The organism is Microbacterium sp. KU4F (assembly GCF_056868075.1).
Genome location: NZ_CP200324.1, coordinates 904,779 through 1,013,441, shown reverse-complemented (window position 1 = coordinate 1,013,441; position 108,663 = coordinate 904,779). Strand labels below are relative to the sequence as shown.

General features: G+C 70.1%; 119 protein-coding genes, 1 tRNA gene and 1 pseudogene (2 of these 121 running past the window's edge). 71 read left to right on the top strand and 50 right to left on the bottom strand.

The genetic code is table 11. From position 1 onward, the window contains the following. A protein-coding gene (locus AC1VNH_RS05145; protein WP_483110198.1) for a sensor histidine kinase crosses the window boundary here: on the bottom strand, window positions 1–102 show its 5' portion. The gene continues 1,272 nt to the left of window position 1, outside the view; only the first 102 of its 1,374 coding nucleotides appear in the window; its start codon is at window positions 100–102; its stop codon lies off the left edge, out of view. Further along, window positions 99–833, bottom strand: coding sequence for a response regulator transcription factor (locus AC1VNH_RS05140; RefSeq protein ID WP_274285789.1), 735 nt, complete (start codon window positions 831–833; stop codon window positions 99–101). Before AC1VNH_RS05140 ends, AC1VNH_RS05145 begins: the two co-directional genes overlap by 4 nt. 195 nt (window positions 834–1,028) lie before the next feature. Between AC1VNH_RS05140 and AC1VNH_RS05135 the strand changes: the two genes are divergently transcribed. Further along, window positions 1,029–2,486: an ABC transporter permease gene (locus AC1VNH_RS05135; protein ID WP_483110197.1), complete on the top strand. Its 1,458-nt coding sequence runs from the start codon at window positions 1,029–1,031 to the stop codon at window positions 2,484–2,486. Window positions 2,487–2,517: 31 nt separating this feature from the next. Beyond that, window positions 2,518–3,234, top strand: a complete 717-nt coding sequence (locus tag AC1VNH_RS05130) for an ABC transporter ATP-binding protein (RefSeq protein ID WP_483110196.1) — start codon at window positions 2,518–2,520, stop codon at window positions 3,232–3,234. Window positions 3,235–3,257: 23 nt separating this feature from the next. Here AC1VNH_RS05130 and AC1VNH_RS05125 read toward each other — a convergent pair whose 3' ends face one another. The 3 genes from AC1VNH_RS05125 to AC1VNH_RS05115 all read right to left on the bottom strand — a co-directional run bounded on the left by AC1VNH_RS05125 (window position 3,258) and on the right by AC1VNH_RS05115 (window position 5,363). Next, window positions 3,258–3,689, bottom strand: a complete 432-nt coding sequence (locus AC1VNH_RS05125) for a VanZ family protein (RefSeq protein ID WP_483110195.1) — start codon at window positions 3,687–3,689, stop codon at window positions 3,258–3,260. A 7-nt stretch (window positions 3,690–3,696) separates the two neighbouring features. Further along, entirely contained in the window at window positions 3,697–5,145 is a 1,449-nt protein-coding gene (gndA, locus tag AC1VNH_RS05120; protein WP_483110194.1) for an NADP-dependent phosphogluconate dehydrogenase, read from the bottom strand. Between the two features lie 95 nt (window positions 5,146–5,240). Continuing rightward, complete coding sequence (locus AC1VNH_RS05115; protein ID WP_483110193.1) at window positions 5,241–5,363, bottom strand: hypothetical protein; 123 nt, start codon at window positions 5,361–5,363, stop codon at window positions 5,241–5,243. 216 nt (window positions 5,364–5,579) lie between these two features. Here AC1VNH_RS05115 and AC1VNH_RS05110 point away from each other — a divergent pair, with 216 nt between their 5' ends. The 4 genes from AC1VNH_RS05110 (at window position 5,580) to AC1VNH_RS05095 (ending at window position 11,241) form a co-directional block, all read left to right on the top strand. After that, entirely contained in the window at window positions 5,580–6,197 is a 618-nt protein-coding gene (locus AC1VNH_RS05110; RefSeq protein WP_483110192.1) for a 50S ribosomal protein L25/general stress protein Ctc, read from the top strand. Between the two features lie 130 nt (window positions 6,198–6,327). Beyond that, window positions 6,328–6,912: an aminoacyl-tRNA hydrolase gene (pth, locus tag AC1VNH_RS05105; protein ID WP_344229813.1), complete on the top strand. Its 585-nt coding sequence runs from the start codon at window positions 6,328–6,330 to the stop codon at window positions 6,910–6,912. Window positions 6,913–7,282: 370 nt separating this feature from the next. Then, window positions 7,283–10,867, top strand: coding sequence for a transcription-repair coupling factor (gene mfd / locus AC1VNH_RS05100; protein WP_483110191.1), 3,585 nt, complete (start codon window positions 7,283–7,285; stop codon window positions 10,865–10,867). Between the two features lie 8 nt (window positions 10,868–10,875). Continuing rightward, a complete protein-coding gene (locus AC1VNH_RS05095) occupies window positions 10,876–11,241 on the top strand; it encodes an SdpI family protein (protein WP_483110190.1) in 366 nt (121 codons plus the stop codon). Between the two features lie 13 nt (window positions 11,242–11,254). Here the strand turns inward: AC1VNH_RS05095 and gdhA are convergent, their stop codons facing one another. Then, entirely contained in the window at window positions 11,255–12,613 is a 1,359-nt protein-coding gene (gdhA, locus tag AC1VNH_RS05090; RefSeq protein WP_483110189.1) for an NADP-specific glutamate dehydrogenase, read from the bottom strand. Window positions 12,614–12,730: 117 nt separating this feature from the next. On the opposite strand from gdhA, the gene AC1VNH_RS05085 reads away from it, so the two are divergent. Beyond that, on the top strand, window positions 12,731–13,306 hold the full coding sequence (locus tag AC1VNH_RS05085) for a gamma carbonic anhydrase family protein (protein ID WP_483110188.1): 576 nt from the start codon (window positions 12,731–12,733) through the stop codon (window positions 13,304–13,306). A 128-nt stretch (window positions 13,307–13,434) separates the two neighbouring features. Here the strand turns inward: AC1VNH_RS05085 and AC1VNH_RS05080 are convergent, their stop codons facing one another. Beyond that, entirely contained in the window at window positions 13,435–16,104 is a 2,670-nt protein-coding gene (locus tag AC1VNH_RS05080) for a phosphoenolpyruvate carboxylase (RefSeq protein WP_483110187.1), read from the bottom strand. Between the two features lie 135 nt (window positions 16,105–16,239). Between AC1VNH_RS05080 and AC1VNH_RS05075 the strand changes: the two genes are divergently transcribed. From AC1VNH_RS05075 to hisS, 3 genes are read left to right on the top strand one after another with little or no spacing between them, the layout of a single operon-like run. Continuing rightward, window positions 16,240–17,382: a Na+/H+ antiporter NhaA gene (locus AC1VNH_RS05075; RefSeq protein ID WP_483110186.1), complete on the top strand. Its 1,143-nt coding sequence runs from the start codon at window positions 16,240–16,242 to the stop codon at window positions 17,380–17,382. After that, the gene (locus AC1VNH_RS05070) at window positions 17,379–18,026 is read left to right on the top strand and encodes a nucleoside triphosphate pyrophosphohydrolase (RefSeq protein ID WP_483110185.1); all 648 of its coding nucleotides are present in this window, start codon (window positions 17,379–17,381) and stop codon (window positions 18,024–18,026) included. The genes AC1VNH_RS05075 and AC1VNH_RS05070 overlap by 4 nt, the downstream gene beginning before the upstream one ends. Window positions 18,027–18,060: 34 nt before the next feature. Then, window positions 18,061–19,314, top strand: coding sequence for a histidine--tRNA ligase (gene hisS, locus AC1VNH_RS05065; RefSeq protein ID WP_483112693.1), 1,254 nt, complete (start codon window positions 18,061–18,063; stop codon window positions 19,312–19,314). On the opposite strand, the gene AC1VNH_RS05060 is transcribed toward hisS, so the two are convergent. Further along, a complete protein-coding gene (locus AC1VNH_RS05060; protein WP_483110184.1) occupies window positions 19,298–20,548 on the bottom strand; it encodes an APC family permease in 1,251 nt (416 codons plus the stop codon). The two genes, hisS and AC1VNH_RS05060, sit on opposite strands and share 17 nt — an antisense overlap. A 95-nt stretch (window positions 20,549–20,643) precedes the next feature. Here AC1VNH_RS05060 and AC1VNH_RS05055 point away from each other — a divergent pair, with 95 nt between their 5' ends. The 13 genes from AC1VNH_RS05055 to AC1VNH_RS04995 all read left to right on the top strand — a co-directional run bounded on the left by AC1VNH_RS05055 (window position 20,644) and on the right by AC1VNH_RS04995 (window position 31,932). After that, on the top strand, window positions 20,644–21,492 hold the full coding sequence (locus tag AC1VNH_RS05055; RefSeq protein WP_483110183.1) for an SGNH/GDSL hydrolase family protein: 849 nt from the start codon (window positions 20,644–20,646) through the stop codon (window positions 21,490–21,492). A gap of 32 nt (window positions 21,493–21,524) precedes the next feature. Continuing rightward, window positions 21,525–22,241, top strand: coding sequence for an O-methyltransferase (locus AC1VNH_RS05050; RefSeq protein ID WP_483110182.1), 717 nt, complete (start codon window positions 21,525–21,527; stop codon window positions 22,239–22,241). A 58-nt stretch (window positions 22,242–22,299) separates the two neighbouring features. Further along, window positions 22,300–23,580 carry a phosphopyruvate hydratase gene (eno, locus tag AC1VNH_RS05045; RefSeq protein ID WP_483110181.1) on the top strand — a complete coding sequence of 427 codons (1,281 nt, stop codon included), beginning with the start codon at window positions 22,300–22,302 and terminating at the stop codon, window positions 23,578–23,580. Between the two features lie 36 nt (window positions 23,581–23,616). Beyond that, complete coding sequence (locus tag AC1VNH_RS05040; protein WP_307324308.1) at window positions 23,617–24,150, top strand: FtsB family cell division protein; 534 nt, start codon at window positions 23,617–23,619, stop codon at window positions 24,148–24,150. 81 nt (window positions 24,151–24,231) lie between these two features. Then, the gene (locus AC1VNH_RS05035; protein ID WP_483110180.1) at window positions 24,232–24,720 is read left to right on the top strand and encodes a DUF501 domain-containing protein; all 489 of its coding nucleotides are present in this window, start codon (window positions 24,232–24,234) and stop codon (window positions 24,718–24,720) included. Further along, a complete protein-coding gene (locus tag AC1VNH_RS05030; protein ID WP_483110179.1) occupies window positions 24,717–26,021 on the top strand; it encodes a S8 family peptidase in 1,305 nt (434 codons plus the stop codon). The genes AC1VNH_RS05035 and AC1VNH_RS05030 overlap by 4 nt, the downstream gene beginning before the upstream one ends. A gap of 35 nt (window positions 26,022–26,056) precedes the next feature. Next, the gene (locus AC1VNH_RS05025; protein ID WP_483112692.1) at window positions 26,057–27,505 is read left to right on the top strand and encodes an NAD(P)/FAD-dependent oxidoreductase; all 1,449 of its coding nucleotides are present in this window, start codon (window positions 26,057–26,059) and stop codon (window positions 27,503–27,505) included. A 93-nt stretch (window positions 27,506–27,598) separates the two neighbouring features. After that, window positions 27,599–27,671, top strand: a tRNA-Leu gene (locus AC1VNH_RS05020). Window positions 27,672–27,896: 225 nt separating this feature from the next. After that, complete coding sequence (locus tag AC1VNH_RS05015; protein WP_483110178.1) at window positions 27,897–28,622, top strand: GAF domain-containing protein; 726 nt, start codon at window positions 27,897–27,899, stop codon at window positions 28,620–28,622. A 29-nt stretch (window positions 28,623–28,651) separates the two neighbouring features. Further along, window positions 28,652–28,810: a hypothetical protein gene (locus tag AC1VNH_RS05010; RefSeq protein WP_483110177.1), complete on the top strand. Its 159-nt coding sequence runs from the start codon at window positions 28,652–28,654 to the stop codon at window positions 28,808–28,810. Between the two features lie 221 nt (window positions 28,811–29,031). Next, window positions 29,032–30,003, top strand: a complete 972-nt coding sequence (locus AC1VNH_RS05005; protein WP_483110176.1) for an IS481 family transposase — start codon at window positions 29,032–29,034, stop codon at window positions 30,001–30,003. 87 nt (window positions 30,004–30,090) lie between these two features. Then, the gene (locus tag AC1VNH_RS05000) at window positions 30,091–31,266 is read left to right on the top strand and encodes a low temperature requirement protein A (RefSeq protein WP_483110175.1); all 1,176 of its coding nucleotides are present in this window, start codon (window positions 30,091–30,093) and stop codon (window positions 31,264–31,266) included. Between the two features lie 96 nt (window positions 31,267–31,362). Continuing rightward, window positions 31,363–31,932, top strand: a complete 570-nt coding sequence (locus tag AC1VNH_RS04995; protein WP_137417500.1) for a LemA family protein — start codon at window positions 31,363–31,365, stop codon at window positions 31,930–31,932. A gap of 3 nt (window positions 31,933–31,935) precedes the next feature. Here the strand turns inward: AC1VNH_RS04995 and AC1VNH_RS04990 are convergent, their stop codons facing one another. Beyond that, window positions 31,936–33,198, bottom strand: coding sequence for a winged helix-turn-helix domain-containing protein (locus AC1VNH_RS04990; RefSeq protein ID WP_483110174.1), 1,263 nt, complete (start codon window positions 33,196–33,198; stop codon window positions 31,936–31,938). Window positions 33,199–33,240: 42 nt separating this feature from the next. Between AC1VNH_RS04990 and AC1VNH_RS04985 the strand changes: the two genes are divergently transcribed. After that, window positions 33,241–34,431: an AI-2E family transporter gene (locus tag AC1VNH_RS04985; protein WP_483110173.1), complete on the top strand. Its 1,191-nt coding sequence runs from the start codon at window positions 33,241–33,243 to the stop codon at window positions 34,429–34,431. Then, the gene (gene ilvA / locus AC1VNH_RS04980; RefSeq protein ID WP_483110172.1) at window positions 34,428–35,654 is read left to right on the top strand and encodes a threonine ammonia-lyase; all 1,227 of its coding nucleotides are present in this window, start codon (window positions 34,428–34,430) and stop codon (window positions 35,652–35,654) included. The genes AC1VNH_RS04985 and ilvA overlap by 4 nt, the downstream gene beginning before the upstream one ends. A 15-nt stretch (window positions 35,655–35,669) precedes the next feature. Here ilvA and greA read toward each other — a convergent pair whose 3' ends face one another. Then, the gene (gene greA, locus AC1VNH_RS04975) at window positions 35,670–36,161 is read right to left on the bottom strand and encodes a transcription elongation factor GreA (RefSeq protein ID WP_137417496.1); all 492 of its coding nucleotides are present in this window, start codon (window positions 36,159–36,161) and stop codon (window positions 35,670–35,672) included. Window positions 36,162–36,257: 96 nt separating this feature from the next. Then, the gene (locus tag AC1VNH_RS04970; protein ID WP_483110171.1) at window positions 36,258–36,653 is read right to left on the bottom strand and encodes a DUF4307 domain-containing protein; all 396 of its coding nucleotides are present in this window, start codon (window positions 36,651–36,653) and stop codon (window positions 36,258–36,260) included. 66 nt (window positions 36,654–36,719) lie between these two features. Between AC1VNH_RS04970 and AC1VNH_RS04965 the strand changes: the two genes are divergently transcribed. Then, the gene (locus tag AC1VNH_RS04965) at window positions 36,720–37,004 is read left to right on the top strand and encodes a hypothetical protein (protein ID WP_483110170.1); all 285 of its coding nucleotides are present in this window, start codon (window positions 36,720–36,722) and stop codon (window positions 37,002–37,004) included. 3 nt (window positions 37,005–37,007) lie between these two features. On the opposite strand, the gene trhA is transcribed toward AC1VNH_RS04965, so the two are convergent. Then, entirely contained in the window at window positions 37,008–37,718 is a 711-nt protein-coding gene (gene trhA, locus AC1VNH_RS04960; RefSeq protein WP_483110169.1) for a PAQR family membrane homeostasis protein TrhA, read from the bottom strand. Between the two features lie 100 nt (window positions 37,719–37,818). Here trhA and AC1VNH_RS04955 point away from each other — a divergent pair, with 100 nt between their 5' ends. Next, window positions 37,819–38,604: an isoprenyl transferase gene (locus tag AC1VNH_RS04955; protein ID WP_483110168.1), complete on the top strand. Its 786-nt coding sequence runs from the start codon at window positions 37,819–37,821 to the stop codon at window positions 38,602–38,604. A gap of 186 nt (window positions 38,605–38,790) precedes the next feature. Continuing rightward, a complete protein-coding gene (gene phoH2, locus AC1VNH_RS04950) occupies window positions 38,791–40,146 on the top strand; it encodes an RNA 5'-3' helicase PhoH2 (protein ID WP_243227409.1) in 1,356 nt (451 codons plus the stop codon). A gap of 300 nt (window positions 40,147–40,446) precedes the next feature. On the opposite strand, the gene AC1VNH_RS04945 is transcribed toward phoH2, so the two are convergent. Genes AC1VNH_RS04945 through xseA form a run of 7 tightly spaced genes read right to left on the bottom strand, consistent with a single transcriptional unit; the run spans window position 40,447 to window position 46,830 of the window. Next, window positions 40,447–41,103 (bottom strand): response regulator transcription factor, encoded by a 657-nt coding sequence (locus AC1VNH_RS04945; RefSeq protein ID WP_243227410.1) that lies wholly within the window; start codon window positions 41,101–41,103, stop codon window positions 40,447–40,449. Next, window positions 41,100–42,545, bottom strand: a complete 1,446-nt coding sequence (locus tag AC1VNH_RS04940; protein WP_483110167.1) for a sensor histidine kinase — start codon at window positions 42,543–42,545, stop codon at window positions 41,100–41,102. The genes AC1VNH_RS04945 and AC1VNH_RS04940 overlap by 4 nt, the downstream gene beginning before the upstream one ends. Before the next feature lie 38 nt (window positions 42,546–42,583). Beyond that, window positions 42,584–43,978 (bottom strand): class II fumarate hydratase, encoded by a 1,395-nt coding sequence (locus AC1VNH_RS04935; RefSeq protein ID WP_483110166.1) that lies wholly within the window; start codon window positions 43,976–43,978, stop codon window positions 42,584–42,586. A 36-nt stretch (window positions 43,979–44,014) separates the two neighbouring features. Beyond that, window positions 44,015–44,623, bottom strand: a complete 609-nt coding sequence (locus tag AC1VNH_RS04930; protein ID WP_137419149.1) for a carbonic anhydrase — start codon at window positions 44,621–44,623, stop codon at window positions 44,015–44,017. Between the two features lie 38 nt (window positions 44,624–44,661). Then, entirely contained in the window at window positions 44,662–45,300 is a 639-nt protein-coding gene (locus tag AC1VNH_RS04925; protein ID WP_483110165.1) for a DUF4245 domain-containing protein, read from the bottom strand. Continuing rightward, window positions 45,300–45,530, bottom strand: a complete 231-nt coding sequence (locus AC1VNH_RS04920; RefSeq protein WP_373459535.1) for an exodeoxyribonuclease VII small subunit — start codon at window positions 45,528–45,530, stop codon at window positions 45,300–45,302. Before AC1VNH_RS04920 ends, AC1VNH_RS04925 begins: the two co-directional genes overlap by 1 nt. A gap of 10 nt (window positions 45,531–45,540) precedes the next feature. Further along, window positions 45,541–46,830, bottom strand: a complete 1,290-nt coding sequence (xseA, locus tag AC1VNH_RS04915; protein ID WP_483110164.1) for an exodeoxyribonuclease VII large subunit — start codon at window positions 46,828–46,830, stop codon at window positions 45,541–45,543. A gap of 88 nt (window positions 46,831–46,918) precedes the next feature. On the opposite strand from xseA, the gene AC1VNH_RS04910 reads away from it, so the two are divergent. From AC1VNH_RS04910 to AC1VNH_RS04900, 3 genes are read left to right on the top strand one after another with little or no spacing between them, the layout of a single operon-like run. Continuing rightward, window positions 46,919–47,944, top strand: coding sequence for a 4-hydroxy-3-methylbut-2-enyl diphosphate reductase (locus AC1VNH_RS04910; RefSeq protein WP_483112691.1), 1,026 nt, complete (start codon window positions 46,919–46,921; stop codon window positions 47,942–47,944). Next, window positions 47,941–48,504, top strand: a complete 564-nt coding sequence (locus AC1VNH_RS04905) for a DUF6264 family protein (protein ID WP_483110163.1) — start codon at window positions 47,941–47,943, stop codon at window positions 48,502–48,504. The genes AC1VNH_RS04910 and AC1VNH_RS04905 overlap by 4 nt, the downstream gene beginning before the upstream one ends. Next, a complete protein-coding gene (locus AC1VNH_RS04900; RefSeq protein ID WP_483110162.1) occupies window positions 48,501–49,043 on the top strand; it encodes an MOSC domain-containing protein in 543 nt (180 codons plus the stop codon). Before AC1VNH_RS04905 ends, AC1VNH_RS04900 begins: the two co-directional genes overlap by 4 nt. Here the strand turns inward: AC1VNH_RS04900 and AC1VNH_RS04895 are convergent. Continuing rightward, window positions 48,944–49,297: a putative antibiotic biosynthesis monooxygenase gene (locus AC1VNH_RS04895; RefSeq protein ID WP_483110161.1), complete on the bottom strand. Its 354-nt coding sequence runs from the start codon at window positions 49,295–49,297 to the stop codon at window positions 48,944–48,946. The genes AC1VNH_RS04900 and AC1VNH_RS04895 overlap by 100 nt on opposite strands. Before the next feature lie 92 nt (window positions 49,298–49,389). Here AC1VNH_RS04895 and AC1VNH_RS04890 point away from each other — a divergent pair, with 92 nt between their 5' ends. Beyond that, window positions 49,390–49,974, top strand: a complete 585-nt coding sequence (locus tag AC1VNH_RS04890) for a TetR/AcrR family transcriptional regulator (protein WP_483110160.1) — start codon at window positions 49,390–49,392, stop codon at window positions 49,972–49,974. 51 nt (window positions 49,975–50,025) lie between these two features. Here the strand turns inward: AC1VNH_RS04890 and fbaA are convergent, their stop codons facing one another. After that, window positions 50,026–51,057, bottom strand: coding sequence for a class II fructose-bisphosphate aldolase (fbaA, locus tag AC1VNH_RS04885; protein ID WP_243227418.1), 1,032 nt, complete (start codon window positions 51,055–51,057; stop codon window positions 50,026–50,028). 193 nt (window positions 51,058–51,250) lie between these two features. On the opposite strand from fbaA, the gene glpX reads away from it, so the two are divergent. From glpX to AC1VNH_RS04870, 3 genes are all read left to right on the top strand, one after another. After that, the gene (gene glpX / locus AC1VNH_RS04880; protein ID WP_460740687.1) at window positions 51,251–52,240 is read left to right on the top strand and encodes a class II fructose-bisphosphatase; all 990 of its coding nucleotides are present in this window, start codon (window positions 51,251–51,253) and stop codon (window positions 52,238–52,240) included. 258 nt (window positions 52,241–52,498) lie between these two features. Then, window positions 52,499–53,263, top strand: a complete 765-nt coding sequence (locus AC1VNH_RS04875; protein WP_483110159.1) for a hypothetical protein — start codon at window positions 52,499–52,501, stop codon at window positions 53,261–53,263. A gap of 433 nt (window positions 53,264–53,696) precedes the next feature. Then, entirely contained in the window at window positions 53,697–53,921 is a 225-nt protein-coding gene (locus AC1VNH_RS04870; protein ID WP_137417479.1) for a UDP-N-acetylmuramyl pentapeptide phosphotransferase, read from the top strand. A 1-nt stretch (window position 53,922) separates the two neighbouring features. Here the strand turns inward: AC1VNH_RS04870 and AC1VNH_RS04865 are convergent, their stop codons facing one another. The 3 genes from AC1VNH_RS04865 to AC1VNH_RS04855 all read right to left on the bottom strand — a co-directional run bounded on the left by AC1VNH_RS04865 (window position 53,923) and on the right by AC1VNH_RS04855 (window position 56,898). Beyond that, window positions 53,923–54,894 carry an NAD-dependent epimerase/dehydratase family protein gene (locus AC1VNH_RS04865; RefSeq protein ID WP_483110158.1) on the bottom strand — a complete coding sequence of 324 codons (972 nt, stop codon included), beginning with the start codon at window positions 54,892–54,894 and terminating at the stop codon, window positions 53,923–53,925. A gap of 63 nt (window positions 54,895–54,957) precedes the next feature. Continuing rightward, on the bottom strand, window positions 54,958–56,274 hold the full coding sequence (locus tag AC1VNH_RS04860; RefSeq protein WP_483110157.1) for a DNA recombination protein RmuC: 1,317 nt from the start codon (window positions 56,272–56,274) through the stop codon (window positions 54,958–54,960). A gap of 36 nt (window positions 56,275–56,310) precedes the next feature. Then, window positions 56,311–56,898, bottom strand: coding sequence for an exonuclease domain-containing protein (locus AC1VNH_RS04855; protein WP_483110156.1), 588 nt, complete (start codon window positions 56,896–56,898; stop codon window positions 56,311–56,313). Window positions 56,899–57,231: 333 nt separating this feature from the next. On the opposite strand from AC1VNH_RS04855, the gene ychF reads away from it, so the two are divergent. The 4 genes from ychF (at window position 57,232) to AC1VNH_RS04835 (ending at window position 60,459) form a co-directional block, all read left to right on the top strand. Then, window positions 57,232–58,305: a redox-regulated ATPase YchF gene (ychF, locus tag AC1VNH_RS04850; protein ID WP_234075039.1), complete on the top strand. Its 1,074-nt coding sequence runs from the start codon at window positions 57,232–57,234 to the stop codon at window positions 58,303–58,305. A 35-nt stretch (window positions 58,306–58,340) separates the two neighbouring features. Then, a complete protein-coding gene (locus AC1VNH_RS04845) occupies window positions 58,341–58,910 on the top strand; it encodes a GNAT family N-acetyltransferase (protein WP_483110155.1) in 570 nt (189 codons plus the stop codon). Next, complete coding sequence (locus tag AC1VNH_RS04840) at window positions 58,907–59,449, top strand: hypothetical protein (RefSeq protein WP_483110154.1); 543 nt, start codon at window positions 58,907–58,909, stop codon at window positions 59,447–59,449. The genes AC1VNH_RS04845 and AC1VNH_RS04840 overlap by 4 nt, the downstream gene beginning before the upstream one ends. A gap of 131 nt (window positions 59,450–59,580) precedes the next feature. Then, complete coding sequence (locus AC1VNH_RS04835) at window positions 59,581–60,459, top strand: AraC family transcriptional regulator (RefSeq protein ID WP_483110153.1); 879 nt, start codon at window positions 59,581–59,583, stop codon at window positions 60,457–60,459. Window position 60,460: 1 nt separating this feature from the next. Here the strand turns inward: AC1VNH_RS04835 and AC1VNH_RS04830 are convergent, their stop codons facing one another. After that, the gene (locus AC1VNH_RS04830) at window positions 60,461–60,817 is read right to left on the bottom strand and encodes a hypothetical protein (RefSeq protein WP_483110152.1); all 357 of its coding nucleotides are present in this window, start codon (window positions 60,815–60,817) and stop codon (window positions 60,461–60,463) included. A gap of 49 nt (window positions 60,818–60,866) precedes the next feature. Between AC1VNH_RS04830 and AC1VNH_RS04825 the strand changes: the two genes are divergently transcribed. Further along, the gene (locus AC1VNH_RS04825) at window positions 60,867–61,439 is read left to right on the top strand and encodes a hypothetical protein (protein WP_483110151.1); all 573 of its coding nucleotides are present in this window, start codon (window positions 60,867–60,869) and stop codon (window positions 61,437–61,439) included. A 97-nt stretch (window positions 61,440–61,536) separates the two neighbouring features. Beyond that, window positions 61,537–61,953 (top strand): hypothetical protein, encoded by a 417-nt coding sequence (locus AC1VNH_RS04820; protein ID WP_483110150.1) that lies wholly within the window; start codon window positions 61,537–61,539, stop codon window positions 61,951–61,953. A 51-nt stretch (window positions 61,954–62,004) separates the two neighbouring features. On the opposite strand, the gene AC1VNH_RS04815 is transcribed toward AC1VNH_RS04820, so the two are convergent. The 5 genes from AC1VNH_RS04815 to AC1VNH_RS04795 all read right to left on the bottom strand — a co-directional run bounded on the left by AC1VNH_RS04815 (window position 62,005) and on the right by AC1VNH_RS04795 (window position 67,295). Continuing rightward, window positions 62,005–62,337, bottom strand: coding sequence for a hypothetical protein (locus AC1VNH_RS04815; RefSeq protein ID WP_483110149.1), 333 nt, complete (start codon window positions 62,335–62,337; stop codon window positions 62,005–62,007). A gap of 301 nt (window positions 62,338–62,638) precedes the next feature. After that, a complete protein-coding gene (locus tag AC1VNH_RS04810; RefSeq protein ID WP_483110148.1) occupies window positions 62,639–64,210 on the bottom strand; it encodes a carboxylesterase/lipase family protein in 1,572 nt (523 codons plus the stop codon). 17 nt (window positions 64,211–64,227) lie between these two features. After that, a complete protein-coding gene (locus AC1VNH_RS04805) occupies window positions 64,228–64,911 on the bottom strand; it encodes a GAP family protein (protein ID WP_483110147.1) in 684 nt (227 codons plus the stop codon). Window positions 64,912–64,953: 42 nt separating this feature from the next. Continuing rightward, on the bottom strand, window positions 64,954–66,657 hold the full coding sequence (locus tag AC1VNH_RS04800; protein ID WP_483110146.1) for a hypothetical protein: 1,704 nt from the start codon (window positions 66,655–66,657) through the stop codon (window positions 64,954–64,956). Continuing rightward, a complete protein-coding gene (locus AC1VNH_RS04795; protein WP_483110145.1) occupies window positions 66,654–67,295 on the bottom strand; it encodes a response regulator in 642 nt (213 codons plus the stop codon). Before AC1VNH_RS04795 ends, AC1VNH_RS04800 begins: the two co-directional genes overlap by 4 nt. Before the next feature lie 90 nt (window positions 67,296–67,385). Between AC1VNH_RS04795 and AC1VNH_RS04790 the strand changes: the two genes are divergently transcribed. Both AC1VNH_RS04790 and AC1VNH_RS04785 read left to right on the top strand, forming a co-directional pair. Next, a complete protein-coding gene (locus AC1VNH_RS04790) occupies window positions 67,386–67,907 on the top strand; it encodes a hypothetical protein (RefSeq protein WP_483110144.1) in 522 nt (173 codons plus the stop codon). 21 nt (window positions 67,908–67,928) lie between these two features. Then, window positions 67,929–69,020: a fatty acid desaturase family protein gene (locus tag AC1VNH_RS04785; protein ID WP_483110143.1), complete on the top strand. Its 1,092-nt coding sequence runs from the start codon at window positions 67,929–67,931 to the stop codon at window positions 69,018–69,020. A 9-nt stretch (window positions 69,021–69,029) separates the two neighbouring features. Here AC1VNH_RS04785 and AC1VNH_RS04780 read toward each other — a convergent pair whose 3' ends face one another. After that, window positions 69,030–69,194, bottom strand: coding sequence for a hypothetical protein (locus tag AC1VNH_RS04780; protein WP_309736244.1), 165 nt, complete (start codon window positions 69,192–69,194; stop codon window positions 69,030–69,032). A 190-nt stretch (window positions 69,195–69,384) separates the two neighbouring features. On the opposite strand from AC1VNH_RS04780, the gene AC1VNH_RS04775 reads away from it, so the two are divergent. Beyond that, window positions 69,385–69,816 carry a hypothetical protein gene (locus tag AC1VNH_RS04775; protein ID WP_309736246.1) on the top strand — a complete coding sequence of 144 codons (432 nt, stop codon included), beginning with the start codon at window positions 69,385–69,387 and terminating at the stop codon, window positions 69,814–69,816. Between the two features lie 22 nt (window positions 69,817–69,838). Here the strand turns inward: AC1VNH_RS04775 and AC1VNH_RS04770 are convergent, their stop codons facing one another. Together AC1VNH_RS04770 and AC1VNH_RS04765 are read right to left on the bottom strand one after the other, a co-directional pair. Next, window positions 69,839–70,399, bottom strand: coding sequence for a GrpB family protein (locus AC1VNH_RS04770; protein ID WP_483110142.1), 561 nt, complete (start codon window positions 70,397–70,399; stop codon window positions 69,839–69,841). A 39-nt stretch (window positions 70,400–70,438) separates the two neighbouring features. Continuing rightward, window positions 70,439–70,933: an SRPBCC family protein gene (locus AC1VNH_RS04765; RefSeq protein WP_483110141.1), complete on the bottom strand. Its 495-nt coding sequence runs from the start codon at window positions 70,931–70,933 to the stop codon at window positions 70,439–70,441. Between the two features lie 66 nt (window positions 70,934–70,999). Between AC1VNH_RS04765 and AC1VNH_RS04760 the strand changes: the two genes are divergently transcribed. The 11 genes from AC1VNH_RS04760 (at window position 71,000) to abc-f (ending at window position 80,471) form a co-directional block, all read left to right on the top strand. Beyond that, the gene (locus AC1VNH_RS04760) at window positions 71,000–72,235 is read left to right on the top strand and encodes an FAD-dependent oxidoreductase (protein WP_483110140.1); all 1,236 of its coding nucleotides are present in this window, start codon (window positions 71,000–71,002) and stop codon (window positions 72,233–72,235) included. Next, window positions 72,232–72,675, top strand: coding sequence for a DUF6389 family protein (locus tag AC1VNH_RS04755; protein ID WP_137417462.1), 444 nt, complete (start codon window positions 72,232–72,234; stop codon window positions 72,673–72,675). Before AC1VNH_RS04760 ends, AC1VNH_RS04755 begins: the two co-directional genes overlap by 4 nt. Window positions 72,676–72,678: 3 nt before the next feature. Further along, window positions 72,679–73,134 carry a GNAT family N-acetyltransferase gene (locus tag AC1VNH_RS04750; RefSeq protein ID WP_137417461.1) on the top strand — a complete coding sequence of 152 codons (456 nt, stop codon included), beginning with the start codon at window positions 72,679–72,681 and terminating at the stop codon, window positions 73,132–73,134. After that, window positions 73,131–73,496 (top strand): cupin domain-containing protein, encoded by a 366-nt coding sequence (locus tag AC1VNH_RS04745; protein WP_483110139.1) that lies wholly within the window; start codon window positions 73,131–73,133, stop codon window positions 73,494–73,496. Before AC1VNH_RS04750 ends, AC1VNH_RS04745 begins: the two co-directional genes overlap by 4 nt. Window positions 73,497–73,520: 24 nt before the next feature. Beyond that, window positions 73,521–74,597 (top strand): hypothetical protein, encoded by a 1,077-nt coding sequence (locus tag AC1VNH_RS04740; RefSeq protein WP_483110138.1) that lies wholly within the window; start codon window positions 73,521–73,523, stop codon window positions 74,595–74,597. 98 nt (window positions 74,598–74,695) lie between these two features. Beyond that, complete coding sequence (locus AC1VNH_RS04735; RefSeq protein ID WP_137417458.1) at window positions 74,696–75,157, top strand: aromatic ring-opening dioxygenase LigA; 462 nt, start codon at window positions 74,696–74,698, stop codon at window positions 75,155–75,157. 111 nt (window positions 75,158–75,268) lie between these two features. Next, on the top strand, window positions 75,269–75,934 hold the full coding sequence (locus AC1VNH_RS04730) for an alpha/beta fold hydrolase (RefSeq protein WP_483110137.1): 666 nt from the start codon (window positions 75,269–75,271) through the stop codon (window positions 75,932–75,934). A gap of 472 nt (window positions 75,935–76,406) precedes the next feature. Next, a complete protein-coding gene (locus AC1VNH_RS04725) occupies window positions 76,407–77,147 on the top strand; it encodes an SDR family oxidoreductase (protein ID WP_483110136.1) in 741 nt (246 codons plus the stop codon). Next, the gene (locus tag AC1VNH_RS04720; RefSeq protein WP_483110135.1) at window positions 77,144–77,728 is read left to right on the top strand and encodes a TetR/AcrR family transcriptional regulator; all 585 of its coding nucleotides are present in this window, start codon (window positions 77,144–77,146) and stop codon (window positions 77,726–77,728) included. Before AC1VNH_RS04725 ends, AC1VNH_RS04720 begins: the two co-directional genes overlap by 4 nt. A gap of 228 nt (window positions 77,729–77,956) precedes the next feature. Continuing rightward, window positions 77,957–78,805 (top strand): transposase, encoded by an 849-nt coding sequence (locus AC1VNH_RS04715; protein ID WP_483110134.1) that lies wholly within the window; start codon window positions 77,957–77,959, stop codon window positions 78,803–78,805. Window positions 78,806–78,830: 25 nt separating this feature from the next. Then, entirely contained in the window at window positions 78,831–80,471 is a 1,641-nt protein-coding gene (gene abc-f, locus AC1VNH_RS04710) for a ribosomal protection-like ABC-F family protein (RefSeq protein ID WP_483110133.1), read from the top strand. Here abc-f and AC1VNH_RS04705 read toward each other — a convergent pair. Then, the gene (locus AC1VNH_RS04705) at window positions 80,458–81,006 is read right to left on the bottom strand and encodes a dihydrofolate reductase family protein (RefSeq protein ID WP_483110132.1); all 549 of its coding nucleotides are present in this window, start codon (window positions 81,004–81,006) and stop codon (window positions 80,458–80,460) included. The genes abc-f and AC1VNH_RS04705 overlap by 14 nt on opposite strands. Before the next feature lie 32 nt (window positions 81,007–81,038). Then, the gene (locus AC1VNH_RS04700; RefSeq protein ID WP_483110131.1) at window positions 81,039–81,380 is read right to left on the bottom strand and encodes a LysR family transcriptional regulator; all 342 of its coding nucleotides are present in this window, start codon (window positions 81,378–81,380) and stop codon (window positions 81,039–81,041) included. Between the two features lie 80 nt (window positions 81,381–81,460). Between AC1VNH_RS04700 and AC1VNH_RS04695 the strand changes: the two genes are divergently transcribed. Continuing rightward, window positions 81,461–81,865, top strand: coding sequence for a VOC family protein (locus tag AC1VNH_RS04695; RefSeq protein ID WP_483110130.1), 405 nt, complete (start codon window positions 81,461–81,463; stop codon window positions 81,863–81,865). Here AC1VNH_RS04695 and AC1VNH_RS04690 read toward each other — a convergent pair. Then, a complete protein-coding gene (locus AC1VNH_RS04690; protein ID WP_483110129.1) occupies window positions 81,862–82,806 on the bottom strand; it encodes an SDR family oxidoreductase in 945 nt (314 codons plus the stop codon). The two genes, AC1VNH_RS04695 and AC1VNH_RS04690, sit on opposite strands and share 4 nt — an antisense overlap. 140 nt (window positions 82,807–82,946) lie before the next feature. Between AC1VNH_RS04690 and AC1VNH_RS04685 the strand changes: the two genes are divergently transcribed. Beyond that, a complete protein-coding gene (locus AC1VNH_RS04685; RefSeq protein WP_483110128.1) occupies window positions 82,947–83,783 on the top strand; it encodes a helix-turn-helix transcriptional regulator in 837 nt (278 codons plus the stop codon). A 40-nt stretch (window positions 83,784–83,823) separates the two neighbouring features. Continuing rightward, window positions 83,824–85,203 (top strand): HNH endonuclease signature motif containing protein, encoded by a 1,380-nt coding sequence (locus AC1VNH_RS04680; RefSeq protein WP_483110127.1) that lies wholly within the window; start codon window positions 83,824–83,826, stop codon window positions 85,201–85,203. 18 nt (window positions 85,204–85,221) lie between these two features. Here AC1VNH_RS04680 and AC1VNH_RS04675 read toward each other — a convergent pair whose 3' ends face one another. After that, complete coding sequence (locus tag AC1VNH_RS04675; protein WP_483110126.1) at window positions 85,222–85,899, bottom strand: hypothetical protein; 678 nt, start codon at window positions 85,897–85,899, stop codon at window positions 85,222–85,224. A gap of 163 nt (window positions 85,900–86,062) precedes the next feature. Here AC1VNH_RS04675 and AC1VNH_RS04670 point away from each other — a divergent pair, with 163 nt between their 5' ends. From AC1VNH_RS04670 to AC1VNH_RS04660, 3 genes are read left to right on the top strand one after another with little or no spacing between them, the layout of a single operon-like run. Beyond that, complete coding sequence (locus AC1VNH_RS04670) at window positions 86,063–86,608, top strand: PadR family transcriptional regulator (protein ID WP_137417445.1); 546 nt, start codon at window positions 86,063–86,065, stop codon at window positions 86,606–86,608. Between the two features lie 41 nt (window positions 86,609–86,649). Continuing rightward, window positions 86,650–88,317, top strand: a complete 1,668-nt coding sequence (locus tag AC1VNH_RS04665) for an ABC1 kinase family protein (protein ID WP_483110125.1) — start codon at window positions 86,650–86,652, stop codon at window positions 88,315–88,317. 35 nt (window positions 88,318–88,352) lie between these two features. Next, window positions 88,353–88,940 carry a TetR/AcrR family transcriptional regulator gene (locus AC1VNH_RS04660; RefSeq protein WP_483110124.1) on the top strand — a complete coding sequence of 196 codons (588 nt, stop codon included), beginning with the start codon at window positions 88,353–88,355 and terminating at the stop codon, window positions 88,938–88,940. 5 nt (window positions 88,941–88,945) lie between these two features. Here AC1VNH_RS04660 and AC1VNH_RS04655 read toward each other — a convergent pair whose 3' ends face one another. Continuing rightward, window positions 88,946–89,746 (bottom strand): family 1 encapsulin nanocompartment shell protein, encoded by an 801-nt coding sequence (locus AC1VNH_RS04655; RefSeq protein ID WP_483110123.1) that lies wholly within the window; start codon window positions 89,744–89,746, stop codon window positions 88,946–88,948. Window positions 89,747–89,763: 17 nt separating this feature from the next. After that, window positions 89,764–90,813, bottom strand: coding sequence for a Dyp-type peroxidase (locus AC1VNH_RS04650; RefSeq protein WP_483110122.1), 1,050 nt, complete (start codon window positions 90,811–90,813; stop codon window positions 89,764–89,766). A 199-nt stretch (window positions 90,814–91,012) separates the two neighbouring features. On the opposite strand from AC1VNH_RS04650, the gene AC1VNH_RS04645 reads away from it, so the two are divergent. The 4 genes from AC1VNH_RS04645 to AC1VNH_RS04630 are packed head-to-tail and all read left to right on the top strand — an operon-like array spanning window position 91,013 to window position 94,782. After that, window positions 91,013–91,870 carry a helix-turn-helix domain-containing protein gene (locus AC1VNH_RS04645; RefSeq protein ID WP_483110121.1) on the top strand — a complete coding sequence of 286 codons (858 nt, stop codon included), beginning with the start codon at window positions 91,013–91,015 and terminating at the stop codon, window positions 91,868–91,870. Window positions 91,871–91,906: 36 nt separating this feature from the next. Then, window positions 91,907–93,115 (top strand): helix-turn-helix domain-containing protein, encoded by a 1,209-nt coding sequence (locus tag AC1VNH_RS04640; protein WP_483110120.1) that lies wholly within the window; start codon window positions 91,907–91,909, stop codon window positions 93,113–93,115. 11 nt (window positions 93,116–93,126) lie between these two features. Next, entirely contained in the window at window positions 93,127–94,029 is a 903-nt protein-coding gene (locus AC1VNH_RS04635; RefSeq protein WP_483110119.1) for an alpha/beta fold hydrolase, read from the top strand. Between the two features lie 15 nt (window positions 94,030–94,044). Next, entirely contained in the window at window positions 94,045–94,782 is a 738-nt protein-coding gene (locus AC1VNH_RS04630; protein ID WP_483110118.1) for an alpha/beta hydrolase, read from the top strand. A 16-nt stretch (window positions 94,783–94,798) separates the two neighbouring features. Here AC1VNH_RS04630 and AC1VNH_RS04625 read toward each other — a convergent pair whose 3' ends face one another. Together AC1VNH_RS04625 and AC1VNH_RS04620 are read right to left on the bottom strand one after the other, a co-directional pair. Continuing rightward, on the bottom strand, window positions 94,799–95,149 hold the full coding sequence (locus AC1VNH_RS04625; protein WP_483110117.1) for a UBP-type zinc finger domain-containing protein: 351 nt from the start codon (window positions 95,147–95,149) through the stop codon (window positions 94,799–94,801). Continuing rightward, entirely contained in the window at window positions 95,146–96,360 is a 1,215-nt protein-coding gene (locus tag AC1VNH_RS04620; RefSeq protein WP_483110116.1) for an MFS transporter, read from the bottom strand. The genes AC1VNH_RS04625 and AC1VNH_RS04620 overlap by 4 nt, the downstream gene beginning before the upstream one ends. Window positions 96,361–96,568: 208 nt before the next feature. Here AC1VNH_RS04620 and AC1VNH_RS04615 point away from each other — a divergent pair, with 208 nt between their 5' ends. From AC1VNH_RS04615 to AC1VNH_RS04600, 4 genes are all read left to right on the top strand, one after another. Continuing rightward, the gene (locus tag AC1VNH_RS04615; protein ID WP_483110115.1) at window positions 96,569–97,162 is read left to right on the top strand and encodes a sulfite oxidase-like oxidoreductase; all 594 of its coding nucleotides are present in this window, start codon (window positions 96,569–96,571) and stop codon (window positions 97,160–97,162) included. A gap of 229 nt (window positions 97,163–97,391) precedes the next feature. Beyond that, on the top strand, window positions 97,392–97,880 hold the full coding sequence (locus tag AC1VNH_RS04610) for a ferredoxin reductase domain-containing protein (protein WP_483110114.1): 489 nt from the start codon (window positions 97,392–97,394) through the stop codon (window positions 97,878–97,880). Continuing rightward, window positions 97,880–98,179: a DUF6510 family protein gene (locus AC1VNH_RS04605; protein ID WP_483110113.1), complete on the top strand. Its 300-nt coding sequence runs from the start codon at window positions 97,880–97,882 to the stop codon at window positions 98,177–98,179. The genes AC1VNH_RS04610 and AC1VNH_RS04605 overlap by 1 nt, the downstream gene beginning before the upstream one ends. Before the next feature lie 120 nt (window positions 98,180–98,299). After that, window positions 98,300–99,091: an SDR family NAD(P)-dependent oxidoreductase gene (locus tag AC1VNH_RS04600; protein ID WP_460740830.1), complete on the top strand. Its 792-nt coding sequence runs from the start codon at window positions 98,300–98,302 to the stop codon at window positions 99,089–99,091. On the opposite strand, the gene AC1VNH_RS04595 is transcribed toward AC1VNH_RS04600, so the two are convergent. Both AC1VNH_RS04595 and AC1VNH_RS04590 read right to left on the bottom strand, forming a co-directional pair. Next, a complete protein-coding gene (locus AC1VNH_RS04595; RefSeq protein ID WP_483110112.1) occupies window positions 99,067–99,600 on the bottom strand; it encodes a gluconokinase in 534 nt (177 codons plus the stop codon). The genes AC1VNH_RS04600 and AC1VNH_RS04595 overlap by 25 nt on opposite strands. A gap of 35 nt (window positions 99,601–99,635) precedes the next feature. Then, the gene (locus AC1VNH_RS04590) at window positions 99,636–99,977 is read right to left on the bottom strand and encodes a hypothetical protein (RefSeq protein ID WP_483110111.1); all 342 of its coding nucleotides are present in this window, start codon (window positions 99,975–99,977) and stop codon (window positions 99,636–99,638) included. Window positions 99,978–100,025: 48 nt separating this feature from the next. Here AC1VNH_RS04590 and AC1VNH_RS04585 point away from each other — a divergent pair, with 48 nt between their 5' ends. Further along, window positions 100,026–100,148: a hypothetical protein gene (locus tag AC1VNH_RS04585; RefSeq protein ID WP_483110110.1), complete on the top strand. Its 123-nt coding sequence runs from the start codon at window positions 100,026–100,028 to the stop codon at window positions 100,146–100,148. 21 nt (window positions 100,149–100,169) lie between these two features. Here the strand turns inward: AC1VNH_RS04585 and AC1VNH_RS04580 are convergent, their stop codons facing one another. Both AC1VNH_RS04580 and AC1VNH_RS04575 read right to left on the bottom strand, forming a co-directional pair. After that, complete coding sequence (locus AC1VNH_RS04580) at window positions 100,170–100,361, bottom strand: hypothetical protein (RefSeq protein ID WP_483110109.1); 192 nt, start codon at window positions 100,359–100,361, stop codon at window positions 100,170–100,172. After that, window positions 100,349–101,668: a DHA2 family efflux MFS transporter permease subunit gene (locus tag AC1VNH_RS04575; protein ID WP_483110108.1), complete on the bottom strand. Its 1,320-nt coding sequence runs from the start codon at window positions 101,666–101,668 to the stop codon at window positions 100,349–100,351. Before AC1VNH_RS04575 ends, AC1VNH_RS04580 begins: the two co-directional genes overlap by 13 nt. A gap of 202 nt (window positions 101,669–101,870) precedes the next feature. On the opposite strand from AC1VNH_RS04575, the gene AC1VNH_RS04570 reads away from it, so the two are divergent. Further along, window positions 101,871–103,733 carry an ABC transporter ATP-binding protein gene (locus AC1VNH_RS04570; RefSeq protein ID WP_483110107.1) on the top strand — a complete coding sequence of 621 codons (1,863 nt, stop codon included), beginning with the start codon at window positions 101,871–101,873 and terminating at the stop codon, window positions 103,731–103,733. A gap of 7 nt (window positions 103,734–103,740) precedes the next feature. Here the strand turns inward: AC1VNH_RS04570 and AC1VNH_RS04565 are convergent, their stop codons facing one another. The 5 genes and pseudogenes from AC1VNH_RS04565 to nadA form a co-directional block, all read right to left on the bottom strand. Beyond that, window positions 103,741–104,706 (bottom strand): glycosyltransferase family 2 protein, encoded by a 966-nt coding sequence (locus AC1VNH_RS04565; protein WP_483110106.1) that lies wholly within the window; start codon window positions 104,704–104,706, stop codon window positions 103,741–103,743. After that, window positions 104,703–105,840, bottom strand: a pseudogene (locus AC1VNH_RS04560) (cysteine desulfurase family protein). The gene AC1VNH_RS04565 and the pseudogene AC1VNH_RS04560 overlap by 4 nt, the downstream one beginning before the upstream one ends. 8 nt (window positions 105,841–105,848) lie before the next feature. Then, window positions 105,849–106,715: a carboxylating nicotinate-nucleotide diphosphorylase gene (gene nadC / locus AC1VNH_RS04555; RefSeq protein ID WP_483110105.1), complete on the bottom strand. Its 867-nt coding sequence runs from the start codon at window positions 106,713–106,715 to the stop codon at window positions 105,849–105,851. Then, window positions 106,709–108,238: an L-aspartate oxidase gene (gene nadB / locus AC1VNH_RS04550; RefSeq protein ID WP_483110104.1), complete on the bottom strand. Its 1,530-nt coding sequence runs from the start codon at window positions 108,236–108,238 to the stop codon at window positions 106,709–106,711. The genes nadC and nadB overlap by 7 nt, the downstream gene beginning before the upstream one ends. Next, a protein-coding gene (gene nadA, locus AC1VNH_RS04545; RefSeq protein ID WP_483110103.1) for a quinolinate synthase NadA crosses the window boundary here: on the bottom strand, window positions 108,235–108,663 show its 3' end. The gene runs 897 nt beyond the window's last position; 429 of the gene's 1,326 nt are visible here — the last part of the coding sequence; its start codon lies beyond the right edge, outside the window; its stop codon occupies window positions 108,235–108,237. Before nadA ends, nadB begins: the two co-directional genes overlap by 4 nt.

The window sequence follows — 108,663 nt, the reverse complement described above, 5'->3', positions numbered from 1 at the left end:
TCCGACCGCGCCGAGGATGACGGCGACCATGCCGATGACGGCGACCATGAGCCGGGCCTGGAGCGTGAGTCGGCGCGCCACCCTTCGGTGGACGCCTGTCACTGCGGAGCTTTGATCATGTAGCCCACACCGCGCACGGTGTGGATCAGCGGCTCGCGTCCGGCATCGATCTTCTTGCGCAAGTACGAGATGTACAGCTCGACGACGCTCGAGCGACCGCCGAAGTCGTAGTTCCAGACGCGATCGAGGATCTGCGCCTTCGAGACCACGCGGCGCTGGTTGCGCATGAGGTAGCGCAGCAGTTCGAACTCGGTTGCGGTCAGTTCGATCTCCACGCCCTGACGCTCGACTTCGTGGCTGTCTTCATTGAGGCTGAGATCGCCGACGCGCAGGATGGGCTCGGAGTCGCCCGCCTGCGCTGTACCCGCCCGGCGCATGAGACCGCGGAGCCGGGCGACGACTTCTTCGAGGCTGAAGGGCTTCGTGACGTAGTCGTCTCCGCCGGCCGTGAGTCCCGCGACTCGGTCGGCGACGCCGTCCTTCGCGGTGAGGAAGAGCACCGGTACGTCGTTGCCCGACTGGCGCAGACGCTGCAGCACCGCCATGCCGTCGAGGTCCGGCATCATGATGTCGAGCACCATGGCGTCGGGTTCGAAGTCGCGGGCGGCCTGCAGCGCCTGGAATCCGCTGGCCGCGGCGCGCACGTCCCAGCCCTCCATGCGCAAAGCCATCGACAGCAGATCGGTGAGCATCTGCTCGTCGTCGACGACGAGGATGCGGGGAGCGGAGCCGTCCGCGCGCTGCAGAGCGGGAGAGGGTGCCATCGAAGTCATGCCCCGATTCTGAGGTCGTTTCTATGCCGTTCCTATGGAGCGGGTTATGAACCCGCTGTGAGTCGCGCAGCCGGCCGGGTACCGGATGAGAGACATGGTCGCATAGTCGCCTCATCAACGCGCCATGTGTCTTGCATCGCGAGCGTCTTTAGCGTCTCGGCACGGCCCCATAACCCGATGGGCCAGGAGGAGAACATGTACGCGACATATCTGCGGCGGGAACTGTCCGGCCGCAAGAAGCAGACGATCATCGTGGCGGCGGGGCTCGCCATCGCCATCGCTCTCGTCATCGTGGTGACGGCGCTGTCGGCCGGTGTGCGTGATGCGCAGACCCGCGCCCTGGAAGCCGTCTACGGCGTGGGCACCGACCTGACGGTTGCGGGTGCCGAGACCGAGCCTGGCCAAGGAGACAGGCCCCGCTTCGAGTTCGGTCAGGACGGCGGCTCGACCGACGACGACGGCACCACCTCGCTCAGCCAGTCGCGGCTGACGACCGACTTCATGCGCGGCACCCTGGCGGCATCCACCGTCGACACCATCGCGAACCTGGAGAACGTCTCGGCCGCATCCGGTGCGCTCGCGCTCACCAACTCGACGTTCACGGGGGAGCTCCCCGAGCGGCCGTCCACCGACGACGGCACGAGCGGGGAGGGACAGACCGGCCCGCCGGGCGGGGGCGGGGGCTTCGGCGGCGGATCCTTCGACCTCGACTCGTTCTCCGTGCTCGGCGTCGGCGCCGACGCATCCGTTGGACCGCTCTCGGCGGTGACGCTCTCCGAAGGGCGGATGCTGGAGGGCGCGGATGCGGGTCAGAACGTCGCCGTGCTCGACGCCACCTACGCCGCGTCGAAGTCGCTGGCGGTGGGGGGCACGATCGACGTGGGCGGCACCCAGATGCAGATCGTGGGCATCGTCGCCTCCGCGACCAATGACGCCGACACGGCGGCGAACGTCTACATCCCGCTCGATGTCGCTCAGACGCTCGCCGGAGTGGGCGACGTCGTCTCGACCGTCTACGTGCAGGCGAGTTCCGCCGACGCCATCGGCTCGGTGCAGACCGCGATCTCGGCCGCCTTCCCCGATGCGACCGTGAGCTCCCAATCGGATCTGGCCTCGACCGTCTCCGGCTCGCTCTCGAGCGCCTCGGCGCTGATCACCAGCCTCGGCACCTGGCTGTCGGTGCTTCTGCTGGTCGTGGCGGTCGCGCTGGCCGTGCTGTTCACGATCTCCGGCGTCTCCCGCCGCACTCGCGAGTTCGGAACGCTCAAGGCGATCGGCTGGTCCAACCGCCGGGTCGTCGGTCAGGTCGCCGGCGAGTCGGTCGTGCAGGGGCTCATCGGCGGTGTCGCGGGTGTGGTCCTGGGGCTCGGCGCGATCGGCATCATCAACCTGATCTCGCCCACGATCTCGGCGACTACGGAGCAGGCGACCGGCCCGGGCGGGATGACGGGACCGGGCGGGATGGGCGGGATGGGTGGAGCGCCGCAGCTGGCGACCGCCGCATCCGATGTGGTTCTGAACGCACCGGTCTCGATCGGCATCATCCTGCTGGCCGTCGCACTCTCGATCGCCGCGGGGCTGGTCGCGGGGGCCTTCGGCGGATGGCGCGCAGCCCGACTCAGCCCGGCCGAGGCTCTGCGGGCCGTGGCCTGAGCCGCACCGCAACGAAACGAGGAGAACACACATGATCAGCAACGACAGCGTCGACGCCGGCGCAGCAGCGGGGTTCGCCTACCGCGTGCGGGGCGTGAGCAAGACCTACCGGCAGAAGGGGAGGGTCGTGACGGCGCTCACCGGCGTCGACATCGACATCGCCCCCGGGGAGTTCGTGACGATTCAGGGGCCCACCGGAGGCGGCAAGTCCACGTTCCTGCAGCTGCTCGGGGCACTGGATCAGCCCACGAGCGGTCAGGTGATGCTGGGCGAGACCGACATCGCCCGCGCGACCAACCGAAAGCTCAGTGAGGTGCGCGCGCACGAGATCGGCTTCGTGTTCCAGGGGTTCAATCTCATTCCCACCCTGACAGCTGCAGAGAACGTCGACATGGGCTTGGAGCCCCTGGGCCTGCCGCATCCCGAGCGGGCCGACCGGGTCCGCGAGGCACTGCAGCGCGTCGGTCTCGACGAACGGGCCGACCACCGTCCCGGCGAGCTGTCGGGCGGGCAGCAGCAGCGCGTGGCGATCGCCAGAGCCATCGCGAAGAGACCCCGCGTGCTGCTCGCGGACGAGCCTACGGGCAACCTCGACGAGCACATGCGCGACGAGATCCTGGAGGTCCTGGAGGCGCTCAACCGCGAGGGGCTGACCCTCATCGTGGTGACGCACGACTCCGCCGTCGCCCGACGTGCGTCGCGGCGTCTGCGGCTCGAGAAGGGAACGGTGCGCGACATCACCCGGTGAGCCCGGCGCGCCGAATCCGTTCGTCAGCGGCGACGGATGCGGCGCATCGCCGCGATCGCCAGCGCGCCGAGCGCCGCGCCGGCGGTGTTCGAGACGAGGTCGCGCACGTCGGCGACGCGGCCCGCGATGGCCAGATGCTGCGTCGTCTCGATCGCGGCGCTGATCGCGAGGCCGAGGGGCACGGCCAGCCACCAGCGTCTGCCGAGCCACAGGGTTCCCAGAACACCCGCGGGCACGAACAGCGCGACGTTCGCGGTGAACTCCAGCAGATCGAACGTGATCCACCGGGTCGGCGGCGCCGCGGCGAAGGCCTCGGCCCACGCTCTCAGGATGCCGCCGGTGCCGGCCGCGTCATCGGGCACGAGCGTGAGGCGCGCCAGCACCACGAGATACGCCGCCGTGGCGACCGCCAGGAGGAGCGTCCTCCGGCGGCCGCGCACGGCGGCGTCCGTCATGACGGGGTCAGTGCGTGTCGACGGCCGCGACCTCGGAACGGTCGCCCGACCACAGCGTGTGGAAGGTGCCCTCCTTGTCGATGCGCTTGTAGGTGTGCGCTCCGAAGAAGTCGCGCTGGCCCTGGATGAGGGCGGCCGGCAGGCGGTCGGCGCGCAGGCCGTCGTAGTAGGCCAGCGACGACGAGAAGGCGGGGGTGGGAACACCGGTCTCGACGGCGCCGATGACGACGCGACGCCACGCATCCTGAGCCGTGGCGACGGCGTCGCGGAAGTAGGGCGCGAGCACGAGCGCCTGCAGCGACGGGTTCTCGGCGTAGGCCTCGGTGATGCGGTTGAGGAACTGTGCGCGGATGATGCAGCCGCCGCGCCAGATCTTGGCGATGTCGCCCTTCTTGATGTCCCAGCCGTACTGCTCGGCACCCGCGACGATGGCGTCGAAGCCCTGCGAGTAGGCGATGATCTTCGACGCGTACAGCGCCTGGCGCACGTCCTCGATGAACGCCTCGGGGTCGGCGACAGTTCCCGTCGACGAGGGGCCCGGAAGCGACGTCGCCTCGGCGCGCTGCGCCGGCTTCGAGGAGAGCGAGCGGGCGAAGACGGCCTCGGCGATGCCCGAGACGGGGATGCCGAGATCCAGCGCGGTCTGCACGGTCCACGCGCCCGTTCCCTTGGCGCCGGCCTGGTCGACGATGACGTCGACGAGCGGCTTGCCGGTGGCGGCGTCGACCTGCTTGAGCACCTCGGCGGTGATCTCGATGAGGTACGACTCGAGCTCGCCCCGGTTCCACTCGGCGAAGATCTCGGAGATCTCGGCGGGCGTCTTGCCGGTGCCGCGACGGATGAGGTCGTACGCCTCGCCGATGAGCTGCATGTCGACGTACTCGATGCCGTTGTGGATCATCTTGACGAAGTGGCCCGCGCCGTCGTGACCGACGTGCGTGACGCAGGGCTCGCCCTCGGCGACGGCCGCAATGCTCTTGAGGATGGGGCCGAGCGTCACCCAGGACTCGTCCGAGCCGCCGGGCATGATCGACGGGCCGTTGAGCGCACCCTCTTCGCCGCCCGAGATGCCGGCGCCGACGAAGTTGATGCCGGTCTCCCGCACCGCCTTCTCGCGGCGGATCGTGTCGGTGAAGAGGGCGTTGCCGCCGTCGACGATGATGTCGCCCGGCTCGAACACCTGCACGAGGTCGTTGATGACCGCATCCGTGGGGCCGCCGGCCTTGACCATGATGATCGCCGTGCGCGGCTTCTGCAGCGACGCGGCGAACTCGGCGTACGTCGAGGCGGGGACGAAGCCCGCCTCGGGGTGCTCCGTGACGAGGTGTTCGGTCTTGTCATAGCTGCGGTTGAACACGGCCACCGTGTTGCCCTCGCGCGAGGCGAGGTTGCGGGCCAGGTTGGACCCCATGACGGCGAGTCCGACGACTCCGATGTTGGCTGATGCCTCGGTCACGAAAAATACTCCTCGAACGAAGGGTGGGAACACGCCAATCGTAGTGTTCCCACGCGCTGCGAGGATTCCGTGCGACGCCTTTGGTCGCCGCGGAGTCAGGACTTGCGGTAGTTCTGACGTCCCATCGACCAGAAGGCGCCGATCACGCCGACGAGGGATCCGAGCGCGAGCAGACCGATCACACCGAGCAGGAGGTCGGAGGCGAGCTGAGCGTCCACGGGGGAGTCCTTTCGTCGGGGCTCGCGCCGGCGGGGGCGCATCTTTTCCATGCTACCGGGCGGCACTGGTAGACTCGACGCGAACTTCGGCGAGGGATGCGGCATCCGCATCCGTAATCGACGAGGGTGTGCAGGCCTACGGCTTCCTCACGCGCTCGCGTTCGAGTCGAACCCATCCCCAAACCCGGGGCCCGTGGGCCCGCAAGGAGAATCATCATGTCGGAAGACAACAAGGTCACCGCTGAGGTGCGCACGCAGTTCGGCAAGGGCTTCGCCCGTCGTCTGCGCGCCGCCGGTCAGATCCCCGCCGTTCTGTACGGCCACGGCACCGACCCCGTGCACCTCGCCCTGCCGGGCCACCAGGTCGCCCTGCTCATCCGCCGCGCCAACGCGCTGCTGGAGCTCACGGCCGACGGCAAGGACCACCTGGCCCTCGTCAAGGACGTCCAGAAGGACCCGGTGCGCCAGATCATCGAGCACATCGACCTGCTGGTCGTGAAGAAGGGCGAGAAGGTCGCCGTCGACGTCCCCGTCGTCGTCGTGGGCGAGCCCTTCGCCGGCACCATCGCGAACCTCGACGCGGCGACCGTGTCGCTCGAGGTGCTGGCCACCAACATCCCGCAGAACATCGAGGTCGACGTCGAGGGCCTCGAGGACGGCACGCACATCACGGCCGCCGACCTGAAGCTCCCCCAGGGTGCGACGCTGGTGACCGAGCCGGAGACGCTCGTCGTCGCCGTCTCGGTGCCCGCCGCGACCCTCGCCGCGGAGGACGAGATCGCCGAGGCCGACGCCGAGGTCGCTGCTGAGCAGTCCGAGGAGTCCGCGGAGTAATTCCGCCCCACTCGCACAGGAGAAATCCCGACGACAGGATCGATTCGCAAGAATCGTCCTGCGTTCGGGATTTCTCCTGTTTTACGTCCGTCTCAACACCGCATTCGCGCCGCCTCCGGAAAGGGATGACATGGCCGACACTTGGCTGATCGTGGGACTCGGGAACCCGGGGCCCCGCTACGAGGCGACGCGCCACAACGTGGGCCAGATGGTGATCGACGAGCTCGCCGACCGTCGCAACGAGGGTTTCAAGGTGCACAAGGCGGGTGCGCGCATCGCCGAGGGCTGGTTGCGCCCCGGCGGACCGAAGCTCGTGCTCGCCAAGCCCAACACGTTCATGAACGTGTCCGGCGGACCGGTCGCGAACCTCGCGAAGTTCTTCGACATCCCCGCTGAGCGTGTCGTGGTCGTGCACGACGAGCTCGACATCCCCTTCGACACCCTCAAGCTCAAGACCGGCGGCGGCCACGGCGGGCACAACGGCGTCCGCGACGTCGCCAAGGCGCTCGGCACCCCGGAGTTCCCCCGGGTGCGGGTCGGCATCGGGCGCCCTCCCGGCCGGCAGGACCCGGCAGACTGGGTGCTCGACGCCTTCGGTCAGACCGAGCGCAAGACCCTCCCCATCCTCGTCTCGGATGCGGCGGATGCGGTCGAGCTCCTCGTCGACGAGGGCCTCGTCGCCGCCCAGCAGCGCTGGCACGCCCCCCGCGCCTGACCCCCGCGCGGCCCTCACCTCCCCGGGTAACGCTCGCTTGACCCGCGAGACTGCATCTTTCGCACGACATCACGGGTAAACCCCGTGATCTCGTCACGGAAATGCAGTCTCGCCGCACCGGATGCGGCCCCTCATGGTCGAGGGACGCGTGTTGCGGTCCCGGGGCCTGATCGGGCGCGTTCGGGGTCCCTCGAACGGGTCGGTGGCGCGAGGCTCCGTGTTCGAGGGACGCGTGTTGCGGCCGCGGCGCCTGATCGGGCGCGTTTCGGGTCCCTCGAACATGACGGCGGCGCCCACCGGAGCGAGCAGCACCCCACCACCGGGGAGCACCCGCGGGGCGGGTGTCGGCGGGGCGCCGTAGACTCTTGTGGTGACAGTTCCCGGGATCGTCCGCGCCCTCGCGCGCTCAGAAACGTTCCGAGACGCAGCCGAGGCGGCCTCCGTCGACGGGGACTTCTCCCTCGTCGACGGCCTCGACGCCCCGCTGCTGGCGGCCCTGCTCGAGCGGCGCCGCGAGGCGGGCAAGCCCGCCGTGCTGCTGGCGGTCGCCCCCACCGGCCGCCGCGCCGAGGCGCTGGGCCCGGCGCTCGAGGCACTGCTCCCCGGTGCCGAGGTGCGCCACTTCCCGGCGTGGGAGACCCTGCCGCACGAGCGCCTCAGCCCGAGCGCCGAGACCGTCGGCCGCCGTCTCGCCGTGCTGCAGCGCATCGCCGAGTGGGAGGGCACCGCGCCGCTGGTGGTCACCGCGTCCGTGCGCGGCGCGATCCAGCCGATCGTTCCCGGACTCGGGGATGCGGGCACGATCCGCTTGAGCGTCGGCGGCCGCGGCCACGACCTCGCAGCCATCGTCGTGCGCCTCGTCGAGTTCGCGTACCACCGCGTCGACATGGTCTCGCGCCGCGGCGAGTTCGCGGTGCGCGGCGGCATCCTCGATGTCTTCCCGCCCGCCGCCGATCACCCCTATCGTGTGGAGTTCTTCGGCGACGAGGTCGATCAGATCCGCGCGTTCTCCGTCGCCGACCAGCGCTCGTTGCCCGGCGACATCGACCGGATCGACCTGCTGCCCAGCCGTGAACTGCTCCTCACCGACGAGGTGCGCGATCGCGCGCTCGGCCTCGCCGACGCGTTCCCGTCGCTCGCCGGCATGCTCACGAAGATGGCCGAGGGCATCCCCGTCGAGGGCATGGAGTCCCTCATCCCCGCGCTCGTCGACGGTCTCGTGACGATCGTCGATTACCTGCCGCGCGCGAGCGCCGTCGCCGTCGTCGACCCGGTGCGCGCCGCGACCCGAGCGACGACGCTCGCCGAGACCAACCAGGAGTTCCTGGATGCGGCGTGGAGCGCCGCAGTGGCCGGCGCCGACACCCCGGTCGACCTCGGCTCCGGGGACTTCCTGTCGCTGCCCGAACTGCACGAGGCCGCCCGTGCGCGCACCGACGTGTGGTGGGAGCTCTCCTCGTTCGACTCGGGCGCAGCGGATGCGGCCGCCGAGGGCCTCTCGGACGACGCCGGCGTCACGCGGATCGCCGCCGCATCCGTGCCGTCCTTCGCAGGCAGCGTCGAGGGCGCGATCGATCACGTCGCCCAGCTGCTCACCGAGCAGTGGGCGGTCGTGGTCACCGCATCCGGCGCAGGGCTCGCCGACCGTGCCCGCGACGTGCTCGCCGAGCGGGGGATCGCGGCCCGCCGTGTGGATTCGCTGAGCGAGCCGCCCGAGCCGGGCCTCGCCACGATCGTCGTGAGCACGCTCGAACGCGGCTTCCAGGTCGCGGACGCGCGGCTCGCGGTGCTGACCGAGTCGGAGTTCTACGGCCGCACGATCGGCAGCGACACCCGCGCCGTCAAGAAGCTCGCGTCGCGCCGACGCAACGTCGTCGACCCGCTGCAGCTCAAGCCCGGCGACTTCGTGGTGCACTCCACGCACGGCATCGGCAAGTTCGTCGAGCTCGTGCAGCGCGAGGTCTCCAGCGGTGGCCGCAACGCCGTCAAGAGCAAACGCGAGTACCTCGTGCTCGAGTACGCCGCCTCCAAGCGCGGTCATCCGGGCGACAAGCTGTACGTGCCCACCGACCAGCTCGACCTGCTCTCGCGCTACGTCGGCGGCGAGGCGCCCGCTCTGTCGAAGATGGGCGGCAGCGACTGGGCCGCCGCCAAGAGCAAGGCGCGCCGCGCCGTGCGCGACATCGCGGTCGAGCTCGTGAAGCTCTACTCCGCGCGGATGGCGGCCAAGGGCCACGCCTTCGGCCCGGACACTCCCTGGCAGCGCGAGCTGGAGGAGGCGTTCCCGTTCGCCGAGACCCCCGACCAGCTCCAGACGATCGATGAGATCAAGGCCGACATGGAGCGGCCGATCCCGATGGACCGGTTGCTGTCGGGTGATGTGGGCTTCGGCAAGACCGAGGTCGCGGTCCGTGCCGCCTTCAAGGCGATCCAAGATGGCAAGCAGGTCGCCATGCTCGTGCCGACCACCCTGCTCGTCAAACAGCACCTCGAGACGTTCTCCGAGCGCTTCGCCGGTTTCCCCGTGAAGGTGCGCGCGCTCTCGCGGTTCCAGACCGACAAGGAGGCGAAGGATGTGGTCGCCGGCCTCGCCGACGGCACCGTCGACATGGTCATCGGCACGCACCGCATCCTCACCGAGAAGGTCGTCTTCAAAGACCTCGGGCTGATGATCATCGACGAGGAGCAGCGTTTCGGCGTCGAGCACAAGGACGCCCTGAAGAAGCTCAAGACGAACGTCGACATCCTCGCGATGAGCGCCACACCCATCCCTCGGACGCTCGAGATGGCGGTCACCGGCATCCGGGAGATGTCGACGCTCGCCACCCCGCCCGAGGACCGGCACCCGATCCTCTCCTACGTCGGGCCGCGCAACGACAAGCAGATCGCGGCGGCGATCCGGCGCGAGCTGCTGCGCGAAGGGCAGGTCTTCTTCGTGCACAACCGGGTCTCGTCGATCCAGCGGGTGGCCGCGGATCTCGCCGAGCTCGTGCCGGAGGCACGCATCGCCGTCGCCCACGGGCAGATGGGGGAGCACCAGCTCGAGCAGGTCGTCGACGACTTCTGGGAGCGCCGGGCCGACGTGCTCGTCTCGACCACGATCGTCGAGACCGGCCTCGACATCTCCAACGCGAACACGATCATCATCGACCGTGCCGACAAGTACGGCCTCAGCCAGCTGCACCAGCTGCGCGGCCGCGTCGGGCGTGGGCGCGAGCGCGCGTACGCGTACTTCCTGTACGACGAGACCAAGCCGCTGAGCGAGACCGCCGCCGACCGTCTCGAGACCATCTCGGTCAACAACGACCTCGGTTCGGGCATGCAGGTGGCGCTGAAAGACCTGGAGCTGCGCGGGGCGGGCAACCTGCTCGGCGCCGAGCAGGCCGGGCACATCGCGGGCGTCGGCTTCGACCTGTACCTGCGCATGATCGGCGAGGCTGTGGCCACCTTCCGCGGCGAGGAGACCGAGGGGCAGACCGAGCTGCGCCTTCAGCTGCCCGTGCAGGCCCGCATCCCCGAGGACTACATCGACAGCGAGCGCCTGCGCCTGGAGGCATACCAGAAGCTGTCGGCGGCGGCGTCGGCGACCGCGAAGGACGACGCGATCGACCTCGTGATCGAAGAGCTCACCGACCGGTACGGGCAACCGCCCGCCGAGGTGGAGGGGCTCGTGGCCGTCGCGCGGCTCCGTCGTCGCGCGGCGCGTTCGTCGCTCGCCGACGTGGTCGCGATGGGGCCGAACCTCCGTGTCGCGCCCGCCCACCTGCCCGATTCGCTGCGCGTGCGGATGCAGCGGCTGTACCCGAAGGCGAAGCTCGTGGCCTCGGGTGAGGCCCTCGTCGTGCCGCTGCCCACCGCCGGCGGCGAGCCGCTGGGTGACGCGGAGCTCATCGCCTGGACGAGCCAGCTGCTCGACGCGCTGTTCCCCGTCCCCGAGCCGGCCCCCGCGGCCTGAGGTACCTCATGGAGAACGACCTGTTCATCCGCATCCTGCTCGCCGTCGTGATGGCGGCCTCGGGCTGTCTCATGATCTGGATGGCGCGCGCCGCCGCATCCGGTCGTCTGAAGCGCAACGCGATCGCCGGTATCCGCACGTCCGTCACCATGGCGAGCGACGAGGCATGGCTGGCCGCCCACATCCGCGCGAAGCAGGCGACGATCTGGGGTGGCGTCGCCGGCATCGTCAGCGGCCTGGGCGCGCTGCTGCCGGTGCCGTCCGCAGGGCTCGCGGCGATCGTGCTGGCCGGATGCGCCGCGATGCTGGGCTTCGTGCTCTACGGCGCGGCCGTCGGCACCCGCGCGGCGGCCGCCCGCACGCCCGACGCCTGAGGAACGGCCCGCGTCAGATGACGCCCTGCGCCGCCATGGCGTGGGCGACGCGCTCGAAGCCCGCGCTGTTGGCGCCGACGACGTAGTCGCCGGGGCGCCCGTAGCGCTCCGCCGCGTCGAACGCGGCGTCGTGCACGTCGCGCATGATCTGGCGCAGCTTCGCCTCGCTGTCGGCGAACGTCCAGCGCTGGCGCGAGGCGTTCTGGCTCATCTCCAGCGCCGAGGTGGCGACGCCGCCCGCGTTGGCCGCCTTGCCGGGCGCGAACAGCACGCCGGCGCTGCGGAACGCGGCGATCGCGCCGGGGGTGGAGGGCATGTTGGCGCCCTCGACGACCGCGCGCACGCCGTGGGCGATGAGGGTCCGGGCATCCGTCTCGTCGAGCTCGTTCTGCGTCGCGCAGGGGAGTGCGACGTCCACGGGCACCTCCCACGGCCGGGCGTCCGGTACGAAGCGGGCGCTGGGCCGGCGGGCCGCGTACTCCGCGATCCGCGCGCGCTCGGTCTCCTTCACCTGCCGCAGCAGACCCAGGTCGATGCCGGCGTCGTCGACGACGTAGCCGCTGGAATCGGATGCGGTCACCGGCACCGCACCGAGCTGTTGCGCCTTCGCGATGGCGTACACGGCGACGTTGCCCGAACCCGACACGCTCACGCGGCGTCCCTCGAGGCTCTCGCCCGCGACGCCGAGCATCGCCTCGGCGAAGAACACGGCGCCGTAGCCGGTGGCCTCGGTGCGCACCTCGGCGCCGCCCCACTGCACGCCCTTGCCGGTGAACATGCCCGACTCATGCCGGTTGGTGATGCGGCGGTACTGGCCGAAGAGGTAGCCGATCTCGCGGGCGCCCACGCCGATGTCGCCGGCGGGCACGTCGGTGTGCTCGCCGAGGTGCCGGTAGAGCTCGTTCATGAACGACTGGCAGAAGCGCATGATCTCGGCATCCGAGCGCCCATGCGGGTCGAAGTCGCTGCCGCCCTTCGCTCCGCCGATGCCCTGCCCCGTGAGGGCGTTCTTGAAGATCTGCTCGAACCCGAGGAACTTCACGATCGACGCATTCACGGTCGGGTGGAAGCGCAGTCCGCCCTTGTACGGGCCGAGCACGGAGGAGAATTGGATGCGGAAGCCACGGTTCACCCGAACGGTGCCGGCGTCGTCGACCCACGGCACGCGGAACATGATCTGCCGCTCGGGTTCGACGATGCGCTCGAGGATGCCGAGCTCGGCGAACGCGGGGTGGCGCTCGATGACGGGGGCCACCGAGTCGAGCACCTCGTGCACGGCCTGCTGGAACTCGGGCTCGTGGGGGTTGCGGGCGAGGACGGTGGCGAAGGTGGAGCGCACGGCTTCGGGCAGCGCGGCGAAGGTCTCGGTCAACGTGGTTCTCTCTGGCCGGGTATCGCGCGCGGCGCGATGTCCCAAATGGATGCGGACGCTCCCACCCTAGCGGCGCCGCACCTGTCGCCCTGACACGCGCTGCCCTAGGGTGACGGCATGCGCTACGAGCACCTCGGCGCCTCGCCGTCGGTCCATCCGTCGGCGAGCGTCGCACCCACGGCCGTGCTGAGCGGCGATGTCACCGTCGGGGCGGGATGCCGCATCCTGCACGGCGCGATCCTCACCTCGGAGGGTGGCCCGCTGACGCTCGGCGAGCACGTCATCGTCATGGAGAACGCGCTCGTGCGCGCGACGGCCGCGAACCCGGTGCACATCGGCGATCACACGCTGATCGGTCCTACCGCGAGCATCGCCGGGGCGACGATCGCGGAGGAGGTCTTCATCGCGACGGGCGCGCGGGTGTTCAACGGCGCGCGCATCGACCGTCGCAGCGAGGTGCGCATCGGCGCCACGGTGCACCTCCGTACCCATCTCAGTGAGGGCTCGGTCGTGCCGATCGGCTGGGTCGCCGTGGGGGATCCCGCGATCGTCGTCTCGCCCGACAAGCACGACGAGATCTGGGCGCGCCAGCAGGAGCTGGACTTCCCGGGCTACGTGTTCGGCCTCGTCCAGCTCACGGAGCGCTACGGCCGCAGCCTCGCGCGCCACGACGATGACCGCCTCCTCGACTGAGGCGCGGCTGCATCCGCGCGCGTTGTCTCAACAGGAAGAATCCCGCCGACAGGATGAATCCGGGTGGATCGTCCTGACGGCGGGATATCTCCTGCACAGGGATGGCGCCGAAAGGCGCCGGATGCGGCTCAGCCGGTGTTCTGCAGGCCGGCCGCGACGCCCGAGACCGACAGCAGCAGCAGACGCTGGTTGGCGGTGTCGGCGGGCGCGTCGGCCGGGGCGTCCCGGAGGGCCCGGAGCGCCCGCAGCTGCAGGAGCGACAGGGCGTCGACGTAGGGGCTGCGCAGCTTCACGGCGCGCTGCAACACGGCCTTGTTGGCGAGCGGGGCGTCGCCGCCCACGATGCGCACGACCCAGTCGCGGGTCAGCGACATCTCCTCCATGACGAGCTGTGCGAGGTCGTCGCGGTCGCCGAGGCTGAGGTACTCGCGGGCGATGCGGTCGTCGGCCTTCGCGAGGCTCATGGCGACGTTGTCGATCATCGCGCGGAACAGCGGCCACTCCGCGTAGGCGGTGCGCAGCAGCTGCTCGTCGCCGACGGTGTCGAGCGCCGTGCCGAGCCCGAACCAGCCGGCGAGGTTGATACGCGCCTGCGACCACGCGAACACCCACGGGATGGCGCGGAGGTCTTCGAGCGACTCGACCGACAGGCCGCGGCGGGCGGGACGCGAGCCGAGGGCGAGGAGTCCCACCTCCTCCATGGGGGTGACGGTGGCGAACCACGGCGCGAAGCCGGGAGCCTTCACGAGCGAGTAGAACCGCTCGCGCGAGGAGTCCTCGAGCACCTTGGCGATCTCGGCGAACATCTCGGCCCCGCGGCGGTTGCGCGCCTCGTTCGACGGAGCCGACGCCATGAGGATGGCGGCGGCCACCTGGTCGATGTGGCGCATCGCGATCTGCGGGTCGCCGTAGCGGGCGAAGATGACCTCGCCCTGCTCGGTGAGCTTGAAGCGGCCGTCGACCGAGTGCGGCGGCTGCGCGAGGATCGCGCTGTTGGCGGGCCCGCCGCCGCGGCCGAGAGCGCCGCCGCGGCCGTGGAAGAGGGTCAGCTCGATGTTGTTGGCCTGCGCCCATGCGGCGATCTCCGCCTGCGCCTCGTAGAGGGCGAGGTTCGCGGCGACCGGTCCGACGTCCTTCGAGGAGTCGGAGTAGCCGAGCATGACCTCCAGGCGCCGTCCCGTCGCCTCCAGACGCGCGGCGAACTCCGGGTGCTCGGCGATCTCGGCCAGGATGCCGGGGGCCGCCTGCAGGTCGGCGAACGTCTCGAACAGGGGGATCACGTCGAGCACGGGCGCCGTGCCGTCCGCGCCCACGGCGTACCGTGCGAGACGGTGCACGTTGGCGAGGTCTTCGGCGGACTGGGTGAACGACACGATGTAGCGGCCCGCGGCGCGCGGCCCGAAGCGCTCCTGGATGTAGGCGATCGCGCGGAAGACCTCGAGCACTTCCTCGGTCAGCTCGCTGCGCTCGCCGCCGGCCTCCAGCTCCGCGAGCACCTTCTTGTGCACGGCGGAGTGCTGGCGCACCTCGAGCTCGGCGAGGTGGAAGCCGTAGGTCTCGACCTGCCACACCAGCTGCTGCAGCGCGCCGTAGGCCTGGCGGGCGGCGCCCGCATCCGCGAGCGACTGCTGTACGGTGCGGAGGTCTGCGAGCAGGTGCTCGGGGTCGCGGTAGGCGAGGTCGGCGTTGCGGGTGCGGGTCGCGGCGATCCGGCGCGCGACCATCAGCAGGATGCGGCGGTGCGGCTCGTTGGGTGAGCGCTTGGCGATCTCGGCCGCGGCCTCCTCGTCGGCGCTGCGGAGGCGGTTCCAGAGGGCGATCAGTGCATCGCTCGGGGGAGTGGATGCGGCGTCGAGGGTGAGCGTGCGGCCGATCCGCAGCGCGGTGCGCTCGAGCCCGAGCAGCACATGCTCGCTCGCGATGCCGGCGGCCTTGCGCGTGACCTTCGCGGTGACGAACGGGTTGCCGTCGCGGTCGCCGCCGACCCAGGTGCCCACGCGCACGAAGGGGCGCACGAGCGGGGCACGGCTGCCGGCGCCCTCGCCGAGTGCGTCGTCGACGCGGCGGTAGACGCGGGGAACGGTCGTGAAGAGCGTGTCGTCGAAGACGGCCATGATGGCGCGCACCTCGTCGGTGGGCGACGGCTTCTCGGCGCGCAGCGGGGCCGTGCGCCAGAGGGTGTCGATCTCCTCCAGCATCCGCCGGCGTGCGCGACGCTGGTCGACGCCGCCCTCGGTGAGGGAGTCGTACTCGTCGAGCAGCTCGGACAGACGCCGGATGCCGGTCGAGATCGCACGGCGGCGCGCCTCGGTCGGATGCGCGGTGAACACCGGGTGGAACCGCAGCGACTGCAGGCGCTCGAGCGCCACGTCGTCGCCGACCTCGGACGCGAGCTGGCGCAGGGCCGAGCGGATCGAGTCGGTGCGACCCTCGGGTTCGGGCTGGCCGTCGCGCTCGCGCAGCACCCGCACGCGCTGGTGCTCCTCGGCGAGGTTCACGAGGTGGAAGTAGACGGTGAAGGCGCGGGCGACCTCGTCGGCACGCTCGATCGTGAACGAGTCGGCGATCTCGGCGGCGCGCTCGAAAGCCTCGTCGCTCGGGTCGGTATAGGCCTGGATGGTCGCGACGCGGAGGCGTTCGACGTCTTCGTACAGACCCGTCGAGCCGCTCTCCTGCAGCACCTGTCCGAGCAGTGAGCCCAGCACGCGCACGTCCGCGCGCATCTGATCCGGGATCTCCTGCCCCGCCTCGTGGCGTCCGACGACGCGAATGGCCTCGGTGGGGGTGGGTTCGAGCATGGGAATAACGGTACTGGGAGCCGGAGACCACAAATGACACGCGCAGCCTCCCGTTACGATGGATACCGGAGTGGCGGGAAGTCTGGTCGCCTCGTCGCCTGGCGACGGACACTGTTTCCCCACCCTGGAGGGCGTATGCGCCTGCTTCGTTCCGAACGTTTCCCCGCTGTCGTGCTGCTGATCGCGGCCGCTCTCGGCCTCGTGCTGGCCAACTCGCCGCTGGCTGCGGGCGTCGCCGCGGTCAAAGAGGCGTACGTCGGCATCCCCGGGGTGTTCTCGCTCTCGGTCGGTCACTGGATCCAGGACGGCCTGCTCGCGATCTTCTTCTTCGTCGCGGCCATCGAGCTGTGGCACGAACTGACCGCCGGGCAGCTGAGCTCGCCCCGCCGAGCCGTGCAGCCGGCGATCGCCGCCGCGGGCGGCGTGCTGGTGCCGATCGCGATCTTCCTCGCTTTCTCGCTGGGCACCTCGTCCGCTGCGGGCTGGCCGATCCCCACCGCCACCGACATCGCCTTCGCTCTCGGCGTGCTCGCCGTCTTCGGCCGCGGCCTGCCGACCGGCGTGCGGGCGTTCCTGCTGGCGCTGGCGATCCTCGACGACATCGTCGGCATCGTGTTCATCGCCGTGCTCTTCACCGACGGCGTCGACGTGTTCCTCCTGCTCGCCGCCCTCGTGGGCGTCGTGCTGTTCGCGCTGCTGAGCCGCCGGCTCACCGAGCGCAACCGGGTGCCGCTCGGCATCGTGCTGGTGCTGCTCGGCATCCTCGTCTGGGTGCTCGTCTACCTCTCCGGCGTGCACGCCACGATCGCGGGCGTCGCCCTGGGGCTCGCGATGGCCCCGCGCCCCGCGGCACGCGTGCGTCACGCGCTCGACCCGTGGGTGAACGGGCTGGTGCTGCCGCTGTTCGCGCTGTCGGCCGCATCCGTCGCCATCCCGTCAGTGGGAGTTGACGAGCTGCAGCCGGTGTTCTGGGGCGTGCTGATCGCGCTTCCGGTCGGCAAGATCGTCGGCATCACCGTGTTCGGCTGGCTCGCGCAGCGGCTCGAGGAGCCCGACGGTCGGTTGCGGTTCGCCGACCTGCTCGCGGCGGGCGCGCTCGGCGGCATCGGGTTCACCGTCTCGCTGCTGCTCTCGGAGCTCGCCTTCGCGGGCGACGGCCTGCTGCGCGACGAGGCGACGCTCGGCGTGCTCGGTGGGTCGTTGGTCTCGCTCGTGGTCGCCGCGGTGCTCGTAGCATGGCGGGCACGGCACTACCGACGCGAGGAGCGCAGGGTATGAACGACGCGGATGCGGCCTCCGACGGACTCCGGCGCGCGGCCGAGGTGATGCACGAGGTGCGCGAGAGATGCGTCTGGTCGCAGCAGATCGACCACGCCGCCCTCGTGCCCTACCTCGTCGAGGAGAGCGCCGAGGTCATCGACGCGGTCGAGAACGGCGACCGCGCGGAGCTGCGCGAGGAGTTGGGCGACCTCCTGTGGCAGGTGCTCTTCCACGCCGAGATCGCGTCGCGGGACCCGGACGACCCCTTCGACATCGACGACGTCGCCGGCGACCTCGCCGACAAGATGGTGCGCCGGCATCCGCACGTGTTCGCGGGCGAGACGGCGACGACGCCCGAAGAGGTGCTCGTGCACTGGAACGCGGCGAAGGCCGCCGAGAAGCGCGAGCGACGCAGCGTGCTCGACGGGATCCCCGCCGCGATGCCCGCGCTCGCCCGCGCGCAGAAGGTCGTCGGCCGGGCCCCGGGCGCCGCCATCCCAGCGCGTCCGCTCGAGATCACCTCGGAGGAGCAGCTGGGCGACGCCCTGCTCGCGCTCGTCGTGCGGGCGAAGGCCGAGGGCTGGGATGCGGAGCGTGCCCTGCGCACGCGTACGCGCGCGTTGGAGGAGGGTGTGCGCCGGGCCGAGGCCGGTTTGGGATGATGGTCTGGTGCCAGCAGTGAACCCCCCGCGCGGCATGCGCGACTTCCTCCCCGTCGACAAGGCCCGCCGCGAGCGCGTGCTCGCCGTCATCCGCGACCGCTACCGCGCGCACGGCTTCGACGAGATCGAGACGCCGGTCATGGAGGACTACGACCGTCTGCACGCCGGCATGGGCGGCGACAACGAGAAGCTCGCGTTCAACGTACTCAAGCGCGCGCTCTCTCCCGAGGCGATCGCCGCGGCAGCCGATGACCCGGCGGCCCTCAGCGACCTCGGGCTCCGGTTCGATCTCACCGTGCCGCTCGCGCGGTTCTACGCCTCGCATCGGGCCGAGCTGCCGGGCGTCTTCCGTTCCGTGCAGATCGCCCCCGTGTGGCGCGCGGAGCGCCCGCAGAAGGGGCGCTACCGCCAGTTCGTGCAGTGCGACATCGACATCATCGGCGACGCCGGGGCGCGTGCCGAGGCGGAGCTCATCGTTGCGACCCTCGACACGCTCGACGCGCTCGGCCTCGTCGGCGCGAGCGTGCGCATCAACGACCGCCGCGCCCTCGACGGGATGCTGGAGGTCTTCGGCTTCGAGGCGTCCGAGCGTGCGGGCGTGCTGATCACGATCGACAAGCTCGACAAGATCGGACCCGCGGGCGTCGAAGCCGAGCTGCGCGAGCGCGGAGCGACCGCATCCGCCGTCGACGCGTTCGCTGCCTTCCTCGCCCGCCCCGCGGCGGACGACACGGCGTTCGGCGAGGCGCACATCCGCGCGCAGCTGCCCGACGGCATCGCCGACGAGGTCGTCGCGCACCTCGCGGGCATCGGAGAGGCGGTCAGCGCCGCGGTGGGGCTCGACGAGGTGCCGCTCGTGTTCGATCCGTTCCTCGTGCGCGGCATGGGCTACTACACGGGCACGATCTTCGAGCTCGCGCACCCCTCCGTGCCCTACTCGCTGGGCGGCGGTGGACGCTACGACGGCATGATCGGCCGGTTCCTCGGGCAAGACGTGCCGGCGGTCGGCTTCTCGATCGGCTTCGAACGCATCGTCGACCTCGTCTCGGCGGGGGAGGATGCGGGACTCGACGCCGTCGTGCTCGTGCACGACCGCGACGTGCCGGTCGCCGAGCTCGTGCGCGTGAAGTCGGCGCTCGTCACCGCGGGCTCGCGCGTGCGGCTCGAGCAGCGCACGAAGAACCTGAAGGCGCTGCTGGAGCGCGCGGCCGCCGACGGTTACACGGCGTTCGCGACGGTCGCCGCCGGCGACGACCCGTCGGAGCTCGAGCTCAAGCCGCTCGCGTAGCCCCGCGGCGGCCGAACACGAGCCGTAGCACCACGCCGACGGCGAGCACACCCGCCCCGGCGATCGCGGCCTGCCACGGCAGCGTCACGGCGAGCACCGCGCAGCCGGCGGCGCCGAGGGCAGCGAGCGCGCGCGGGAAGCGGCGGTGCGCCGCATCCTGTCGCAGCGCCGCGAGGTTCGCGACGAGGTAGTACACGAGCACGCCGAGCGATGAGAAGCCGATCGCGCCGCGCAGATCGACGAGGGCGACGGCGATCATGACGATCGCCCCGACGGCGATCTCGGCGCGGTAGGGCGTGTGCCGCGACGGGTGCACGGCGGCGAAGAAACCCGGCAGGTCTCCGCCGCGCGACATCGCGAACGAGGTGCGCCCGATGCCGGCGATGAGGGCGAGGAGCGCCCCGAGCGATGCGGCGGCGGCCCCCACGCGCACGACCGGCTGCGCCCACTCCCAGCCCGCGGCCGAGACGAGTTCGGCCAGCGGAGCGGATGCGGCCGCCAGCCGTTCGGAGCCGAGGACCAGCAGGCACAGCAGGGCGAGGATCGCGTACACGGTGAGCGCGCCCGCGAAGGCGCCGAGGATCGCGCGGGGGATCGTGCGGGCGGGGTCGCGCACCTCCTCGCCCATCGTGGCGATGCGGGCGTACCCGGCGAAGGCGAAGAAGAGGAGCCCCGCCGACTGCAGCACCCCGTACGGGCTGACCTCGCCGCCGGTCCAGCCGGCGTCGGCAGGCAGCGACACAGCGCCCGCGGCCACGACGACGGCGAGACACAAGAGCACGATCGCGACCAGGATGCGGGTGAGCCGGGCCGTGCGGGTGACACCGAGCAGGTTCACGATCGTCAGTGCTGCGACCGCCGCGACGGCGACGGGGCGCTCGAAGCCGGCCGGAGCGGCGTAGGCCGCGAAGGTCATGGCCATGGCGGCGCAGCTCGCGAGTTTGCCAATCACGAACCCCCAGCCCGCCACGAACCCCGCCCACGGGCCGAGCTCGGCGCGACCGTAGGCCCACGCACCGCCGGCGACAGGATGCGCGGCGGCGAGCTGCGCGGTGGAGGTCGCGTTCGCGAAGGCGACGACCGCCGCGATCGCGAGCCCGACGAGCAGTCCCGCGCCGGCGGCCTGCGCGGCGGGGGCGAAGACGGCGAACACTCCGGCGCCGATCATCGAGCCCAGGCCGATCGCGATGGCATCGCCGAGTCCGAGGCGTCGCTGCAGGGTGGGGCCGGTCACGTCGGGCACCCTACTGCAGCGGTGTGAACCGCCGGGGCGCCGATCGGTCACCCAGCCGTCACGACCCGTTCACCGCGAGGGGTTCGGATGGGGGCGTGGCCCGCATCCGATTCCCCGCGCGCACGGTCGCAGCGTTCGCCGGAGTGATCGCATTCGCGCTCGCCGCCGCCCGGGAGGTGCTGCGGCGCCAGGCCGCGCACGCCCGCCGGCAGATCGGCAAGCCGCTCGGCGAACAGGCGCCCTCGGCCGACCGCGTGTGGCGTCCCGGCTACGACGGCACGCCCATCGAGCTCCTCGTGCTGGGGGACTCGATCGCCGCGGGGCTCGGCGCCGAGCGGCGCAAGGACACGCTGGGCGCGCGGCTCGCCCGCGCGCTCGCCCGCCGCACGCAGCGCCCCGTGCGCCTGCGCACCGCGGCCGTGGTGGGCTCCGAGTCCGCCGCGCTCGCCGGCCAGCTCGACGCCCTGCCCGACGACTACCGCGCGGACATCGCGGTGATCGTGGTCGGCGGCAACGATGTGACGCACCGCATCCCGGTCTCCCGCTCGGTGGCTTCGCTGGAGGCGGCGATCGAGCGGCTGAGACAGGACGGCACCGAGGTCGTCGTCGGCACCTGCCCGGATCTCGGCGCGCTGCGTCCGGTGCCGCAGCCGCTGCGCTCACTCGGCTCGCGCCTGTCGCGCCAGCTCGCTCAGGCGCAGGTGCGCGCCGCAACCTCCGCGGGAGCGTGGGCCGTGTCGTTGCGGCACGTCGTGGGGCCGTTCTTCATCTCGAACCCCGACGAGATGTTCAGCCTCGACCGGTTCCATCCGAGCGCGGTCGGCTACCGCCGGACCGCCGACGCGCTGCTGCCGTCGGTGCTCGCCGCGCTCGGTGAAGACGTGCGGCTGCCCTCCGGACACCAGCCTCCTGACACGCGGGACGCGCTCGCCGGCAGGGGTTGACCTGGTCGCACGCGCCCCGATTGGCTGGCGGCATGAGCGACACGAACCCGGCACCGACGCCGGACGGCTGGCGCGCCGTCGACGCGTACCTGACAAAGACGCTGGTCGAGAGCGACCCCGCGCTGGAGGATGCCCGCGCGGCTCAGGATGCGGCGGGCCTTCCCGCCATCGAAGTCGTGCCGCTGACCGGCAAGCTGCTGCACCTGCTGGCGCGGATGATCGGCGCACGCCGGGTGCTCGAGATCGGCACCCTCGGTGGATACTCCACGATCTGGCTCGCACGCGCCGTGGGGGAGCAGGGGAGGGTGACGACGATCGAGGCGGAGTCGCGCAACGCCGCGGTGGCGCGGCAGAGCATCGACGACGCGGGCGTGGGCGAGCGCGTCGAGATCCGGCAGGGGAGGGCGGCGGAGGTCCTCCCGCAGCTGGAGGGACCCTTCGACCTCGTGTTCATCGACGCCGACAAGGAGTCGAACACGATCTACCTCGACTGGGCCGCCCGCCTCGGGCGAACCGGAACCGTCGTGGTCGTCGACAACGTCGTGCGCGCCGGTCGCATCGTGGATGCGACGAACCACGAGAGTCAGGTCGAGGGCGTGCGGCGCTCGCTGGCGATGCTCGCGGACGACGACCGGTTCGACGCGACGGCCGTGCAGACCCTCGATGCGAAGGGCTGGGACGGCTTCGCGGTGGCTCTCATCACGCATCCGGGGGATTCTTCCGGTGGGGCCGACGCCCGGCGTCACTAGACTCGGAAGTGGACCGATGTCGCTCCGAGATCACACCCCCAAACTCAAGGAGTCCCCTGTGGCACTTATCGAGGCTGTAGGCGCGCGCGAAATCCTCGACTCGCGCGGTAACCCGACCGTCGAAGTGGAGGTGCTCCTCGATGACGGTGTCGTGCAGCGTGCGGCAGTGCCCTCCGGCGCATCCACCGGCGCGTTCGAGGCGTACGAGCTGCGCGACGGCGACAAGAGCCGTTATGGCGGCAAGGGCGTGCTGAAGGCCGTCAACGCCGTCATCGACGAGCTCGGCCCGGCGATCGAGGGTGTCGAGGCGAGCGAGCAGCGCGTCATCGACCAGATCCTCATCGAGACCGACGGCACCGAGAACAAGTCGCGCACCGGCGCGAACGCGATCCTCGGCGTCAGCCTGGCTGTCGCCAAGGCCGCCGCCGACTCGGCCGACCTTCCGCTGTTCCGCTACCTGGGCGGCCCGAACGCGCACCTGCTGCCCGTTCCGCTGTTCAACGTCATCAACGGTGGCGAGCACGCCGACAACGGCATCGACTTCCAGGAGTTCTTCCTCGCGCCCATCGGCGCCGAGACGTACGCCGAGTCGCTGCGCTGGGGCACCGAGGTGTACCACGTCCTCAAGGGCGAGCTGAAGGCCGCCGGCTACAACACGGGCCTGGGCGACGAGGGCGGCTTCGCCCCCGACCTCCCCAGCAACCGCGAGGGACTCGACTTCCTGCTCAAGGCCATCGAGAAGGCGGGCTTCACGCCCGGCTCCGACATCGCCGTGGGCCTCGACGTCGCCGCGACCGAGTTCTACAACGACGGCGTGTACACCGTCGAGGGCAAGCCGTGGAGCCCCGCGCAGCTCGTCGACTACTTCGCCGACCTGGTCGCCAACTACCCGATCGTCACGATCGAAGACGCCCTCGCCGAGGACGACTGGGACAACTGGAAGGCCCTCACCGACGCCATCGGCACCAAGGTGCAGCTCGTCGGCGACGACCTGTTCGTCACCAACCCGAAGCGCCTGCAGCAGGGCATCGACCTCGGTGTCGCCAACGCGCTGCTGGTGAAGTTCAACCAGATCGGCTCGCTCACCGAGACGCTGGATGCGGTGGCTCTGGCCACCAGCAACGGCTACCGCTCGATGTGGTCGCACCGCTCGGGTGAGACCGAGGACACCACGATCGCCGACCTCGCCGTCGCGACCAACGCGGGTCAGATCAAGACCGGTGCGCCCGCTCGGAGCGAGCGCGTCGCGAAGTACAATCAGCTTCTGCGCATCGAAGAGGAACTGGGCGAGGCGGCTGTGTTCGCCGGCCGTGCCGCGTTCCCGCGCTTCAAGGGCTGAGTGACGACCGAACGTCGTTGAACGAGAGGAGGAGCCGTGGCAGCACGAACGGCTCCTCCTTCTCGTTCCCGGCGTTCTTCGGATGCGCCCCGCCGCCGCGTCGACGTGCGCGACTGGCTCGGCGGCATCCGGCTCTCCGGCTTCATGATCATCATGCTGGGCCTCGTCGTGCTGGGCGTGCTCGTGCTCGTGCCGACCGTGGGCACCTACCTCGACCAGCAGCAGCGGATCGCGGCACTCCAGAACTCGGTGCAGCTGACCGAGTCGCAGATCGCCGACCTGCAGGCGCAGAGCGAGCGCTGGGACGACCCGGCCTACATCACGACGCAGGCGCGTGAGCGGCTGTACTACATGAACCCCGGCGAGATCGCCTACATCGTCGACAACGACCTGACGGCGGCGCAGCAGCCGCGCGAGCAGGATGCGGTCAGCGACGAGGTGCAGCAGACACGCACCGACTGGATGGCCCAGCTGGTCGGCTCCGTCATCACCGCCGGTGCCGCCAAGACCGCGGTCGCCGACCCCACGGCTCCCGCGGACGGCGGGACACCCGCCACTCCTGCGCCCTGAGCCCGGCCTCCCAGGCGGCTCGCGGTAGCCTGGGAGGGTGAGTTCCGCGCCTTTCCCCCGGTCACCGACGCCGAGCTCGCGGTGCTCCGCTCCCAGCTGGGGCGCCCGGCGCGCGATGTCGTCGGGATCGCCGCGCGCTGCGTGTGCGGCAACCCGACCGTGGTCGCCACCGCACCGCGACTGGCTGACGGCACCCCGTTCCCCACCTTCTACTACCTCACGCATCCGGCTGCGACCGCGGCGATGTCGACGCTCGAGGCCGAGCACGTGATGCCCGAGTTCGCGGCCATGCTCGAGGACGAGGACACCGCCGCCGCGTATCAGGCGGCGCACGAGGCGTACCTGGCCGACCGCGAGAGCTTCGGCGAGGTGCCCGAGATCGCCGGTATCTCCGCGGGTGGCATGCCCACCCGCGTGAAGTGCCTGCACGCCCTCGCCGGTCACTCCCTGGCGGCCGGCCCCGGAGTCAACCCGATCGGCGACGCGGCGCTCGAGCGCAGCACCTGGTCGCCGACTCGCTGCGTGTGCGCCGACCCCGGCGCGGCGCTGGCCGAGGGCACCCCGGGGTGAGAAAGCTCGCCCTGCGGGTCGCCGCCGTCGCGGTTCTCGTCGCGCTGACGGCGGGTGTCGCGCCCGCTGCGTACGCGCAGACGACGCCCGCGCCGGTGCCGCAGGAGAGCCCGGGTGTCGACCCGATGCGGGCGCAGGAGTACTGGCTCGACGCGTACGGCATCCGCAAGGCGTGGGAGACCACGCGCGGCAAGGGCGTGAAGATCGCGATCATCGACACGGGCATCGGCAAGGCGCCCGAGTTCGACGGCGCGGTCGTGGGAGGTACGGATGTGTCGGGTCTCGGCACGGCGGACGGTCGCACGCCGGTGGGGGCGGTCGACGCGAATCACGGCAGCTGGGTGGCGTCGCTCGCCGCATCCCGTGGGCTGCCGAACGAGACGGGCATGATCGGGGTGGCGCCGGAGGCGTCGCTGCTGTCGGTGTCGGTCGGGTTCGGCACGAGCTCGCCGGTGCCGTTCTCCGAGCAGATCGCCAACGCGATGCGGTGGTCGGTCGACAACGGCGCGAAGGTCATCAACCTGTCGTTCACGACGAACACGCTCGACTGGGATCCGAGCTGGGACGACGCGTTCCAGTACGCGTTCGAGCACGACGTGGTCGTGATCGTGGCGGCGGGAAACCGCGGTTCGGGCACCGCCCGTGTGGGTGCGCCGGCGACGATCCCCGGTGTGCTGCCGGTCGCGGGTGTGGACCCGCAGGGCAAGGCGAGTGTGGAGGCGTCGACGCAGGGCATCACGCTGGGCGTCTCGGCGCCCAGCGAGCAGCTGCTCGGGGTCTCGGCTGACGGCCAGGTGGTCGTGTGGAAGGGCACGAGCGGTGCGGCGCCGATCGTGGCGGGCATCGCCGCGCTCGTGCGGGCGGCGCATCCGGAGCTGGATGCGGCGAACGTGATCGAGCGGCTGATCGCGACGGCGAAGGCGCCCGCCGGGGTGGGCTCGCTGCCGGACGACCAGTACGGGTATGGCCTGGTGGATGCGGCTGCGGCGGTGTCCGCATCCGTTCCCGAGGTTTCGGCGAATCCGATGGGGGATCTGTCGGAGTGGATCCGCGTTCACCGTCGGGCCGAGGAGTCTCCGGCGCCGTTGCCGACGGTGGGGGAGGCGTCGGTGCCGCCGCTGCCGCCCGCCGAAGCGGGTTCCCGGCCAGCGTCTCCGCTGCTGCCGAGCATGGATACGCTTTTGTACGGATCGATACCGTTATTGGTGTTCTCGGTGGCCGCTATACTGATAGCGCTCGGCGTCAGTGCTGCTGTCCGTCGCATCCGATTGGCGCGTGTCGAACGCGCGCGCAGCCGTTGAATCGTCTAGGAGTTCGTTCCACCGTGACCAGCACCGTGCCCAGGATCCTCATTGTCGGCGGCGGCTACGCCGGCTTCTACACCGCCTGGAAGCTTGAGAAGCATCTGCGCAAGGGCGAAGCCGAGGTCACCATGGTCGACCCGCTTCCCTACATGACCTACCAGCCGTTCCTGCCCGAGGTCGCCGCGGGCGAGATCGAGCCGCGGCACGCCGTGGTGGGTCACCGTCGTCACCTCAAGCGCACGCGTGTCGTGGCCGCGAAGGTGACCGGCATCGACCACGCGAACAAGGTCGCCACGATCACGCCCGAGATGGGTGAGCCGTGGCAGGAGGAGTATGACCAGATCGTCGTGACCGCCGGTGCCGTCTCGCGCACGTTCCCGATTCCGGGTATCGCCGAGAACGCGATCGGCCTGAAGACGATCGAGGAGGCCGTCGCGATCCGCGACCGCCTGATCAAGAACTTCGAGCTGGCGTCGAACCTGCCCGCCGGCCCCGAGCGCGACCGCCTGCTGAGCGTCGTCGTCGTCGGTGGTGGCTTCGCGGGTATCGAGGTGTTCGCCGAGCTGCGCGCCCTGGCGTCGTCGCTCGTGAAGGACTACCCGACGCTGACGTTCGACGACACGCACTTCCACCTCATCGAGGCGATGGGGCGCATCATGCCCGAGGTGTCGCAGAAGACGAGCGAGTGGGTGCTGAAGAGCCTCGCCGAGCGCGCTGCGTTCGTGCACCTCGACACGCAGGTCAAGGGTGCCGTCGACGGCAACGTCGAGCTCTCGACCGGTGAGGTCATCCCCACCGACCTGATCGTGTGGACCGCCGGTGTCATGGCCAACCCGACCGTCGTGCGCGGGGGAGACCTGCCCGTCGAGGAGCGCGGCCGCATCCGTGCGCGCGCCGACCTCCGCGTGGGTACGCCCGAAGATGTCGTCGAGGGCGCCTGGGCTGCCGGTGACGTCGCGGCCGTTCCCGACCTGTCGGGTGGCGGCGTGGGCGGCTACTGCGTGCCGAACGCGCAGCACGCCGTGCGTCAGGCCAAGCTCATGGCAAAGAACATCACCGCCGTGATCCGTGGTGAGCTGCCGCGCGAGTACGTGCACAAGAACCTCGGCGCCGTCGCGGGCCTGGGTCTGTACAACGGTGTGTTCCAGTCGGGCAAGTTCGCGATGAAGGGCTTCTTCGCCTGGCTCGCGCACCGTGGCTACCACGGCCTGGCGATGCCGTCGTGGGAGCGCAAGTGGCGCGTGATCGGCGACTGGCTGCACAACTTCTTCCTGGGCCGCGACAACGTCACGCTCATCGCGGTGCAGAAGCCGCGCGAGACGTTCGAGGCCTTCGCCGCGCGTCCGCGTCCCGCGGCTGCCGAGGCTCCGGCCGAGAAGCCTGCCACCCCCGCGATCGACCCGAAGAGCGTCGCGAAGGATGAGGGCGAGGCCGCCGTGGCCCCCGCCGAGAAGGACAAGAAGGTCGCAGCCAAGGGCTGACCCTCTCCTGTTTGGATGATGCCCTCGTCGCTTCGGTGACGGGGGCATCGTCATGCGCGCTGCGCGCCCGACGGCGCGCTAGCGTGGAGGCGGGCCCCCATAGCCCAATGGCAGAGGCAGGCGACTTAAAATCGCTTCAGTCTGGGTTCGAGTCCCAGTGGGGGCACTGCCCGTAGCCCGCAGGTCTGTTGGCGCAGTTCGAGGGGCTGCGCTGTCTCCACTACACGTGATGAGACGACGGGCGACGGTGAGGACTCGCTGGGATCACCGAATGCGGTGTTGTGCGTCGCCGCTGCACTACGCTCGGCGAGTGGCACGAAGAGGCATCGGGTGGATTTGGCCCACCGTCAACTCCGCGCTGCCCATACTCGGGAGTTTTGGAGCTGCCCAGTTGCTGTCCTGGGCGGTTCGCGACACCACGGGGATCAGCGGATGGCTCTACCTGGCTAGTGGCGTTTGTCTGTTCGTCGCGGTAGGCGTCACCGTTGCCGGGAAGCTTGTAGAGCACCGCCGTGGTATCACGGCGGACAGGGCTAAGCGCGGTCTTCTCCTGAAGCTGCGTGACGAATACATGAAATGGGCCTCGACGACCGCGGACATGGCGAGGCAAGCCCACGATCAGCGACATGCCTACTTATCTCAAGTGGCAGATAGCGCTGCTACGTCGCTGCGGTCGGTCGTATCGGAGCACGTTCATCGCCCGAGGGCGGTCGTCTACCTCTTGAACACCGACGATGACCCCTACCGCATGCAGCCACTGGGGCGAAGTGGCCGCGGCGAGAAGCCGAAACCGTTCGTCGCTGGAACAGCCCGCGGTGACGCAGCCCTCGCGTTCATTGAGAAGCGTTCGACAGCACACTACCCAGACCTCGACAACCGCAAGAAGCCTAAGCCAGACGGCTATGACGGCAGTATGTCGGGCTACAAGACGTTTGTTGCGGCACCGATCTGGACTGACACTGGAGTGTACGGAATGGTGACTCTGGATGCACCGCGCCCAAAGTCCTTTGACGACGGCGACGTTGCCCTTGTCGAGCTGACAGCGGAGATGATGGCAATCGCATTCGAGATCGGCCAGGACGATAATGCGCCAGATCCAAGGGAACAATCCGGCTGAATGTCACACAGTCGATCTACACTGAGCGCATGGCGAAGAACAACAAGTGGAACATCGTCAAGACATCCGGTGGGTACGGCGTGCTGAAGAGTAGCGCGGGGGCGAAGGTTGCGAAATCCACCGTGATTCGCCCGAGCGTGTCTGATGCCCAGCATTCTGGCAAGCTCCGTGCCAGCAACACACGCTGAAGCCCTCCGCTGCGCCCAGCTAGATGCAGTTAGTGGCTGCGCCGCAGGCCACGAACATCGAGTACCCAGATCGAACCTATGACCCCGTGGTGACGCGGCACTGACGGACTCTCCGCGAGGAATGGTCTAGTTGTACTCGGTCTGATCGTTGGTGACGCGGAGATAGGGAGAAGGCCTTCATCCTGAGTGGTGTCTAACGTCACTCGAAGGAAGGCCTTCTCTTGGTTCACCGTAACGCGCGATTGGCGGAAGCTGGTCGCCTGATCCTGGTTCAGCGGGTGTTGGCGGGGCGCCCGGTCTCGCATGTCGCCAAGGAACTCGGGGTGTCACGGCAGTGCGCGCATCGCTGGGTTACCCGGTTCCGTCTTCTCGGACGGGCGGGCTTGCGAGATCGCTCGTCCCGACACCGCACGCACCCCGCCACCACATCGCCGGCGGTGATCGCGCGGTTGCTCGAGCTGCGTCAGGCCGAACGGCTGGGCCGTGATGAATTGGCGCGCCTGGTTGGTGTCAGCCCCTCGACCGCATCTCGACTCATCGTCAGAGCGGGGCTACCCGCCCTGCACGAACTCGATCCGGTCACCGGGATCCGGATCCGCGCCTCGCGTCGCACACAGCTGCGTTACGAACGTGAGCAGCCAGGCGACCTGGTGCATATCGACGTGAAGAAGCTGGGCCGCATCCCCGCTGGCGGTGGCTGGCGACTCGATGGCCCGGACGTCATCGATCACCACAGCTCCCGACCACGACGGGTCGGGTTCGACTATGTCCATGTCGCCGTCGATGACCACTCGCGGCTCGCGTTCGCTCGGATCCTGCCCGACGAGAAGGGGCCCACCTGCGCCGCCTTCCTCGCTGAGGCAGCCGCGTTCTTCCTCGATTACGGCATCACCGTCCGCAGCGTGATGACCGACAACGCACTGAACTACCGACGCTCCCACGCCTTCCAGACCACACTGAACACCCTTGGCGCCACGCACATCCTCACCCGTCCGCACTCGCCTTGGCAGAACGGTAAGGCCGAACGCTTCAATCGGACCCTGCAGGAGAACTGGGCCTACCGGCATCCGTTCACCTCCAACGAAGATCGAGCCAGCGCGCTCGCGCCCTGGCTCGAGCACTACAACTACGCTCGACCCCACACCGCTTGCGCAGGCCAGGCACCCATCAGCCGAACGTCACCAACGAAGTGACCGAGTACATCTAGTCCAGCCTCGGCGCATGACGCAGATCTAGGACGACGCGGCCAGCGAAGCCCACGCATCGGCCACAATCGACTCATGATCGCAACCACCCGGGCGGGACTGCGCCGGATGCGGGCGCTCGATCCGCGTTCGCCTCACCGGGTGGCGAGTCCGCTCGAGCTGCTGTTCGACCTCGTGTTCGTGGTGGCGGTATCGCAGGCATCCAGCACGCTGCATCATCTGATCAGCGAAGGTGAGGCCGCCCACGGGCTCCTCTCCTACGCGATGGTGTTCTTCGCCGTGTGGTGGGCGTGGATGAACTTCACCTGGTTCGCCTCCGCGTTCGACACCGACGACTGGCTCTACCGCGTCATGACCATCGCCCAGATGGGCGGCGTACTCGTGCTCGCCGCGGGCGTGCAGCAGGCGATGGTGCACGAGGACTTCCTCATCGTCACCATCGGCTACGTCATCATGCGCCTGTCAATGGTCGCGCAGTGGCTGCGCGCCGCGATCTCGGATGCGGCATCCCGCCCCACCGCGCTCCGCTTCGCCATCGGGGTCGCCGGCGTCCAGGTGCTCTGGGTGCTGCGCCTCGCCCTGCCCGAAGGTGCGCCCCAGCTCGTCGGGTTCTTCGCGCTCATGGCCGTCGAGCTCGCCGTGCCGGTATGGGCGGAGCGGCACGGCCGCACCCAATGGCACCCGCACCACATCGCCGAACGCTACGGCCTGTTCACCCTCATCCTGCTCGGCGAGAGCCTGCTCGCGAGCGCCAACGCGATGATCGACGCCCTCAGCACGGGCGAGCACACTGGTCAGCTGATCGGGCTCGCCGCGGCCGGCGTCGTCATCACCGCATCCATCTGGTGGATCTACTTCGCCCGCGAACAGGCCGCTCGCCTGCGCACCACCTCCGACGGCTTCGTCTTCGGCTACCTGCACTACTTCCTGTTCGCCGCCGTCGGCGCCGTGTCCTCCGGCGTCGAGGTCGAGATCGACCACGTCACCGGCGCCACCGAGATCTCCGGATCCGCCGCGGGCCTCGCCCTCACCCTGCCCCTCGCGCTCTTCCTGCTCGCCACCTGGGCCGTGCTGCTGCGCGGCACCGTGCGGCGCACGATCTGGTGGGTCATCCTCGTCGGCATCGCCCTCGTCGCCGCATCGGGACTCCTACCGCTCGGCGAGTTCATCGCCGCCGCGGCGGTCATGATCGGCGTCGTGGTGCTCCTCGAGATCGATGCCTCCCGGCAAGGCGCGACCCAGCCCCACTGATGCCGCGGGTGGGCATGGGCTGAGAGTCCGCAACCTCCCGTCATCGCCGCGGATCGCGGCAGTAGGATGAGCCGGAGAGAACGGAGCGCTCGTCATATGTGGGAATGGCTGATCCCTGTCGCGGTCGTCGTACTGATCGTCCTGGTCGTCGGAATCTATCTGTGGGCGACGTACAACTCGCTCGTCCAGCTCAACGTCCGCGTCGACGAAGCCTGGAGCGACATCACGGTGCAACTCAAGCGCCGCGCCGACCTGCTCCCGAGCCTCATCGAGACCGTCAAGGGATACGCCGCCCACGAGAAGGCGGTCTTCGAGAACGTCACCCAGGCGCGCGCCGAAACCATCAACGCGCAGGGCCCCGCCGAAGCCGGCATCGCCGAAGGCCACCTGCAGCAGGCGCTCAAGTCGCTCTTCGCCGTCGCCGAGGCCTACCCGCAGCTCCAGGCCAGCCAGAACTTCCTGCACCTGCAGCAGTCCATCGTCGACACCGAAGACAAGATCCAGGCCTCGCGCCGGTTCTACAACGGGGGAGTGCGAGAGCTCAACACCAAGATCAAGGTGTTCCCCAACAACCTCTTCGCCCGCAACCTCGGCTTCCACGAGCGCGAGTTCTTCGAAGTCGTCGACGGCGCCGCCATCGCCGAGCCTCCCCGCATCCAGTTCTGAGACTCAGCCCGGTTCGTCGCCCTCCAGGGCGACGGGCTCGGGTCGCGAGTCATGGCGCTCGGCGCCCAGCACCCACGCGACCTCGTCCGTGGCATCGCCCCACCGCGACACACTGATGGTTTCCAGCTGCTGCCACGCCGCCGCATCCCGCAGCAGCTCGGCGACCCGCTCCACGTCGCCAGGCAGCCGGGAGGGCTCCCACCACGCCGACTGCACCCGCAGCACGGATGCGGCGCGATCCGCCTTCAGGTCGATCCGCGCCGCCACGCGGTCGCCGATCACCACCGGCAGCGAGTAGTAGCCGAACCGCCGCTGCGGCGCGGGCGTGTAGATCTCGATTCGGTACGAAAAGTCGAACAGCCGCTCCGCGCGATCGCGGAACCACACCACCGGATCGAACGGCGTGAGCAGCGCCGCCGCATCCATCGTGCGGGGGAGCGTCGCCTCGCGATGCACCCACGCCGGCGCCGGGCGCCCCGCCCGCGTCCACCCCTCCACCTGCACCGGCTGCAGCTCACCCGCATCCACCAGCTCGCCGATCGCCTGCAGCGTCGCGCGCTGATCTCCCAGCCGCCAGTAGTCGTCGAGGTCGCGCGCCGTCGCGACGCCGTACGCCCGCGCCGCACGACGTACCAGCTCATGCACCGCCTCGTCTTTCGGCGTCGCGACGCCGGCGACGGATGCGGGCAGCACCTGCTCCGCCAGCCCGTACACGCGCTCGAAGCCTCTCCGCCCGGCGATCGCCACCTCCCCGGTGAACCACAGCAGCTCGAGCGCGCTCTTCACGACGCTCCAGTCCCACCACGGACCCCGCGGCGCGCGCGACGCGTCGTCTTCGATCTGCGCCGGCCGCAGCGGCCCCCGCGCCGCCAGCTCGCCGCGCACCCAGTCGAGCGTCGCGGCGTCGATGCCGCGCCAGCCCTTGGCCTCGTGCCGCGCGCGATAGTGCTGCATCCGGAACCCGAACAGCGGCCAGTCCGCCGCGTCGATGAAGGACGCCTGGTGCGCCCAGTACTCCACGAACGGCGCGCGACGCTGGAATAGCAGCTTGTCGAGCCGCGCCGGGTCGTAGGGGCCGAGCCGCGAGAACAGCGGCATGTAGTGCGAGCGCGCGAACACGTTGACCGAATCGATCTGCAACACCGACATCCGCCGGATCTCGCGCCGCAGATGCACGCCCGTCACCTCGGCGGGCCGCGGAGCCCCCAGACCCTGCGCGCGCAGGGCGATACGTCGGGCTTCGGACCGGCTCAATCTGGCACGCACCGCGTCAGCGTAGCGTCAGCCTCCGACAACTAGACTGGCGAGATGACCGAGCCCGACGAGAAGCCTCGCGGATCGTTCTTCGACGCCCTCCGTCAGCGCACCGTCAGCTCCGACACCACGCACAGCGTGCCGCGCGGCGTCCGCATCGCCGCCGCATACTCGTGGCGCTTCCTGCTGATCGCCGCGGCCGTCGGTGTGGCGATCTGGATCATCATCCAGCTGAAGCTGCTGGTCATCCCGCTCCTCATCGCCATCCTCATCGCCGCCCTCGTGTGGCCGGCCTTCACGTGGATGCTGCGTCACCGCTGGCCGCGGTGGCTTGCGATCGTCGCCTCGGTGCTCGGTACCGTCGCCATCGTCTCGGGCCTGTTCTGGCTCGCGATCTGGCAGATCACCCGCGAATGGGGATCGGTGCGCGACCGCACCGTCGGCGCGATCGAAGACCTCCGCACCTACCTCATCGACGGCCCGCTGCACCTCACCGCCGACCAGATCGACGGGATGCTGCGCCAGGGCCTCGGCATGCTCGAACAGCAGGCCTCGCTCCTCTGGTCGGGCGCGCTCGCCATCGGTTCCACCGTCGGCCACGTCGCCACGGGCCTCCTGCTCACGATCTTCATCCTGCTCTGCGTGCTCGCCGACGGCGGCGGCATCTGGAAGTGGGTCATCCGCCTGTTCCCGAAGGCCGCCCGCCCCGCGGTCGACGGCGCCGGCAAGTCCGGCTGGCTGACCGTCGTCACCTACGCCCGCACCCAGCTGCTCGTCGCCACGATCGACGCGATCGGCATCGGCCTCGGCGCGTTCCTCCTGGGCGTGCCCCTCGCGATCCCCGTCGGCGTGCTCGTGTTCCTCGGCGCCTTCATCCCGTTCGTCGGAGCCGTCGTCACCGGCGCCCTCGCCGTGTTCCTCGCCCTCGTCTACAACGGTCCCTGGATCGCGCTGTGGATGCTGGTGGTCGTGCTCGGCGTGCAGCAGATCGAAGGCCACATCCTGCAGCCCATCCTCATGGGCACCGCCGTCAAGGTGCACCCGCTCGCCGTCGTGCTCGTGGTCGCCGGCGGCGCCATGATCGCCGGCATCCCGGGCGCCCTGTTCGCCGTGCCGCTGGCCGCCTTCGTCAACGTCTTCGTCCTCTACCTCTCCCGCCGCGCGTGGGAGACCGGTAGACCACCCGAACCGGACGAACTCATCTGGAGCACTGTGCCCCGCGAACGAAGGAGAACGACGCGGTGAGTCTTCCCACACTGGCCGACTTCGAGGATGCCGCCCGCACCCTCACCGGCCTGATCACCCGCACGCCCATGGACGAGTCGCAGGTGCTCAGCGAGATCGTGGGCGCCCCGGTGATCCTCAAGATGGAGAACCTCCAGCGCACCGGCTCGTTCAAGATCCGCGGCGCGATCTACCGGCTCTCCCGCCTCACCGAGGAGGAGCGCGCCCGCGGCGTGGTCGCCGCATCCGCCGGCAACCACGCACAGGGCGTCGCCCTCGCGGCACAGCGCCTCGGCATCCCGGCGACCATCTTCATGCCCCTCGGCGTCCCCGTGCCGAAGCTTCTCGCCACCCGCGGCTACGGCGCCGAGGTGATCCTCGAGGGCGACACCGTCGAGACGCCGCTGCGGCTCGCGGCGGAGTTCGCCGAGCGCACCGGCTCCGTGCTCATCCACCCCTTCGACCACCGCGACATCATCATCGGGCAGGGCACGCTCGGCCTCGAGGTCTACGACGACCTGCCCGCCGTCGACACCGTCGTGCTCGGCATCGGCGGCGGCGGCCTCACCGCCGGCGTGGCGGCCGCCATCAAGGCCCGCGCCGCCGCCGAGGGCCGCACCGTGCGCATCATCGGCGTGCAGGCCGCCAACTCGGCCGCCTACCCCGCATCCCTCGCCGCGGGCGTGCCGCTGGAGGTCGCCACGACGCCCACGATCGCCGACGGCATCGCCGTCGCCCGGCCCGGCGACGTGCCGTTCGAGATCATCCGACAGCTGGTCGACGAGGTCGTCACGGTCGACGAGAACGACATCGCCCGCGCGATCCTCATGCTGCTGGAGCGCGCGAAGCTCGTCGTGGAGCCCGCGGGCGCCGTCGGCGTCGCCGCCCTCATGACCGGCAAGATCTCGGCGTCGGGTCCCGTCGTCTCGGTGCTCTCGGGCGGAAACATCGACCCGCTGCTGCTGCAGCGCGTGATCTCGAACGGACTGAGCGCGGCGGGGCGCTACATGACGATGCGCATCCCGCTGCCCGATCGTCCCGGTCAGCTCGTGCAGGTGTCCGAAGTTATCGCGCGCGTCGGTGCGAACGTCACCGAGGTGCTGCACACCCGCCACGGCCAGGGCCTGCAGATCAGCCAGGTCATCCTGCAAGTGAGCGTGGAGACGCGGGGCGTCGAGCACCGCGCCGAAGTGATCGCAGCGCTGGAGGCTGCGGGGTTCGCGCCGGTCGTCGTCGCCGACTGACCGGCGCGTCCGCGCTCACTGACCCGTGTAGGTCTCGACCTTCACGACCTCGACCGCGATCTCGCGGCCGTTGGGGGCGGTGTACGAGGTCTTCTCACCCTCGCGCAGGCCCAGGATGGCGGCGCCCAGCGGCGACGCCTCGCTGTACACATCGAGCTCGCTGCCCGCCGCGATCTCGCGGTTGCCGAGCAGGAACACCTCTTCGCCGCCGGCGACGATCGCGGTCACCACAGTGCCGGACTCGACCACACCGGTCGACTCGGGAGCCTCGCCCACCTTGGCGTTCTTCAGCATCGCCTGCAGCGTGCGGATGCGCGCCTCCTGCTTGCCCTGCTCGTCCTTCGCGGCGTGGTAGCCGCCGTTCTCCTTGAGATCGCCCTCTTCACGAGCCGCCTCGATCCGCTTCGCGATCTCCTCGCGGCCGGTCGTGGACAGGTGCTCGAGCTCGGCGACCAGCCGGTCGTAGGCGTCCTGAGTGAGGAAGCTCACCGTTGCGTCAGAAGACACGGTCTCTCCTTCGTCGTGAGTCGCAGCGCAAGGCGCCGCAACTAAGCCAAGACGCCCCGGCGGTTGCCAGGGCGTCGTCGATCAGTTGCCGTTAGCCTACGGCACCCAGCATCCGTTGACCAATCCCGTGGTGGCCGCAGCGGTGATCGGAATCTGCTCGACGAAAGCCCGCGTGTGCTCGGAGGAGGGCGGGTACTCGACCACCCGCCAGCCCACGACGCCGTGCTCCTCGTCTTGCGCCTCGAGCACGCAGGCGACCGCCGTGTTCGGCGGCACGGTGACCTGGAACGAGACGCTCGTGGTGTGCTCACCGACCAGCTGATAGCCCGTCGTGACCGCATCCACCGACGACGAGCTGGCCGAGAACGCGTACCAGCCGGCGACGATCACGGCGGCCGCGATGCCGACGGATGCGAACACGGCCCAGAAACGGCCGGAACGGGCACCGCGGGTGCGGCCGTAACGCTCGTCGAGCAGTTGTTGCGTCGTCATGGACCCTCGGATCGGGAATTAGGCTTGAGTCCAGGCTAAGCGCTCGCGCGCGGAACGGAGACATCCATGCACCTGGCCGTGTGGCTCGCCGAGGTGACCCCGACCCCGACGCCGACCGATGTCGACCCGCTGCTCGTGACGCCCGGCCCCTGGGGCTTCGCCGTCATCGCGCTCGTGGGTATCGCGGTGATCGTTCTGGTCTGGGACATGCTGCGCCGCATCCGCCGTGGTCGCTACCGTTCCGAGATCCGTGAGCAGCTGGATGCGGAAGAGCTCGCCGCCCAGCAGGGCGATGCCGCTGAGCGCGACTCGGAGACCGACGACGAGGACATCGACCCCGCGCAGCGCTGAGTCTCAGCCGTTGTAGGCGGGGGCGAGGCAGATGAGCAGGCACGCCGCCCAGTGGCAGAGGAATGCCAGCACGGTGCAGACGTGGAAGATCTCGTGGAAACCGAATTTGCCGGGCCACGGGTTGGGCCGCTTGAGCGCGTAGACGACGGCGCCGCCGGTGTAGAGCAGACCGCCCACGATCACGAGCACCATCATGGCGACGTTCGCGTTGAGCAGGTCGACGATGTACATGACGGCGGCCCAGCCGAGCAGGATGTACAGCGCGACGTACAGCCAGCGCGGTGCGTGGATCCAGAACACCCGGAAGAGGATGCCGAGGATCGCGCCGCCCCACACGAGGCTGAGCAGCAGCACGGACTTCTCGGGAGGGAGTGCCAGCACTGCGAGCGGCGTGTAGGTGCCGGCGATCAGCAGCAGGATGTTGGCGTGGTCGATCCGCTTCAGCACGACCTTGGTGCGCGGCTTCCAGTCGAAGCGGTGGTACAGCGCGGAGTTGCCGAACAGCAGCAATGAGGTGGTCATGAACACGGCCGCCGACCACTTGGCCGCGGTGCCGTGCGCGAGAACGATGAGGACGATGCCGGCGGCGATCGCGACCGGGAAGGTGCCCGCGTGGATCCAGCCGCGCCAGGTGGGGCGGATCTCCGTGTTCGCGTCCTTCTCGGCGGCGTCGATCAGCGGCAGCGAGGGCACGTCGGGAACGCCGGAGCTCATGGCAACCAGAGTAATCGGGCGGATATGCCCGTGACCGCACGTAGCCATAGCGTTGGCTGAATGCGCGTGCCCGTCGCTCTGCGGGCGGTAGCGTAGGGGAGTGACCAGCGGTCGGGAGAGTGAGGGGCGGGGGCCCCTCTACCGTCTCTACAGCAATCGTCTGCGCCGGCAGATCCCGCCCGCATCCGTTCCTCGCCACGTCGCGATGATGATCGACGGCAACCGGCGGTGGGCGCGTCAGCTGGGCTACGACTCCGCCGCGCACGGGCACCGTGCGGGAGCCGCGAAGATGCGCGAGTTCCTGCGGTGGTGCGACGAGCTGGGCGTCAAGGTCGTCTCGCTCTACCTGCTCTCGATCGACAACCTCTCCAAGCGCGACTCGAAGGAGCTGGCCGATCTCATCGAGATCATCGCCGAGCTCGCCGACGAGCTGTCGCACGAGCGCGACTGGCGCGTGCAGCACGTCGGCCGCGCGGCTCCGCTGCCCCAGGAGCTCGCGCACGTGCTGGCCGACGTGCAGGAGCGCACGGCGGGCAACACCGGCATGCACGTCAACCTCGCCGTGGGCTACGGCGGCCGAGGCGAGATCGTGGATGCGGTGCGCAGCATCATCACGCAGTACGACCAGACGGGCGGCTCCCTGGAAGAGCTCGCCGAGAGCCTCACGCCGGAGCAGATCGGCGAACACCTCTACACGGGCGGTCAGCCCGACCCCGACCTCGTCATCCGCACGTCGGGCGAGCAGCGCCTCAGCGACTTCCTACTCTGGCAGTCGGCCCACAGCGAGTTCTACTTCGTCGAGGCCCTCGGTCCCGACCTCCGCGAGGTCGACCTGCTGCGCGCCATCCGTGACTACGCGCGCCGAGACCGCCGCTTCGGCAAGTGAGCGCCGCGGCGCCGTTCACGAACTCTTAACGCGACACGCGCGGATTTCGGCCCCACGGATCCCGCGGAGGTCGTACGGTCATCACAACGGGCACGGCGCCCGTTCGAGTCGGCCCCAGGAAGCGACTCGCTACCCACCGGTCGACTCGAGAGACCCCGGGCCACGGGCCCGGAAGGGGAGTGGGTTGTGACCACACGAGCACCACACCAGCAGCAGCGGGCGACCGTCCAGCAGAGCGCAGATCAGGAAACTGACCTGCGCTCTTATGTTTTGGACACCTCGGTGCTTCTGAGCGATCCCCGAGCGTTCTTCCGCTTCGCGGAGCACTCGGTCGTGATCCCCGTCGTCGTCATCACCGAACTGGAGGCCAAGAGACATGATCCGGAGCTGGGTTACTTCGCGCGCCAGGCGCTGCGGCACCTCGATGAGCTTCGCGTCGAGCACGGCCGCCTCGACTTCCCCGTCCCCGTCGGCGCCGGCGGATCGCTCCGCGTCGAACTGACCAACACCGACCCCTCGGTGCTCCCGAGCGGGATGCGACTCGGCGACAACGACACCCGCATCCTCGCCGTCGCCATGCACCTCCAGCAGGAGGGCCACGACGTCACGGTGGTCTCCAAGGACCTCCCGATGCGCGTCAAGGCCGCCTCTCTCGGCATCCTCGCGGAGGAGTACCTCGCCGAGCAGGCCGCGGACTCGGGCTGGACCGGCATCGCCGACATCGACGTCTCGGGCGACGAGATGAGCGACCTGTACGAGAGCGACGTCGCCGTGAGCGACGACGTGCGGGGCCTCCCCGTCAACACGGGCCTCATCGTGCACTCCGAGCGCGGTTCCGCCCTCGGACGGGTCACGGGCGACGGCGAGTTCCGGCTCGTCCGAGGCGACCGCGACGTGTTCGGGCTGCACGGCCGCTCGGCCGAGCAGCGCATCGCGATCGATCTGCTCTCGGACCCGGATGTGGGCATCGTCTCGCTCGGCGGTCGCGCGGGCACCGGCAAGTCGGCGCTCGCCCTGTGCGCGGCGCTGGAGGCGGTGCTGGAGCGCCAGCAGCAGCGGAAGATCATTGTCTTCCGCCCGCTGTTCGCCGTCGGCGGCCAGGAGCTCGGCTACCTGCCCGGTGACGCGCAGGAGAAGATGAACCCTTGGGGCCAGGCGGTGTTCGACACGCTGGGCTCTGTCGTCAGCTCGAACGTGCTCGAAGAGGTCGTCGCGCGCGGCATCCTCGAGGTGCTGCCGCTGACCCACATCCGGGGTCGCTCGCTGCACGACGCGTTTGTGATCGTGGACGAGGCGCAGTCGCTCGAGCGCAACGTGCTGTTGACCGTGCTCAGCCGCATCGGGCAGAACTCCCGCGTGGTGCTGACCCACGACGTGGCCCAGCGCGACAACCTGCGGGTCGGACGCCACGACGGCATCGCCTCGGTCATCGAGACCCTCAAGGGGCACTCGCTGTTCGGGCACGTCACCCTGACGCGGTCGGAGCGCTCTGCGATCGCGGCCCTGGTGACCGACCTGCTGGAGGCGGGGGAGCTTTCATGAGGTCGTATGAGAGCTTTCTCACCCGATCCTCCTTGTGCTCTCACGGCAGCCGCGGATGATGGAGAACACGGATGACGCGACACTGTCATTCACCGCTGGAATGAGTTCCCCCAGACTCTGACGGCGAAGAAAAACTGGAGAAGCAATCCGCCACCGATTCCCCCCGGTGAGGTGGCGGGCATCACGGGTTCGGGTCCCGTGGTCTCTCTGTGGCCCCCGGCGTCCCCCAGCGCCGGGGGCCTTCTCCGTGTTCGGGCGCGCCAAATCAGCCGCCGTCGGGCGGGTGTCGATGCGGAGTGCCTACTCCCAGCGGTAGCCGGCGCCGCGCACCGTGACGATGCGCTCGTGACCGAACTTGGCGCGCAGGTAGCGCACGTAGACGTCGACCACGTTGGAGCCCGGGTCGAAGTCGAGCCCCCAGACCCGGCTCAGCAGCTGCTCGCGGCTGAGCACCTGACCGGGGTGGCGCAGGAACTGCTCGGCGAGGGCGAACTCCCGCGCCGACAGATCGATCTCGCGCCCCTCGACACTCGCGCGCCGCGAGAGCACGTCGAGGATGACATCGCCGTGGACGATCGCGATGCTGCCGGTGGCGACGTTCTCCCGCAGGCGCGAGCGCACGCGGGCGAGGAGCTCGTCGAACTTGAAGGGCTTCGGCACGTAGTCGTTCGCGCCGGCGTTGAGGCCGTCGACCGTGTCTCGGGTGCTGCTGCGGGCGGTCAGCATGATGACCGGCAGGTGTGAGCCCTGACCGCGCACGTGCCGGAGCACCTCGAAGCCGTCCATGCCCGGCAGGCCCACATCCAGCAGGAGCAGGTCGACCTCGCCCGAGAGCGCGCGCTCCAGCGCGTCGTTGCCGTCCTCGACCACCTCGGTGGCGAATCCCGCCGACTCCAGTCCGCGCTTCACGAAAGCCGAGATGCGGGATTCATCCTCCGCGATCAGGATCAAGGTCATGTGGTTGCCTCTCGCTGCAGAACGACGTCGCCGGCGCGCACGGGCGTCGGGACCAGAGTGGACGGATGGCCGCTGGTCGGCACGCGCACCGTGAAGGTGGCGCCGCCGCCGGGGGTGTCGGTGACGTCGACGGAGCCGCCGTGGGCCTGTGCGATCGCCTCGACGATGGCAAGACCCAGGCCCGAGCCCTCGACGGAGCGGTTCGCATCGACACGCGCGAACCGCTGGAAGATGCGGCGCCGGGCCGCGGGCGGGATGCCGGCACCGTGGTCTCGGACCCACAGCCGTGCCTCGCCGTCCACGACGTCGCTGCCGACCTCGATGGGGCTGTCGGCCGGCGTGTACTTCGCGGCGTTGTCGGCGAGCTGCAGCCAGGCCTGGGTGAGCCGGTCGGCATCGGCCACCACCACACCACGGGCGCTTCGGGCGAGGGAGAACGGGTGACCGGAGATGGCGGAGACGAGCTCGCCGACGCGTTCGGTCAGCATCCCGAGGTCGACGGGGCGCATCTCGAACTGATCGCCCTGCGCCGACGACAGCAGGTCGATGTCGTCGACGAGGCGCGTCATCCGGTCGAGCTCCGAGATCCCCATGTCGCGGATGCTGACGACATCCTCGCGATCGTCGACGTTCATCATCTCGAGGTGCCCGCGCACGATCGTGATGGGTGTCTTCAGCTCGTGCCGGATGTCGTCGAGCAGCTGTCGCTGGCTGCTGACGGACGCCTCGAGGCGGTCGAGCATGGAGTTCATGGTGCGTGAGAGGTCGGCGATCTCGTGGTCACCCTCCTCGGGCACGCGCGTGCCGAGATCGTCGAGCGTCACCGCATCCGCCGCCTCGCGCAACTGCCGAAGAGGCGAGAGCAGTCGGCCGGTGAAGAACCAGCTCGCGAAGCCGAGCGCGGCCATGACGACCACGGCGGCGATCACGTACGTCATGATCGACGCCTGGAACGGCGCCATCTCGGCTTCCATGTCGACGCCGCGCAGGTAGATGCCCGTCTCGCCGCCGATCTGCACCGGCAGCGCCACGTAGCGCACCTCGCCCTGGTCGGTCGAGACCGTGCCCAGCACGATGTCGCTGCCGGTGACCGCCTTCGTCGCCGCGGTGACCACCCCCGGATCCTCGATCGCGTGGAACAGGTTGCCCGCCGAGGGGGAGACGACGATCTCGCCGTCGACGACCCCGACGACGCCTTCGGTCTGCGAGGGCAGGAAGCCGGTCACGGTGCGCGTGAGGTAGATGCCGGGGGACGGCGCATCGCCCACGGGCCGCAGGGCCTGCACCTTCTCGATCAGGCGGTCGTCCACGTCGTCGACGAGACGCGCCCGCTGGATCCAGAAGGAGACCCCACCCGCGACGATCAACCCGACGCACGCCACAAGGAGGATCGCCCCCAGAGTCTTCACGCGCGCCGAGAGCATTCTCGGCGTCTGCTTCACCTTCCGATTATGTCTCGTCGGGCGGTTTCGCGTGTAGCTCAGCCCGGGTGCGTCATCGAGAGCAGATCGAGCTTCTCGTCGAGCTGCGCCTCGGTGAGCTCGCCCCGCTCCACGTACCCGAGGGCGATGACCGCCTCGCGCACCGTGATGCCCTCGGCGACCGCGTGCTTGGCGATCTTGGCCGCGGCCTCGTAGCCGATGAGCTTGTTCAGCGGCGTGACGATCGAGGGCGACATGCCGGCGTAGGCCGCCGCGCGCTCGCGGTCGACCTCGAGGCCGCGGATCGTCTTGTCGGCCAGCACGCGCACCGAGTTGGCGAGCAGACGGATCGACTCGAGCAGCGCCGTGCCCATGACGGGGATCGCGACGTTGAGCTCGAACGAGCCGGATGCGCCCGCCCACGCGATCGTGGCGTCGTTGCCGATGACCCGGGCGCACACCATGAGCGTGGCCTCGGGAACGACCGGGTTGACCTTGCCGGGCATGATCGAGGATCCGGGCTGCAGGTCGGGGATATGCAGTTCGCCGAGACCCGTGTTCGGGCCCGAGCCCATCCAGCGCAGGTCGTTGTTGATCTTGGTGAGCGACACGGCGATCGTGCGGAGGGCTCCGGATGCCTCCACGAGGCCGTCGCGGTTCGCCTGCGCCTCGAAGTGGTCCTTGGCCTCGGTGATGGGCAGCTCGGTCTCGGCGACGATCAGCTCGATGACCTTCTGCGGGAAGCCGAGCGGGGTGTTGATGCCGGTGCCGACCGCCGTGCCGCCGAGGGGAACCTCTGCGACGCGGGGGATCGTGGCCTGCACGCGCTCGATGCCGAGGCGGATCTGGCGGGCGTAGCCGCCGAACTCCTGGCCGAGAGTGACGGGAGTCGCATCCATGAGGTGCGTGCGGCCCGACTTGACCACGTCGCTCCAGGCCTCCGCCTTCTCCTCCAGCGACACCGCGAGGTGGTCGAGGGCGGGGATCAGCGCGTCGATGATCTCCTGCGTCACCGCGATGTGCACCGAGGTGGGGAACACGTCGTTCGAGGACTGCGAGGCGTTGACGTGGTCGTTCGGGTGAACCGTCGAGCCGAGGTCGCGCGTCGCGAGGGTCGCGAGCACCTCGTTCATGTTCATGTTCGACGACGTGCCGCTGCCGGTCTGGTAGACGTCGATCGGGAACTGGTCGGCGTGCTGGCCGGCGATGATCTGATCGGCGGCACGGGCGATCGCGTCGGCGATCTGCGCGTCGAGGGTACGGAGCTGCTTGTTCGCGAGGGCGGCGGCCTTCTTGATCCGCGCGAGCGCCACGATCTGAGCCGGCGCCAGTGCGTCGCCCGAGATCGGGAAGTTCTCGACCGCGCGCTGGGTCTGCGCGCTGTAGAGAGCGGATGCGGGAACGCGGACCTCGCCCATCGTGTCGTGTTCGATGCGGTATTCGGTCTCAGCCACGGGTGTCTCCTCTGACGGTGTGCGGGCGGAAGGTGGTCAGGCGGCGGATTCGGTCGCCGCACCGACGATGAAGTCGGGCTCGGCGACGCCCTTCGCGAGGCGGTAGTTCACGCCGACGATCGCGAGCGAGCCGTCGGCCACGGCGGCGCTGATGAGCTCAGACGAGTGCAGCAGCTCGGTCACGGTGTCGCGCAGGTGCTCGCGGCCCACGTGCTCGGCGTCGACCGTCGCGGCGTTCGTGCCCTCGGCGACCTGCACGCGGCGCACGGCCGGCACGATGGGCGCGACCTGGCGCCAGATGCGCGGCGGGAGAGCGGGCGCGTCGGGCGAGGTGCTGTCGATGGCGGCGCGGACGGCACCGCACTCGTCGTGGCCGAGCACGACGATGAGCGGGGTGCCGAGCACCTCGACCGCGTACTCGAGGCTGCCGACGACCGAGTCGGAGATGACCTGACCGGCGTTGCGCACGACGAACAGGTCGCCCAGTCCCTCGTCGAAGATGATCTCGGCGGCCAGACGCGAGTCGGAGCAGCCGAACAGTGCCGCGCGCGGGCGCTGGCCTGACGCGAGCTCGTGGCGGCGCTCGACGTCCTGTCGCGGGTGGCGCGGCGTGCCGGAGACGAAGCGGGCGTTGCCCTCGAGCATCTCGGCCCAGACCTGAGCGGGGGTGGGGTTGGTGTCGGTCACGGTGTCTCCTCGCGCAGCTGAAGGATGGTGTCGGTGACGGTCATGGCCAGCTGCGCCGCGGTGTCGGGCTTGGCCGTGCCGTACACGAGGATCTGGTCGGGGCCCGCGGGGGTGGCGAGGGCGTAGGAGACGCCGCCGGCGGAGCGGGCGTCGGAGATCTCGTAGCGCTGCCACTCGATGCCGTCGATCGTCTCGGTGCCGGTCGGGGCGGCGCCGTTGAGGGTGCGGGCCACCCAGCCCGCATCCGCGTCGAAAGCCTGAGCGATGTTGATGTAGCTCTCGGCGTCGGGCACGTAGACGATCGTGAAGGCAGGAACACTGTTGCCCTCGAGCTGCGCCTGGTTGACGCGCCAGTTCTCCGGCACATCGGGGGAGATGACGGGACGTCCGTAGGCGTCCGCGAAGCCGTCCGCGATCTCGGCGACGTCCAGGGCGGGCGCGGGCGCGGGGTTGCCACGCGGAACGGCGAAGACGATGACGATCACGACGCCGAGGGTCGCGAGCAGCGCCGCGATGAGGTTTCGGAACGTCTGACTCGAGCGGTAGATGCGTGAGGACTCCGCCTTGCGGGCGGCGGTCTCGTCGGGAGTCTCGGGGCGGCCGAGCTCGGCGACGACGCGGGGACCTCGGGCCATCAGAGTTCGCCCTCGGCGCCGGAGCGCGCCGCATCCAGCCGACGCTTGGCGCCCAGCAGCCACTCCTCGCACCGGGCCGCGAGCGCCTCGCCGCGCTCCCACAGCGAGAGCGACTGCTCGAGCGTGGGAGACCCCTGCTCGAGCTCAGCGACGACGCGCACGAGCTCGTCGCGCGCCTGCTCGAACGACAGCGACGCGATCTCGGGAGCGGTCTCCTCGGGCGCGGACATGGCTTCCATCCTAGGCGTCCGTCGTCGTCGCAGACGTCTCGGGCACCTCGCCGCCGGAGGTGGCGGCGAAGGAACCGCGCGCCACGGTGACGGTCAGCTCGGTGCCCTCCGGAGCCTGCGCCGCATCCCGCACGATCACACCGCCGTCGATGTGCGCGATCGCGTAGCCGCGAGCGAGCGTGGCGCCGGGCGAGAGCGCGCGCAGCGACGCGCGCAGCTCGGCCGTCTGGCGTGCCGCATGGGTGTGCGCGCGGTCGATCGTGTCGCGACCGCGGGCCGCGAGCAGCTCGATCTCGTGGGCGCGCCGCTCGAGGAGCGCGTCGGGATCTCGGAGCACCGGGCGCGAGCGCAACTGTTCGAGCTGGGCGATGTCGTGCGAGACGCGCATGCTGAGCCGCGAGCCCAGCCGTGCGCGCAGCTGGCGCACGAGGGTGCGCTGCTCGCCCACATCCGGCACGACGCGCTTGGCGGCGTCCGTCGGCGTCGAGGCGCGGAGGTCGGCGACGTCATCGAGCAGGGGGTGGTCGTTCTCGTGACCGATCGCCGAGACGACGGGCGTCGTGGCCGCGGCGACCGCGCGCAGCAGCCGTTCGTCGCTGAAGCCCAGCAGGTGCTGCGGGTCGCCGCCGCCGCGGGCGATGATGATGACGTCGACGTCGGGGTCGGCATCCAGCTTCTGCAGCGCGGCGATCGTCTCGGGCACGCACCGATCGCCCTGCACCGCCGCGTACTCGGTGCGAAAGCTCACCTGCGGCCAGCGCAGCTCGGCGTTGCGGTGGACGTCCTTCTCCGCATCCGATCGCTCTCCCGTGATGAGCCCCACGAGGTGCGGGAGGAAGGGGAGCGGGCGCTTGCGCTCCGGGGAGAAGAGCCCCTCGGCGCGGAGCTTTGTGCGCAGCTGCTCGATCGCGGCGAGCTGGTCGCCGATGCCGGTGTGGCGCATCGCGGAGACCAGCACGCTGAAGTCGCCCGTGCGCACGAAGTAGTCGGACTTGACGCTCGCGACGACCCGATCGCCGACCTTCAGATCGTCGGGCAGGCGCTGCAGCGTCGACGACCAGATACGGAACGACACACTCGCGTCGCCCGTGAGGTCTTTCAGTCGGCCGTAGACGTTGCCGCCGCGCACGTTCCACGATGTGATCTCGCCCTCGACCCAGACCGAGCCCCAGGAGGAGACGAACGCCCGGATCGTCTCGTTGAACCGGGCGACGGATGTGGGCGCTTCGCGCGTGGCGTCGCGGGGATGGACGTCATCGCCGTGCGGGGCCTCCGCCGCATCCGGTGCGAACCTCGTCATGCATCCTCCGTCGCTCGGCCTCTGCCCAGCACGCGCCCGTAGAATCACGGGCGTGAGCTCACCCGCCGTGCACCTTCCCACCCCCCGGATGCCGGCGCGCAGCGGCCGGCTTCAGGATATCCCGGTCGTCGGACGCAAGAGGGTGCTGCTGGCAGCCCCCCGTGGCTACTGCGCCGGCGTCGACCGCGCGGTCATCGCCGTCGAGAAGGCGCTCGAGCGCTACGGCGCCCCCGTCTACGTGCGTAAGCAGATCGTGCACAACGTGCACGTCGTGACCGAGCTCGAGGCCAAAGGCGCGGTCTTCGTCGAGGAGGTCGACGAGGTGCCCGCCGGCGCGCACGTCGTCTTCAGCGCGCACGGCGTCTCGCCCGCCGTCGTCTCGGCCGCCGCCGACCGCGGCCTGCAGGCGATCGATGCGACCTGTCCGCTGGTGACCAAGGTGCATCGCGAGGCCGTCCGCTTCGCCCGCGACGACTTCGAGATCCTGCTCATCGGCCACCTCGGGCACGAGGAGGTCGAGGGCACCGCCGGTGAGGCGCCCGAACACGTCACGATCGTGAACTCGCCCGCCGACGCCGACACCGTCGAGGTGCGCGACCCCGACAAGGTCGTCTGGCTCTCCCAGACCACGCTCTCGGTCGACGAGACCATGGAGACGGTACGGCGTCTGCGCGAGCGGTTCCCCAACCTGCAGGACCCGCCGTCCGACGACATCTGCTACGCCACGCAGAACCGTCAGGTCGCGATCAAGAAGGTCGCGCGCGACGCGGATCTGGTGATCGTGGTCGGCTCCGCCAACTCGTCCAACAGCGTGCGCCTCGTCGAGGTCGCTCTGGAGCACGGCGCCAAGGCCGCCTACCGGGTCGACTACGCGGAAGAGGTTCGCCAGGAGTGGCTCGACGGTGTCGCCACGGTCGGTGTGACCAGCGGCGCCTCGGTGCCCGAGGTGCTCGTGCAGGAAGTACTCGACGTGCTCGCCGGCGCCGGCTACGCCGACGTCGCCGAGGTGCGCACGGCCGAGGAGGACCTCATCTTCTCGCTTCCGAAGGAGCTGCGCCGCGACGCATCCGGCGCCACCGACGCCCGCGCCCGCGGCGGACGGGGGCGCGCATGAGCGACGAGCGCCCTCGCCCCCAGTACGGCGAGTACGCGACGCCCGAAGAGCAGCGTGCCCGCATCCGTCAGCCCGACGCGACGTTCGACCTCGACGCGGGCAAGGCTCCGGATGCGGCCCCGCCCGCACCCGCCCCGGCTCCTGCCGCAGGCCCCGTGGCGCGCAACCCTCGGGCCATGGACCGCGTCGCCACGATCGCACTGCTCGCGATCGGGCTCATCGACGTCCTGCGCTCGATGCCGGGGTACGTCGACCCGAACGCGCTGCTCACACAGGCGCTGGCGCAGTTCGGGATCGAGGGCGGACTGTCGGATGCCGCCGGCGCCCGCGCCTGGGGAGCGGCAGCCGCCATCGTCGTCGTCGTCGGCTGGTTCACGACCGCCGCCATATCGGTCTGGAATCTTCGTGCGGGCCGCCTGAGCTTCTGGATTCCTCTCGTGGGCGGAGTGGTGTTCATGTTCATTGCGGGAGCTCTGATTCTGACTCCGGTGTTCATGGACCCCAGCCTCATGCAGCAGATCGGCGGCATCACGCCCGTCCCGACCCCGAGCGCGACATGACGGCGCGCGTCGTGGCCGTCTGCGCCGTGCATGCGCTGATCCCGGATGCGGGCACGATCGGCGTGACCGCGATCGACAAGCGCCCGCTCGACGGCGCCGTGCGCGTCGGCCCCTACGGTGTGCGCGGCGACGTGCAGGCCAATCGCAAGCACCATGGCGGGCTCGAGCAGGCCGTCTACGCCTACGCGCAGGAGGACGCCGAGTTCTGGGAGAGCGAGCTGGGCCGCGAGCTGGCACCCGGCTGGTTCGGTGAGAACCTGCGCACCGAGGGCATCGACGTCAACGCGGTCGTGATCGGGGAACGGTGGCGCATCGGCGACACGCTCGAGCTCGAGGTCACCCGGCACCGCAATCCCTGCCAGACCTTCGCCCGGCGTCTCGGCGGTCCTGAGGCGCGGGGCTGGGTCAAGCGCTTCGCCGACGAGCGGCGGCTCGGCCCCTACTTCCGGGTGGTGAAGTCCGGCGCGATCTCCGCCGGGGATGAGATCGTCGTGCTCTCGCGCCCCGCGGGTGCGCCCGGGCTGTTCGACGGCGTCTGAGCGCGCCGCGTCGCCCGCGCCATGGCGATCCGCCCGTGGGTGCGCAGCAGCCACGGCATGACGAGGTAGCTGGCCAGCGGTACGACGATCAGGGTGAGCACCAGTGAGCGCAGGACGGGGTGCCAGCTCTCCGTGAACGGCGCCAGTGCCAGCATCCCGATCGTCACGAGCGGGAAGATCGCGATCCACGTCAGCGCGGCGCGGACATGGGCGTTGGGCATCGGGGGGCGAGGGGCGGCGCTCGGTTCGGTCATCACACCTCCAACTGTTCGTTTGGTGATGAATGTAGACGTGTTCGCCGATTTTTGCAACCGAACGGTTGGAGTTGCGGGATAAGCTGGGTGACATGGCTTGGGACACCGAACGCACACGACGTCAGCTGCTCACCGCGGCGACGGCCGAGTTCGCGGCTCACGGACCCGCCGGTGCGCGGATCGACCGGATCGCCGAGGCGGCCGGTGTCAACAAGGAGCGGATCTACTCGTACTTCGGGAGTAAGGACGCACTGTTCGAGGCGGTGATCGTCCACGAGCTCTCCGAGGTGTTCGAAGAGGTGCCGCTCGAGGGCGAAGGCCCGCGTGCCATCGGCGACTACGCCGCCGGCCTGTTCGAGCGCATCGTCCGCAAGCCCGAGCTCGGCCGGCTCATGGCGTGGGAGGGCCTCGTCCGCGGGGGAGACGTGCCGGATCGCGCCGTCCGCGAGGAGCACTGCAGGTCGAAGGTCGCCGCGGTCCAGCGGGCGCTTCCTGGCGTCTCCAAGGCGGATGCGGGTCAGCTGCTGCTGACCGTGGTCACCCTCACCGACGGATGGGCGGTCTTCCCGCAGCTGGCCGAGATGTTCACCGCTGACCGTTTCGGCGATCGGCTGGACGCAGTGCGGCGGCTCGCCGAACGTGAGGCCGAGGCCGCGATGGAGCGCGCCGCATCCTGAAACGCGGAATGCCCCGGCCGGAGCCGGGGCATTCGCGGTGACTGCGTCGGATCAGGCGCCGAGCGACTTGCCGGCAGAGCCGAGCTGCTGCGTCGCCTCGACGACGCGGGCGGCCATGGCGGTCTCGGCGACCTTGCCCCAGGCGCGCGGGTCGTAGGCCTTCTTGTTGCCCACCTCGCCGTCGACCTTCAGCACGCCGTCGTAGTTCGAGAACATGAAGCCGGCGACCGAGCGCGTGAACGCGTACTGGGTGTCGGTGTCGATGTTCATCTTCACGACGCCGTTCGCGACCGCGAGGGCGATCTCTTCGGGGGTCGAGCCGCTGCCGCCGTGGAACACGAGGTCGAGGGGCTTCGGGCCGGTGCCGAACTGCGCGGCGATGCCCTCCTGGATCTCACCGAGCAGCTCCGGACGCAGCTTCACGTTGCCGGGCTTGTAGACGCCGTGCACGTTGCCGAAGGTCAGCGCCGCGATCCAGCGGCCGGCGTCACCGAGACCGAGGGCCTCGACGGCCTTGGCCACGTCCGCCGTGGTCGTGTAGAGCGCTTCGTTCGAGCCCTCGTGCTTCACGCCGTCCTCTTCGCCGCCGACGACGCCGATCTCGACCTCGAGGATCGCGTTGATCGCCTTGATGCGGGGCAGCAGCTCCTTGGCGATCGCGATGTTCTCGTCGAGGGGAACGGCCGAGCCGTCCCACATGTGCGACTGGAAGAGTGGGTTACGGCCGGCCTTGACCTCTTCTTCGGATGCGGCGATCAGCGGCAGCACGAAGTCCTCGAGGGCGGGCTTGGGGCAGTGGTCGGTGTGGAGGGCGACCGTGATCGGGTAGTTCTTGGCGACCTCGGTGGCGAACTTCGCGAAAGCGATCGCGCCGGTCGCCCGGCCCTTGACGGTGTGGCCGGCGAAGTAGTCGGCGCCACCGGTGGTGACCTGGATGATGCCGTCGGAACCGGCTTCCGTGAGGCCCTGCAGGATCGCGTTGATCGACTGCGAGCTCGCCGCGTTGATGGCCGGGTACGCGAAGCCGCCCGCCTTCGCGCGGTCGAGCATCTCGGCATACTGATCGGGTGTTGCGACGGGCATGTCCGCTCCTTGCTGTGTGCAGTGGTTACCCGTCACTCTATCGAAGGGGATGCGGGCGGCTGGGTGCCGCGGGCGCCAGGAATATCGCCGCGGGGGCGGTGGATTTCCTCATGATGAAAGAACGTCGAATTCTTCGCGTCTTCAGAGCCGAAAGTCGCGTCCGCTCTGCGGGATCCTGCTTAGGCTGGGCCGCATGGTGAGTCTTACCGCGGACATGAGCCCGCTGCATCCCGACCGGAACCTCGCTCTCGAGCTCGTGCGCGCGACGGAGGCGGCAGCCATCCGCTCCGTTCCCTTCATCGGGCGCGGTCAGAAGGAGATGGCCGACGGCGCGGCGGTCGACGCCATGCGCGCCTTCCTCACCACCGTCAACTTCGACGGCGTGATCGTGATCGGCGAGGGCGAGAAGGACAATGCGCCCATGCTTTTCAACGGCGAGCACGTCGGCACGGGGCGCGGCCCGCAGTGCGACATCGCGGTCGACCCGATCGACGGCACCTCGCTGACGGCCGCCGGCCGCAACAACGCCCTCTCGGTCATCGCGGTCGCCGACCACGGCGCCATGCTCGACGCATCCAGCGTCTTCTACATGGACAAGCTCGTCACCGGTCCCGCCGGCGTCGGCGTTGTCGACATCCGGCTGCCCATCGGCGAGAACATCCGCCTGCTCGCGAAGGCGCTCGGCAAGCCCGTCGACGAGATCGTGGTCTCGGTGTTGCACCGTCCTCGCCACGACCAGCTCATCGAGGAGATCCGCGAGGCCGGTGCCGGCACGCGACTCATGAGCGACGGCGACGTCGCCGGCGGCATCAACGCCGCCCGCCACAACGCCCGCACCGACATGTGCGTCGGGATCGGCGGGAGCCCCGAGGGCATCGTCACCGCCTGCGCCATCAAGGCGCTCGGCGGCCACATCCAGGGTCGTCTCGCGCCGCGCAACGACGAGGAGAAGCAGCGCGGCATCGACGCGGGGCTCAAGGTCGACGGCACCGTCTACGAGGCCGAGGATCTCGTCAAGGGCAAGAACACGATCTTCGTCGCCACGGGCGTGACCGACGGTCAGCTGGTCGCCGGTGTGCGCCGCGAGGGCGAGCACATCTACACCGAGAGCGTCGTGCTGCGCGGCGCCTCCGGCACCCTCCGCCGCATCTCGAGCGAGCACCTCACCTCGAAGTGGCTGTGACGCTCGCGACCTCGAAGTGGCTGTGATCCTCTCGGGCTGAGCCTGCGGGTTGAGTCTTTCGGCTGGTGAGCCCGGTCGGCATGTCCCACTTGCTGCAGGGGATGTCCCACTTGCCGCAGGGCGTGTCCCACTTGCCGCAGGGCGTGTCCCACTTGCTGCAGGGCGTGTCCCACTTGCTGCAGGTTCTGGGTCCGAATACTGCAGGAACTGGGACATGCTGGCCGTCGACAGGATGATGGGTCGATGACTGTTCGGCGGATGAGCCCTCGGCTCCCGATTCTCGACGGCCTTGAGGTGCCCGTGTTTCCGGGTGGGCGCAACCCGCGTCCGCTCGCGTGGGGCGTGGTGATGACCTCCGTCGTTGTCGGTCTCATCGCCGCGGTCAGTGACGAGCTGAGCCGGCACATCCTCTTCGGTGCCTTGGCGATCATGCTGATGGTGATCGGGATCGCGCTGCTCGTCACGTTCCGGGGCGTCGTGTCGCGTGCGCTGACCATCGACGATCGACCGGGTTCCCTGCGCTTCGTCCCCCTGCGGGTCGGATCCGTCCCGACACTCTTCATCGCCGTGTCGCTGCTGCTTCCGGCCGGCGCGCAGCTCTTCATCGACCTGAACGGACTGCCGATGCCATGGGGGCCGCGCCTGACGCGCAGCGGGCCCTACATCCTCGGCGTGATCGGGATCGCGATGCTCGTGATGCGGATCGTGCGGCTGCGCGTCCCTGCAGGGCTGACGCTCACCTCGCGCGGCGTGACGGGCATCCGCGGATGCGGCGCGCTGGACTGGTCATGGGAAGAGCTGGCGCAGGTCGCGGTCGTTGCGGCCCCCGCGGCCAAGCTCTCGCTGCTGCGCGCGGGCGGTGCGCCGCTGATCACGGCGCCCTCCCTCAGCCTGGGTTCGGACCCGAACCTCGTGGCTTCGCTCGTGGAGTTCTATCGGCAGCATCCGGAACACCGCGACGCTCTCGATGCGGGAGGTGTCGAGGCGGTGCGCCGCGCGGAGCAGGTCCTGCGGCCCGACTGATCGCCGCCGCGGTGCATCAAGGGGGGCGATAACTGCAAGAAGTGGGACATGCCGGACGCAGGCGTGCGCAGTACCCCCCTCGGTTGCGATTACTCCGGGTTCGTGTCTCAGTTGTTCACGGTTCGGGGGTGTATGGCGTGCACGAGTGAGACACGGATGCGGGGCGGGGTGCGTGGGTGGGGTTTGTGTCTCAGTTGTTGAGGGTTTGAGGGTGTGTGGCGTGCAGAAGTGAGACACGGATGCGGGGTGGGGCCCGAGGATGGGGTTTGTGTCTCAGTTGTTCACGGTTTGAGGGCGTTGCGCGTGCACAAGTGAGACACGGATGCGGGGGAGGAGCGCAAGCCTCCGGGGTGGCCACGTCGGCAGGTGGCAGAATGAACCACGTCGTATCACCGTCGATGTCGATCTCTGCACCGAGACGAAGGGACGAACGATGTCCGCAGCCCAGGAGAACGCGCATCCGCACACCGGAGCGCTCGCCGTCGTCGCCGACGCCGTGGCCGTCAACAACCCCGACCCCGCGCGCCGCCCCGACGTCCTCTTCCGCGTTCGCCGCGAAGAGGGACATCAGCCGAGCCCGTGGTGGGCGATCGGAGCCTTCGTCGGCGTCTCCGCGGTCGTGCTCCTCCTGCTGAGCTTCGTGCCCGGCGGCGCCTGACCTACGCCGGCAGCTGCGCGAGCAGCGCGCGTTCTTCCTCGTCGGTGAGCCCTGCTCCCGATACCACCGGCCCGTCGAGCACATCGGCGAGAGTCGATTCCAGCGAACGGCGTTCGAGCCCTGCCGCCACCGCACGCGCCGTGGACCGTGAGTTCATCCCGTACCAGTTCTTATCCCGCAGCCAGAGCGGCAGGGACCGCGGCCCCGCCCATTCGTTGACGTCGCGCTCGACCAGCCAGCCCTCTGCCATCGCCGCCACCGTGCCGCGATGCCCCGCGGCGGCCCTCGCCGCATTCAGGTGCGCGGGGAACGGATGCGGCTCGCCCTGCGCGTTGAACACGCCCGACCCCGCTCCCTCGGCGAGCCGGACGAGCCACTCGGCCAGATCGCGCACGTCGATCAGCGAGGTCGGCAGGCGGGGAGCGTCCGGTGCCAGCACGACACTGTCGGGGTTCGACGGCGCGGCGAAGCGGCGCGGCCAGTAGGTGCTGCGTCCCGTCGGGTCGCCCGGGCCGCCGATGAGGCCGGAACGGACGATGGCGGATCGGTCGGCGCCGAAGACCTCGCGCACCGCGTTCTCGCAGGCGACCTTGGCGCGCCCGTAGTCCTCGGGGTCGGTCATCACGTCGGCGTCGAGGGGTTCGAGCAGCGGCGCCGACTCGTCCGCGCCGATCTCTGCCTGGCTCGCGTACACGTTGCAGGTTGAGACGAAGACATACCGCTCGGCGCGTAAGTGCCGCGCGGCGCGGCGCACCTGGCCCGGCTGGCGCGAGACGTCGATCACCGCATCCCACCGGGTGTCGATCAAGGACGCGAGGCCGTCGGTGATGTCGCGGTCGACGCGAACGTGCTGCGCCCCGTGCGGAACGTCCGCGCTTCGGGCGGCGCAGGTCACGTCGTGGCCGGCGGCGATCGCGGATGCTGCCGTCGTGCGCCCGAGCCATGCCGTGCCGCCGAGAAGGAGGAGCTTCATAGCCTCATCGTCGTCGGGAACGCGCATCCGCGCAGGCGTATCCGCGAGGGGCGAACACGCGTGTCAGGCGGGGGATGTCGACAGCCGCGCCTCGTCGGCGGATGCGGTCCCGTCCTCGTCGGCGGATGCGGTCTCATCCGCAGAATCGGATGCGGCCCGTCGCACCTCGTCGAGCGCGGCGGTAAACTCCGGGGCGCTGAGCCGGCGCGGCGTGGACTCGAGGGCGGCGGGTGCGGCGACCGCATCCAGCTTGGTCTCATCGATTCCGGGGAAGCGCCGCGCGGTCACGAGAACGCGGCTCTCGAGGGACCCGACGAACCGGTTGTAGCCGTCGACCGTGCGCTCGATGCCGCGGCGCAGGTCGTCGATGTGCTTCGTGAGTCCGCCGAGGCGCTCATAGAGCTGCGTGCCGAGGGTGAAGAGTTCGCGGGCGTCATCGGAGACGGCCTCCTGCGTCCACGTGTAGGCGACCGTGCGCAGCACCGCCCAGAGGTTCACGGGTGAGGCGAGCGCGACGCGCTGGCGGAACGCGTAGTCGAGCAGGGTCGGATCCTCGTCGAGGGCGGTCGCGAGCAGCGCCTCGTTCGGCACGAAGCAGATGACGAACTCGGGGCTGGAGTCGATCCCTGCCCAGTACTGCTTCTTCGCGAGCGCGTCGATGTGGGCGCGCAGCGCCTTCACGTGCTTGTCGCGGAGCGCGCGGCGGCGCACCGCATCCTCTCCCTGCGCGGTGTCGGGGATCGCCTGGGACTCGATGAACGCGTCGAGCGGCACCTTGGCGTCGACGGCGATTGCCTTGCCGCCGGGCAGGCGCACGATCATGTCGGGGCGGCCCGAGCCCGCATCCGAGCTGATCGACGACTGCACGTCGAAGTCGACGTGGCGGGTGAGGCCTGCAGCTTCGACGACGCGGCGCAGTTGCACCTCGCCCCACACGCCGCGGGTGCTCGTCGAGCGCAGGGCGGAGGAGAGCGATGCCGTCGTGTCGCGCAGCAGGTCGTCGGTCTCCTGCGCGCGGCGCAGCTGTTCGGCCAGAGCCCCGTACTGGGCGTGGCGCTCCCGCTCGAGGTCGTCGACCTTGATCCGCACCTGGGCGAGGGTGTCGCGCACCGGGGCGAGAGCGGCGACCACGGCGTTCTCGCGACGGTCACGGTCGTCGCGTTCGCGCTGCTCTGCACGCTGCCGCTCCACGAACTCCCGGTACAGCCCGCCCTGCCGCTCGAGCTCGGCGCGCGCGGCAGCGGCGGCGGACTCCGCGGCCGCTGCGCGGGCCGACAGCGCACCCTGTTGCCCCGAGGCGCGCGAGTGCGCGGCGAACCAGCCGAGGGCGATGCCGGCGGCGAGGCACAGCGCGGCGACGAGGAGGATCACAGGGTCCATGAGCACAGCATGCCCCCGGCCCCCGACATGCCCCGGTCAGGCGGCCGCGGCGACCGCCGTGTCGATCTCGCAGATCCGGATGCGGGAGGCCGCGGCGAGGGCGTCGATGTCGGGGGCGTTCCAGCGCCGCGCCGCATCGATCATGATGGCGGCGGAGGCGGCCGCATCCGCTGTCGCGTCATGGTGGCGGAACTCCGCGAAGCCCGCCTCGGCCGCCACGATCGGCAGCCGGTAGCTCGGCAGGTCGTAGGTGCGGCGCGCGAGCTGCAGGCTGCAGGCGTAGCGGTAGGGCGGGCAGATGTCGCCCGCCGCGGCGCACGCGCGCCGCAGCACGGCCATGTCGAATCCGGCGTTGTGCGCGACGAGCACGTCCGCGCCGGCGAAGGCGGCGATATCGTCGAGCTGCTCGCTCCAGCCCTTCGCGTCGACGACGTGCTCGGGGCGGATGCCGTGGATGCCGATGTTCAGCTCGAAGAAGCGGTCGTGCCCTTCGGGTGGGCGGATCAGCCAACCGGCGGTCGCGACGATGCGCCCGTCGCGGACGCGGGCCAGACCCACCGCGCACGCCGAGGCGCTGGAGGAGTTCGCCGTCTCGAAGTCGATCGCGGTGAAATCCAGTGACACGCCCTCACCCTCACCCGGATGCACGCGGTGCGCGGTGAGGCGCGCCGGGGTGTCCGTGTCCGGGCTGCCGCATCCGGGGCGGTGTGCGGGCGGTGCGGGTGCGGCGCACGAGCCGGCGTCGGGGTCGTGGCCGCTTCCGGCGTGCGCGCGTTCGTCGGAGATTCGGCCTCCCGTCGGAGGTTTCGCTCCGCATCCTCCGACATCCGCGCGATTCTCCGACCGACGGATGCGGCCAGGGCCGATCGGCGGATGCGGCGAGCCCGACCGTGCGAGCCGGGCCGAGGCACAGGCTCCGGCGGGCGGCGAGCCGTGGGGCGCCTAGACTTGATGCCCGTGGCTCTTACCATCGGAATCGTCGGGCTGCCGAATGTCGGCAAGTCCACCCTGTTCAACGCCCTGACCAAGAATCAGGTGCTCGCGGCGAACTACCCGTTCGCGACGATCGAGCCGAACGTGGGTGTCGTCAACCTGCCCGATGCGCGCCTCGACAAGCTCGCCGAGATCTTCGGCAGCGAGCGCATCCTGCCGGCCGCCGTGTCGTTCGTCGACATCGCGGGCATCGTGCGCGGTGCGAGCGAGGGGGAGGGGCTCGGCAACAAGTTCCTCGCCAACATCCGTGAGGCCGACGCGATCGCGCAGGTCGTGCGCGGATTCGCCGACTCCGACGTCGTGCACGTCGACGGGAACGTCGACCCGAAGAACGACATGGAGACCATCAACGCGGAGCTGCAGCTCGCCGACCTCGACACCCTCGAGCGCGCGATCACGCGCTACGAGAAGGAAGTGCGCGGCAAGAAGCTCGAGCCGATCGTGCTCGAGACGGCGCAGGCCGCGAAGGACGCCCTCGAGCGCGGACAGCTGCTGTCGGCATCCGGCATCGATCTGGCTCCCATCAAGGAGCTCGGCCTGCTGACCGCCAAGCCGTTCATCTTCGTCTTCAACGTGGACGAGGACGTGCTCACGGATGCGGACCGCAAGGCGGAGCTCGCCGCGCTGGTCGCGCCCGCACAGGCGGTGTTCCTCGACGCGAAGATCGAGTCCGAGCTGATCGACCTCGACCCCGAAGAGGCCGCAGAGCTGCTCGCCTCGACGGGCCAGGACGAGTCGGGACTGGACCAGCTCGCGCGTATCGGGTTCGACACGCTGGGCCTGCAGACCTACCTCACCGCGGGTCCGAAGGAAGCGCGCGCCTGGACGATCGGTAAGGGCTGGAAGGCCCCGCAGGCTGCCGGTGTCATCCACACCGACTTCGAGAAGGGCTTCATCAAGGCCGAGGTCATCTCGTTCGACGACCTGGTCGCGACGGGCTCGGTCGTGGAGGCCCGCGCGAAGGGCAAGGCCCGCCTCGAGGGCAAGGACTACGTCATGCAGGACGGCGACGTCGTGGAGTTCCGCTTCAACAACTGAGCGGGTCGCCGGCGCGCCGGAGACGAGGAACGGGCATGCCTTCTCTGGAGCTCATCACGGTCACCGCAGACATGCGGGATCAGTTCGTCGCCCGCCTGCAGGCGTCGTTCGACGCGGGCGCAGAGGCCTACTCGCGACCCGATTCAGACGATCCGGACGATCCCGACGAGCCGGTCATCTCGGTCGGCGAGATCCTCGAGAGCATGAACAGAGCGGGAGCAGAGTCCTGGGAGGTGCGCTCCGGAGGTGATCCGGTCGGTGGTGCCGTCGTCTCCTCGACCGAAGGCGGGCGACGTCGATCTCTGGATCTTCTGTTCGTCGACGTCGAGACTCAGGGCACGGGGATCGGCGGCGAGATCTGGAGGACGATCGAGAACCGCTACCCCGACGCCGAGGTCTGGGAGACCATGACTCCCTACGAGGACACCCGGAACATCCACTTCTACGTGAACAAGTGCGGGTTCCGGATCGTCGAGTTCTTCCACCCCGGGCATCCCGACCCGCACGGCCCGGTCTCCGAAGGGCAGGGTCCGCCGGATCTCATGTTCGCCTTCGAGAAGCAGCGGATTGCCGTGTCCGGAGGGCTCGGGGCGGAGCGGCGGTGACACCCGACGCGACGCTGGTCGTGCGCTACGACGACACGGCGCGAGCTGCCGTCGAACAAACGCTGCGCAAGCTCGTGCGCAAGCAGGGTGCCGCGCTGGTGGCGCTCAGCGTCCTGTGGGGGATCATCACGCTGGTGCCGCTCATCGCCGCATCGACTGCCGTGGACGGAAACGCATTGCCCTTCATCCTCGTCTCGATTCTGCTCGTCTCGATTCCCGTCGCGCTCGGCGCGCTGGGGTCGCGGCAGCTTCGTCGGCAACCGCGTCTGCCGAAGATCGCAGTGACGATCACCCCCTGGGCTGTGCTCTTTCCGGCGATCGTGCGTCCTTCCGCCTTGGCACCCCGCATCCGTGCCGAAGAATGGCCTCGCGAGGGAACGAGCGCTGTGGTCATCCCGGCATCCGGCCTGCACGCCTCGCGCATCGAGTTCACCCGGCAGGATGCGGGCAAGCGGCGTAAGCGCTCGATCGCCGTCGGCAGCATCGACGTCGACCCCCAGGTCATCGTGGATGCGTTCCGCGGTCCCACCTCCGCCTAACGTTCGTCTCGCTCCCGGCCGCTCAACGCCCGGGCGTGCCCACTCCGCGAACCCGGGACGACAGAATCGGTCCGGAACGATCGGGCGCGCAGATTCGCTCCCGGCGAGAGTGGATTGCGAAGGGAGCCGCCGTGATCGAAGTACTCAATCGCCTGGTCGACGAGATCGAACACCGCATCGGCGACGAGATCGATGTCGAGGCGCTCGCCGCATCGGCCGGATTGACGGGTTACCACGTGCGTCGGGTGTTCTCGACGCTCGCGGGGATGCCCGTGTCGGAGTACGTGCGACGTCGACGGATGACGGTGGCTGCGGCCGACGTGATCGACGGCGACGAACTGCTCGCGATCGCGGTGCGCTTTGGTTACGGGTCCGTCGAAGCCTTCGGCAGAGCGTTCCGAGCAGTGCACGGCGTGAGCCACGGCGACGTCCGCCGCGACGGTGGGCCCCTTCGTCCGCAATCCATCCTCAGGTTCCGCCTGACCGTCGAAGGGAGCTCCGCCATGGACGCCCGACTCATCGAACGCCCCGCCTTCCGCCTCGTCGGACACGCCGCGCGCGTGCCACTGATCCACGAAGGCGTCAATCCGCACATCCAGGCGCACATCGCGTCGCTACCCGTCGAGGAGCATGCGCGCCTGAAGTCGCTCAGCAGCGCCGAGCCCGCGGGACTCCTGCAGGTCAGTGCGGATGTCGACCCCGACTACACCGAGGGGAGCGAGCTGACCTATCTGCACGGTGTCGCGCTTGCCGTCGATGCGGATGCTCCGGCCGACCTCGACGTCATCGAGGCGGATGCGGGAACCTGGGTCGTGTTCCGAACCTCTGGCCCGCACCCGGATGCCCTGCAGGAGGCGTATGCCGCATCCGCGACCGACTGGTTCCCGTCGAACCCATGGCAACTGTGCCCCGGCCCGTCGATCGTCGCGGTGCTCGAACGCAGCGAGGACTTCCGCACCGCGACCTGTGAGCTGTGGCTTCCGGTCGAACGAACGACGCCGGCCGTCTAGCTCAGGATGTGGCGTCGCGTGCCCACCGTTCGCGGGGCGGCACCTCTTCCCACCGCTCTCGCAACGGCGCGTCGGTATCGACGGCCCGGAAGATCGGAGCCCCACGGATGCAGAGCCCCCAGAACCAGGTTCGGCCGCACGCCAGGCACTCCAGGTAGCTGACGATCGTGAACTTGAGGTCGGATTCCGCCAGCGCGAGCATGTCGCCGAGCGGCACGTCACCGCGGATGAAGCGCATCCGGCCGTCGTTGACGCGACGTTCCAGCTCGTCACTCGTGAGCTGGATGGCGATGTCGTGCGGAGGCCTTCCGTCGTTGTGCACGAGCGCGGTCTCGCAGACGTCGCAGCTCACCTCCATACCGCCACGCTATCGACTCTCGCTTTTGTGCGCCGCATAGTCTTCACACATGATCCGTCGTGTGGTCGCGGTCGCGGTCGCCGTGCTCGGCGTCGCCGCTTTGGCGCTCAGCGGATGCACGCAGTCCTACGACGGCGTCCTCTGGCGACAAATGGATGCCACGGAGGGTGGCTTCGTGGGGCGCATCGGCGATCTTCGTGAGACCGGGGCGAGTCGGGCGGATGCGGTGGCCGCGCTCGAGGAGGGCACCTACTGGGCCGGGGGACCAGCGCCCGATTCGCTCGACGCGTCCGCGCCGGCCGTCCTCACCCACAACTATCGGTGGGAGCGCGGGGACGTGACCTACGCGGTCGAGGACGTGCTGGTCTTGGACGTCTTCGCTTCGTCCGGGCTCCGCGATCCCGCGCTGCCTCGTGAAGATGTCAACCGATCCTCCGGCGTGCCGTACGCGGGTCCTTCGGGTGTGTACACGTGCTTCACCGTCCGCATCCGGTTCCTCGACGACCGCCTCGTGGACTGGTACCGCCCGTGGGACGATCCGGAGCAGCCGTGCCCCGAGGCGCTCGTGGAACGGCTGGACGACGGCGCGCAGTACGTGCCGATCCACGAGTTCGACGGCTGACCCGTGCCATCGCGGGTGCTCCTCGTCTAGCTCCGAGCGCTGGAAGTCCGTAACGGGTTGATGCGCTCTGCCGAGTGGAGCTGCCACAGTGGGGGGCATGACGCCTCGCCGACGCTTCCTGACTCCGATCTCGCTCCTCGCGGCAGCGCTGGCGCTTGCCGGCTGCACGAGCGTCGGTAGCTACACGGATCTGGAAAGCACCGAGACGCGAGCCTTGCCGGATGCTGTCACCGAGGATGCGCGGGCGAACCTCGATCTGGACTCGATGAGATGGGTTGGGCAGTACGAGGGGACCGACGTCTGGTTGGCGCGGGGAAGTAACGCCGGGGAGATCTGCATCTTCACGTATCCCGGCGATGGAGCGTGGGCAAGCGTGTGCGGCGGAGAGGGTGGCGAGCTCGGAGTTTCCGGCCCCGATCAGCGTGTGTACATGGTCGTTCCCGACGGCGGCGACTCGCCGGAGGGGTCCATCGCCGTGTCGCACAACGTATACGTCAGGCCGCTTCTGAGTTGAGGGCAGCGTCTCGTCGCACTCGACCTGGGATCTTCAGGGCGACCTGGAGTATCAGCTCTCTTCGTGCCCCACGGACTTCGCTTCGAGGAACGCGCACAGCTCGGCCGCGACCGAGAGCTCGGCGGCGAGGCGCTGCATCTCGAAGCTCGTGAGTACCGTCATCTCGGCCTGCGGTTCGATCGTGACGCGCCACCGCGAGTCTCCGACCTCGATCGGCTCCAGGTAGAGCGAGATGTCCGCGTTGTGCAGCGGCACGATCACGAGGCCCGTGTCCCCGCCCTCGGACCCGTCCTGCACCGCGACGCGGATGAGGTCTCCCGCCTGGCGGAAGCGGTGGAACTCCTCGAGCCAGCTTTCGAGTGTCGCTTTGCTTCTAAAGGGCACCGGGGGTCCTCGCGTTCTGCATGGGCGCGGACCTGCAAAACCGCGCCGTTGCCGCGATCGTAACCCGACGGGCAGACAAAGCGGTCAACGGCGCGTCATCTCTGTACGCGCCCTGGGCGACGATGGCCTCGGTGACCAGAACGTCCGGCCTGGCCCTGCCCCGGAGGAAGACATCCGTGAGCCTACGGACGGTGATGGCAGCGGCGTCGTTGTTCACCCCTTCAGTCAACGCCATCGAGCCGTTGCCGCCCGCCGTGATTTCCGGCCCTCACCGTCGACACGCCACTCCGGCGCATCCCAATCAGTGGAAGGTCAGCACCTCGTCGCCCCACGCGGCTCGCAGTGACGCGTCCAGATCCGGCACCAGACGATCCTGGTGGTCGATCACCATCGTGCTGCGCCCCTGATCGATCGAATATGTCTCCCAGGGGGCCGAGCCGTCCGCATCCGGTGACTCTCCGTGCGCGAAGGCTGTCCACCGCTGTTGCATGCGAGCCGAGATGCTCTCGGCCACCCTGCGGCCGCCGAGGCGGAACGTCGGGTCCTTCGGTCCGCTCGTCAGGTTGCCCCAGAGGTACGGCAGCTCGGTGGCGTGCGTCGCTCCGAGTCCGATCAGGCGGAGGAAGGGGGCCGCGTGGTCGAAGCGGTACAGCCAGACATCCGCCACCTGCGAATGCCCCTCCGCGATCCACACGCTCGGCATGCGGAACCCGATGTCCCGGGCGATTCCGAGCCCGATCGCGCGCTGCCGCGCGTGCTCGTACGCGGTGCGCACGTCATCGAACGTCGGCAGCTCGAGCGCGGGATTGTCCGCGGCCATGTCGCCGAACATGTCGCGCAGTCGTTCGTCGGTGATGGGGATCAGCGGCGACTTCATGAACTTGAACAGGGACGCCTCGTCCTTGTTCGTCCCGATGAGCAGGGGAACGGCAAGTCCACGGCCCTCGCGCAGCACGACGGCGGGTGCCTCCGGCAGGAGGTCGCCGTCGATGACCGGTGCGAAGGCGAGCACGCCGGGGTCGGCGTCGGGCACCTGCGCGTAGACCTCCATGCCCGCGTCGACGATCTGCTGCGGCGTTGCGGCACGCAGCGCTCCCGCCGCATCCGGCTGCGTTTCATCGATGCGCAGTGCTGCGGTGAAACGCGCGGCGACCGCCCGGGCGCGCTCGGCGCCGTAGACGCTGGATGCGGGCGAGGACTCGGCGATGGCGCGGTGGAACAGCCCGCGCGCGGACGGTGTGGCCAGCAGCGTGGTCACGAGGCCGCCGCCGGCGGACTCGCCGAAGACGGTCACGCGGTCGGGGTCTCCGCCGAAGGCGCGGATGTTCTGCTGCACCCACTCGAGGGCGAGCAGCACGTCCTTGAGCGCGAGGTTGCGATCGAAACCCTGCTCGGGGAGCAGCGAAGCGAGATCGAGGAAGCCGAAAGCACCGAGGCGGTAGTTGACCGTGACCACCACGACGTCGCCGTGCGTCACGAGCGAGGTCGCGTCGAACAGGGGCTGGCTGGAGGCCCCGAACGTGTACGCGCCGCCGTGCACCCACACCATGACAGGGCGCGCGCGCTCGCTCTCGGATGCGGGTGCCCACACGTTGAGTCGGAGGCAGTCCTCGTCCATGACGGCGTCTTCGCCGAGCGGGACGGCGGGGTTCACGCTCTGCGGGCAGACCGGACCGTAGCGCGTCGCGTCCGTCTCGTCCTCGAGGGGCTTCGCCGCAACCGGATCGCGCCAGCGGGCGTCGCGCGTGGGCGGCTCGGCGAAGCGGATGCCGCGCCACGACAGAACCGGGCCGAGCTCGAGTCCGCGGAACGAACCGGCGGGCGCGTGGGCGAGTCGAGTGCCGGCGGGAGAGATGTCGTTGGGGTGGGACATGTTCGTTCCTTTCCGGGTCAGGAGAACAGCTGGTGGACGAGGTGAGCGGCCTCGTTCGCGGCGAGGACCGCGAACAGCACCGTCATGATCACGGCGTTGTGCGCGATCATCTCGCTCTTCAGCCGCTCCAAACCCTTGGCGACGGTGGCGGATCCGCTGGTGGCGAGCAGCGTCGGGATGATGAGAGCGAGTGAGCCGGCCACGGCGAAGGCGATACACAGGCCGATGGCCGCCAGGACCGGCAGGTGCGCGGCCCCGATGGTCGCCCCGGCCTTCAACTCGAGTGGGATGTTCTTCGAATTGGTCACGGCCATCAGCAGGCCGAGCCCGCCGGCGCGTGCGGGGGTGATCGAATCGATCGCCGAGAGCCAGCCCGGCGTGCGCGGCGCGGCTCCGCCTCGCGGCCGCGACAGCCAGCTGGTGACGGCCAAGACGGTGAATCCGACGGTCAACAGGATCGTCAGCACGAGCACGACGATCTTCGAGGCCGCCGATCCGCCCGACGACGACGCGCCGGCGGTCGTCGCGGCACCCAGTGCCGTGAACGCGAGAGTGATGGCCAGGAACGCGCCGGTGTACGCGAGAGAGGCGACTCTCCCGCGGGCCGACAGCAGGATCGCCACGATCGCCACGATCGGAAGCGGCGAGATCATCAGGCCCACAGCGGCGGGGATCAGCGAGGGAAGGTCGTGCGTGGTCATCGGATGCTCCATCTGCGTGCCGCGGGCCGGCGACTGCAGACGTTACGACGCGGATGTCTGCGCGTGAGGCGGATGTTCGGTGGACACGACTGGGGAGGCCGCGCCGACATCGATCACCGCCTCCAGGAGCGCCCCCGACCCATCGGCTCGCAACCGTGCGCCGCGCCCGCGAGCTACCGACGACCCGCGCAGCGTCGCTCCCGGCGGCAGGCTTCCGGGCGAGCGCACCTGCACCCGCAGGCGCGGGCCCGCGCCCGTCGCGACGACGTCCAGATCGATCGTGGCCGCGGCGGGAACGCTGTGCTTGACGGCGTTCAGTAACCCCTCCGCGACGATCTCGAACACATCGTCGCGCGCAGCGGCCGATGCGTCGAGAGCCGTCCGCGCGTCCGGGCTCATCCGCATGCGCACGTCGACCACAGGGCGCCACGTCTCGACGAGGTCGACCAGTGACTGGACGGACGCTCCGTCGCGCGGCCGCTCGAAGACCTCGGGGAGCCCAGCGAGCTGGGGATCGACGTCGTCGTGCAGCGCGCGGAGTGTCGTCGGCGTCCATCGATCCGGTGCGGCGAGCGCGCGAACGCACGCCCCCTGCACATCGCGGTGCAGTTCGCGCGCCGCGTCTTCCAGGGCCGCGCGTGCGGCCGAGGTCCCCACGCGTCCGATCCGCTGCGAGACGCGCACGGTCGCGGTCAGACGCCGCTCCTCGACCCTGAGCGCGGACGCCGTGCCGGCGCAGAGCGCGCAGGCCGCGGCGAGGGCGGGATAGGCCAGAACAGGCACGGCCGACAGTGCGAGGGGGATCCCCTGGGCCCACGCCAGCGCGCCCAGACCGAGTCCCACGACCGTTCCGATCGCGAGGAAGGCCGGGATGCGGCGTCGGCGGAGGGCGCGCAGTCGCGGCACGCCGTCGGCGAGGACCGCCCCTGCGCCGAGTAATGCCACTCCTGTCGTCACCTGCAGTGCCGGCACTGTGCGCAGTGCGTAAGGCAAGACGCAGAGGGCGTAGATGACGGCCACGATGCCGGGGGGAGGCAGTCGCAGCGCGGGTCGCATCCGCACGCGCTCGATCGGCACGGCGATGACGGGCTCCGCGGGTGTGGTGGCGAGATCGGCCAGGCGCCGGCTCCACCGCCGCACGCTGTCGTCGCTGAACGCGCGCAACGAGGCGGTGCCGGACTGCTCGGCAGCCAGCGCGCGGAGTTCGCCTCTCAGCTCGTGGCTCGCCGCCTGCACGAGGTCTCGGGCCGCGCTCTCGAAGGCAACGGCATCCTCTCGGGCGTGCGTGAGCGCGTGCTGTACCGAGAGCAGGCGGGCGTTGGTCTGTCGCAGCCGAGTGACATGCGTGGTCAGGATGGCGATGGTCGTCAGCGAGGCCATCCAGACCATCGCGTTCGTCAGCACGCGGAAGGGCAGCTGCCAGGCGGCCGGCGCGGAGGCGCCGAGCACATCGGCGACGGTGTCGTACGCGAGAGGACGGAGGAGCGCGGAAGCCAGAACGCCGGCCGTCACGATCCAGGGGCGCCAGCGGCGCGACACACGGCGCTCGCCGATCGCGGTGGCGAGGAGACCGGCGAGCAACACGGAGGTCGAAGCGGACACGGCACCGATCGCTCCGACGTCGATGCTCGTCGGAGCCGGGCTCATCACGGTGACGGACAGCAGGCCCGCGACGAGGAAGGTCCAGCGCGACACGAAGCGTCCGGAACGAAGCGCATCCCGCGCGGCGCGGGCGAGGCGGTTCACCGCACGGGGCCGAACGCGGCGACGTAGAGGGCGGCGGCGGCGACCCTCGGGCTCAGCGCCGGGTCGCCGGTCAGACCGAGACGCTCGAAGATGCGGCTGATCGATCGCTCGACCGCGCGTACGGATGTCTGCGATCGCGCGGCGATCTCGTCGTTGGACCAGCCGCGCGCCACCATCGAGAGCGTCTCGAGTTGATGCCGGGTCAGCCTGCTCAGCGAGTCCTCGCCGTCGCGGTTCGCGGGACCGACGGGAGATTGGGTCGACATGACCGCCTCGACGGCGTCGACGAGCTCGGCGGTGGAGGCGAGAGCGAGCTTGGAGACGAACACGGCTCCCGACACGCCCATCGCGGTCGCGCCCGCCGCGGCGCGCGGATAGCTGCTGAGGAAGACGACTCCGAGGTGGGGCGCGAGCGCCACGAGCCCGGCTGCCAGTTCGGCGCCGGACGGGCGGGAACCGAGGTCGATGTCGGCGAGGAGCACGTCGGGATCGAACTCGGCGAACAGGCGTGTCGCCTCGGCCGCGCTCTCGGCTCCGCGGGTCTCGAACCCGTGCTGGTTCAGCGTCTCGCAGACGAGGAGTCGCATAGCGGCCTGGTCCTCGACGACGAGCACGCGTCGCACCCATCTGCCGGTCACATCCACAAGATATGTGATCCCGGTCCGCACGGCGCGCCCACGTTTCACCCAACCTGTGAGGCGCACATGTGGCAGGCGTAACGTCCGGCTATGGAGACACAGACACGAACGGGCGGCGCAGACGCCACCACGCTGGGCTTGGAATCGGTGCTCGTGGGTTCGCTGCCTGCGGCTCTGATGACCGATGACGCCCCGGAGCGCTACACCGTGGAGACGGTGTTCACGCGGCGCCCCCAGAAGGACGAGGTGGCGGCGATCCTCGACGGGGAGACCCGGGACTTCCTCACGAGGGCCGGCTACCCGACGGTGGAGGTCACGGTCTCGGATCGGCGGCTCGAAATCGCCAACACGAACCTCCAGGAACTGCGTGACGGGCTCGCCACCGTCCTGATGGACCGGTTGGTCGAGATCAGCGAGCGTGTGCGTGCCGTGCGCGACGCGGCGGAAGTGCAGGTAAAGAACGCGGCCGACCACGAGCACACGCGAGCAGCCGCCGTGGTGGCTCTCGCCGAGTCGGTGCACTTCCAACCCTCCGGTCAGGCGGACGCAGGTGCGGCACAGCTGTCCGAGTGGGATGGCGAAGGAGGTCACGAGCGCATGCCGCGCTCGTGACGAGGGGGAGCGGCGAGGGCGATGAACGAGTTCCGCGCGACGACGTCCCGAACCGCTCGCGCTGCTCGCGGCGCGAGCGAGTTCACCGCCCTCGCGCAGATGGTGCGTGAACGCGGACTGCTCAGGCGACGATACGGGTACTACTGGACGAAGCTGATCGGGCTGCCCTTGTCGCTGGCCGCCAGCCTTCTGCTGTTCGTGTGGATCGGTGACACCTGGTGGCAACTGTTCACGGCGGCGTTCCTGGCGATACTGTTCACGCAGATCGCCTTCCTCGGTCATGACTCGGCGCATCGACAGATCTTCGCCTCGGGCAAATGGAACGACTGGGTGAGTCTCGTGCTCGGCGATCTTCTGGTCGGCATGAGCTACGGCTGGTGGCAGCACAAACACACCCGCCACCATGCGAACCCGAACAAGCTCGGGGCGGACCCCGACATCGAGCTGCCCGTGATCGTGGTCGCGCCGGAGAAGCGCGCTCCTCGAGGTGTCGTCCTGACCTGGCTCCGCGCGCACCAGGGCATGTTCTTCTTCCCGATCCTGCTCCTCGAAGGAGTGTCGCTGCATGCATCCGGCGTCGCGCGCGTCGCTCAGCGAGGGCGACTGCACCGGCGATGGGTGGAGATCGGCTTTCTCGCGGTACGCCTACTCGGGTTTCCCCTGCTCGTGTTTCTCGTGCTCTCGCCCGGTGTCGCGTTCGTCTTCCTCGCGGTGCAGCTCGGGCTCTTCGGGTTCTACATGGGCATCTCCTTCGCCCCGAACCACAAGGGGATGCCGATCGTCGCGCGTGACGCAACGATCGACTTCCTGCGCCGCCAAGCGATGATGAGTCGCAACATCCGCGGGAACCGCGTCCTCGATACAGCAATGGGTGGGCTGAACTATCAGATCGAGCACCATCTGTTCCCGTCGATGCCGCGTCCGCACCTGCGCAAAGCCGCGCCGCTGGTCGCCGAGTACTGCCGTGCGCACGGCGTGCCGTACGTGCAGACGGGACTGTTCGCGTCCTACGCGATCGTCGTGCGCTACATCAACCGCGTCGGGTTGGGCGAACGCGACGTGTTCAGCTGCCCGCTCATCGAGCAGCGCAGCCAGATCGCTCCGTCAGCCTGACGAGACGGGTCAGACGCGGTTACGACGCGAGCGTTGACGGATGATGCCGAAGATGAGCGTGCCGACGAAGAGCACGACTCCGATGACGCCGAGCCAGAGCAGCCCCTCGAATGCGAAACCCACGATCGACAGCACCACCCACACGACCAGCAAGATGAGAAGAACTGTCCACATGTCGCCCACCGTACGCGCCTTCTGGGCTCAGCGGGTCGATTCGGATACATCGGCAGAGAATCGTGCTTCCGGTCGACGCGCGATCTAGTCCGTCAGGGTGGTCCGGCGGTCAGGGCGTACCCAGCGGGACGTGACACAGTAGGGGAGTGCTCCGCCTTGGTGATGGCATGTCGAACCGAGGAGAGATCACATGCCCGCATGGTGGGAACAGCTGCTCCACGTCACTACAGGACGCGTAAGAGCGCACGGTGACCTGCCCGACCTGCGCCGACTGCCCTCCCGGCCGGTGGCTCTGGAGCGGACGCACTACATCGTCAACGACCGTGAGCGTCACGGCGACGAGCGACGCACCTATGTCCTGCGCCGCGCGCAGCAGTCCCGCCGCGACCGTGGCGGAGTCTCGGTCGCCTCGAACGGCCGGGGTGTGGGCTACCTTCCAGACGCGGTGGCGCGCGATGCGGGGCCGCTGATCGATCGTCTCGGTGGCGCCGCCGTGGTCAACGGCGCCGGCACCAAGGACGGGGGAATCCGGCTCTGGGTCGACCTGCCCGAACTCGATGAGCTCCGCGAGTTCGTCGAGTTCTTCGAACGCAGCGAATCCGAGGCGTCCGCCCCCTCCTGAGGGAGCCGAGCCGCATCCTGTCTCACGACCGGCCAAGCTCCGCCCGCGCGCGCTCCTTGATCGCCTCGATGACGGCGGTCTTCGCCGCTGCGTAGGCGTTCATGTCGTCCCAGCTGCGCTGCATCAGCTCGCGCTTGGTCGCCTCGTACAGCGCACGATCCGCCGCATCCGTTCGCAGCCGGTCGCGCAGCAGGAGGTACTCGTCCACGGCGCGTGCGTCGTGCTCGTAGACGTGCACGTGAACGTCCCGCTCGGGTGTGCGCACCAGGCGGTGGCCGGGCTCGCGGACGCGCAGCTCATATCCGGCGGCGAGAAGCGCGTCGAGGTAGTCCTCTTCCGAGGTGATGTCCGCGACGGTGACGACGATGTCGATGATGGGCTTCGCGGCGAGACCCGGCACGGATGTCGAGCCGATGTGAGTGATCTCGACGTGCTGGTCTGCGAGCGCGAGACGGATGCGGGCGCGGTGCTCCGCGAACGCTGCGGGCCAACTCGGGTCGTAGTCGTGGATACCGACGGTCACGGGTTCCGGCCCGCCGACCAGTTCGAGCGCTGTGACATCGGGATGGCGGCGTGCGGGCATGCTTCATCATCGCGCGTCGCAGGCCGCACCGCGTGGGATCTATGCGCGGGAGACGGCACCGAGCTCCGCGGCGTCGCCGCGCAGCGCGCGCTTCGACGTGAAGCGCCACCCGAGCGGAACTGCGATCGTTGTCGCGATCCACATCGCCACGGCGGGTACAGACACCGCGTTCATCCCATCGCCCGAAAGATCGGACCAGGGCGCCGTGAAGGCGACGGTGGTGGTACCGATGCCGATCACCGCGCCGAAGACGGTGAAAGCAACGAGGTGAAGGGGCACCGAGGCGGCGGTGCGCAGCATCCATCCCAGACCGTACGCCAGCGGTGAACCGACGAGGAGCGCGGCGAGCGACCACGGCACTGCGTAGATGAGCGCGATCAGCGCACCCGAGTACAATATCGCCGCCGATGCGAGCGTCGAGAGCAGGAGGAACCACAGCCACGCCATGCAGGCCCCTCGCGCGAACTCGCGGAACGTGAACGCCATCGGTGCGGCGTTCGTTCGCGGCGACGGTCTCGTGGGTGATGCGCTCACGGTCCGAACATAGCAACGCCTCACCTGACCCTGGCCTCACGCCCCCGCATCCGTGACACTGGGCAGATGCGCACCCTCCGCACCCAGGTCTGCATCGCCGGGGGAGGTCCGGCAGGCATCATGCTCGGGCTGCTCCTCGCCCGAGCCGGGGTCGCGGTCGTCGTCCTCGAGAAGCACGCCGACTTCTTCCGCGACTTCCGCGGCGACACCGTGCATCCCTCGACGCTCGACATCATCGATGCGCTCGGACTGCGCGAGAGCTTCGACGCCATCGAACACCGCCCGCTCGACACCCTCGACGCCGTGGTGAACGGCGTGCGGGTGCACGCGATCGACTTCCGCACCCTGCGCGGTGCCAACCGCATCCTGACGCTCATGCCGCAGTGGGATCTGCTCGACCTCCTCGCCGATGCCGCCCGCAGCGAGCCGAGCTTCACGCTGGTGATGGGCGCCGACGTCACGGACGTCCTACGCGCCGGCTCGCGCGTGAGCGGCGTGCAGGCCACGACAGACGCCGGCACCCTCCGCGTCGATGCGGCGCTCGTGGTCGCCGCCGACGGACGCGGCTCGACTCTGCGCGAGGCCGTCGGTGTGGTGCCGGCAGTGACGGGCGTCGGTATCGACGTGCTGTGGTTCCGCGTGCCCGAACCTGCGACACCCGTACCCGACACGCTCGCGTGGCTCTCCGGCAGCGGCATGCTCATCACGATTCCGCGGCCGGGGTACTTCCAGTGCGGGCTCGTGGTCGGCAAGGGCACGTTCGGTGCGATCCGCGAGGACGGCATCGATGCGTTCCGGATGCGGGTGGCACGGGCCGCGCCACCGATCGCGTCCGAGCTGGGTGCCGTCGCCTCCTTCGACGACGTCAAACTGCTCTCGGTCGAGATCAACCATCTGCGGCGCTGGTGGCAGCCCGGCCTGCTGTTCATCGGTGATGCGGCACACGCCATGTCGCCCGCGTTCGGCGTCGGCATCAACTATGCGATCCAGGATGCGGTCGCCGCCGCGCGCCTTCTCGTTCCCGCACTCGGCGACGGGCCCGCCGCCATCGATCGGGCATGTGCCGCGCTGCAGCGTCGCAGAGCCTTGCCTACTCGCGCGATGCAGCGGATCCAGCAGGTCGTGCACCGCGCGATCGGACGCCCGCGCGCCCGCATCCTGCACAATCCGCCGACGCGCTCGGAGCGGATCGTGCTGCGGGTCGCGATCCCGATCGCGCGGCGTCTGCTCCCGCGTCTGGTCGGCTACGGGTTCCGGCCCGAGCGCATCGAGTCAGGTGATCGTCCTACGCTGGCTGCGTGACTGACGAGTACCGTTCCCGGCTGCGCCCACTGCTCGCGGCCGAGTCCGAGCGCGCGGCCGACGTGTTGCAGCGGATGGCCGATGCGACCGAGAGCCGCCACGACATCGTGATCGAGGTGTTCCTCGAGCAGGATGCGGAGGGCCCCTTCACGATCATGGCCCGCTTCGACGGGCCGGATCACTTCGCTCTCGATCGGCGCTTCGACGACGAGCGCGGCGTGTTCGACGTCGTCTGGGGCGAGACGGGGTGGGAGCCCGATGTGCCCGAGCGGCCGGACGCGTGGACGTTCGACGACCTCGAAGAGGTGCTCGTGGAGCTGGCCGCCGAGTGGCTCGCCCCGCTCATCCCCGCGGAGCCTGCGCGCGTGCGCTGGGAGGTCGCCTCGCCCGACGGCGGAACCGACAGCATCCCGTTGGAACCGCGCCGAGCGAGGAGCTGACCGATGACGATCGACGCCCTCATCCCTCGCGTCCGCATCCCCTTGGCGGGCGCATACGAGATCGACACCGACCGCGAGCGCATCGACCTGGAGCGCGTGCACCGGTGGCTGTCGACCGACGCGTTCTGGGCGCTGGGACGCTCGTTCGATGTGGTGCAGCGCGCGGCGGCCGCATCCGTCAACTTCGGTGTCTACGACCCTGCGGGTGCGCAGGTGGGCTACGCCCGCGTGGTGACCGACGGAGTCACCTTCGGATGGCTGTGCGACGTGTACGTCGCACCCGAGGTGCGCGGACTCGGGCTGGGGAAGGCGTTGGCCGCAGCGGTGGTCGATGCGACGCGCCCGCTCGGTCTGAAACGCCTCATGCTCTCGACCCTCGACGCGCACGAGCTCTACGCCCGCGTGGGCTTCGCACCGTTCCCCGACCCCGACCGGCTCATGGTCATCGGCGCCTCATGACGGGGGAGGAGCTCACGCCGACCAGCCGCCGGAGTGCCGCGCACTACATCTGGGGCGAGGTGTCCGAGGGATGGCGCCTCGTCGACGGGCCCGACCTGTCGGTCATCGAGGAACGGGTGCCGGCGGGGGCGGGGGAGCAGTGGCACGTCCACGACACCGCGCGGCAGTTCTTCTACGTCCTCGAGGGCCGCGCGGAGCTGCACACAGCGAATGGAGTGGTCGAGTTCTCGGCGGGCGAGGGCGTCGAGGTTCCGGCCGGCATCCCGCATCGCTTCGCGAACCCGGGGCCGGTGGACGTTCGGTTCCTTGTGGTGAGTGCACCCTCGACGCGCGCGGACCGCCGCGCGGTCGACGTCCCCTGACGCGGTAATCCTAGGATGACGCGCGTGACCGTCGACACCGCCCCGTTGACCGCCCGGATCGATCGCCGACGGCTCCGGGACTACCGGCGCTTGCTTCCATCAGCCGTTCGTCCACGGTTGGCCGGCATCCTCGCGCGGGTCGTGGTTCTCATCGTCCTCCCGCTGGCGCTGCTGGTGATGTGGATGGTGATCATCGACGGGACATTCTTCGCCGACGGGGACTGGGCGCTGATCGCGATCCTCTTCCCGCTCGCGATACCGCCGGTGGTCGGCGTCGTACTGCTCGTGCGGGCGATCCGGCGCCGATCGGGCGTCCGTCCGTACCGACTGAACGGCTTCGCGATCGCCAACGGGTTCACCTATCAGCCGTACTCGCCGGCCCCACCCCTGCCGGGGATGATCTTCACACGCCCGGGTCAGTCATCCGCGTTCGTCACCGACATCCTTCGGCGGCGCGAGGGGTATGCGCTGGAGATCGGGAATCACACGTGCACGACGGGCTCGGGGAGAAGCACGACCACCTATCGATGGGGTTATGCAGCGATGCGGCTTCCCGTCGCGTTGCCGCATATCGTGCTCGACGCGCACGGCAACAACACGATCGGTCGGCCGAGGCTGCCCATCGCCTTCGCGAAGAACCAGCGATTGTCGCTCGAAGGCGACTTCGACCGCTACTTCACCCTCTACTGCCCGGAAGGATATGAGAGGGATGCGCTGTATCTCTTCTCACCCGACACGATGGCGGTCTTCGTCGACGAGGCCGCACGCCTCGATGTCGAACTCGTCGACGACTACCTGTTCCTCTACTTCCCGGGCCAACTGGCGACACTCGATTCGGCGATGTGGGAACGGCTCCTGGCCACCGTGGACGCCCTCTCGGAGCGGTTGCTGCGGTGGGAGCGCTGGCGGGACGATCGCCGACAGCGCTCGACCGACGTCTCGGGCGGGATCCTCATGGGGCCGGGAAGCGTCCTCGGCGTTGCGCGGCAGGGACGCCGACTGTCGGTGAAGGAGGACTGGTGGTGGGTCCTCGGCGCTGCACTAGCCGTCTTCGGGTTCGCCAATCTCGTCCATGATCTGATTACCGGGTGGTTCTCCTAGGCCGTGAGCCGACCTGCCGAATCACACGGCCACGGCACGCACGCCACATCCATCCGCCTGGGATGATGCACACGACCCTCTCCGTCGAAAGGACCCGCATGAGCACGCGCTCCGACCTCTCCTCCGTCCGTCGCGCAGGCGGCTTCGCCGTCGCCGCCGGCACGCTCTTCGCCGCCGTGGGCGCCGCGGCGTGGGCCACGGTCACGAGCCAGCTGCGCGCCGAGAAGATCACCGTGCCGGCGAACGCGCCCGCGCTCGCCGGAGCGCCCGTGCAGGGCCCGGTCAGCGCCTACATCGAGGCGCAGGTCATCAAGGGCAACGCGGAGCGCGGTGCCGGTGGTCGCACCTACGCCGACGTCAGCGCGGCCCTGCAGAAGGTCGAGAAGGGGAGTCAGGAGGAGGCGGACCTGCGCAAGCAGAGCGCCGCCCTGTCTACCGCATCCGCCCTGCGCACCTCGCTGTTCACATCCGTGCTCGCCTACGGCGTGGCAGCCTTCGCCGCGGGCATGGGCGCCCTGCTCGTGGTGGTCGGCGGGCAGCTTCGGCGCGCCGGGCGCTGAGGCGACCGCATCCGCGGCTGGTAAATTCTCCGAGGCGATCACCGCTCTGGCACGTGGTGCCCCGGTTCCCGATCGCCGTCTCGATCCCGCCTTCCGCGAGAGGACTTCCGCATGACGGACACCCAGATCTTCGAGCCCGACGGCCGCGCCATCCCGTTCGCGGTCGAGGGCGACGGCCCCGGCCTGGTCCTGCTGCCGGCGCAGGGCCTGAACATCGGCTACCTCGAGGCCCTCGGGCACTCCGTCGCACAGGAGGACTTCCGCGTCGTCCGCATCGGCACGCGTCGCCCCACGGATGCGGCCGTCTCGCTGCATGAGCTCGCACAGGACGTCGTCGACGTACTCGATCACCTCGGTATCGACCACGCGTGGATCGGCGGACACGCCTTCGGCGGCACCGTCGCGCGCCTCGTCGCGATCGACCACCACGATCGCGTGAACGGCGTCCTGCTGCTCGGGGTCGAGGGGGCGGCCGGCTCCGACGAGCTCGACCTCTCCGACGCCCCGGAGGAGCTTCGCGATGCCGAGGTCGACGGCCTGCAGCGAGCCGCCCGCGAGGCGCTCGGTGAGCTCCCCGCGCTGGCGGCCGGCGTTCCGGTGCTCGTGGTGCAGGGCGCGGACGACCGCATCACGCCCCCGGCGAATGGCGAAGACCTGCGCGCCTCGGCACCCGAGCTGGTGAGCGTCGTGAACGTCGACGGCGGCAAGCACCTCTTCCCGGCGACCCACACCGGTGCCGTGTCGTGGGCGATCGAGGACTACCTCGACTGGGACTGACCCCCGCATCCTTCGACGAAGGGCCGGCGCGTCTGCGGACGCCCGGCCCTTCGTCGTTCCCACCCTCCCCGTCCCGAGAGCAGTGCACTGCCACGCCCGAACTCCTGCACACCGGGCGCCTGCGGCGTCGCGGTGGCGGCAGCACCCGATTCTGCAGGAGTTCGGGCCGTGTGTCCGCTCCTCGCCCAATCCGTGCGTGAGGGGACGGAACCGCGGACGCAACTCGGTCGGCGCCGTCGCTATCGGCACCTGGGGGGCGTCCGCCCCGGTCCTGCCTGAGTTGTGCCGCGCACCCGGCGTCTCTCGCGCGCCCCGCGGCGCCCGCGCGCGGCGCCTTCCGGGCCCGAACTCCTGCAACACGCCCCGCCCGCCCGTTGTCGAGCCCCCCGCGAGCCGTTTTGCAGGAGTTCGGGCGATTCGGCCCCGCAACTAATCGACAGATGTAGCGTAAGTATGTCGAAAGGAGTTCCACATGGGACGTGTCAGTGGAAAGGTCGCGCTGATCAGCGGAGGCGCTCGAGGCATGGGAGCCTCGCACGCACGGCTGCTCGTGCAGGAGGGCGCGCAGGTGGTCATCGGCGACCTGCTGGATGCGGAAGGCGAGGCTCTGGCAGCAGAACTCGGCGAGGCCGCACGCTACGTGCATCTCGACGTCACGAAGTACGAGGACTGGGAGGCGGCCGTCGCCCTCGCCGAGAGCGCGTTCGGTCGCCTCGACATCGTCGTCAACAATGCGGGCATCGCGACCTTCGGATCCATCGAGACCTACGAGCTCGCGCAGTGGGATCAGATCATCGCGATCAACCTCACCGGTGTGTTCTACGGGATCAAGGCGGCGATCGAGGCACTCAAGCGCAGCGGCGCCGGTTCGATCATCAATGTGTCGTCGACGGCCGGACTCCAGGGGTACGAGGCGCTGCCCGGCTACAACGCCGCGAAGTTCGGCGTGCGCGGGCTCACGAAGAACGCGGCGCTCGATCTCGGTCGCTACAACATCCGGGTGAACTCCATCCACCCCGGTGTGATCCGCACGCCGATGACCGACGGTCTCGACACGGCGCAGAACCATGTCGCACTGCACCGCGTCGGTGAGCCCATCGAGCTGTCGAACCTCGTGCTGTTCCTGGCGAGCGACGAGTCGAGCTTCTCGACCGGCGCCGAGTTCGTCGCCGACGGTGGAGAGACCGCGGGGCTGGCACACTACGAGGCGTGACGATCGATCCTCGGCAAGCCCGTACCAGCGCCGCCTTGCGTGCGGCGCTGGTGCGCTTGCTCGCACACCGGCCTCTCGACACGATCTCGGTCTCCGAGCTCTGCCGTGAGGCCGGCGTGCACCGCACCACGTTCTACAAGCACGCCAAAGACGTCGACCGTTTCGCCGTCGCCACCTTCAGCGCGGATCTCGACGCGCTCGCCGCCGTGAGCCCGGAGAGCGACGATCCCGTCGAGACGGCGAGGGAGTACCTGGTGGCGATGCGCCGCCTGCTGGAGATGCTCGCGGAACAGCGTCCCGTCTACCGGGCCCTGTTCGCCTCCTCCGCCCGCGGTGCATTCCGCGCGGCGATCGGCGCGCGGCTGCTCTACCGGGTGCATCTCGCTCTCGAGCACTTCGCCGCATCCGGCGTCGTCGGAGCGCCGCGTATCGCGCGCGACCAGGACGAGGCCGCGGCCTTCATCGCCGGCGCGCTCGTGGGCGTCCTCGACGTCTGGACGCAGGAGGACGACACGGATGCGGACGCCGCCGCCTCCCGCGTGCTGCGTCTGATGCCCGGATGGTGGCCCGTCCGCGCGTGACCCCGGCCGTCGCGCCATGCAACAGTCCGGTGCGCGCCGGAGCCCGCGGCAGAATGAGCGCGTGGCCCCCGCGGCTGCGGCCGCGCCCGAACTCCTGCAATCCGGTGCCTTGCGTGCTCCTGGAGGCGCGAAGGATCCGGTTCTGCAGGAGTTCGGACGGCCTTCCCGGGGTGATCCGGGCCGGTCGACGGGGCGGCCTGCCGCGGTGACCCGCGGCAGAATGAGCCCATGGCCGCCGCATCCGGGAGCTCCGTCGACGAGGTCGCCGTCGCGCTGTACCGGCTGCCGCCCGACGCGTTCACCGCCGCCCGAGACGAGCGGGCTGCGACGGCGGATGCGGCCGACGCCGCACGCATCAAGGCTCTGCGCAAGCCGGTCGTCGCTGCATGGGCGGTGAATCTCCTCGTGGCCGACGGGCAACTGTCCGAGGCCGTCGAGCTCGCCGCAGCGCTGCGCGAGGCGCAGGACGATCTGGATGCGGCCGAGCTCCGCCGGCTCGGCACTCAGCGTCAGCAGCTCGTGGCCTCTCTCGCGAAACGCGCTGCCGCGCTCGCCGCGGAGGCGGGGCATCCGCTCGCCGCCTCGGCCCGTGAGGCCGTCGCCCAGACGATCAACGCGGCCGTCATGGATGCGCGCGCAGCCGCGGCCGTGCTCACGGGCCGCCTGCGCAAGCCGCTGGATGCCGGCGCGCTCGATGACGTCGACGCGGCGGATGTCGTGGCCGGCTCGCCTCCCGGCGGTACGGTCGAGCGCCCCGCATCCGATCCGGACGAGCTCGCTGTGCGTCGTGCGCGCAAGGCCGCGGAACGCGCGGCGCGGGACGCGGAGCGCGCCGCCACGGCTGCGGAACGGGAGCGGTCGGCTGCCGAGGCCGCCGAGCGGACAGCGCGCGAGCACGCCGATCTGTTACACGAGCGGATCGCGGAGCTCCGCGCGCAGCTCGAGCGGCTCCAGTCGGACGCGGACGCAGCGGATGCCGAGCTCGCCCGTCGCGAGCAACGGCTGCGAGAGGCCGCATCCGCCGCGGAGGCAGCCGCGAACCAGGCGCAGCGCGCCCGCGACGCCGTGCCGGAGTGACGCCTCCGCCTGGGAGAATCGAAGGATGACCGCAACGCTCGTCGCCCATCAGCTCGCCGGCGGCTACGGCCATCGCACACTGTTCGAGGGCGTCGAGCTGACCGTCGCCCCCGGCGATGTCGTCGGCGTGGTCGGCGCCAACGGCGCCGGCAAGTCGACGCTCCTGCGCCTGCTGGCGGGCGTCGACCAGCCGCAGGGCGGCAGCGTCTCGCTCGCCCCCGCGGATGCCTTCGTGGGGTGGTTGCCGCAGGAACACGAGCGCGTGGCCGGTGAAACCGTGTCGGCGTACATCGCGCGCCGCACGGGCTGCGCTCAGGCGACCGCGCAGATGGATGCGGCCGCCGCCGCCCTCGCCGACCCCGACGCCGTCGGAGCGGACGACGCGTACGCCACCGCTCTGGAGCGGTGGCTTGCGAGCGGCGCCGCCGATCTGGAGGAGCGTGTGCCGGCGGTGCTCGCCGACCTCGGACTCCGCCTCGACGCCGATGCGCAGATGACCTCGCTCTCGGGCGGACAGGCCGCGCGCGTCGGTCTCGCGGCCCTCCTGCTGAGCCGCTTCGACATCGTGCTGCTGGACGAGCCGACCAATGACCTCGACCTGGACGGCCTCGAGCGGCTCGAGACCTTCGTGCGGGGTCTCCGCGGCGGCGTGGTGCTCGTCAGTCACGATCGCGAGTTCCTCGCCCGCTGCGTCACGCGCGTGCTCGAGCTCGATCTCGCGCAGAACACGAACCGGCTCTACGGCGGCGGCTACGACGCATACCTGGAGGAGCGTGCCACGGTGCGTCGGCACGCACGCGAGAAGTACGACGAGTTCGCCGACAAGAAGGCAGACCTCGTCGCCCGCGCCCGCACGCAGCGGGAGTGGTCGAGCCAGGGCGTGCGCAATGCGATGAAGAAGTCGCCCGACAACGACAAGATCAAGCGCAAAGCGTCGATGGAGTCGAGCGAGAAGCAGGCGCAGAAGGTGCGCCAGATGGAGAGCCGCATCGCCCGGCTCGAGGAGGTCGAGGAGCCGCGCAAGGAGTGGCAGCTCGAGTTCACGATCGGCTCGGCGCCGCGCTCCAGCACGGTCGTCGCTACCCTCTCGGACGCCGAGTTCCACCAGGGCGACTTCGTTCTCGGCCCGATCTCGCTCCAGGTCAACGCGGGCGAGCGCATCGGCATCACCGGACCCAACGGTGCGGGCAAGTCGACTCTCCTACGGGGCCTGCTGGGGCGTCAGCAGCCGGACGCGGGACGCGCCGCCCTCGGCGCGAACGTGCAGATCGGGGAGATCGATCAGGCCCGGGCGCTTCTGTCCGGCGCCCGACCGCTCGCCGAGGCATTCGGCGATCTCGTGCCCGAGATGGCCGCCGCCGAGGTGCGCACACTGCTCGCGAAGTTCGGGTTGAAGGCCGACCACGTCACCCGGGCGGTCGACGAGCTCTCGCCGGGCGAGCGCACGCGCGCCGCAATGGCGCTGCTGCAGGCGCGGGGCGTGAACCTGCTGGTGCTCGATGAGCCGACGAACCATCTCGATCTGCCCGCGATCGAGCAGTTGGAGCAGGCGCTCGAGTCCTACGAGGGAACGCTCCTGCTCGTGACGCACGACCGTCGAATGCTCGCCGCCGTCGACACCGACCGCAATTGGCGCGTCGAGGCCGGGCGGCTCACCGAGCTGTAGCGCGGGGCACGTACCGCGACGCGACGGCTCCCGAGCCGTACTCGATCCGTTCGGTCAGCTCCAGATCGAGCGGTTCGCTCAGTCCGTCGAAGAGTCTCGGGCCGTGACCGGTGACGCGCGGATGCACGACGAATTCGTACTCGTCGATGAGGCCCAGCTCGGCGAGAGCCGTGGGGAGCATCACGCCGCCGGTCGCGATGTCCGCGTCTCGCTTCAGTGCGCGCACGGCGGTGGCCAGATCGCCGCGCACGAGCTCGGCGTTCCAGTCGACGTCGGGCAATGTGCGCGACACCACGTACTTACGGGCGGCGTCGATCGTGCGGCCGAACGGCTGCATCCAGTCGGGGAGAGCGTCGGATGCGGGCGGTCGCCACGCGTCCTGCATCATCTCGTACGTGACGCGACCGAACAGGAGCACGTCCGCCCGCGCGATGTACTCCGCCGCGCGCCGGTGCAGCTCCTCATCCGGAATCGCGGAACGATGATCGACGCACCCGTCGAGCGTGACGTTGATCGAGTAGCGAAGCAGGCCCATGGCGTCAGGGTAGGACCCTCGGACATTCGCGGCTAGCGTCCCTGGCGCTTCTTGTAGGGCTTCGGCTGCCCCTTCACGATGGGGGCGCGGCCCTTGCCCTTCGACGCCTTGGCCTTGCCGCCGCCGGCGACCTTCGGGCGCACCGCGGCGGGCGCCTCGGCGATGCGCGTGCGTGCCTCGTCGAGCAGCAGCGCGCCGGCGGGGGTGAGGCGGGTGGGTGCCTCGCGGATGACGAGGGGCTGGCCGACTTCCTCCTCGAGTTTGTCGAGGGCGCTGTAGAGCGCCGGGAGCGAGACGCCCAGCGCCTGCGCCGCGCGCGGGAAGTGAAGGTGCTCGGCGAGAGCGACGAACCTCACCAGGTGCTCGAGCTTCATAGGGGCCTTCCGATCGCCGAAGATCCATTGTCGCAGCAGGTCCTCGGTGTCGTGTCGGCGGATGCTGCCAGGATCGACGCATGCCGATCGTCGATCACCTGGGAATCACCGTCGAGGACGTACCGAGCGCGACTCGCCAATTCGATCCGATCATGGCCGCGCTCGGGTACACGCGGGAGGACGCCGAGACCTCGGTCGCCTGGTGGCGCGACGGTGAGACCGAACTCATCCTCATGCCGGCGCGGGAGAGCGGGTCCGGACCACACGTACATGGCCGCGTCGGATGGCAGCATCTGGCCTTCGCGGTCGATTCGCGCGACGAGGTCGAGCGCCTGCACGGGATCGCCGTCGCGGCGGGTTGGGTCCCGGTGCGTGATCCGAAGGAGTATCCGCGTTTCACCGAGCGGTACTACGCGTCGTTCCTCGAAGATGCGAACGGCATCCGCATCGAGTTCATGCACAACCCGCCCCGCGGCGAGGCCTAGTCGGTCGGGAACGCCGCTCCCGTGAGCTCCTGCGACACGGTCCAGATGCGGCGGGCGGCCTCGTCGTCACGCAGCGGCCGGTAGTGCCGTTGTTCGGCCGGAGCGCCGCCGACCCTTCCCAGACCCGACGGGCCGTAGAGATGGCCTCCGACCGCGTCCGCAGAGGTGGCCGCCAACAGGGCGGGAAGCGCCGCCGAGTCCGGGGTGCCGACGAAGAGCCCGTGTGCGGACATCCACCGGATCAGGCGCACGCCACGCGTGTCCGTGGCGCGTTCCAGTTCGGGACGGGCCGCCAGCAGACTCGTCGGCGCGAGGCCGGGGTGCGAGAGCACACTCGTCACGCCCCAGCCGTGGGCGACGCTCTGCCGCTGCAGTTCGCGGGCGAACAGTCCCAGCGCGATCTTCGACTGTCGGTACGAGGTCATCGCGTCGTAGCTGCGTTCGGCGTTCAGATCGTCCCAGCGGATGCGGCCGCTCGCCGCGGCCACGCTGATCTGCGAGACGATGCGCGCGTGCCCCTCGCGCAGGAGCGGAAGCAACTGCGCGACCAGGGCGACGTGACCGAGGTGATTCGTTCCCCACTGCGACTCGAAGCCGTCCGCCGTCAGCTGCCGTGACGGCGGCGACATCAGGCCGGCGTTGTTGATCAGCAGGTGTAGCGGCGCCCGGTCCGTCCTCAGCCGCTCGCCGAGCGCTGCCACGGATGCCAGTGACGCTAGATCCAGATCCTGCAGGATGACGCGGGCGCGCGGCGCGTCGGCGCGGATGCGGTCTGCGGCCGCATCCCCCTTGGCTCGGTTGCGCACGGGCAGGACGATCTCGGCGCCGGCGCGAGCGAGCCGGGCGGCGATGCGCAGCCCGATGCCGTCGCTGCCGCCCGTCACGAGGGCGCGCCGACCCGTGAGGTCGGGAAGGTCGAGATCGGGGACGGTGCGGGTCATGGATGCTCCTCGGTCGGGGTGATCCGAGCATCGCTGGCGCCGCCTCGGCCATCCAGGACCCGTCGATCCACGTCTCGTGCACACCGGGGGTGGATCGACGGTCCGTGGCTGGGAGCCGCGCAGCACGGTAGGAAGGGCGCATGGAGATCGATCGCGAGGCGCTCGCCGTGTTCCTGAGGCGGCGGCGCGAGGCGCTGCAGCCCGACGACGTGGGCCTCGCTCGCGGGAGCCGCAGGCGCACCGCCGGGCTCCGCCGGGAGGAGGTGGCGGGACTCTGTCACATGTCCACGGACTACTACGCACGCCTCGAGCGCGCGACGGGGCCGCATCCGTCGGCGCAGATGGTGGCGGCCATCGCGCAGGGCCTGCACCTCACCCTCGCCGAGCGCGACCATCTCTTCCTCCTGGCGGGCCACCACCCTCCCGTGACCGGCGTCTCGAGCGAACACGTGAGTCCGGGCATGCTGCGGATCCTCGACCGCCTCACCGACACGCCGGCCGAGATCGTCACAGAGCTCGGCGAGACCCTTCGCCAGACGCCCCTCGGCGTCGCCCTCACCGGGAACACGGCATCGCTGACCGGCCCGGCCCGCAGCATCGGCTACCGCTGGTTCACCGACTCGGCCAGTCGCGAGCTCTACGACCCCGACGAACACGACTTCCTCTCGCGGCTGTGGGTCTCCGGCCTGCGTGAGATCGCGACGCGACGTGGCCCGGGTTCCCGCGCGTCGCGGATGGTGGCGGAGCTGGATGCGCGGAGTCCGGAGTTCCGCGACATCTGGTCGCGGGGCGAGGTGGGCGTGCTCCCGCGGGCGACCAAGCGCTTCGTGCATCCCGAGCTGGGGGCGCTGGAGTTGGAATGCCAGACTCTGCTGGATCCGGCGCAGTCGCACTCGCTCCTCGTGTACACGGCGGCACCGGGCTCGGAGAGCGCCGAGAAGCTGCGGCTTCTGACGGTCATCGGCGCGGGGATCTGAGTCGGGGTGCGATGTCGGAGGTCCCGCCTAGCGTGGGGGTATGGACGAGGACGACACCTTCGACGACGACCGCCGCATCGCGCGGTCGTGGGAGGCGCCGCCGTCCGGGTTCGATGAGCCCGATCTGATCGACCAGGTCGTGGGCATGGCATCGCTCGTGTCGTCGTTCGCCGCGCAGCGGGCGGTCGCGATCGCGGAGGCGCGTGCCGCTGCGCTCGTCGAGTCGGCCGCGCGCGGGGGAGACCGCGGCATCGCGGAGCGTTCGTTCCGACTCGAGATCGCGCAGGCTCTGCGCGTGACCGAGTCGACGGCGGAGCGCCTGGTGTCGCAGGCGGTTGCGCTCACGGAGCGGTACGACGGCGTGCTCGATGCATTGGGGCGCGGTGCGATCACCGAGCAGCACGCCCGCATCCTCGTCGACGCGGTGGACGCGGCCGAGGGGCCGCTGCGCGGTGAGCTCGCGTCGCTTTCGCTCGAACTCGCCGAGCGGATGCCGGTCGGTCAGTTCCGCGCCGCGGTCCGCGCCCTCGTCGAACGCGCCAGGGCCGTCTCACTCGAGCAGCGCCACGACGACGCGGTGCGGATGCGGCGCGTCTCGGTCGAGGCCGACAGTGACGGCATGGCGTGGCTGTCCGCGTACCTGCCTGTGGTCGAGGCTCGGGCGATCTTCCACCGGCTGACGGCGATGGGCTCTGCCCTCCTGGCGGCGGAGAGGGACGACGTCGCCATCGGCGACCTCGCCGAGACCAGCGTCGGCGACGAGGTCGATGCAACCCTCGCGTCGCGAACGCTCGATCAGGTGCGCGCCGACCTGCTCGGCGATCTGCTCGTCGACGGAGAGGTGAGCGATCATCCCGAGACGGTGCGGGGCGTGCGCGCGACAGTCGCCGTCACCGTGCCGGTGCTCTCTTTGCTCGACGATGACGCCGCGGTGAGCGCGCCGGCCGAACTCGACGGCGTCGGGCCCATCCCGATCCGCACCGCGCGCACCCTTTGCGGATCCGCGGACGGATGGATGCGGGTGCTCACCCACCCCGAGACGGGCGTCGTGCTCTCCGTGGGGCGCACGCGATACCGTCCGCCCGCCGACCTGCAGCGCCTCGTGCGTTGGCGGGCCGCGCACTGCACCGCCCCCGGGTGTCGGATGGCTGCCGATCGCTGCGAGATCGACCACACGGTGGCGTGGGAGCACGGCGGCGAGACGCGCGCCGACAATCTCACCCCGCTGTGCAAGGGTCACCACACCGTCAAGCACCACGGCGGATGGCAGACCCGACAGCACCCCGATGGCGTGATCGTCTGGACATCACCCGCGGGTCGTCGCTACCGCGTCGAACCGGAGCGACGAACACCCCGCTTCGTCCCCGCATCCGCGGGGAGGGTGTTCGGGGCGCCCGAAGACGGCGAACCGCCCTTCTGAGCGGTCCGCTCGCGCGGGTCAGAGATCCGAGAAGTGGTTGCCCGGAGCCTGGAGCTTCGACACGACGTCGCCATCCATTCCGATCAGGACGTACTGCACACCCGTCGCTCCGGGAGTGGCGAGGGATTGCGTACCGGGAACCTCGACGGCGCCCAGATTCATCCAGTCCGGGATGCCGTCGCCGTCGTCGTCGTAGCTTTCCTTCGCGCCCGTGCCGAGCGCCTCGTTCCGCGTCGAACCGACGCCGATTCCTTCTGGGGTCCTGACCGGGATCCCGTGGAAGGCGGTCGTCACCACCTGGATGCCGGCCGGTCCGTCCTCATCGGTGACCAACAGGATCCCACCGTAGTCATACCGGGTCAGGGAGTGTTCGTACCCGGGGAAAGGCTCGACGGGGGTCTCCGTGGGAGTATCGCCCCCAATGGCGGAAAGGAGATCCTTCAGTGCGGCGGGATCGCTGAACGGGACGGACTGCGTGGCGCCTTCGTGGACGTAGGAGACTCCCGCCACGTCGATGATCAGTTCGTCCTCTTCCGCCGTCTCGGAGGCGGGCGCCGTGCTGGCGCCCGTCTGCACAGAGCTGGCTGATGTCTGCGGCAGTGGCTTTTCGGTGACAGGCGCCACCGCTGTGCAGGCGGTGAGTGTGACGACCATCAGGGCGAGCGAGGGGCCCACGAGAGCGCGCTTCATGCTCATGACGCTAGGGTTCGGATCGCCGACGCGCCCAGCATAGAAAGGACACAGTTTCGTATCCCTTCTGAGGTCTCTATGCGCCTCGCTGGGAGTCTTCTGAGGCACCTGTCACTGCCGGCGTGAACGATATATCGTGAAGTATCGTTCACGATCTGAGGAGGTCACGATGAGCAATCCATTCGCGGGTGCAGGATTCGGTGGCGGGCTGCCGGGAAGTCTCTGGGACGCCATGGAGCAGATGCGATCCTCAGTCGACAAGCGTGTCGGCTTCCGGGTCGGACGCGGCGACGTCCGCGCCGCCGTCCTGCTTCTGCTCGCCGAGCAGCCCATGCACGGCTACCAGATCATCAGTGAGATCGCCGAGCGCAGCGGCGGGGCGTGGAAGCCCAGCGCAGGCTCCGTGTATCCGACGCTGCAGCTGCTGGCCGACGAGGGACTGATCGTCGCCGAGGAGGCGGGCGGGCGGAAGACGTACTCGCTCACCGAGGCGGGGGCGGCCGAGGCGGAGGAGGCCGCCGAGTCCGACGCTCCCTGGGAGGCGCCGGGGATGCGTGACAGCGGGCGCATGACGGCGCTTCCGAAGGCAGGCATGGAACTCGCCCAGGTCGTCGCCCAGGTGGCCCGCACCGGTTCGCCCGAGCAGGTCCAGGCTGCGGTCGACGCGCTCGGCGAGACGCGCCGGCGCCTGTACGCGATCCTCGCCGAGGACTGAACCCGGTGCCGCCGGCAGGTGACGGCGGGGCGGACCCGGTCGTGACCGATACTCGGGCACGCTACAACCGGATCATCCGCTTCGCCGCACGCGCCCTCGTCCAGGTCTGGTGGTTCGAGCTCGTCCTGCCGCGCCTGGGGCTGACGCGCCTTGCGATGCGGCGCCAGCCGCAGCGGATGACGCGGCTGGCCCGCCGCTTCCACGCGCTCGCGCTCGAGCTCGGCGGTCTCATGATCAAGGTCGGGCAGTTCCTGTCGTCTCGACTGGACGTGCTGCCGCCCGAGATCACGAAGGAGCTCGAGGGGCTGCAGGACGAAGTGCCGCCCCTCCCGTTCGCGGCGATCCGCGCCGCCGCCGAAGCGGAGCTGGGTATGCCGCTCGAACGCGCCTACGCGCGCTTCGACGAGGCGCCGGTCGCCGCGGCCTCGCTCGGGCAGGCTCATCGGGCCCGCCTGCACGAGACCCTCGCGCAAGACGTCGGCTTCGCCGAGGTCATCGTGAAGGTGCAGCGCCCCGGCATCGACGACATCGTCGAGGTCGACCTCGCGGCGCTCCGTCGCGTGGGCGGCTGGCTGCGCCGCATCCGCGTGGTGTCCGAACGCGTCGACGCGCCGGCGCTGGTCGAGGAGTTCGCCGCCACGAGCCTCGCCGAGACCGACTACCTCCACGAGGCGGCCTGGGCGGAGCGTTTCGCCGCCGACGTCGCCGAGGAGCCGCGCGTCGACGCCCCCGTCGTGGTGTGGGAGCGCGTCACACGCCGCGTCCTCACCCTGGCGGACGTTACGGCCATCAAGATCTCGGATGCGGACGCCCTCCGGGCGACGGGCATCGATCCGGCGCAGGTGGCGAAGCTCTTCGCCCGCGTCATGTTCGATCAGCTGTTCCGCCGCGGGTTCTTCCACGCGGATCCCCACCCCGGGAACGTCTTCGTCACGCCGGATGCCGCCGTGGAGGGCGGGTTCCGGCTGACGTTCATCGACTTCGGGATGATGGGAGAGGTGCCCGACACTCTGCGCGACGGCCTCCGCGGCCTCCTGATCGCCGTCGCTGCCCGCGACAGCAAGCGCCTGGTCGAAGGGATCGGCAAGGTCGGCGTACTCCTGCCCGACGCCGACACGGTCGAACTCGAACGCGCGATGACGACACTGTTCGCGCGGTTCGGCGGCATGGGATTCGCCGAGCTGCGCGACGTCGACCCGAGGGAGTTCCGCGAGTTCGCCGAGCAGTTCGGCGACGTCACCCGTGAGATGCCGTTCCAGTTGCCAGAGAACTTCCTGCTCATCATCCGTGCGATGTCGATCACCTCGGGCGTGTGCAGCACGCTCGACCCCGCGTTCAACGTGTGGGACGCGGTCGAACCGTATGCATCCGAGCTGTTGCGGGCGGAGAGCGGCAATCTGATGCGCGACATGCTCGGTGAGGTGGCGTCGGTCGCCGCGATCACCGCGCGCCTGCCGCGGCGCGCGGATGCCCTCATCACGCGCCTCGAAGAGGGACGCCTCACGGTGGACTTCTCGCGTCTCGAGCGACGCTTCGCGCGCACAGAGAAGCTGGCGGCGCGTGCCATGAGCGGGGTCATCTTCTCCGGCACGCTCATCGCGGGCGTTCTGCTGCGGCCCTCCGACGAGGTCTTCGGATCTGTCCTCATGCTGCTGTCGCTCCTGCCGCTGGGACACGTCGTGCTGACCGGATGGTTCGGCAGGCGCTGACGCGGCCATCGTCACGCGCACGCTACGGTGGGGCCATGCCTCGCGCCCGATCCTTCGACGAAGAGCTCTTCCTCGACGCGGTCACCGAACAGTTCTGGACCCGCGGGTATCGGGGCTCCGCGCTGACCGATCTCTCCGCCGCGACCGGTGTGGCCAACGGGAGTCTGTATCAGGCGTACGGCAGCAAATGGGCGCTGTTCCTCGTGATCTTCCGGCGCTACTGCGCCGGACGCGTCGACTTCATCGACGCCACCCTCGCTCCCGGGCGGGACGTGGCCGACACCGTCCGCGCCTACCTCGCCGCCGTGCGCGCCGATTGCGCGGCGCACCCGGACCGTCGCGGCTGCCTCATGCTGAACACGATCGCCGAACTCGGCTCCGACGAGGAGGTCGCACGCATCGTCGCCGGCACGCTGACGCAGATGGAGCGGCGCATGGCCGATGCTCTGGCCGAGGCGGCCGGTCGCGACCGATCCGATGAGGAGGTGGTCGCCGCGGCGGCCAACGTCGTCGCTCTGTCGCAGTCCCTCATCCAGCTCTGGCGAATCGGCCGCGATGAGGCAGAACTCGCCCGCATGAGCGAGCAGGTCGCCCTCGCCGCGTCGGGAGTGCTCGCCGTCTGATCGGATCAGCGGATCGCGATCGCCGCCTCGGGCGTCGCGACGCGGAAGCTCAGGCTCTCGATGAGGTACAGCTCGACCGCATCGCGGCTGTGCGCCGTGTACCCGAGCGAGATGTCCTGGCCGGACTCCAGGATGAAGTCGCCGCCGCGAAGGCTCACCACGACGGCACCCGTGATGCCGGGCGTCCACGCGACCGGACCGCCGAGAATACGCTCCAGGTGCCGCAGCAGCACGGCTCCTCCCGCGTCGCTCCCGCCGGAGATCTCCGTCCACGTCGCGGTATCGACGGCGAGACCGTACGGTCCGCCGACGCCGGCGCCCGACAGTATCGCGATCGCCTCGGCGACCAGAGGAGCGAGCCGACCCGGCTCTCCGGCACCGTTGAGCGGTGCATGCGGCGACGACGGGACGATGCCGACGAACCCCGCAGCATCCCAGCCGTGGAAGACCGCGACGTTCTCCGCGCTCGCGAGCGCGACGGCCGCTTCGTCCAGTGGCGTCAGGTCGGTGTCGACGGCACCGCGGGCGTCGTCGTCGAGCTCGCTGCGCGACAGTGCGAAGTCCGCGCGCAGTTCGGCGAGCGGCAGGACCTGGCGCGAACGCCCCGTGACGCCCGGGAACGGTGTCGAGAAGCTCGTTCCGACGCGTCCGAGCGTCGTCGCCGAGTGCTGCCAGCCGAGCGGACCGACGAAGTCGACCAGGTGCCGGGCGCCGAGCGCCGGCTGCAGCCGTGTGCGTGCCTCGTCGTCCAGGGTGTCCCAGGTCGCGTCGGTGATGGGCGCGAGGTCGCGATAGAGGTGATCCATGAGAGTCCTTCCGATCGTCAGGAGCGCCCGCCGATGCCGAGCGAGGAGTCCGCGGCCCGCGGGGGAGGCGTCGTCGCGGCGGGGGTCTTCGGGGCTTCATCGTCGAGCCCGTCCAGCACGTCGGGGCGCGGCGCGAAGAACACGCTGCCCGTCACGGCGGATGAGAAGTCGAGCAGTCGATCGTAGAGCCCGGGCGGGTCGCCGATGAACATCCGCTCGAGCATCCGCTGGATCACCCAGAGGTCCCGGCAGCACCCGATGAAGTACGTGCCGAACTCGGCGGCGCCGGGGCGGCCGAACGGCATGTTGTCTCGAAGGATGTCGTGCTCGACGCCCTCGTCGTCGACGATCGTCGCCAGCGTCTTATGGGCCTTCTGCCCGCTTGTCGCATCGTCGAGCTCGATGTTGTCGGCCTTCGACCTGCCCATGATCGCCTCCTGCGCCTCGGTGGGCAGCGCGCGCCAGGCGGAGAGGGGATGCAGGTACTTCTGCGTCACGATGTACGTGCCGCCCGCGTGGTCGGGGTCCTCGTCGCCGACGAGCACGGTGTCGGCGATGTCGTCGCCGACCGGGTTGGCCGTCCCGTCGACGAATCCGAGCACGTCTCGTCGGTCGAAGTAGCGGAAACAGGCCGTCTCGTCCTCTGTGGTGACCGCGTCGCCGAGCGCGTCCATGAGCTGCCGCTCGAACTCGAAGCAGATGTAGGCGCGGTCGGCGCGGATGTGGAACAGCAGATCGCCCGCCGTTGCGGGTGCGGTGTGCGCTTCGCCGACGATGGGGACGAACGGCCGCAGCTGGGCGGGGCGCGGTGTGCCCACCAGGCGCGGCCAGATCTCACTTCCGATCCCGACGGTGCAGGTGAGCGTCGCCGAGGGATCGCGGAACGCGACGGCCTTGATGGTGCCCGACAGATCCGCAAGGACGCCGCGCACACGGGAGAGTGCATCCACTCCGGCAGTCACCCGCAGGACCAGGAACACGGCGTGCGTCGACAGCGGCGAGCCGAACTGCTGCACGGCTCCCGGCACGAACGAGGAGGGGTCGGCGCGGCGAACGCTCTCGGCCATCGGGTTCCCTTCCGACGGCCGCGGGAGCACCGTCGTCGCAAGTATGACGTGACCTGGCGTGGGAGCGCTCCGACACCCGACGAAGATCCGCCCGACACCTGGTGAGGGTTCGGCCGCATCCGGGGATGCGGACGGAATGCACAGGGGATGTGGAGCGCCCGCTCCATCACGTACATTCGTCTCTGCGGGGAGGAGAGCCATGGAACGAGAACGCGTGGCGTTGGGCGACTATCTGCGTGCCCGACGCAATGTCCGCCAGCCCGAAGAGGTGGCGCTGGAGCGCGCTCCGGGCCGGCGCGTGCCGGGACTGCGTCGCGACGAGGTCGCGCAGCTGGCCGGCATCAGCGCCGAATATTACCTCCGCCTCGAGCAGGGGCGCGGCGCTCGTCCTTCCGACCAGGTGCTGCGCGCGCTGGCCGGCGTTCTCGGTCTGGATGCGGAATCCCGCGCCTACCTCGGACGCCTCGCCGCCGGGACCCCCGCGCTGGCGGCGCCGGAGGATGCGGCGGTCGCCGACCAGATCGCGCGCGTGCTGGCGCAGTGGACGCACACGCCCGCGTACATGTCGGACCGGCACCGCGACGTCGTCGTGGCCAATCCGTTGGCCACAGCATTCGGCTTCGGGGGATTGGCCGCGGGGCAGAACGTCGTCGTCAACCTCTTCAACGACCGCATGAAGCGCACTCTCGTTCAGTGGGAAGCCATGACCAGGGCCGCCGTGGCGACCCTCCGCCGCGATGCGGATCCGGACTCACCCCGGTTGAAGGAGATCATCGAGGAGCTTTCGCACGACGAGGACTTCGTGCGCATCTGGGAACGGCACGACGTCTCGGGGCCGGAAGACGCGCAGATCTCGATCATCGTCGAAGGGCTCGGTACGCTCGAGGTCGAGATTCAGAACTTCGGCGTGCGCTCCCTCCCCGGCTACATCATGACCGTCATGGCAGCGCCGCCGCAGTCGCTCGCGGCGTCCGTTTTCTCACGGCTCGTCGAGCGGCTGGCGGCGACGGAAAGTGGTACTACCCGGGCCTCCCAGCCGACTCCGCCTCCTCAGTAGCGTTCCCGGTGTCGATCCTCACGAAGGAGCACACCCATGACGTATTCCCCCCACCTCCTCCTCGCTCCGAGCGGCTCGTCCGCGATCACTCTTCAGGACGTCGTCGACGAACTCGCCGAAACACTCGGACGCTCCGTCGTCATCAACGATCTCGCCTACCGGCCGGTCGCCGCCTCTGCACAAGGCGACGAGATCGACGAGGTCCGGGCGCGAGCGCTCCTTCGACGTCAGACCGCGCCGAAGGAGCGGGCCTACCTCGAGAGCCTGCGGCTGTTGCAGTCGCGGCGCCCGCTCACGATCGACCTGACCCGCTTCAACGCCCGTGAGCGACTGGCCATCCCGATCTGGACGGACGACGAGCCGGTAGGCGTTCTGTGGCTCATCACCGGCGGGATGCCCGCCCTCACCGAGCACGACTACCGCGCGATCGACGCGGCCGTCGCGGTCTCGCGCGACCTGTTGATCACCCACTCGCGCACGGCCACGGTGTCGGTGCGCACGGCCGTCATGCGAGACCTGCTCGCCGCGGACGTGCTCGCCCGGCGGGATGCCCTCACGGCTGCGGTGCGTTCGTACGGCGTGGAACGCGGACCCGGCAGCGTCGTGCGCGCGGTGGCGGTGGGTTACGACACCGGCGTGGTGCAGCGGGCGGCGCTCGGGCGGGCGCTGGAGAGCCTTCCCGGGGTGCGCCTCACGTTCCTGGGGGAGGACGGCGCCTCATTGCTCTTTCTCGGGCAGGCGTCCGACACCGACGCGACGGATGCGGCGATCGCCGCCGAGACGGCCGCGGCGGATGTGCTTCTTCGCGCCATCGGCTCCGCCAGCCTCACGCGTGAGGACAACGACCTGCGCGAGGTCGCCGATCGCGCCATCGCCGCTGCGGCCGTCGCCGAGGTTCTTCCCTCGCTGGGCGGTCGGGCCGCCGCGGAAGAGATCGGACCCTGGTTGCTGATCTCCGACATCATCGCCGACCCGAGCCGGCTCGCCCGGTTCTCGCCCGCGGCGCACGTGCTGCTGAACGACACCGATCCGTTGCGCCGGCAGACGATCGAGGCGTTCCTGGACGGCGCGGGCCGCGTGCGCGAGGTCTGCGATGTGCTGCACATCCACCGCACCACGCTCTACTACCGGCTCGAGAACATGCCGGAACCGGTGCGCGAGGCGCTCGATGACGGTCTGTCGCGCAGCACCCTGCATCTCGCGCTGAAACTCGCCGCCTACTGGGAGCACTCGGGGAGGATCTGATGGTCGGCAGGGTGATCACGACCTCGGACGGCGTGCGGCTGCGGGTATCGGACACGGATGGGGGCGACATCCCTCTCGTCATGCTGCACGGCTGGGGGCAGACAGCGGCGCTCTTCGAGGGCCAGCTCGGCGGGCTCGCCGACTCGCGCAGGGTGATCGCGTACGACATGCGCGGTCACGGTCTCTCCGACAAGCCGGATCACGGCTACCGGATCGCGCGACTCGCTGCCGACCTCCGCGACGTGCTGGACGCGCTCCGGATCGAGCGGGCGGACCTTCTCGGGTGGTCCATGGGCGCCTCCGTCATCTGGTCGTACCTCGAGCTGTTCGGCTCCGCCCGCGTGCGCTCGCTCGTCCTGGTCGACCAGCCTGCCGCGGTCATCGCGTGGCCGTGGACCACGGCGGACCGCTCGGCCCAGACCGGAGCGATCCTGCCGATCGACGGGCTGACCCAGCTCGCCGCATCCATCGCCGTGGATGAGAACGGTGACGTCGTGCAGCGCTTCGTCAGGTCCATGTTCAGCGAACCGGTCGATGAGGGTGTGTGGCGCGTGGTGTCGGAGCAGATCCGGAATACGCCCGTGCACGCCGCCCTCCCGCTGCTGGTCGATCACGCCGCGCAGGACTGGACGGACGTGCTCGGACGTATCGACGTCCCGGTGCTCGTCATCGGCTGCGAGGGAAGCCATGTCGACGTCCGTTCGCAACGCGAGCTGGCCGCGCGCATCCCGGGCGCCCTCGTGCACGTGTTCGGGCGGGATGCGGCGTCGTCGCACTTCCCGTTCCTCGAGGCGACGGACGCCTTTAACGCTCTCGTGGACGCATTCCTGTGCGGTGTGGCGCGCGACGCTTCGACAGGCGTCGAGACAAGAGGGGACACCCGGTCGCAGCTTTCGCGGCCCGTACACGTCTAGCGTCGAAGCGATCAGATGCGAGACGAGGTGATCGTGGTGGCCGAGATGCCGGCGATCGTGCTGGTGCACGGTGCATTCGCGGACGGGGCGAGCTGGTCGCCCGTCGCGTTGCGGCTCCAGGGCGCCGGTTTCGAGGTGAGGGTGCCCGCCATCTCCAACCGGAGCCTCGCCGCCGACGCCGACTACGTCAGCGCGTTCGTCTCCCGCATCCCTGGTCCCGTCGTCCTCGTCGGACACTCCTACGGTGCAATCGTGGTCGGAGTGGCCGGTCGCAGCGAAAACGTCGCCGCCGTGGTCTTCGTGAGCGGGTACGTGCTGGACGAGGGCGAGAGCGCGGCGGAGATCCACGCGCGCTTCCCGGCGGCGCCGGCGGTCGAGTTCTTCCGCGAGGTCGCCTACCCGGAACTCGGCGACGGCACGCGCCGCGACATCTCGGTGGACGAGCGGGAGTTCGCCTTCCTCGCCGCCGCCGGCCTGCCCGACGACGAAGCCGACGTGCTCGCCGTGACCCAGCGCCCGCTCGATGCCGCGGTCCTCAGCGAGCCGGCTCAGGCGGCGGCGTGGCGGACGACACCCGCCTGGGGTGTGATCGGCCTCGCCGACCGCGTCGTGAACCCCGACGCCCTGCGGTGGGCTTACGAGCGCGCGGGAGCCCGCCAGATCCTCGAGCTGGACGGTCCGCACCTGCTGATGCACACCCACCCGGCCGAGGTCGCCGCGCTCATCGTGCGTGTGGCGGCGAACCTCGCCTGAACGCGGCGCGGGCCGGTCAGTCCCGGAGCAGCGACTGCCAGTCCACAGGGACCCGATCGGTGGGACCGGGCGCGGGCTGCGACATGGGGTGAGAGTGGGCTGGTGCCAGCTCGGGACCTGAGGCCATCGTCTCGGACTCGTAGTCCCAGAACCAGTCCTCGCCGGGCTCGAAGCTCTGAATGACGCGATGCCCGGTGGCGCGCCAGTGGGCTGTGGCGTGTTTGCCGAGCGAGTCGTCGCAGCACCCGACATGGCCGCAGGCGGCACAGCGGCGCAGATGCAGCCACCAGCTGCCGGTCTGCTCGCACTCCACGCATCCGGTGCCGCTGGGCGGCACATCCGTTCTGATCTGAGCCGAATCGTTCATGCCTGTGCCTTTCTCGCTCGCATCATCGTGGCCGCCACCACCGTAGCGATGAACACCAGCGCTGCGAAGATCAGAAGGACCACCGTCTGGTCGACGAAGGTCAAGAAGACGCCGACGGCGAGAACCGGGAGGGCCAGCCCGCAGTACGCGATCAGGAAGATGAGCGCGAGCGTCTCGCCACGCCGCGCCGGGTCCGCCAGGGCCGACGCCGTCGCGATCGAGGCCTTGAACAGCAACCCGACGCCCACACCCGACACCACACCGCCCACGAGGAAGAGGACGAGGTTCGGCAGAACGGCGCCCGCGGCGACGAGAACGAGTCCTACGGCGCACGCGAGCCGGGCGATGCCCAGCTGCACGCGCACGGGCACGCGTGCCAGCAGCACCTGCGCCGCGGCCGCCGCGCCGAAGACGGAGAACGTCGTCGCGCCGGCGACGAGGTGATCGTGCTGGTCGAAGGTGCCGGCGAGGAAGGTCGGGGCGAGAGAGGTGAACAGGCCGAACAGAGCGAAGCCGGCGAAGGCGCCGAAGCCCGCGGCGATGAAGATCCGGCGGGATGCGGGCGGTGCCGCCAGGCGCTGCGGACGATACGCGGGGCGCGGCTCGGGCGTCGCCACGGTCTCGGGGACGGCGAGCAGGGCGACCGCCGCGAGCAGCAGCACGACGAGGAAGACCGCGTGGGGGAGCACGAGCGGATCGGGCAGGAACTCGGCGAACAGCCCGCCGATGAGCGGCCCCAGCGCGAGGCCGCCGATGTTCGCGGCCCCCGCGACGGATGCCGCGATGATCGCGTTCTCGTCGGGCCGGGCCGCCTGACGAAGCTCACCGAGGTGCGCGGTCGCCGTCGCGGTCAGGATCCCGACGCTCACGCCGTTGACCAGCCGTGCGGCGATCAGCCCCGGCACGCTCATCATGGCGAGGAACATGACGGCGGAGACGGCGGATACGAGCACCGCGATCACGAGCATCCGTCGCCGTCCGGTCCAGTCGCTGATATGCCCGAGGAAGAAGAGGCTGAAGACGACACCGACGGCGTAGGCCGCGAAGATCACCGTCACGATCGACACGGGGAAGTGATCGAGCTCCTGGTACAGCGGATACAGCGGGGTCGGCACGGTCGAGTACGCCATCACCAGCAGGAAGGCGACCGCGACGATCCAGAATCCCGCCCCGTGGGACACCTTCCGACTGCTGCTGCGCACCTGCGACATGCTCCGCCTCCCCGGCCGTCGGTCTGCACGGCCGCATCCCTCACAGGCTAGAGCCGGGCGCGGGCGCGGGGTGCGACCCGTGTCGAGCATCGCCTCGACACGGGTGCCGTGCGCCCTCGGCGCAACGCGGCAGACTTCGATGGGAGCAGAGGGTTCTGCGCCGCCGGCGGCGGCGCTACCCTGAGCCAACGACGAGACGGAGACGGTCATGGCGGAGTTCACACGCGGATTCGGCGGGCGGCGGCGGGAGTCCGACCCGCGACTCCCACCCGGTCAGTACCTCACGACGGACTTTCCCGTCCTGTCGGCCGGACCCACCCCGCGCATCCCGGAGAGCGAGTGGTCGTTCTCGATCCGCGCCGAGTCGGGCCAGGTCACCTCGTGGAGCTGGTCCGAGTTCCTCGCCCTTCCCTCCGAGGACGTCCACACCGACATCCACTGCGTGACGCGCTGGTCCAAGCTCGACACCACGTGGCGCGGCGTCTCCGTCGACACGCTGTTCGCCGGCATCGACACCTCGTACGAGTACGCCATGGCGCACTCGTACGGCGGCTACACGACGAATGTGCCCATGGCGGATCTGCGCGGAGGAAAAGCGTGGATCGCCTACGCGTTCGACGGCAAGCCGCTCGACCCCGAGCACGGCGGCCCGGCGCGTCTGCTCGTGCCGCACCTGTACTTCTGGAAGAGCGCCAAATGGGTGCGCGGGCTCAGCATGCAGAAGCACGACGACCCGGGATTCTGGGAGCAGAACGGCTACAACCTGCACGGCGACCCGTGGACAGAGGAACGCTACTGGTGAGAACCAGTGACTGGCTCGCCGCACGCGTCGCCGCCGCCGTCCCCGACACCGCCCACGGTCGCGTGCTGACCCTCGCCGTCCCCGGATGGCCGGGCAACGCTCCCGGACAACATCTCGACATCCGCCTCACGGCGCCCGACGGCTACCAGGCCGAACGGTCGTACTCCATCGCCTCGTTCGGCCCGGGGAGAGCGTCGAGATCGCGGTCGACGAGATCCCCGAGGGAGAGGTGTCGCCGTACCTCGTGCGCGTCGCCGAGCCGGGCGACGCGCTCGAGGTCAAGGGTCCGCTCGGCGCCTACTTCGTCTGGGACGCCGCCGACCCGTCGCCCGTGCAGCTGATCGCGGGCGGCTCAGGCATCGTGCCGCTGCTCGCGATGGCGCGTGCACGTGCCGTGGCGAGCACCGGCGCGCCGTTCCGGCTGCTGTACTCGGTGCGCACGGCGGCCGATGCGCTCTATCGGGACGAGGTCCAACGGCTGGGAGCCGCCGGGCTGGATGTGACCTGGGCCTACACCCGCCAGGCACCCACCGGATGGCCCGGACGCGTGGGGCGGCTCGATGCCGAGCGCATCGCACAGTCCACCTGGATGCCGGCGCAGCATCCGCTGACCTTCATCTGCGGTCCGACGAGCTTCGTCGAGGCCGCCGCCGATGCGATGGTCGCGGCGGGACACGATCCCGCTCGCGTGAAGACCGAGAGGTTCGGAGGATCCTGATGGACAGCACGCCGCACGCCCGACCCGACCCGCGCCGCGTCGCGCAACGCGTCGACGGCAACGCGCTCGCCGGCATGCTGGACGCCTTCGCGGGTCTGGACCCGGCGCTTCTCCTGCTCACCTGCGGTCACTGCGGCCGCAGTGCCGCCCTCGCCGAATGGTCTGTGGAGATGGATGCGGCGGCAGCCATCGTGCGCTGTCGGGGCTGCACGCGTACGTTCGCGACGATCCTCCGCCGCGACGGCCGCGTCGAAGTGCGCGCCGCCGGCGGGTCGGTCTCCACCCTGTCGGCCGTCTGACGGTCCCTCGACTCCTGTCGGGGGACTGGCGTCGGATGCGGCCGGTAGCGTCGCACGCATCCGACGCCGAACGACGGCCGAGACGAGGGAGAGAGCATGCGACTCGAACGAACCGGAATGGTGTCCATCGACCTGACGGGCAAGACGGCACTGGTGACGGCGTCGTCGGCCGGCATCGGCTTCGCGATCGCGCTGCGCCTGGCGGAAGCGGGAGCGGAGGTCATCGTAAACGGTCGCAGCGAGGAGTCCGTCGCGCGCGCCGTCGCCGAGATCAACGCGCAGGTCGAAGACGCGGCGCGCGGCATCGTGGCCGATGCGGCCGATGAAGCCGGGGCGGCGACACTGGTGGCGGAGGCCGGGCGCGTCGACGTGCTCGTGAACAACCTGGGGATCTTCGAGGCCGCCGAGGCTCTGGAGATCGACGACGCCGCCTGGCGGCGCTTCTTCGAGACGAATGTGCTCTCCGGCGTGCGTCTCACGCGCGAGCTGCTGCCGCAGATGATCCAGCGGGGTTGGGGTCGTGTGCTGAACATCGCGAGCGATTCGGCCGTCGTCATCCCCGCCGAGATGATCCACTACGGCACCTCGAAGACCGCGGTGCTCGGAGCCTCGCGCGGGTTCGCGAAGGCCGCCGCGGGGACCGGCGTCACGGTGAACTCCGTGATCGCCGGGCCCACGCACACCCCCGGCGTGGAGGAGTTCGTGGCGCAGGTCGTCGGTCGAGATCTGCCGTGGGACGAGGCGCAGCGTGAGTTCATGCGCACGGCCAGGCCGCAGTCGCTGCTGGGGCGCCTCATCGAGCCGAACGAGATCGCCAACATGGTCGTCTACCTCGCCTCGCCCCTCGCGTCGGCGACGACGGGGGCGGCGGTCCGCGTCGACGGCGGTTACGTGGACTCGATCGTTCCCTGAGCGGGCAGGGCCTCGACGATCCGCGCGACCACCTCGGTCACGCTGTCGCGCGTCGAGACGGTCACACCCCACTCGTCGGCCTCGAGCGGCTCGAGCGTGTCGAGCTGCGAGGCGAGCAGGGCCACCGGCATGAAGTGATCGGTGCGTGCCGCCATCCGCCGCGCGAGGGTGGCCTCGTCGAGTTCGAGCGCGGCGAAGAAGATCGGCTGCGTGGCCTCGGCGCGGATGAGATCGCGATACCGGCGGCGCAGCGCCGAGCAGGCGATGACGACGGGGCCCGCCTCGCCCGCCGTCGTGAAGGCGAGCCCGACGCGACCGAGCCACGGCGCGCGATCTTCGTCGGTCAGCGGCACGCCGGCGGCCATCTTGGCCCGTGCCGCATCGTCGTGGAGGTCGTCGGCGTCGAGGTAGACGCCGCCGAGGCGCGCGGCGAGCGCGAGGGCGACCGTCGACTTTCCCGCGCCCGAGACGCCCATGACGACGATCCGCATCCGACCCGTGTCGCTCATACGCTCGAGCCTATGGCCGCCGAGTCGAGAGCCGGTCACCAGCCGTGGGCGTTGAACCACGCACTGCGCCGGTCGGCCTCCGCCGCATCCACGGCGCCGCGGAAGGCGTCGTGCGACGCGAGCAGGCCGTCGTCGAGCGGGACGAAGCCCCAACAGATCTCGCAGAGCGCCGCTCCGTGCGGAAACCCGTCGTCGGCCAGGCGCTGTGCGGGCTCCTGGGGCGTGCCCGAGCCGGGGCAGAACGGTGCGTCCGCCTCCCGGTCCGACCACATCTGCGACGTGCCGGCCCGATTGTGCAGACCCGCGTGACCGCGGGGCCTCGTGCAGACGGCGCCCCGGTGGCGGCTGAGGCACCACGATGCGACCGCGGTGTTCACGGCATCACAGGGGCGACAGGCGCGCCGAGCGGACGTAGCATGGTCGTCATGTCCACGAAGCCCTCGCCGATCCAGCTGCTGAACGTCCGTCCCGTCGAGGACGAGAACGGCCAGCCGAGCCCGGAGGAGTCCTTCGGCTGCTGCGGCGGCGGCTCCTGCAGCATCGACTGACCCCTCCCGGGCGCTTCGGCGTCAGTGACCCGCGGGCGGAGCGCCGATCGAATCGGCGGGCTTGCGGATGAGGAGCGAGCCGACGATGGTCGGGATCGCCACGATCGCGGCGAACAGGAAGGCGTTGCGCGCACCCGCCGCCCAGGCGGCCGCATCGCCCGACGCCTGGTTGGCGACGAAGCCCGCGTTCATGATCGTGATCATGACGGCCACGCCGGCAGCTCCGCCACCTGCTGGACGGTGCTCACGATCGCGCTGCCGTAGGAGTAGAAGCGGGGTGCGAGCGAGCCGAGCGACGCGGTGAACAGCGGCGTGAACGACATCGCCAGGCCGATCGAGAGCAGCGTCTGCGTTACGACCAGCTCCCAGACGGGCGTCGTCTCCGACAGTGTCGTGAACACCCACAGCAGCGACACCGTGAGGATCGAGCCGGGGATGAGGAGCACGCGCGTGCCCCAGCGGTCGTAGATGCGGCCGATGAGGGGACCGGCGAGGCCCATCGCGAGAGAGCCGGGCAGCACGATCAGGCCGGTCGTGAGCGGGTCGAGGTTCAGCGCGCTCTGCGCGAACAGCGGCAGGACCGTGATCGTGCCGAAAAAGGCGAGAGAGAGCACCGCGAAGTGCACGACCGAGATCGTGAAGTTCGTGAACCGGAAGACGCGCAGGTCCAGGAGCGCCCGATCCTCGCGCTGCAGAACGAACTGTCGCCACACGAACAACGAGAGCGCCACGACGCCGACGACCAGCGAGACGATGAGCGTCATCGACGACGCGGTGGCCGCCGCATCCGTCGTGCCGTCATGCGAGCCGCCGCCGATCTGGCTGAGGCCGAACACGACGCCGCCGAACCCGAACGCCGACAGCACGACCGAGAGCACGTCGATGCGAGAGTGCGTCTGCGTGCCGACGTTGGTGATCCATCGCGCGCCGATGGCGAGGGACACGAGGGCGATCGGGAGCACGATCGCGAAGATCCATCGCCAGCCGAAGTACTGCAGCACGAAGCCCGACATCGTCGGGCCGATCGCGGGGGCGAGTGCCATCACGATGCTGACGCGGCCCATCATCCGCCCGCGCGCGGCGGGCGCGACCACGGTCATGAGGGTCGTCATGAGCAGCGGCATCATGATGGCCGTACCGGAGGCCTGCACGACGCGCGCGACGAGCAGCACCTCGAACCCGGGGGCGAGCATGGCGATGAGCGTTCCGAACGAGAACAGTGACATCGCCAGCAGGAAGACCGCGCGGGTCGTCAGCCGCTGCAGCAGGAAGCCGGTGATCGGGATCACGACGGCCATGGTCAGCATGAAGGCGGTCGTCAGCCACTGCGCGAGCACGGCGGTGATGTCGAGATCGGTGATGAGGTGCTTGATCGCCACACCCATCGTCGTCTCGTTGAGGATCGCGACGAAGGCCGCCACGAGCAGCAGCCAGATGATGCGGTTCTCGCCGGAGCGGACGGCGGGGGTGGAGTCGGTGGTGGTGGCCACGGAACCGGTCTGGACGGATTCGGCGTGCATGGTCGTCTCCTCGGAATCGAAAAGGGATGGGGACGGCCGCCGGAAGTGGCGAGCGAATCAGACAACGCGGCGAGCGGGTGGCGCATTCCCGAGACGGCGGAATCCGGTCGGGCCTGGTCGTCGCCCGAGACCGGCACCGATGCGCGTCGGACAAGACTACCGGGTCGGATCCGGGCACGCGGGGGAGATCTAGGCTGAGCGCATGAGCATGGCCGGCCCGTCGCATCCGCCGGGGTTTCGCGGAGTGGATGCAGCCGCCCAGCGCCTGCGCAACGCCGAGGCTCCCCGCATCCCTCACCTCGCACGCCGGATCGCCGCGCTGTTTCGCCCGTATCGCGCGCGTCTGATCATCACGGCCCTGCTCGTCGTCGCCGGTGCCGCCGTCGCGGTCGTGCCGGCGCTCATCGTCGAGCGGGTCTTCGACGACGCGCTCTTCCCCGCCGACGGGTCGGGGGTGGACATGGGGCTTCTCGTGCGCCTGGTGGCGATCATGGTGGTGCTCTTCCTTGCGTCGGGGGGCCTTCAGGTCGCGCAGACCTGGTTCACCTCGACGGTCGGCAACAACGTCACGGGCGATCTGCGCGTGCGCCTGTTCGATCACCTGCAGTCCATGGAGCTCGGCTTCTTCACGCGCACGAAGACCGGGGTGATCCAGTCGCGGCTGCAGAACGACGTGGGCGCCGTGTCGGGCGTTCTGACCAACACCGTCACGAGTGTGCTGGGCAACACGGTCACCGTCGTCGCCTCCCTCGTGGCCATGGTGCTGATCGATGTGCGGCTCACCCTCATCGCCGTCTTCCTGATGCCGATCCTGGCGCTGATCCAGCGTCGCGTCGGACAGGTGCGCGCCCGCATCGCGGGACAGACGCAGGAGTCCCTCTCCGAGCTGTCGGCCATCACGCAGGAGAGTCTGAGCGTGTCGGGCATCCTGCTGGCGAAGTCGTTCAACCGGCAGGGCAGCGAGTCGGAGCGCTACGGAGCGCAGAACCGCATCCAGATCCGGCTGCAGGTGCGTCAGGCCATGAGCGGCCAGGGCTTCTTCGCGCTCGTGGGCGTCATCATGGCGAGCGTTCCCGCCGTGATCTATCTGGTGGCGGGCCTGTTCATGTCGGGCGGCGCGGATGCGGGGATCTCGGCCGGCACGATCGTGGCGTTCACGACCGTGCAGGCGCGCCTGCTGCAGCCGCTCATGGGCCTGATGCGCGTGGCCCTCGACGTGCAGACCTCCGCTGCCGTGTTCGCCCGCATCTTCGAGTACCTCGACCTGCGACCCGCCGTCCGTGACGCACCCGATGCGCTCGACGTGTCCGCTGCACCGGGCCCGGTCGGGCGCGTCGAACTGCGCGACGTCACCTTCCGATACCCGGAGTCGGCCGCCTCCTCACGCCCGCTGTTGGATGCGGTGTCCTTCGTCGCCGAGCCCGGGCAGCACGTCGCGCTGGTCGGGCCGAGCGGCGCGGGGAAGTCCACCGTCCTCTCGCTCATCCCGCGCTTCTACGACGTGGACGGGGGCGCGGTGCTGTTCGCGGGCGCCGATGTGCGCTCGCTGACTGCCGCATCCATCATCGACCGCATCGGGATCGTCTCGCAGGAGACGTACCTGTTCCACGCGACGATCGCCGAGAACCTGCGGTACGCGAAGCCCGACGCGACCGACGAGGAGCTCGCCGCCGCCTGCGAGGCCGCCAACGTGCACCACGTCATCACCGGCTTCGAGAAGGGCTACGACACCGTCGTGGGCGAGCGCGGCTACCGGCTCTCCGGCGGGGAGAAGCAGCGCATCGCGATCGCGCGCGTGCTGTTGAAGGACCCGCCGGTGCTGCTGCTCGACGAGGCCACCTCGGCGCTCGATACGCGCAGCGAGCGCGTCGTGCAGCAGGCGCTGGACACGGCGGCCCGTGGCCGCACCACGATCACCGTGGCGCACCGGCTGTCGACCGTGGTCGCCGCCGACGTGATCCTCGTCGTCGACGACGGCCGCATCGTCGAGCGCGGCACGCACGCCGAGCTCGTGGCGGCGCAGGGGCTCTACGCCACGCTCGCCGCCGAGCAGCTCACCGTCTGAGCGGCGCTCACCAGAGCAGGGCGGCGGAGATCAGCGGCTGCGCGTCCTCCGGGAGGGCGACGGCCGCCGCATCCTGTCGCTCGGCGACCGATCGGGCGAACGCGCCGACCAGCCGGCGGTACTCGTCGTCGGGGTGCGCCGCCGCCACACGTGCGAGCCGCGGGATGTCCATGCGCAGCAGCTGCCCCGCGCGGGCCCGTGCCGCGGCGGTGTGCCCGGTGCCGTCGAGCACCCGCATCCCCTCGCTCATCGCGTCGAGACAGTCGCGCAGCACATCCAGCCGTTCCTCGTGCTGCGTGATGGAGGAGCCGTCGGCGCGCTCCCGCCAGTGCACGACGACGTCCGACAACACGTCGAACCGGCGCGCTCTCGCATACATCTGCTGGGCGACGACCTGGTCCTCGTACAGCCGTCCCTCGGGGAATCGCAGGCCGGTGCGCTGCCAGAACTCGGTGCGGCTCAGCTTCGACCACGCGACGACGTTCGCCGTCACCTCGGGATGCTCCTCGAGGGTCGTCGCCGTCCGCGCGGGTGCCGTCGCGCGGCTCACCCACGGCTGCACGTCGCCGGCGGCGTAGCCGCCCGACCCGTCCGGACGCAGGCGTACATATGCGCCCACTGCGAAATCGCTCCCGCTCTGATCCAGGGTGGTGACGAAGCGCTCGAGAGTGGCGGGCAGCATGACGTCGTCGGCGTCGAGGAATCCGAGGTACGGAGTGTCGACCTCGTCCAGCGCGATGTTGCGCGCCGCGCCGAGGCCGCCGCGCTGCGACAGCCGGCGCACGCGGAAGCGCGGATCGGATCCGGCGGCCGCCTCGAACAGATCGCCGGTGCGATCGGAGGACGCGTCGTCGACGAGCACCGCCGTCCAGTCGGGAAGCGTCTGCGCGCGCAAAGAATCCAGGGCCGCCTGCGCCCACGGCTCGACCTGGTAGCCGGGGACGACGACCGTGACGAGGGGGCGCTGACTCACGTCGCCGATCGTACCGCCGCCACCGATGCGGCGACCGCCTCGGCGACGGGGCCGAGATCGACCGTCAGATCGTGGGGGAAGGTGAAGCGCACGGCGGTCTGCGCCACCTCCGGCGCGATGCCCATCGCCACGAGCACATGCGAGGGCTCATCGCTGCCCGCGGCGCACGCCGATCCGCTGGAGGAGACGATGCCGCGCCGTTCGAGCTCCAGCAGCACCGCTTCGCCGCTGGTACCCGCGAAGGTGAAACTCGCCGTCGCGGGGAGCCGCGCGGTGGGGTGTCCTGTCAGCGCAGCCGATGGAACCGCGTCGAGCACGCGCGCGACGAACGCGTCGCGTGCGGCACCGACGCGGGCGGCGGATGCAGCGCGTTCCGCCTCGGCGAGCTCGAGCGCGGTCGCCAGCCCCACCGCGCCGGCGACGTCCTCGGTGCCGCTGCGTCTGCCGCGTTCCTGTCCGCCGCCGTGGAGGATCGGCTCGACCGGGATGCGGCCGCGGATCGCCGCGGCACCGATGCCCTTCGGGGCGCCGAGCTTGTGGCCGGCGACGGTGATCGCGTCGGCCCCTGTGCCGGAGAGCGCCAGCCAGCCCGCCGCCTGCACCGCATCGAGGTGCAACGGCACCCGAGAGGCGGTCGTGACGGCGGCGATGGCCTTCACATCCTGCACGGTGCCGGTCTCGCTGTTCGCATAGCCGAGGGTGACGAGCGCGGTGTCCTCCCGGAGAAGCTGCGGCGACCGCATCCGGAGACACCCGGCCGGCGTCGTCGACCTCCAGGACCGTCGCCTCGAAACCGTGGAGGCGTTCGAGGGCGGCGACCGATTCGAGGATCGACTCGTGCTCGACCGTCGTCGTCACGACGTGGCGGCGGCCTCGGGCGAGCATGGCGCCCAGAGCGATCCCCTTGACGGCGAGGTTGTTGCCCTCCGTGCCGCCGGAGGTGAAGACCACGTCGCCCGTGCGCACGCCCAGCACCGCTGCCACGCGCGCCCGCGCGTCGGCGAGGGCGGACGCCGCCTGCTCGCCGACCTCGTGGTGGCTGGACGGGTTGCCGAACGTGCCGCGCCAGAACGGCATCATCGCCTCGAGCACCTCGGGACGCACGGGCGTCGTCGCGGCGTTGTCGAGGTACATCGGGCCGCTCACACCGGGTCGGCCAGGCGCAGGTCGATGTCGAGGCCGAGGTCGAGCCCGCGGGCCGCGTGTGTCAGCGCACCGACGGAGATCACGTCGACGCCCGTCTCCGCGATCTGGCGCACGGTGCTGAGCGTGACGCCGCCGGAGGCGTCCACGATCGCGCGACCGGCGATGTGCTCGACACCTCGTCGGAGGTCGTCGATCGAGAAGTTGTCGAGCATGATGGTGCCCACGCCCGCGGCGAGGACGTCGTCGATCTGGTCCAGACGGTCGACCTCGACCTCGACGTGTGTCGTGTGCGGGAGGCGTGCCAGTGCCTCCTGCAGCGCCTGCGTGACGGGGACGCCGGAGGCGGCCAGCACGGCGAGGTGGTTGTCCTTGGCCATGACCGCGTCCGACAGGCTGAAGCGGTGGTTGTGGCCGCCGCCGCTGACGACTGCGTGGCGTTCGAACGCGCGCAGCCCCGGCATGGTCTTGCGCGTGTCGGCGATCCGCGCACCGGTGTGCGCAACCTCGGCGACGTACGCCGCCGTGAGCGTCGCAATACCCGACATCCGCTGGACGAAGTTGAGTCCCACGCGTTCCGCCGTGAGCACGGAACGCGCCGGGCCGGTGACGGTGGCCAGCGCCGCGCCGGCCTCGAACTCCTCACCGTCGGCGAGGAGCAGCTCGACCCGCGTTCTGGGATCGACCAGTCGGAAGGCGGCGGCGAAGACCGCGCCGCCCGAGAACACGCCGGCTTCGCGGGCGACGAGGGATGCTGTGGCGACGGCATCCGCGGGGATCAGCGTCTCGCTCGTCACATCGCCCCAGGGGGCGTCCTCGTCGAGGGCCGCGGCGACGACCCGGTCGATGGTGGCGGATGTCAGCATGCCTCGGCCTCCTGGGCGATGGCGGCGGCGATCGGTGCGCCGCCGCGGCGAAAATGGGCACCGACCGAGACCGTGCGCCGCCGGGCGGCGGCAACGAGGTGCTCGGCGACCAGCAGCAGGTTGGCGTCCTCCTGCGCGGCGATGCTCTGCTCGGGCAGTCTCTGCGCGACGGGTGCGGCGCGGCGCCAGGCCGCGATGACGGATGCGGCGTGCGCCAGGCCCGCCTCGTCGCGCTCCAGCCCCGCGTGATCCCAGAGCAACTGCTGCAGTCGCGCCCGGCTGAACGCGGGTGCGTCGCTCGCGGGTGCGGCAGGCGTGGAACGCTCTGAGACCGGGAACATGGCCGCTCGCGCCGGTTCGGCGAGCAGCGCCGCCGCCGCGCGCGCGCCGAAGACGGCTCCCTCCAGCAGGGAGTTGGAGGCCAGGCGGTTCGCACCGTGCACGCCGGTGCGCGCCGTCTCGCCGACCGCGAACAGGCCGGGGACGCTGGTACGTCCGTCGAGATCGGTGAGGACCCCGCCCATCAGGTAGTGGGCCGCGGGGGTGACCGGCACGGGGGTGGTCGACCAGTCGATGCCGCGCGCACGCAGCGCACGGTCGATCGTGGGGAAGCGGGCGGCGAGAGCCTCGGCGCCGCCGAGGTCCGTCGCATCCAGCACGACGGGGATGCCGGGCTGGACGGCGGACTGCCGAGCGATCGCGCGGGCGACGACGTCGCGGGGCGCGAGCTCGCCGTCGGGATGCGCGTCGAACGCGAAGCGTCTCCCCGACGCGTCCCGCAGCACTGCGCCCTCGCCCCGGACGGCCTCGGAGACGAGGAACGGGTCCTCGCCGTCGAACGCCGTGGGATGGAACTGCACGAACTCCAGGTCGGCCACCGCGGCGCCCGCACGGATCGCCGCGGCGATGCCGTCGCCGGTCGCGACCGAGGGGTTCGTGGTGTGGGCGTAGAGCTGGCCCGCGCCGCCGGTGGCCAGCACGACGGCGTCCGCGTCGATCCGCTCGCGGCTCCCCGACGCGTCGACGACGTCGACGCCCGTCACCCGTCCCTCCCGCAGGGCGAGATCGGTGAGGAAGGTGTGCTCGCGCACGACCACGTCGCTGTCGGCGAGTCGCGCGAGCAGGGCGGCCTCGATGGCCGCACCTGTCGCATCGCCGCCCGCGTGCAGCACACGGGGAGCCGAGTGCGCGGCCTCCAGGCCCCGTCGCAGCTCACCCGCGTCGTCGCGGTCGAACGGGACGCCCGCCGCCACCAGTGCGCGGATCGTCTCGCCACCGGCATCGACGAGCACCCGCACCGCCGCGGGGTCGTTCAGACCCGCGCCGGCGGTCAGGGTGTCATCGAAGTGGGCGTCGGGGGAGTCGCTGGTCGCCGTGACGGCGGCGATCCCTCCCTGCGCGTGCGCGGTGCTGCCCGCATCCGCCGCCGCCTTCGTCACGAGCGTGACCTCGGCCCCGCCCTCGGCCGCCGCGAGCGCCGCCGTGAGCCCGGCGATGCCGCTGCCGACGACGACCGCCCTCATGCCGCGCTGCCCGAGGGCTTGGCCGCCAGCATCCGCTCGAGGGCGACACGCGCCGGGTCGGCGACGGAGGCGGGCACGGTGATGCGGTTGAGCGTCTCACCCGCGACGAGGCCCTCCAGCACCCAGGCGAGGTAGCCGGGGTGGATGCGGTACATCGTCGAGCACGGGCAGACCACGGGGTCGAGGCAGAAGATCTCGTGCTGCGGGTACTGCGCGGCGAGGCGCTGCACCAGGTTGATCTCGGTGCCGATCGCGAAGGTCGTGGGCTCGGTGGCCGCGGCGATCGCCTTGCGGATGTAGTCGGTGGAGCCCGCCTCGTCGGCCGCGTCCACGACGGCCATCGGGCACTCCGGGTGCACGATCACCCGGACGCCGGGGTGCTCGGCGCGCGCCTTGTCGATCTGGTCGACCGTGAACCGGCGGTG

Excerpts from the sequence above, each read along its gene's own strand:
- AC1VNH_RS04910 (WP_483112691.1), top strand. The coding sequence starts at position 46,919 with ATGCCGGCGCGCAGCGGCCGGCTTCAGGATATCCCGGTCGTCGGACGC.
- AC1VNH_RS05140 (WP_274285789.1), bottom strand. The coding sequence starts at position 833 with ATGACTTCGATGGCACCCTCTCCCGCTCTGCAGCGCGCGGACGGCTCC.
- AC1VNH_RS05095 (WP_483110190.1), top strand. The coding sequence starts at position 10,876 with ATGGAGAACGACCTGTTCATCCGCATCCTGCTCGCCGTCGTGATGGCG.
- AC1VNH_RS04745 (WP_483110139.1), top strand. The coding sequence starts at position 73,131 with ATGACGGGGGAGGAGCTCACGCCGACCAGCCGCCGGAGTGCCGCGCAC.
- AC1VNH_RS04640 (WP_483110120.1), top strand. The coding sequence starts at position 91,907 with ATGACGTATTCCCCCCACCTCCTCCTCGCTCCGAGCGGCTCGTCCGCG.
- AC1VNH_RS04770 (WP_483110142.1), bottom strand. The coding sequence starts at position 70,399 with ATGCCCGCACGCCGCCATCCCGATGTCACAGCGCTCGAACTGGTCGGC.
- AC1VNH_RS05110 (WP_483110192.1), top strand. The coding sequence starts at position 5,580 with ATGTCGGAAGACAACAAGGTCACCGCTGAGGTGCGCACGCAGTTCGGC.
- pth (WP_344229813.1), top strand. The coding sequence starts at position 6,328 with ATGGCCGACACTTGGCTGATCGTGGGACTCGGGAACCCGGGGCCCCGC.
- AC1VNH_RS04945 (WP_243227410.1), bottom strand. The coding sequence starts at position 41,103 with ATGACCTTGATCCTGATCGCGGAGGATGAATCCCGCATCTCGGCTTTC.
- AC1VNH_RS04925 (WP_483110165.1), bottom strand. The coding sequence starts at position 45,300 with ATGGCCCGAGGTCCCCGCGTCGTCGCCGAGCTCGGCCGCCCCGAGACT.
- AC1VNH_RS04730 (WP_483110137.1), top strand. The coding sequence starts at position 75,269 with ATGACGGACACCCAGATCTTCGAGCCCGACGGCCGCGCCATCCCGTTC.
- AC1VNH_RS04605 (WP_483110113.1), top strand. The coding sequence starts at position 97,880 with ATGGACAGCACGCCGCACGCCCGACCCGACCCGCGCCGCGTCGCGCAA.
- AC1VNH_RS04690 (WP_483110129.1), bottom strand. The coding sequence starts at position 82,806 with ATGACCCGCACCGTCCCCGATCTCGACCTTCCCGACCTCACGGGTCGG.
- AC1VNH_RS05085 (WP_483110188.1), top strand. The coding sequence starts at position 12,731 with ATGCGCTACGAGCACCTCGGCGCCTCGCCGTCGGTCCATCCGTCGGCG.
- AC1VNH_RS04695 (WP_483110130.1), top strand. The coding sequence starts at position 81,461 with ATGCCGATCGTCGATCACCTGGGAATCACCGTCGAGGACGTACCGAGC.
- AC1VNH_RS04825 (WP_483110151.1), top strand. The coding sequence starts at position 60,867 with ATGATCCGTCGTGTGGTCGCGGTCGCGGTCGCCGTGCTCGGCGTCGCC.
- nadB (WP_483110104.1), bottom strand. The coding sequence starts at position 108,238 with ATGAGGGCGGTCGTCGTCGGCAGCGGCATCGCCGGGCTCACGGCGGCG.
- xseA (WP_483110164.1), bottom strand. The coding sequence starts at position 46,830 with ATGACGAGGTTCGCACCGGATGCGGCGGAGGCCCCGCACGGCGATGAC.
- AC1VNH_RS04655 (WP_483110123.1), bottom strand. The coding sequence starts at position 89,746 with ATGGATCACCTCTATCGCGACCTCGCGCCCATCACCGACGCGACCTGG.
- AC1VNH_RS04725 (WP_483110136.1), top strand. The coding sequence starts at position 76,407 with ATGGGACGTGTCAGTGGAAAGGTCGCGCTGATCAGCGGAGGCGCTCGA.
- AC1VNH_RS05070 (WP_483110185.1), top strand. The coding sequence starts at position 17,379 with ATGAACGACGCGGATGCGGCCTCCGACGGACTCCGGCGCGCGGCCGAG.
- AC1VNH_RS05125 (WP_483110195.1), bottom strand. The coding sequence starts at position 3,689 with ATGACGGACGCCGCCGTGCGCGGCCGCCGGAGGACGCTCCTCCTGGCG.
- AC1VNH_RS05130 (WP_483110196.1), top strand. The coding sequence starts at position 2,518 with ATGATCAGCAACGACAGCGTCGACGCCGGCGCAGCAGCGGGGTTCGCC.
- AC1VNH_RS04700 (WP_483110131.1), bottom strand. The coding sequence starts at position 81,380 with ATGAAGCTCGAGCACCTGGTGAGGTTCGTCGCTCTCGCCGAGCACCTT.
- AC1VNH_RS04645 (WP_483110121.1), top strand. The coding sequence starts at position 91,013 with ATGGAACGAGAACGCGTGGCGTTGGGCGACTATCTGCGTGCCCGACGC.
- AC1VNH_RS04845 (WP_483110155.1), top strand. The coding sequence starts at position 58,341 with ATGCCTTCTCTGGAGCTCATCACGGTCACCGCAGACATGCGGGATCAG.
- AC1VNH_RS04995 (WP_137417500.1), top strand. The coding sequence starts at position 31,363 with ATGTGGGAATGGCTGATCCCTGTCGCGGTCGTCGTACTGATCGTCCTG.
- AC1VNH_RS04660 (WP_483110124.1), top strand. The coding sequence starts at position 88,353 with ATGCCTCGCGCCCGATCCTTCGACGAAGAGCTCTTCCTCGACGCGGTC.
- AC1VNH_RS04890 (WP_483110160.1), top strand. The coding sequence starts at position 49,390 with ATGGCTTGGGACACCGAACGCACACGACGTCAGCTGCTCACCGCGGCG.
- AC1VNH_RS04870 (WP_137417479.1), top strand. The coding sequence starts at position 53,697 with ATGTCCGCAGCCCAGGAGAACGCGCATCCGCACACCGGAGCGCTCGCC.
- AC1VNH_RS04705 (WP_483110132.1), bottom strand. The coding sequence starts at position 81,006 with ATGGGCCTGCTTCGCTACTCGATCAACGTCACGCTCGACGGGTGCGTC.
- AC1VNH_RS04965 (WP_483110170.1), top strand. The coding sequence starts at position 36,720 with ATGCACCTGGCCGTGTGGCTCGCCGAGGTGACCCCGACCCCGACGCCG.
- AC1VNH_RS04785 (WP_483110143.1), top strand. The coding sequence starts at position 67,929 with ATGAACGAGTTCCGCGCGACGACGTCCCGAACCGCTCGCGCTGCTCGC.
- AC1VNH_RS05000 (WP_483110175.1), top strand. The coding sequence starts at position 30,091 with ATGATCGCAACCACCCGGGCGGGACTGCGCCGGATGCGGGCGCTCGAT.
- AC1VNH_RS04575 (WP_483110108.1), bottom strand. The coding sequence starts at position 101,668 with ATGCACGCCGAATCCGTCCAGACCGGTTCCGTGGCCACCACCACCGAC.
- AC1VNH_RS04685 (WP_483110128.1), top strand. The coding sequence starts at position 82,947 with ATGGAGATCGATCGCGAGGCGCTCGCCGTGTTCCTGAGGCGGCGGCGC.
- AC1VNH_RS04875 (WP_483110159.1), top strand. The coding sequence starts at position 52,499 with ATGAGCCCTCGGCTCCCGATTCTCGACGGCCTTGAGGTGCCCGTGTTT.
- AC1VNH_RS04895 (WP_483110161.1), bottom strand. The coding sequence starts at position 49,297 with ATGACCGAACCGAGCGCCGCCCCTCGCCCCCCGATGCCCAACGCCCAT.
- trhA (WP_483110169.1), bottom strand. The coding sequence starts at position 37,718 with ATGAGCTCCGGCGTTCCCGACGTGCCCTCGCTGCCGCTGATCGACGCC.
- AC1VNH_RS04830 (WP_483110152.1), bottom strand. The coding sequence starts at position 60,817 with ATGGAGGTGAGCTGCGACGTCTGCGAGACCGCGCTCGTGCACAACGAC.
- AC1VNH_RS05135 (WP_483110197.1), top strand. The coding sequence starts at position 1,029 with ATGTACGCGACATATCTGCGGCGGGAACTGTCCGGCCGCAAGAAGCAG.
- AC1VNH_RS04805 (WP_483110147.1), bottom strand. The coding sequence starts at position 64,911 with ATGACCACGCACGACCTTCCCTCGCTGATCCCCGCCGCTGTGGGCCTG.
- AC1VNH_RS04670 (WP_137417445.1), top strand. The coding sequence starts at position 86,063 with ATGAGCAATCCATTCGCGGGTGCAGGATTCGGTGGCGGGCTGCCGGGA.
- AC1VNH_RS05080 (WP_483110187.1), bottom strand. The coding sequence starts at position 16,104 with ATGCTCGAACCCACCCCCACCGAGGCCATTCGCGTCGTCGGACGCCAC.
- AC1VNH_RS04930 (WP_137419149.1), bottom strand. The coding sequence starts at position 44,623 with ATGCTCGAGGGCAACGCCCGCTTCGTCTCCGGCACGCCGCGCCACCCG.
- AC1VNH_RS04790 (WP_483110144.1), top strand. The coding sequence starts at position 67,386 with ATGGAGACACAGACACGAACGGGCGGCGCAGACGCCACCACGCTGGGC.
- AC1VNH_RS04650 (WP_483110122.1), bottom strand. The coding sequence starts at position 90,813 with ATGGCCGAGAGCGTTCGCCGCGCCGACCCCTCCTCGTTCGTGCCGGGA.
- AC1VNH_RS04595 (WP_483110112.1), bottom strand. The coding sequence starts at position 99,600 with ATGAGCGACACGGGTCGGATGCGGATCGTCGTCATGGGCGTCTCGGGC.
- AC1VNH_RS04675 (WP_483110126.1), bottom strand. The coding sequence starts at position 85,899 with ATGAGCATGAAGCGCGCTCTCGTGGGCCCCTCGCTCGCCCTGATGGTC.
- AC1VNH_RS04775 (WP_309736246.1), top strand. The coding sequence starts at position 69,385 with ATGCCCGCATGGTGGGAACAGCTGCTCCACGTCACTACAGGACGCGTA.
- AC1VNH_RS04615 (WP_483110115.1), top strand. The coding sequence starts at position 96,569 with ATGGCGGAGTTCACACGCGGATTCGGCGGGCGGCGGCGGGAGTCCGAC.
- AC1VNH_RS04900 (WP_483110162.1), top strand. The coding sequence starts at position 48,501 with ATGACGGCGCGCGTCGTGGCCGTCTGCGCCGTGCATGCGCTGATCCCG.
- AC1VNH_RS04905 (WP_483110163.1), top strand. The coding sequence starts at position 47,941 with ATGAGCGACGAGCGCCCTCGCCCCCAGTACGGCGAGTACGCGACGCCC.
- AC1VNH_RS04820 (WP_483110150.1), top strand. The coding sequence starts at position 61,537 with ATGACGCCTCGCCGACGCTTCCTGACTCCGATCTCGCTCCTCGCGGCA.
- AC1VNH_RS04750 (WP_137417461.1), top strand. The coding sequence starts at position 72,679 with ATGACGATCGACGCCCTCATCCCTCGCGTCCGCATCCCCTTGGCGGGC.
- AC1VNH_RS04780 (WP_309736244.1), bottom strand. The coding sequence starts at position 69,194 with ATGTGGACAGTTCTTCTCATCTTGCTGGTCGTGTGGGTGGTGCTGTCG.
- AC1VNH_RS04680 (WP_483110127.1), top strand. The coding sequence starts at position 83,824 with ATGGACGAGGACGACACCTTCGACGACGACCGCCGCATCGCGCGGTCG.
- AC1VNH_RS05050 (WP_483110182.1), top strand. The coding sequence starts at position 21,525 with ATGAGCGACACGAACCCGGCACCGACGCCGGACGGCTGGCGCGCCGTC.
- AC1VNH_RS04585 (WP_483110110.1), top strand. The coding sequence starts at position 100,026 with ATGTCCACGAAGCCCTCGCCGATCCAGCTGCTGAACGTCCGTCCCGTC.
- glpX (WP_460740687.1), top strand. The coding sequence starts at position 51,251 with ATGGTGAGTCTTACCGCGGACATGAGCCCGCTGCATCCCGACCGGAAC.
- AC1VNH_RS04760 (WP_483110140.1), top strand. The coding sequence starts at position 71,000 with ATGCGCACCCTCCGCACCCAGGTCTGCATCGCCGGGGGAGGTCCGGCA.
- nadC (WP_483110105.1), bottom strand. The coding sequence starts at position 106,715 with ATGCTGACATCCGCCACCATCGACCGGGTCGTCGCCGCGGCCCTCGAC.
- AC1VNH_RS04860 (WP_483110157.1), bottom strand. The coding sequence starts at position 56,274 with ATGGACCCTGTGATCCTCCTCGTCGCCGCGCTGTGCCTCGCCGCCGGC.
- AC1VNH_RS04985 (WP_483110173.1), top strand. The coding sequence starts at position 33,241 with ATGACCGAGCCCGACGAGAAGCCTCGCGGATCGTTCTTCGACGCCCTC.
- AC1VNH_RS04625 (WP_483110117.1), bottom strand. The coding sequence starts at position 95,149 with ATGAACGATTCGGCTCAGATCAGAACGGATGTGCCGCCCAGCGGCACC.
- AC1VNH_RS04630 (WP_483110118.1), top strand. The coding sequence starts at position 94,045 with ATGCGAGACGAGGTGATCGTGGTGGCCGAGATGCCGGCGATCGTGCTG.
- AC1VNH_RS04810 (WP_483110148.1), bottom strand. The coding sequence starts at position 64,210 with ATGTCCCACCCCAACGACATCTCTCCCGCCGGCACTCGACTCGCCCAC.
- abc-f (WP_483110133.1), top strand. The coding sequence starts at position 78,831 with ATGACCGCAACGCTCGTCGCCCATCAGCTCGCCGGCGGCTACGGCCAT.
- AC1VNH_RS04970 (WP_483110171.1), bottom strand. The coding sequence starts at position 36,653 with ATGACGACGCAACAACTGCTCGACGAGCGTTACGGCCGCACCCGCGGT.
- hisS (WP_483112693.1), top strand. The coding sequence starts at position 18,061 with ATGCGCGACTTCCTCCCCGTCGACAAGGCCCGCCGCGAGCGCGTGCTC.
- AC1VNH_RS04570 (WP_483110107.1), top strand. The coding sequence starts at position 101,871 with ATGAGCATGGCCGGCCCGTCGCATCCGCCGGGGTTTCGCGGAGTGGAT.
- AC1VNH_RS05010 (WP_483110177.1), top strand. The coding sequence starts at position 28,652 with ATGGCGAAGAACAACAAGTGGAACATCGTCAAGACATCCGGTGGGTAC.
- fbaA (WP_243227418.1), bottom strand. The coding sequence starts at position 51,057 with ATGCCCGTCGCAACACCCGATCAGTATGCCGAGATGCTCGACCGCGCG.
- AC1VNH_RS04715 (WP_483110134.1), top strand. The coding sequence starts at position 77,957 with ATGGCCGCCGCATCCGGGAGCTCCGTCGACGAGGTCGCCGTCGCGCTG.
- AC1VNH_RS04735 (WP_137417458.1), top strand. The coding sequence starts at position 74,696 with ATGAGCACGCGCTCCGACCTCTCCTCCGTCCGTCGCGCAGGCGGCTTC.
- AC1VNH_RS04920 (WP_373459535.1), bottom strand. The coding sequence starts at position 45,530 with ATGTCCGCGCCCGAGGAGACCGCTCCCGAGATCGCGTCGCTGTCGTTC.
- AC1VNH_RS04620 (WP_483110116.1), bottom strand. The coding sequence starts at position 96,360 with ATGTCGCAGGTGCGCAGCAGCAGTCGGAAGGTGTCCCACGGGGCGGGA.
- AC1VNH_RS05075 (WP_483110186.1), top strand. The coding sequence starts at position 16,240 with ATGCGCCTGCTTCGTTCCGAACGTTTCCCCGCTGTCGTGCTGCTGATC.
- AC1VNH_RS04865 (WP_483110158.1), bottom strand. The coding sequence starts at position 54,894 with ATGAAGCTCCTCCTTCTCGGCGGCACGGCATGGCTCGGGCGCACGACG.